Source organism: Ruegeria sp. YTSC106 (assembly GCF_059609765.1).
Map to the genome: position 1 here is coordinate 223,175 of NZ_JBXWMI010000003.1, position 111,821 is coordinate 334,995.

112 protein-coding genes, 1 tRNA gene and 1 pseudogene (2 of these 114 running past the window's edge) are annotated in these 111,821 nt (G+C 58.5%); 60 read left to right on the top strand and 54 right to left on the bottom strand.

The features are described 5' to 3' along the window. From AC2FEB_RS05515 to AC2FEB_RS05530, 4 genes are all read right to left on the bottom strand, one after another. Positions 1 to 58, bottom strand: the 5' portion of a protein-coding gene (locus AC2FEB_RS05515; RefSeq protein WP_117868644.1) for a bactofilin family protein. Its footprint begins 443 nt before the window's first position; the window shows 58 of its 501 coding nt (coding positions 1–58); its start codon is at positions 56 to 58; its stop codon lies off the left edge, out of view. Continuing rightward, positions 48 to 1,379 (bottom strand): M23 family metallopeptidase, encoded by a 1,332-nt coding sequence (locus AC2FEB_RS05520; RefSeq protein ID WP_299893967.1) that lies wholly within the window; start codon positions 1,377 to 1,379, stop codon positions 48 to 50. Before AC2FEB_RS05520 ends, AC2FEB_RS05515 begins: the two co-directional genes overlap by 11 nt. Before the next feature lie 174 nt (positions 1,380 to 1,553). Then, positions 1,554 to 2,396, bottom strand: coding sequence for a ferritin-like domain-containing protein (locus tag AC2FEB_RS05525; protein ID WP_496671300.1), 843 nt, complete (start codon positions 2,394 to 2,396; stop codon positions 1,554 to 1,556). 60 nt (positions 2,397 to 2,456) lie between these two features. Beyond that, entirely contained in the window at positions 2,457 to 2,918 is a 462-nt protein-coding gene (locus AC2FEB_RS05530) for a peroxiredoxin (RefSeq protein WP_117868647.1), read from the bottom strand. Positions 2,919 to 2,998: 80 nt separating this feature from the next. Here AC2FEB_RS05530 and AC2FEB_RS05535 point away from each other — a divergent pair, with 80 nt between their 5' ends. The 4 genes from AC2FEB_RS05535 to AC2FEB_RS05550 all read left to right on the top strand — a co-directional run bounded on the left by AC2FEB_RS05535 (position 2,999) and on the right by AC2FEB_RS05550 (position 9,530). Then, a complete protein-coding gene (locus AC2FEB_RS05535; RefSeq protein WP_496671297.1) occupies positions 2,999 to 6,373 on the top strand; it encodes a YhdP family protein in 3,375 nt (1,124 codons plus the stop codon). A 42-nt stretch (positions 6,374 to 6,415) separates the two neighbouring features. Further along, positions 6,416 to 7,462 (top strand): tRNA preQ1(34) S-adenosylmethionine ribosyltransferase-isomerase QueA, encoded by a 1,047-nt coding sequence (queA, locus tag AC2FEB_RS05540; protein WP_496883903.1) that lies wholly within the window; start codon positions 6,416 to 6,418, stop codon positions 7,460 to 7,462. 111 nt (positions 7,463 to 7,573) lie between these two features. Continuing rightward, the gene (locus tag AC2FEB_RS05545; protein ID WP_117868650.1) at positions 7,574 to 8,845 is read left to right on the top strand and encodes an MFS transporter; all 1,272 of its coding nucleotides are present in this window, start codon (positions 7,574 to 7,576) and stop codon (positions 8,843 to 8,845) included. Positions 8,846 to 8,954: 109 nt separating this feature from the next. Then, entirely contained in the window at positions 8,955 to 9,530 is a 576-nt protein-coding gene (locus AC2FEB_RS05550) for a DUF924 family protein (RefSeq protein ID WP_117868651.1), read from the top strand. Between the two features lie 52 nt (positions 9,531 to 9,582). Here the strand turns inward: AC2FEB_RS05550 and AC2FEB_RS05555 are convergent, their stop codons facing one another. Further along, positions 9,583 to 10,017: a hypothetical protein gene (locus AC2FEB_RS05555; RefSeq protein WP_299893956.1), complete on the bottom strand. Its 435-nt coding sequence runs from the start codon at positions 10,015 to 10,017 to the stop codon at positions 9,583 to 9,585. 213 nt (positions 10,018 to 10,230) lie between these two features. Between AC2FEB_RS05555 and lpdA the strand changes: the two genes are divergently transcribed. Continuing rightward, on the top strand, positions 10,231 to 11,625 hold the full coding sequence (gene lpdA, locus AC2FEB_RS05560; RefSeq protein WP_299893954.1) for a dihydrolipoyl dehydrogenase: 1,395 nt from the start codon (positions 10,231 to 10,233) through the stop codon (positions 11,623 to 11,625). A 153-nt stretch (positions 11,626 to 11,778) separates the two neighbouring features. On the opposite strand, the gene AC2FEB_RS05565 is transcribed toward lpdA, so the two are convergent. Continuing rightward, positions 11,779 to 13,164, bottom strand: coding sequence for a dipeptidase (locus AC2FEB_RS05565; protein ID WP_496671288.1), 1,386 nt, complete (start codon positions 13,162 to 13,164; stop codon positions 11,779 to 11,781). 323 nt (positions 13,165 to 13,487) lie between these two features. On the opposite strand from AC2FEB_RS05565, the gene hemA reads away from it, so the two are divergent. The 3 genes from hemA to ispG all read left to right on the top strand — a co-directional run bounded on the left by hemA (position 13,488) and on the right by ispG (position 17,239). Further along, positions 13,488 to 14,711 carry a 5-aminolevulinate synthase gene (gene hemA, locus AC2FEB_RS05570; protein ID WP_496671285.1) on the top strand — a complete coding sequence of 408 codons (1,224 nt, stop codon included), beginning with the start codon at positions 13,488 to 13,490 and terminating at the stop codon, positions 14,709 to 14,711. Between the two features lie 129 nt (positions 14,712 to 14,840). Continuing rightward, the gene (locus AC2FEB_RS05575; protein WP_496671282.1) at positions 14,841 to 16,046 is read left to right on the top strand and encodes a helix-turn-helix domain-containing protein; all 1,206 of its coding nucleotides are present in this window, start codon (positions 14,841 to 14,843) and stop codon (positions 16,044 to 16,046) included. A gap of 71 nt (positions 16,047 to 16,117) precedes the next feature. Then, complete coding sequence (gene ispG, locus AC2FEB_RS05580; protein ID WP_171723081.1) at positions 16,118 to 17,239, top strand: flavodoxin-dependent (E)-4-hydroxy-3-methylbut-2-enyl-diphosphate synthase; 1,122 nt, start codon at positions 16,118 to 16,120, stop codon at positions 17,237 to 17,239. An 18-nt stretch (positions 17,240 to 17,257) separates the two neighbouring features. On the opposite strand, the gene AC2FEB_RS05585 is transcribed toward ispG, so the two are convergent. From AC2FEB_RS05585 to AC2FEB_RS05595, 3 genes are read right to left on the bottom strand one after another with little or no spacing between them, the layout of a single operon-like run. Further along, a complete protein-coding gene (locus tag AC2FEB_RS05585; RefSeq protein WP_496671278.1) occupies positions 17,258 to 18,328 on the bottom strand; it encodes an agmatine deiminase family protein in 1,071 nt (356 codons plus the stop codon). 24 nt (positions 18,329 to 18,352) lie between these two features. Next, positions 18,353 to 19,111 (bottom strand): DsbA family protein, encoded by a 759-nt coding sequence (locus AC2FEB_RS05590; RefSeq protein WP_299636973.1) that lies wholly within the window; start codon positions 19,109 to 19,111, stop codon positions 18,353 to 18,355. Continuing rightward, positions 19,108 to 20,490, bottom strand: a complete 1,383-nt coding sequence (locus tag AC2FEB_RS05595; protein ID WP_496671274.1) for a M48 family metalloprotease — start codon at positions 20,488 to 20,490, stop codon at positions 19,108 to 19,110. The genes AC2FEB_RS05590 and AC2FEB_RS05595 overlap by 4 nt, the downstream gene beginning before the upstream one ends. On the opposite strand from AC2FEB_RS05595, the gene AC2FEB_RS05600 reads away from it, so the two are divergent. From AC2FEB_RS05600 to AC2FEB_RS05635, 8 genes are all read left to right on the top strand, one after another. Beyond that, positions 20,489 to 21,652, top strand: coding sequence for a pyridoxal phosphate-dependent aminotransferase (locus AC2FEB_RS05600; RefSeq protein ID WP_496671271.1), 1,164 nt, complete (start codon positions 20,489 to 20,491; stop codon positions 21,650 to 21,652). The genes AC2FEB_RS05595 and AC2FEB_RS05600 overlap by 2 nt on opposite strands. Positions 21,653 to 21,718: 66 nt before the next feature. Further along, positions 21,719 to 22,939 carry an N-acetylmuramoyl-L-alanine amidase gene (locus tag AC2FEB_RS05605; protein ID WP_496671268.1) on the top strand — a complete coding sequence of 407 codons (1,221 nt, stop codon included), beginning with the start codon at positions 21,719 to 21,721 and terminating at the stop codon, positions 22,937 to 22,939. Positions 22,940 to 23,033: 94 nt separating this feature from the next. Next, positions 23,034 to 25,523 (top strand): penicillin-binding protein 1A, encoded by a 2,490-nt coding sequence (locus tag AC2FEB_RS05610; protein ID WP_496671265.1) that lies wholly within the window; start codon positions 23,034 to 23,036, stop codon positions 25,521 to 25,523. A gap of 15 nt (positions 25,524 to 25,538) precedes the next feature. Next, on the top strand, positions 25,539 to 25,931 hold the full coding sequence (locus AC2FEB_RS05615) for a RidA family protein (RefSeq protein ID WP_496883904.1): 393 nt from the start codon (positions 25,539 to 25,541) through the stop codon (positions 25,929 to 25,931). Positions 25,932 to 26,025: 94 nt separating this feature from the next. Further along, the gene (prfB, locus tag AC2FEB_RS05620) at positions 26,026 to 27,153 is read left to right on the top strand and encodes a peptide chain release factor 2 (protein ID WP_117868663.1); all 1,128 of its coding nucleotides are present in this window, start codon (positions 26,026 to 26,028) and stop codon (positions 27,151 to 27,153) included. A 1-nt stretch (position 27,154) separates the two neighbouring features. After that, positions 27,155 to 27,859 (top strand): M50 family metallopeptidase, encoded by a 705-nt coding sequence (locus AC2FEB_RS05625; RefSeq protein ID WP_496671259.1) that lies wholly within the window; start codon positions 27,155 to 27,157, stop codon positions 27,857 to 27,859. A 103-nt stretch (positions 27,860 to 27,962) separates the two neighbouring features. After that, positions 27,963 to 29,363 (top strand): amidase, encoded by a 1,401-nt coding sequence (locus AC2FEB_RS05630; RefSeq protein WP_496671257.1) that lies wholly within the window; start codon positions 27,963 to 27,965, stop codon positions 29,361 to 29,363. A gap of 26 nt (positions 29,364 to 29,389) precedes the next feature. Beyond that, positions 29,390 to 30,175: a DUF2189 domain-containing protein gene (locus AC2FEB_RS05635; RefSeq protein ID WP_117868665.1), complete on the top strand. Its 786-nt coding sequence runs from the start codon at positions 29,390 to 29,392 to the stop codon at positions 30,173 to 30,175. Between the two features lie 8 nt (positions 30,176 to 30,183). Here AC2FEB_RS05635 and AC2FEB_RS05640 read toward each other — a convergent pair whose 3' ends face one another. From AC2FEB_RS05640 to AC2FEB_RS05650, 3 genes are all read right to left on the bottom strand, one after another. After that, positions 30,184 to 30,903, bottom strand: coding sequence for a helix-turn-helix domain-containing protein (locus tag AC2FEB_RS05640; RefSeq protein ID WP_496671254.1), 720 nt, complete (start codon positions 30,901 to 30,903; stop codon positions 30,184 to 30,186). A 313-nt stretch (positions 30,904 to 31,216) separates the two neighbouring features. After that, positions 31,217 to 31,777, bottom strand: coding sequence for an acetolactate synthase small subunit (ilvN, locus tag AC2FEB_RS05645; protein WP_117868667.1), 561 nt, complete (start codon positions 31,775 to 31,777; stop codon positions 31,217 to 31,219). Between the two features lie 69 nt (positions 31,778 to 31,846). Next, positions 31,847 to 33,598 (bottom strand): acetolactate synthase 3 large subunit, encoded by a 1,752-nt coding sequence (locus tag AC2FEB_RS05650; RefSeq protein ID WP_496671248.1) that lies wholly within the window; start codon positions 33,596 to 33,598, stop codon positions 31,847 to 31,849. A gap of 422 nt (positions 33,599 to 34,020) precedes the next feature. Between AC2FEB_RS05650 and AC2FEB_RS05655 the strand changes: the two genes are divergently transcribed. Continuing rightward, positions 34,021 to 34,866 (top strand): HalD/BesD family halogenase, encoded by an 846-nt coding sequence (locus AC2FEB_RS05655; protein ID WP_496671245.1) that lies wholly within the window; start codon positions 34,021 to 34,023, stop codon positions 34,864 to 34,866. A gap of 47 nt (positions 34,867 to 34,913) precedes the next feature. Beyond that, on the top strand, positions 34,914 to 35,285 hold the full coding sequence (locus AC2FEB_RS05660; RefSeq protein WP_496671242.1) for a bleomycin resistance protein: 372 nt from the start codon (positions 34,914 to 34,916) through the stop codon (positions 35,283 to 35,285). Between the two features lie 95 nt (positions 35,286 to 35,380). Here AC2FEB_RS05660 and AC2FEB_RS05665 read toward each other — a convergent pair whose 3' ends face one another. Beyond that, positions 35,381 to 36,028: a response regulator transcription factor gene (locus AC2FEB_RS05665; protein ID WP_117868672.1), complete on the bottom strand. Its 648-nt coding sequence runs from the start codon at positions 36,026 to 36,028 to the stop codon at positions 35,381 to 35,383. Then, positions 36,025 to 37,458, bottom strand: coding sequence for a cache domain-containing protein (locus AC2FEB_RS05670; protein ID WP_496671238.1), 1,434 nt, complete (start codon positions 37,456 to 37,458; stop codon positions 36,025 to 36,027). The genes AC2FEB_RS05665 and AC2FEB_RS05670 overlap by 4 nt, the downstream gene beginning before the upstream one ends. Positions 37,459 to 37,703: 245 nt before the next feature. On the opposite strand from AC2FEB_RS05670, the gene AC2FEB_RS05675 reads away from it, so the two are divergent. The 3 genes from AC2FEB_RS05675 (at position 37,704) to AC2FEB_RS05685 (ending at position 42,205) form a co-directional block, all read left to right on the top strand. Next, positions 37,704 to 38,786, top strand: a complete 1,083-nt coding sequence (locus tag AC2FEB_RS05675; RefSeq protein ID WP_117868673.1) for a TRAP transporter substrate-binding protein — start codon at positions 37,704 to 37,706, stop codon at positions 38,784 to 38,786. 120 nt (positions 38,787 to 38,906) lie between these two features. Next, positions 38,907 to 39,833, top strand: coding sequence for a TRAP transporter small permease subunit (locus tag AC2FEB_RS05680; RefSeq protein ID WP_299893919.1), 927 nt, complete (start codon positions 38,907 to 38,909; stop codon positions 39,831 to 39,833). Between the two features lie 17 nt (positions 39,834 to 39,850). Further along, the gene (locus AC2FEB_RS05685) at positions 39,851 to 42,205 is read left to right on the top strand and encodes a TRAP transporter large permease (protein WP_496671234.1); all 2,355 of its coding nucleotides are present in this window, start codon (positions 39,851 to 39,853) and stop codon (positions 42,203 to 42,205) included. A 130-nt stretch (positions 42,206 to 42,335) separates the two neighbouring features. Here the strand turns inward: AC2FEB_RS05685 and AC2FEB_RS05690 are convergent, their stop codons facing one another. From AC2FEB_RS05690 to AC2FEB_RS05705, 4 genes are all read right to left on the bottom strand, one after another. Continuing rightward, positions 42,336 to 42,725: a VOC family protein gene (locus tag AC2FEB_RS05690; RefSeq protein WP_117868676.1), complete on the bottom strand. Its 390-nt coding sequence runs from the start codon at positions 42,723 to 42,725 to the stop codon at positions 42,336 to 42,338. Between the two features lie 7 nt (positions 42,726 to 42,732). Further along, positions 42,733 to 43,557, bottom strand: a complete 825-nt coding sequence (locus AC2FEB_RS05695) for an arginyltransferase (protein ID WP_117868677.1) — start codon at positions 43,555 to 43,557, stop codon at positions 42,733 to 42,735. Between the two features lie 75 nt (positions 43,558 to 43,632). Then, a complete protein-coding gene (locus AC2FEB_RS05700; protein WP_117868678.1) occupies positions 43,633 to 44,064 on the bottom strand; it encodes an RDD family protein in 432 nt (143 codons plus the stop codon). A 65-nt stretch (positions 44,065 to 44,129) separates the two neighbouring features. Beyond that, complete coding sequence (locus tag AC2FEB_RS05705) at positions 44,130 to 44,552, bottom strand: DUF2852 domain-containing protein (protein ID WP_496671229.1); 423 nt, start codon at positions 44,550 to 44,552, stop codon at positions 44,130 to 44,132. 142 nt (positions 44,553 to 44,694) lie between these two features. Between AC2FEB_RS05705 and AC2FEB_RS05710 the strand changes: the two genes are divergently transcribed. From AC2FEB_RS05710 to AC2FEB_RS05730, 5 genes are read left to right on the top strand one after another with little or no spacing between them, the layout of a single operon-like run. Next, positions 44,695 to 45,084 (top strand): nuclear transport factor 2 family protein, encoded by a 390-nt coding sequence (locus AC2FEB_RS05710; RefSeq protein WP_117868680.1) that lies wholly within the window; start codon positions 44,695 to 44,697, stop codon positions 45,082 to 45,084. 49 nt (positions 45,085 to 45,133) lie between these two features. Beyond that, on the top strand, positions 45,134 to 47,929 hold the full coding sequence (locus AC2FEB_RS05715; protein ID WP_496671223.1) for a [protein-PII] uridylyltransferase family protein: 2,796 nt from the start codon (positions 45,134 to 45,136) through the stop codon (positions 47,927 to 47,929). Further along, the gene (locus AC2FEB_RS05720; protein WP_496671220.1) at positions 47,913 to 48,185 is read left to right on the top strand and encodes a hypothetical protein; all 273 of its coding nucleotides are present in this window, start codon (positions 47,913 to 47,915) and stop codon (positions 48,183 to 48,185) included. Before AC2FEB_RS05715 ends, AC2FEB_RS05720 begins: the two co-directional genes overlap by 17 nt. Before the next feature lie 38 nt (positions 48,186 to 48,223). Further along, positions 48,224 to 49,426, top strand: coding sequence for an RSP_2647 family RNA methyltransferase (locus tag AC2FEB_RS05725; protein ID WP_496671217.1), 1,203 nt, complete (start codon positions 48,224 to 48,226; stop codon positions 49,424 to 49,426). Beyond that, positions 49,423 to 49,965: an RSP_2648 family PIN domain-containing protein gene (locus AC2FEB_RS05730; protein ID WP_496671214.1), complete on the top strand. Its 543-nt coding sequence runs from the start codon at positions 49,423 to 49,425 to the stop codon at positions 49,963 to 49,965. Before AC2FEB_RS05725 ends, AC2FEB_RS05730 begins: the two co-directional genes overlap by 4 nt. Before the next feature lie 70 nt (positions 49,966 to 50,035). Here AC2FEB_RS05730 and AC2FEB_RS05735 read toward each other — a convergent pair whose 3' ends face one another. Then, complete coding sequence (locus AC2FEB_RS05735; RefSeq protein ID WP_496671212.1) at positions 50,036 to 50,722, bottom strand: M48 family metallopeptidase; 687 nt, start codon at positions 50,720 to 50,722, stop codon at positions 50,036 to 50,038. A gap of 181 nt (positions 50,723 to 50,903) precedes the next feature. On the opposite strand from AC2FEB_RS05735, the gene AC2FEB_RS05740 reads away from it, so the two are divergent. Next, a complete protein-coding gene (locus AC2FEB_RS05740; RefSeq protein ID WP_496671209.1) occupies positions 50,904 to 52,388 on the top strand; it encodes an inorganic phosphate transporter in 1,485 nt (494 codons plus the stop codon). Between the two features lie 44 nt (positions 52,389 to 52,432). On the opposite strand, the pseudogene AC2FEB_RS05745 reads toward AC2FEB_RS05740, so the two are convergent. Continuing rightward, positions 52,433 to 52,570: pseudogene (locus tag AC2FEB_RS05745) on the bottom strand (VWA domain-containing protein); the annotation flags it as partial. A gap of 44 nt (positions 52,571 to 52,614) precedes the next feature. Beyond that, positions 52,615 to 53,808 (bottom strand): hypothetical protein, encoded by a 1,194-nt coding sequence (locus AC2FEB_RS05750; RefSeq protein ID WP_496883905.1) that lies wholly within the window; start codon positions 53,806 to 53,808, stop codon positions 52,615 to 52,617. 52 nt (positions 53,809 to 53,860) lie between these two features. Here AC2FEB_RS05750 and AC2FEB_RS05755 point away from each other — a divergent pair, with 52 nt between their 5' ends. After that, on the top strand, positions 53,861 to 54,400 hold the full coding sequence (locus tag AC2FEB_RS05755) for a hypothetical protein (protein WP_496671204.1): 540 nt from the start codon (positions 53,861 to 53,863) through the stop codon (positions 54,398 to 54,400). A gap of 99 nt (positions 54,401 to 54,499) precedes the next feature. Here the strand turns inward: AC2FEB_RS05755 and AC2FEB_RS05760 are convergent, their stop codons facing one another. From AC2FEB_RS05760 to AC2FEB_RS05780, 5 genes are all read right to left on the bottom strand, one after another. Next, entirely contained in the window at positions 54,500 to 55,684 is a 1,185-nt protein-coding gene (locus AC2FEB_RS05760) for a vWA domain-containing protein (protein ID WP_299893900.1), read from the bottom strand. Between the two features lie 4 nt (positions 55,685 to 55,688). Then, entirely contained in the window at positions 55,689 to 55,859 is a 171-nt protein-coding gene (locus AC2FEB_RS05765) for a hypothetical protein (protein WP_496671201.1), read from the bottom strand. 7 nt (positions 55,860 to 55,866) lie between these two features. Then, positions 55,867 to 57,234 carry a DUF2927 domain-containing protein gene (locus tag AC2FEB_RS05770; protein WP_496671198.1) on the bottom strand — a complete coding sequence of 456 codons (1,368 nt, stop codon included), beginning with the start codon at positions 57,232 to 57,234 and terminating at the stop codon, positions 55,867 to 55,869. After that, complete coding sequence (locus AC2FEB_RS05775) at positions 57,231 to 57,620, bottom strand: GNAT family N-acetyltransferase (protein ID WP_371415303.1); 390 nt, start codon at positions 57,618 to 57,620, stop codon at positions 57,231 to 57,233. The genes AC2FEB_RS05770 and AC2FEB_RS05775 overlap by 4 nt, the downstream gene beginning before the upstream one ends. A 169-nt stretch (positions 57,621 to 57,789) precedes the next feature. Beyond that, positions 57,790 to 58,635: an AAA family ATPase gene (locus AC2FEB_RS05780; protein WP_117868689.1), complete on the bottom strand. Its 846-nt coding sequence runs from the start codon at positions 58,633 to 58,635 to the stop codon at positions 57,790 to 57,792. A 382-nt stretch (positions 58,636 to 59,017) separates the two neighbouring features. Here AC2FEB_RS05780 and dksA point away from each other — a divergent pair, with 382 nt between their 5' ends. Both dksA and AC2FEB_RS05790 read left to right on the top strand, forming a co-directional pair. Then, the gene (gene dksA, locus AC2FEB_RS05785; protein ID WP_117872703.1) at positions 59,018 to 59,440 is read left to right on the top strand and encodes an RNA polymerase-binding protein DksA; all 423 of its coding nucleotides are present in this window, start codon (positions 59,018 to 59,020) and stop codon (positions 59,438 to 59,440) included. Positions 59,441 to 59,513: 73 nt separating this feature from the next. Then, positions 59,514 to 60,659, top strand: a complete 1,146-nt coding sequence (locus tag AC2FEB_RS05790) for an FAD-dependent monooxygenase (protein ID WP_496671194.1) — start codon at positions 59,514 to 59,516, stop codon at positions 60,657 to 60,659. Between the two features lie 4 nt (positions 60,660 to 60,663). Here AC2FEB_RS05790 and xth read toward each other — a convergent pair whose 3' ends face one another. Together xth and AC2FEB_RS05800 are read right to left on the bottom strand one after the other, a co-directional pair. Beyond that, on the bottom strand, positions 60,664 to 61,443 hold the full coding sequence (gene xth, locus AC2FEB_RS05795; RefSeq protein ID WP_496671191.1) for an exodeoxyribonuclease III: 780 nt from the start codon (positions 61,441 to 61,443) through the stop codon (positions 60,664 to 60,666). Positions 61,444 to 61,721: 278 nt separating this feature from the next. Continuing rightward, the gene (locus tag AC2FEB_RS05800; RefSeq protein WP_496671189.1) at positions 61,722 to 62,045 is read right to left on the bottom strand and encodes a HesB/IscA family protein; all 324 of its coding nucleotides are present in this window, start codon (positions 62,043 to 62,045) and stop codon (positions 61,722 to 61,724) included. 76 nt (positions 62,046 to 62,121) lie between these two features. On the opposite strand from AC2FEB_RS05800, the gene AC2FEB_RS05805 reads away from it, so the two are divergent. Next, positions 62,122 to 63,261 (top strand): deoxyguanosinetriphosphate triphosphohydrolase, encoded by a 1,140-nt coding sequence (locus AC2FEB_RS05805; RefSeq protein ID WP_496671186.1) that lies wholly within the window; start codon positions 62,122 to 62,124, stop codon positions 63,259 to 63,261. On the opposite strand, the gene AC2FEB_RS05810 is transcribed toward AC2FEB_RS05805, so the two are convergent. Further along, on the bottom strand, positions 63,262 to 63,813 hold the full coding sequence (locus tag AC2FEB_RS05810) for a putative pterin-binding protein (RefSeq protein WP_496671183.1): 552 nt from the start codon (positions 63,811 to 63,813) through the stop codon (positions 63,262 to 63,264). A 133-nt stretch (positions 63,814 to 63,946) separates the two neighbouring features. On the opposite strand from AC2FEB_RS05810, the gene argS reads away from it, so the two are divergent. The 6 genes from argS (at position 63,947) to AC2FEB_RS05840 (ending at position 69,556) form a co-directional block, all read left to right on the top strand. Then, positions 63,947 to 65,692 carry an arginine--tRNA ligase gene (gene argS / locus AC2FEB_RS05815; protein WP_496671180.1) on the top strand — a complete coding sequence of 582 codons (1,746 nt, stop codon included), beginning with the start codon at positions 63,947 to 63,949 and terminating at the stop codon, positions 65,690 to 65,692. A 39-nt stretch (positions 65,693 to 65,731) separates the two neighbouring features. Continuing rightward, complete coding sequence (locus AC2FEB_RS05820; RefSeq protein WP_496671177.1) at positions 65,732 to 66,844, top strand: SPOR domain-containing protein; 1,113 nt, start codon at positions 65,732 to 65,734, stop codon at positions 66,842 to 66,844. Further along, positions 66,841 to 67,848: a beta-N-acetylhexosaminidase gene (gene nagZ, locus AC2FEB_RS05825; RefSeq protein ID WP_117872708.1), complete on the top strand. Its 1,008-nt coding sequence runs from the start codon at positions 66,841 to 66,843 to the stop codon at positions 67,846 to 67,848. Before AC2FEB_RS05820 ends, nagZ begins: the two co-directional genes overlap by 4 nt. Beyond that, on the top strand, positions 67,838 to 68,632 hold the full coding sequence (locus AC2FEB_RS05830) for a segregation and condensation protein A (protein WP_299893879.1): 795 nt from the start codon (positions 67,838 to 67,840) through the stop codon (positions 68,630 to 68,632). Before nagZ ends, AC2FEB_RS05830 begins: the two co-directional genes overlap by 11 nt. After that, positions 68,625 to 69,275 carry an SMC-Scp complex subunit ScpB gene (gene scpB, locus AC2FEB_RS05835; protein ID WP_117868697.1) on the top strand — a complete coding sequence of 217 codons (651 nt, stop codon included), beginning with the start codon at positions 68,625 to 68,627 and terminating at the stop codon, positions 69,273 to 69,275. The genes AC2FEB_RS05830 and scpB overlap by 8 nt, the downstream gene beginning before the upstream one ends. A gap of 65 nt (positions 69,276 to 69,340) precedes the next feature. After that, positions 69,341 to 69,556, top strand: a complete 216-nt coding sequence (locus AC2FEB_RS05840; RefSeq protein ID WP_496671173.1) for a hypothetical protein — start codon at positions 69,341 to 69,343, stop codon at positions 69,554 to 69,556. 3 nt (positions 69,557 to 69,559) lie between these two features. Here the strand turns inward: AC2FEB_RS05840 and AC2FEB_RS05845 are convergent, their stop codons facing one another. From AC2FEB_RS05845 to AC2FEB_RS05880, 8 genes are all read right to left on the bottom strand, one after another. Beyond that, on the bottom strand, positions 69,560 to 70,639 hold the full coding sequence (locus AC2FEB_RS05845) for a 2'-deoxycytidine 5'-triphosphate deaminase (protein ID WP_496671171.1): 1,080 nt from the start codon (positions 70,637 to 70,639) through the stop codon (positions 69,560 to 69,562). A 61-nt stretch (positions 70,640 to 70,700) separates the two neighbouring features. After that, positions 70,701 to 70,777, bottom strand: a tRNA-Pro gene (locus AC2FEB_RS05850). 61 nt (positions 70,778 to 70,838) lie between these two features. Then, positions 70,839 to 71,444 carry a MerR family transcriptional regulator gene (locus AC2FEB_RS05855; RefSeq protein ID WP_496671168.1) on the bottom strand — a complete coding sequence of 202 codons (606 nt, stop codon included), beginning with the start codon at positions 71,442 to 71,444 and terminating at the stop codon, positions 70,839 to 70,841. Positions 71,445 to 71,462: 18 nt separating this feature from the next. Continuing rightward, positions 71,463 to 71,765: an integration host factor subunit alpha gene (gene ihfA, locus AC2FEB_RS05860; RefSeq protein WP_117868701.1), complete on the bottom strand. Its 303-nt coding sequence runs from the start codon at positions 71,763 to 71,765 to the stop codon at positions 71,463 to 71,465. A gap of 96 nt (positions 71,766 to 71,861) precedes the next feature. After that, complete coding sequence (locus AC2FEB_RS05865) at positions 71,862 to 72,833, bottom strand: beta-ketoacyl-ACP synthase III (RefSeq protein WP_117868702.1); 972 nt, start codon at positions 72,831 to 72,833, stop codon at positions 71,862 to 71,864. Between the two features lie 21 nt (positions 72,834 to 72,854). After that, positions 72,855 to 73,943 carry a phosphate acyltransferase PlsX gene (gene plsX / locus AC2FEB_RS05870; protein ID WP_299893868.1) on the bottom strand — a complete coding sequence of 363 codons (1,089 nt, stop codon included), beginning with the start codon at positions 73,941 to 73,943 and terminating at the stop codon, positions 72,855 to 72,857. Positions 73,944 to 73,967: 24 nt separating this feature from the next. After that, positions 73,968 to 74,174, bottom strand: coding sequence for a 50S ribosomal protein L32 (gene rpmF / locus AC2FEB_RS05875; RefSeq protein ID WP_008756996.1), 207 nt, complete (start codon positions 74,172 to 74,174; stop codon positions 73,968 to 73,970). Between the two features lie 205 nt (positions 74,175 to 74,379). Further along, entirely contained in the window at positions 74,380 to 74,916 is a 537-nt protein-coding gene (locus tag AC2FEB_RS05880) for a YceD family protein (RefSeq protein ID WP_496671162.1), read from the bottom strand. Between the two features lie 85 nt (positions 74,917 to 75,001). Here AC2FEB_RS05880 and AC2FEB_RS05885 point away from each other — a divergent pair, with 85 nt between their 5' ends. From AC2FEB_RS05885 to AC2FEB_RS05895, 3 genes are all read left to right on the top strand, one after another. Next, positions 75,002 to 75,475 (top strand): outer membrane protein assembly factor BamE, encoded by a 474-nt coding sequence (locus tag AC2FEB_RS05885; RefSeq protein ID WP_117868705.1) that lies wholly within the window; start codon positions 75,002 to 75,004, stop codon positions 75,473 to 75,475. A 100-nt stretch (positions 75,476 to 75,575) separates the two neighbouring features. Continuing rightward, complete coding sequence (locus tag AC2FEB_RS05890) at positions 75,576 to 76,316, top strand: GNAT family N-acetyltransferase (protein ID WP_496671159.1); 741 nt, start codon at positions 75,576 to 75,578, stop codon at positions 76,314 to 76,316. 68 nt (positions 76,317 to 76,384) lie between these two features. Continuing rightward, positions 76,385 to 78,193 carry an ABC-F family ATP-binding cassette domain-containing protein gene (locus AC2FEB_RS05895; RefSeq protein WP_496671156.1) on the top strand — a complete coding sequence of 603 codons (1,809 nt, stop codon included), beginning with the start codon at positions 76,385 to 76,387 and terminating at the stop codon, positions 78,191 to 78,193. 189 nt (positions 78,194 to 78,382) lie between these two features. Here AC2FEB_RS05895 and AC2FEB_RS05900 read toward each other — a convergent pair whose 3' ends face one another. The 3 genes from AC2FEB_RS05900 to AC2FEB_RS05910 all read right to left on the bottom strand — a co-directional run bounded on the left by AC2FEB_RS05900 (position 78,383) and on the right by AC2FEB_RS05910 (position 79,964). After that, positions 78,383 to 78,505, bottom strand: coding sequence for a putative quinol monooxygenase (locus AC2FEB_RS05900; protein ID WP_496719329.1), 123 nt, complete (start codon positions 78,503 to 78,505; stop codon positions 78,383 to 78,385). A 138-nt stretch (positions 78,506 to 78,643) separates the two neighbouring features. Next, positions 78,644 to 79,198, bottom strand: a complete 555-nt coding sequence (locus AC2FEB_RS05905) for a sugar O-acetyltransferase (RefSeq protein ID WP_496671153.1) — start codon at positions 79,196 to 79,198, stop codon at positions 78,644 to 78,646. A 10-nt stretch (positions 79,199 to 79,208) separates the two neighbouring features. After that, positions 79,209 to 79,964: a 3-hydroxyacyl-CoA dehydrogenase gene (locus tag AC2FEB_RS05910; RefSeq protein ID WP_496671151.1), complete on the bottom strand. Its 756-nt coding sequence runs from the start codon at positions 79,962 to 79,964 to the stop codon at positions 79,209 to 79,211. Between the two features lie 222 nt (positions 79,965 to 80,186). Here AC2FEB_RS05910 and AC2FEB_RS05915 point away from each other — a divergent pair, with 222 nt between their 5' ends. After that, entirely contained in the window at positions 80,187 to 81,035 is an 849-nt protein-coding gene (locus AC2FEB_RS05915; protein WP_496671148.1) for a hypothetical protein, read from the top strand. 75 nt (positions 81,036 to 81,110) lie between these two features. On the opposite strand, the gene tyrS is transcribed toward AC2FEB_RS05915, so the two are convergent. Beyond that, complete coding sequence (tyrS, locus tag AC2FEB_RS05920; protein ID WP_496671145.1) at positions 81,111 to 82,358, bottom strand: tyrosine--tRNA ligase; 1,248 nt, start codon at positions 82,356 to 82,358, stop codon at positions 81,111 to 81,113. A gap of 305 nt (positions 82,359 to 82,663) precedes the next feature. Here tyrS and AC2FEB_RS05925 point away from each other — a divergent pair, with 305 nt between their 5' ends. The 3 genes from AC2FEB_RS05925 (at position 82,664) to AC2FEB_RS05935 (ending at position 84,579) form a co-directional block, all read left to right on the top strand. Continuing rightward, entirely contained in the window at positions 82,664 to 83,737 is a 1,074-nt protein-coding gene (locus AC2FEB_RS05925; protein WP_496671635.1) for an anhydro-N-acetylmuramic acid kinase, read from the top strand. A 79-nt stretch (positions 83,738 to 83,816) separates the two neighbouring features. After that, positions 83,817 to 84,107: a hypothetical protein gene (locus tag AC2FEB_RS05930; RefSeq protein WP_117868712.1), complete on the top strand. Its 291-nt coding sequence runs from the start codon at positions 83,817 to 83,819 to the stop codon at positions 84,105 to 84,107. 10 nt (positions 84,108 to 84,117) lie between these two features. Next, the gene (locus AC2FEB_RS05935; RefSeq protein ID WP_496671142.1) at positions 84,118 to 84,579 is read left to right on the top strand and encodes a hypothetical protein; all 462 of its coding nucleotides are present in this window, start codon (positions 84,118 to 84,120) and stop codon (positions 84,577 to 84,579) included. A gap of 161 nt (positions 84,580 to 84,740) precedes the next feature. Here AC2FEB_RS05935 and AC2FEB_RS05940 read toward each other — a convergent pair whose 3' ends face one another. After that, on the bottom strand, positions 84,741 to 85,508 hold the full coding sequence (locus AC2FEB_RS05940) for an extensin-like domain-containing protein (RefSeq protein ID WP_496671139.1): 768 nt from the start codon (positions 85,506 to 85,508) through the stop codon (positions 84,741 to 84,743). A gap of 97 nt (positions 85,509 to 85,605) precedes the next feature. Continuing rightward, complete coding sequence (locus AC2FEB_RS05945) at positions 85,606 to 86,025, bottom strand: cupin domain-containing protein (protein ID WP_496883906.1); 420 nt, start codon at positions 86,023 to 86,025, stop codon at positions 85,606 to 85,608. An 85-nt stretch (positions 86,026 to 86,110) separates the two neighbouring features. On the opposite strand from AC2FEB_RS05945, the gene AC2FEB_RS05950 reads away from it, so the two are divergent. Further along, entirely contained in the window at positions 86,111 to 87,529 is a 1,419-nt protein-coding gene (locus AC2FEB_RS05950) for a protein adenylyltransferase SelO (RefSeq protein WP_496671632.1), read from the top strand. A gap of 14 nt (positions 87,530 to 87,543) precedes the next feature. Here the strand turns inward: AC2FEB_RS05950 and AC2FEB_RS05955 are convergent, their stop codons facing one another. Next, entirely contained in the window at positions 87,544 to 88,497 is a 954-nt protein-coding gene (locus tag AC2FEB_RS05955; protein WP_496671136.1) for a DMT family transporter, read from the bottom strand. 166 nt (positions 88,498 to 88,663) lie between these two features. On the opposite strand from AC2FEB_RS05955, the gene AC2FEB_RS05960 reads away from it, so the two are divergent. The 5 genes from AC2FEB_RS05960 to AC2FEB_RS05980 all read left to right on the top strand — a co-directional run bounded on the left by AC2FEB_RS05960 (position 88,664) and on the right by AC2FEB_RS05980 (position 92,953). Beyond that, positions 88,664 to 89,386: an endonuclease/exonuclease/phosphatase family protein gene (locus AC2FEB_RS05960; RefSeq protein ID WP_496671133.1), complete on the top strand. Its 723-nt coding sequence runs from the start codon at positions 88,664 to 88,666 to the stop codon at positions 89,384 to 89,386. 65 nt (positions 89,387 to 89,451) lie between these two features. Continuing rightward, positions 89,452 to 89,865 carry a Fur family transcriptional regulator gene (locus AC2FEB_RS05965; RefSeq protein ID WP_117868718.1) on the top strand — a complete coding sequence of 138 codons (414 nt, stop codon included), beginning with the start codon at positions 89,452 to 89,454 and terminating at the stop codon, positions 89,863 to 89,865. A gap of 133 nt (positions 89,866 to 89,998) precedes the next feature. Then, positions 89,999 to 90,877, top strand: coding sequence for a DMT family transporter (locus AC2FEB_RS05970; RefSeq protein ID WP_117872711.1), 879 nt, complete (start codon positions 89,999 to 90,001; stop codon positions 90,875 to 90,877). A gap of 136 nt (positions 90,878 to 91,013) precedes the next feature. Continuing rightward, positions 91,014 to 92,288, top strand: a complete 1,275-nt coding sequence (gene eno, locus AC2FEB_RS05975) for a phosphopyruvate hydratase (RefSeq protein ID WP_117868719.1) — start codon at positions 91,014 to 91,016, stop codon at positions 92,286 to 92,288. 500 nt (positions 92,289 to 92,788) lie between these two features. Further along, positions 92,789 to 92,953, top strand: a complete 165-nt coding sequence (locus AC2FEB_RS05980; RefSeq protein WP_162896760.1) for a hypothetical protein — start codon at positions 92,789 to 92,791, stop codon at positions 92,951 to 92,953. Here the strand turns inward: AC2FEB_RS05980 and AC2FEB_RS05985 are convergent. The 3 genes from AC2FEB_RS05985 to mazG are packed head-to-tail and all read right to left on the bottom strand — an operon-like array spanning position 92,950 to position 95,257. Continuing rightward, positions 92,950 to 93,399: a GNAT family N-acetyltransferase gene (locus AC2FEB_RS05985; RefSeq protein WP_496671128.1), complete on the bottom strand. Its 450-nt coding sequence runs from the start codon at positions 93,397 to 93,399 to the stop codon at positions 92,950 to 92,952. The genes AC2FEB_RS05980 and AC2FEB_RS05985 overlap by 4 nt on opposite strands. Further along, positions 93,396 to 94,337 (bottom strand): nucleoside hydrolase, encoded by a 942-nt coding sequence (locus AC2FEB_RS05990; protein WP_496883907.1) that lies wholly within the window; start codon positions 94,335 to 94,337, stop codon positions 93,396 to 93,398. Before AC2FEB_RS05990 ends, AC2FEB_RS05985 begins: the two co-directional genes overlap by 4 nt. 53 nt (positions 94,338 to 94,390) lie before the next feature. Further along, positions 94,391 to 95,257 (bottom strand): nucleoside triphosphate pyrophosphohydrolase, encoded by an 867-nt coding sequence (gene mazG, locus AC2FEB_RS05995; protein ID WP_496883918.1) that lies wholly within the window; start codon positions 95,255 to 95,257, stop codon positions 94,391 to 94,393. Positions 95,258 to 95,323: 66 nt separating this feature from the next. Between mazG and AC2FEB_RS06000 the strand changes: the two genes are divergently transcribed. From AC2FEB_RS06000 to AC2FEB_RS06015, 4 genes are all read left to right on the top strand, one after another. Next, entirely contained in the window at positions 95,324 to 96,487 is a 1,164-nt protein-coding gene (locus tag AC2FEB_RS06000) for a M20 aminoacylase family protein (protein ID WP_496883908.1), read from the top strand. 12 nt (positions 96,488 to 96,499) lie between these two features. Continuing rightward, complete coding sequence (speB, locus tag AC2FEB_RS06005) at positions 96,500 to 97,495, top strand: agmatinase (protein WP_496671119.1); 996 nt, start codon at positions 96,500 to 96,502, stop codon at positions 97,493 to 97,495. Between the two features lie 65 nt (positions 97,496 to 97,560). Further along, positions 97,561 to 98,508 (top strand): agmatinase, encoded by a 948-nt coding sequence (gene speB / locus AC2FEB_RS06010; protein ID WP_117868725.1) that lies wholly within the window; start codon positions 97,561 to 97,563, stop codon positions 98,506 to 98,508. A gap of 66 nt (positions 98,509 to 98,574) precedes the next feature. Then, positions 98,575 to 98,976: a DUF1499 domain-containing protein gene (locus AC2FEB_RS06015; RefSeq protein WP_496671116.1), complete on the top strand. Its 402-nt coding sequence runs from the start codon at positions 98,575 to 98,577 to the stop codon at positions 98,974 to 98,976. 15 nt (positions 98,977 to 98,991) lie between these two features. Here the strand turns inward: AC2FEB_RS06015 and AC2FEB_RS06020 are convergent, their stop codons facing one another. Continuing rightward, on the bottom strand, positions 98,992 to 99,273 hold the full coding sequence (locus AC2FEB_RS06020; RefSeq protein WP_496671114.1) for a hypothetical protein: 282 nt from the start codon (positions 99,271 to 99,273) through the stop codon (positions 98,992 to 98,994). 62 nt (positions 99,274 to 99,335) lie between these two features. On the opposite strand from AC2FEB_RS06020, the gene prfA reads away from it, so the two are divergent. The 3 genes from prfA to AC2FEB_RS06035 all read left to right on the top strand — a co-directional run bounded on the left by prfA (position 99,336) and on the right by AC2FEB_RS06035 (position 102,053). After that, on the top strand, positions 99,336 to 100,391 hold the full coding sequence (gene prfA / locus AC2FEB_RS06025; RefSeq protein WP_496671627.1) for a peptide chain release factor 1: 1,056 nt from the start codon (positions 99,336 to 99,338) through the stop codon (positions 100,389 to 100,391). Beyond that, complete coding sequence (gene prmC, locus AC2FEB_RS06030; RefSeq protein WP_496671111.1) at positions 100,388 to 101,233, top strand: peptide chain release factor N(5)-glutamine methyltransferase; 846 nt, start codon at positions 100,388 to 100,390, stop codon at positions 101,231 to 101,233. The genes prfA and prmC overlap by 4 nt, the downstream gene beginning before the upstream one ends. A gap of 241 nt (positions 101,234 to 101,474) precedes the next feature. Then, positions 101,475 to 102,053 carry a DUF4167 domain-containing protein gene (locus tag AC2FEB_RS06035; RefSeq protein WP_117868728.1) on the top strand — a complete coding sequence of 193 codons (579 nt, stop codon included), beginning with the start codon at positions 101,475 to 101,477 and terminating at the stop codon, positions 102,051 to 102,053. Positions 102,054 to 102,109: 56 nt separating this feature from the next. On the opposite strand, the gene rsmA is transcribed toward AC2FEB_RS06035, so the two are convergent. From rsmA to lptG, 5 genes are all read right to left on the bottom strand, one after another. Beyond that, a complete protein-coding gene (gene rsmA / locus AC2FEB_RS06040; protein WP_496671108.1) occupies positions 102,110 to 102,952 on the bottom strand; it encodes a 16S rRNA (adenine(1518)-N(6)/adenine(1519)-N(6))-dimethyltransferase RsmA in 843 nt (280 codons plus the stop codon). An 84-nt stretch (positions 102,953 to 103,036) separates the two neighbouring features. Further along, on the bottom strand, positions 103,037 to 104,002 hold the full coding sequence (pdxA, locus tag AC2FEB_RS06045; RefSeq protein ID WP_496671105.1) for a 4-hydroxythreonine-4-phosphate dehydrogenase PdxA: 966 nt from the start codon (positions 104,000 to 104,002) through the stop codon (positions 103,037 to 103,039). Next, positions 103,999 to 105,252: a peptidylprolyl isomerase gene (locus AC2FEB_RS06050; RefSeq protein WP_496671102.1), complete on the bottom strand. Its 1,254-nt coding sequence runs from the start codon at positions 105,250 to 105,252 to the stop codon at positions 103,999 to 104,001. Before AC2FEB_RS06050 ends, pdxA begins: the two co-directional genes overlap by 4 nt. Further along, positions 105,243 to 107,405 carry an LPS-assembly protein LptD gene (locus AC2FEB_RS06055; protein WP_496883909.1) on the bottom strand — a complete coding sequence of 721 codons (2,163 nt, stop codon included), beginning with the start codon at positions 107,403 to 107,405 and terminating at the stop codon, positions 105,243 to 105,245. Before AC2FEB_RS06055 ends, AC2FEB_RS06050 begins: the two co-directional genes overlap by 10 nt. Continuing rightward, on the bottom strand, positions 107,405 to 108,505 hold the full coding sequence (gene lptG / locus AC2FEB_RS06060) for an LPS export ABC transporter permease LptG (RefSeq protein WP_117872719.1): 1,101 nt from the start codon (positions 108,503 to 108,505) through the stop codon (positions 107,405 to 107,407). The genes AC2FEB_RS06055 and lptG overlap by 1 nt, the downstream gene beginning before the upstream one ends. Before the next feature lie 229 nt (positions 108,506 to 108,734). Between lptG and AC2FEB_RS06065 the strand changes: the two genes are divergently transcribed. Genes AC2FEB_RS06065 through AC2FEB_RS06075 form a run of 3 tightly spaced genes read left to right on the top strand, consistent with a single transcriptional unit; the run spans position 108,735 to position 111,742 of the window. Next, positions 108,735 to 110,201: a leucyl aminopeptidase gene (locus AC2FEB_RS06065; protein ID WP_496671099.1), complete on the top strand. Its 1,467-nt coding sequence runs from the start codon at positions 108,735 to 108,737 to the stop codon at positions 110,199 to 110,201. Positions 110,202 to 110,205: 4 nt separating this feature from the next. After that, positions 110,206 to 110,664: a DNA polymerase III subunit chi gene (locus tag AC2FEB_RS06070; protein ID WP_496671097.1), complete on the top strand. Its 459-nt coding sequence runs from the start codon at positions 110,206 to 110,208 to the stop codon at positions 110,662 to 110,664. Positions 110,665 to 110,695: 31 nt separating this feature from the next. Then, positions 110,696 to 111,742, top strand: coding sequence for an aldo/keto reductase (locus AC2FEB_RS06075; protein WP_496671094.1), 1,047 nt, complete (start codon positions 110,696 to 110,698; stop codon positions 111,740 to 111,742). A gap of 76 nt (positions 111,743 to 111,818) precedes the next feature. Here AC2FEB_RS06075 and AC2FEB_RS06080 read toward each other — a convergent pair whose 3' ends face one another. Next, positions 111,819 to 111,821: the 3' portion of a GlxA family transcriptional regulator gene (locus tag AC2FEB_RS06080; RefSeq protein WP_496671091.1), read on the bottom strand. The gene runs 984 nt beyond the window's last position; only the last 3 of its 987 coding nucleotides appear in the window; its start codon lies off the right edge, out of view; its stop codon occupies positions 111,819 to 111,821.

Consider the following 111,821-nt stretch of genomic DNA (forward strand, 5'->3'; position numbering starts at 1 on the left):
GTTTGGCCGCCTCAGGTGCCTTGGATGCGGGTTCGTTGATTTTGCTTTTAGAAAACATTTCTCGCAGCCTTGATGTAAGTCATTGGGTTTACAGGTTTTCCGTTCACTCGCACTTCATAGTGCAGATGCGTGCCGGTCGACCGTCCGGTGCTACCCATATCAGCAATATGATCCCCGCGCGAGACCCTTTGACCAACCTTCACATTGATCTTGGTGTTATGAGCGTAAAGTGTCTCAATTCCGAATGCGTGCTTGATTTTCACAAGCCGCCCGAAACCGGATTGCCAGCCTGCGTGGGTAACGACGCCGTCCGCGGTCGCAAAGATATCCGTGCCTTGCGGCCCTGCGAAATCGACACCGTTATGCATCCGGCGACCACCGGATTTGGGATCGCGCCGGTTGCCGTAGCCACTGGTGAAACGCACGGCCGAATGTACAGGATTGGCAAAGGGGGCTTTTTCCGCCGCAAGACGATACAGGTTCAGCTGATCCATCTGTTTCAGCAATGTGTTCGCGCGGGCTTCCTCGGCGGACAATTCGTCCACCTCACCACGCGTGCTAAGGGATAAAGGGGTCAGCGGACCGCCCATACCGCTATATCCGCGCCGGACCTCTTCGATGATGCGGTCTGTTGGCATTCCCGCTTGACGGAACATCTTGTCCAGCGGCTCGACCGATATCACCATGGCTTCTTCCAGCTGGCGGAAAATCTCGTCGCTGCGTTCCTGCATAAGGCGGATTTCCAGCTCCAGATCGTCCCGCTGACCCAGTGCGTCACGGGCGTCTGCAGCGATCTTGTCGCGTTCCTCGGCCGTGCGTGCCAGAGCGTCCGTCATGAACGCCATCTGCACCGGGGCGCTGGAGGCTGCAACGTACATGTCAGCGTTGCTGGTTTCCTGCTTCAATGCAGCCAGTTCTGCCCGTGCATCTTCCCGCTGTTTCATGGTCGTGCGCAGCGTGGTCTGGATGACTTCGATCCCCGTCTCAAGTTCGCGACGTCGGTTTTCCGATGCCAGCAGTTCGGACTGCATGGCGGAAATCTGCTCCAGCGCGGCGTTGAAACGATCCTGGGCGGCAAGGGCTTCCTGCGCACGCGCGTCGCGTTCAGCGGACAGGATATTCAAACGTTCCTGATAGGTGGCTTGGTCGCGTTTCGCCTGTTCCCGGAAGTTACCCGATCCGATGCTGTCCATCAGCAGAATGGCAGTTGCCATCGCGGTCCAGCCGACCATGACGGCAACACCGGCCACCGCGACCACCTGCGTTTCCGAACTGAGACGGATAAAGCGTGTATCTTTGTCAGATTTCAGAAAGACCCGGCGTTCCGGGAAGTACCGTTCAAGTACCGAGTGTATTTTTATTGCCAGACGTGTTCGCACGCGTCCTACCTCTCATCCCCAAGATCGGGACCGGTCGTGAGTGCCTGCCGCCCCTTGGGCCGATTGCATAAAGGGCAGGCAGCGTTCGGGCAAGTTTGTTGACCCGCCAGTGGCCAACAGCGCAGAAATCCCCCCAAAGATCGGCGGGAAATTGCCGATATCAGTGTCCAAGCGTCAGTTTGTGATTTCGCCGGGCGCGGGCAGGTCTTCGGTCAGCGGCCAGTAAAAGTCGGGTGGCAGTCCGGCCTCTGCACGCTTTTCCTCGTTGAAGGGCGGTTTCAGGACGCCGTGGAAATACCGGCGAACCAGAGTGTGAAACACATCCTTCGGGTCGGAATTTTCCCGGCCGCACAGGAAATGGAACCACTTGGACCCATAGGCGACATGGCCGACTTCTTCGGCATAGATCACTTCAAGCGCTGCAATGGCCTGCTCGGCCCTGGCTTTGCGAAATATCTCGATCATGCCGGGGGTGACGTCCAGACCGCGCGCTTCGAGCACCATGGGGACAACCGCCAGCCGCCCCATCAGGTCGTCTGCGGTGTCCTCGGCCGCTCGCCACATTCCTGCATGGGCAGGCAGGGCGCCGTAGTAGCTTCCCATCTGTTCAAGGCAATCACAGACCATCTCGAAATGGCGCGATTCTTCCTCGGCGCATTTTACCCAATCATCATAAAACCCGATCGGCATCGACACATGGCCAAAGCGGGCGATTATGTCCCAATGCAGATCGACGGCGTTCAGTTCGATATGCGCCACGGCATGCAACAAGGCGATGCGTCCCGCTTCAGTGCCCGGCTTTCGCTTTGGTACTTCGCGCGGAGACAGGAGTTCGGGCTGGTCCGGGCGCGCGGGTTGCAGCGGCGGTGACGCGGTACCGATCTCGATCGGGCGGGCGTCGCCTTTGCGCGACGCAAACCACGCGGCGGCGTGCTGTTTGGACAGGGTGGTCTTTTCCCGACCATCGGCCGTTTCAAGAACCTCGGTCGCCATCTGAGTCAGCGATTTGGACACCATGTTTCTCCGCCTGGTTATTTCTGTGGCTCTTAAACCGGATGGCGACCGCGGTCGAGAGCGTTACAGCGCGCGCACCGCTTCCAGCACCTCATCCACGTGGCCGGGAACTTTGACCTTGCGCCAAACGCGGGCAATCTTGCCTTCGGGGTCGATGATAAACGTCGAACGTTCAATCCCCATCGACTTGCGCCCGTACATGTTCTTTTCGACCCACACCCCGTAGTCTTCACAGACGGTCGAGTTCTCATCCGACAACAGCGGTGTTGTCAGCCCATGCTTGGCGACGAATTTGTCATGTTTGGCGACGCTGTCACGGGAGATGCCGAAAACTTGAGCGCCCGCATCCGCAAAGGCCTGAAGTTGTTCCGAGAAACCGATGGATTCCTTGGTGCAGCCCGGCGTATCATCGCGGGGGTAGAAGAACAGAACCACGGTGCCACCGCGCAACGCCGAAAGCGTCACCTCGCCGCCGCCGTCGCGCGGCAAAGTGAAGTCAGGGGCGATGTCTGAAACGTCGGGCATTGGAAACTCCGTTAAAGGTTTTAAAAGGCTGCCTGATATCATAGGGCAACACGTGCGGGTTGGAAGGCGTGGATAGCAATTTGAAGCAGCACGAAGACGACGATGGAGCAAAGCCGGAAAAGCCCGCGCGCCGTCGGTCTCGCCGCCGGGCCGCCGGACTATGGGCCATGCGCGGCACTTTCATGCTGGTGCTGTTGGCGTTGTTCACTGGTTTCATGCTTGTCGGACAAAGAATGCACGCACCTGTCTGGCTGCGGGACAGGGTCGAGGCGCGGCTTGAACAGGCCTTGGGCGGGCTGCAAATCCGGTTTGGTGACGTCAGTTTCATCATTCACGAGGGTTGGCGACCGCGTCTGCGTCTGACCGATGTGTTCATTAGCGATGCGGCTGGTCAGCAAATTGCGCAGGTGTCCGACATGCGCGCCAGTCTGGCCATGCGCCCCTTGTTGCGGGGGCACGTCCGTCCGAAAAGAATAATTCTGAGCGGTGCGCAGATCGCCGTGACCCGGAACAAGGACGGGGCGCTGAGTCTTACGGTCGGATCCGGCAGCGCACCCGTGCAGGAAGCCCCGAACCTGGCACAGCTTATCGAAGCATCGGATCAGGTCTTCCTGTCTCCGGCCCTGTCTGCACTGACGTCTGTCGAGCTTGATGCGATCACACTGGATTATCGAGATCTGCGGCAAGGACGGTCCTGGATTCTGGACGGTGGACATATTCAGGCCAACCGGAGCGGCAGCGAGGTGCGTTTGGCGACGGGGTTCTCGGTTTTGGCAGGGCGTGACTATGTCAGTGCAATCGAGGCCAATTATACAAGCGTCCTGGGGACGCCTGCGGCACAATTCGGGATATCGGTCACTGACTTGCCGGCCGAGGACATCGCGGGCCAAACACCCGCCCTTGCCTGGTTGCAGGTTCTGCGGGCCCCGATTTCGGGTGCCTTGCGGGGTGGAGTCGATGAAAAAGGAGCTATCGGTACCGTATACGCAACTCTGAATCTGGGGGCGGGGGCCGTTCAGCCAAACCCCGAAACACGCCCGGTCCCCTTCGAATCTGCCCGCACGTATTTCACTTATGACCCCAAAGGGCAGATGCTGGACTTCAACGAAGTTTCAGTTGTCTCGGCCTGGGGCGAGGTGCAGGCTGACGGGAAGGCGATTTTGGAAGGTGCGGAAGATGGCGTGCTGGACAGCCTGTCTGCGCAGTTGCAGTTGTCCGGTATCAATGTGAACCCTGCAAACCTGTTCCCACAGCCTATTCAGCTTTCGCGGGCCAGCCTGGATTTCAAGATGGCGATCAACCCGTTCCAATTGCGGCTCGGTCAGATGACCATCGAAGATCCGGGCCATACGGTGCGTGCCTTTGGTGTCCTGAACGGGCGACCGGATGGCTGGGCGGTCGAGCTGGACGCACATCTGGACCAAATGACGTCGGACAAGGTTCTCGGATATTGGCCCGAGCGTCTGGCACCGAAACCGCGAGAATGGGTGACCAAAAACCTGTACGAAGGGGTTCTGTCGGATATGGATTTTGCCCTGCGCCTTTTGCCCGGTTCGAAACCGGATCTCTATCTGGACTTCGGATTTGAAGAGGCGAAGATCCGGTTTGTCAAAACGCTGCCTCCGATCGAACAGGCGCAGGGCCAGGCCAGCCTGATCAACCGCAGGTTCACGGTCACTGCGCAGCAGGGTGTAGTGACTGCGGATGACGGCGGTGCGGTGGATGCATCGGGAACGTCCTTCATCATTCCCGACACGGATATCAAGAAATCTGCGCCCGCGATTGCGCGCATCCGGGCCAGTAGCAGTGTGACGGCCGCGTTATCCTTGCTGGACCGGCCTCCGCTCGAATTGCTTAGCAAGGCGGGGTTGCCCGTTGATGTGGCGAAGGGAACGGTGTCGTTGGCAGGAACTCTGTCCTTGCCCTTGAAAAAAGATCTCAAGTTCGAGGACACCGAGTTCCATTTCGATGGCAGGCTGGCCAATCTGTTCAGTGACAGGTTGGTGCCTGGCTTTACCGTCAGCGCTGATCTGCTGGATCTTTCGGGTGATCAGTCCGGCGTTCAGATTCAGGGGCTGGGGCAGTTTGGGGACGTACCGCTGACGGCGCTCTGGCGGCAGCCGATAGATGGCAAGTCCGCACAGCGAAGTACCCTGACGGGTCAGATCGAGCTGTCGCCGCGATTGATGGATGAGATCGGTGCGGGGTTGCCTCCGGGCATGCTGACCGGAAAAGGGATTGCGGACATCACATTGGGGCTTGGTGCCGGCCCTCCTCCGAAACTGTCCGTTTCATCTGATTTGCAAGGCGTGGGGCTGGCCATACCCGAGCTTGGTTGGCGAAAGGGAACTAATTCGGCAGGATCTTTGACAGCCGAAGCGACTTTGGGATCGCAACTGAAAGTGGACAGCCTGCGCATAGATGCGGCGGGTTTGCGTACCTCTGCCTCGATTACGTTTCGTGAGAATGGCGAATATGACCGGGTTCGCTTCAGCTCTTTTGACCTGGGCGACTGGCTGGCGGTCCCGGCAGAGCTGATCGGGCGCGGGGGCGCCATGCCGGATGTCCGTGTTCTTGGCGGCGTACTTGATATGGGGCGCGCGAATTTCGGCGAAAGTGGCGGATCTGGCGGCGGGGGCGGCGCCGGGCCGAAACTGGACGTGTCGCTGGATCGCCTTCAGGTGACGGACACCGTCGCACTGACCGGGTTCCAAGGCGCATTTCAGACGACCGGCGGAATACAAGGGAGCTTCAACGCGCGGGTCAATGGCGGCGCGCCGGTCAGAGGGCAGGTCAGCCCCAGAGGGAAACGAAGTGCTGTTGACCTGACGTCGCAAGATGCGGGTGCCGTGCTACGATCGGCCGGGGTTCTGACACAGGCGCGGGGCGGAGAAATGGACCTCAAGCTTGAGCCTGTGGCCGCACCCGGCAGCTATGACGTGATATTGAAAATCACCAATACGCGGATCACCGACGCTCCGGCCATGGCAGCCTTGCTGAATGCCATCAGCCTTGTGGGGCTATTGGACGAAATGGCCGGGCAGGGCATCTTTTTTGCAGCAATCGACAGCAGGATGCGGATCACGCCGACGGATATCAAGGTGCTCAGCGGCAGTGCCGTCGGGCCATCCATGGGCCTGTCTTTTGACGGTACCATCGATACGGTGAACGGAATGCTGAACCTGCGCGGTGCAATTTCGCCAATATACCTCCTCAACGCAGTTGGCAGCGTGTTCACGCGCAAGGGCGAGGGCGTCTTTGGCTTCAACTACACCCTGACCGGTCCGCTTGCTTCGCCCAAAGTGTCGGTAAATCCTTTGTCCGGTCTTGCTCCTCTGTTCCTACGCGACCTGTTGCGTGCCCCGGCACCGCAAGTTCAGGATGGCCCGAACGCAGTGCCCCAGAAACCTGATGAACCAAAACCCACGTTTGGATCATCCCCAAGTGACCGCTGACAGGATATGGCCGAATCTGATGCAGGGTTGTAAGGCGCGGGCATGAAACTCAGCGATTTTGATTTCCACCTGCCCGAAGACCTGATCGCCACGCGGCCTGCCAGCCCGCGGTCCTCTGCGCGCCTGTTGGTAGCACAAGGGAACGCGACGACCGACAGCCATGTGATCGATTTGCCTGAGTATCTGCAGCCGGGCGACCGGCTGGTGTTGAATGACACCCGTGTCATCCCGGCGCGGCTAAACGGTCGGCGCCATCGCGACAGCGCGCAAGGGCCGGTTTCCGCCGGGGTCGAGGCAACCTTGCTGGACCCGCAGGCCGACGGCACGTGGTCTGCGTTGATCAAGCCGCTCAAAAAGGTGAAGCTTGGGGAAGAGATTGTCTTCTCAGATGATCTCAGCGCCACACTGGACAGGGTTGCTGACGGCCAGGCGTATCTGCGCTTCAATCTCAGCGGCGAGGATTTCGACGCGGCGCTGGATCAGGCCGGAGCAATGCCTCTGCCGCCCTACATCGCAGCCAAACGCCCGGCCGATGAACGGGACAAAACGGACTATCAGACTATCTGGGCAAACCGTTCCGGCGCCGTGGCCGCCCCGACCGCATCGTTGCATTTCGATGATGCGCTGATGAAGGCGTTGGCCGAGCGAGGTGTAAGCTTCACGCATGTGACGCTTCATGTGGGGGCAGGAACTTTTCTTCCGGTTAAGGTTGAGGATGTCACAACCCATAAGATGCATGCTGAATGGGGGCAGGTAAGCCCGGAGGCCGCGGCACAGATACGGGCAACCAAGGCGGCTGGCGGGCGTGTGATCCCGGTGGGGACAACAGCTTTGCGCCTGATCGAAAGTGCGGCAAGGTCAGGAAAGATTGAACCCTGGGAAGGCGACACGGATATCTTCATTTATCCCGGTTTCGAATTCCATGTCACAGACGCATTGATGACCAATTTTCATTTGCCGAAGTCCACTTTACTTATGCTGGTTTCGGCATTGATGGGGCAGGACCGGATGCGCGATGTCTACACGCATGCCATAGCCCGGAAATATCGGTTCTTTTCTTATGGCGACGCGTCGCTTTTGATCCCCTGAAGGGCGCGTATACAGCATCACGGATCGGGAATGTCGTAGACAAGCGCGACGTAGGCGGTCTTTGATCGCAGAACGACACTAAAATCAGGTTGGCATTAGTCGGAGGCCCCAATGATTCAGGTCCTTTCCAGCGCATGGGCGTTGTTGCTCGGCATGGGGTTGCTGATGGTCGGAAACGGCCTGCAGGGCACTATCCTGGGCGTTCGGGGTGAGATCGAAGGCTTTTCAACCCTTGAGATGTCATTTGTCATGTCGGCCTATTTTCTGGGTTTTCTGGGCGGTTCACGCCTCGCACCCGAGATGATCCGGCGCGTCGGCCATGTACGGGTCTTTGCGGCCCTTGCGTCGTTCATTTCGGCCGTGATGATCATGTATCCGATGCTGACAGACCCGATCGCGTGGGCCCTTGGCCGGGTGGTGATCGGGTTCTGTTTTTCGGGCGTCTACGTCACCGCGGAAAGCTGGCTCAATAACGCGGCAAGCAATGAGAACCGCGGGCAGGCGCTGTCGCTCTATATGATTGTCCAGATGACGGGTATCATCAGTGCGCAGGCGCTTGTTCTGGTCGGCGACCCCGCTGGATACGAAACCTTTGTAATCGCCTCGATTCTGGTTTCGGTGTCTTTCGCACCTATTTTGTTGTCAATCTCGCCAACACCAGCCTTTGATACCACAAAACCGATGACCCTGAAGAAACTGCTGGAAACCTCGCCTCTGGGCTGTGTGGGCATGTTTCTGCTGGGGGGCGTGTTTTCGGCGCAGTTCGGTATGGCGGCGGTTTTCGGCGCTCGGGCCGGGCTGTCGCTTGTAGAAATTTCGACCTTCGTTGCGGCGTTTTATATCGGAGCAGTTGTTCTGCAATATCCGTTGGGCTGGTTCTCTGATCGCATGGATCGACGCTTTCTGATCCTTCTTGTGGCGCTCGCCGGTGCCGGCGGCGCAACTATCGCAATGATGATGGGTGGATCGTTTCCAATTCTGCTTGCCTCGGCTTTCCTGATCGGCGGCACCTCCAACCCGCTCTACTCACTGCTGATCGCGCATGCGAATGACTTTCTTGAATACGAGGATATGGCGGCAGCATCTGGCGGACTGGTGTTTATCAACGGTCTGGGAGCGATTGCCGGGCCGCTGATAACCGGTTGGTTGATGGGTGATGCCATTTTCGGGCCGTCGGGCTTTTTTCTCTTTATTGCGGCACTGTTACTCGCAATGGCACTCTACGCACTTTATCGAACGACACAGCGTGCTTCGATCCCTGTGGACGAAACCGGCACAATGTCGACGCTGTATCCAACATCCTCGCCAGTTGCGCTTGAAGTGGCACAGGAGGTTGCGATCGAGGCCGCCGAGGCCGAGCAGGCTGAGCAGGAAGATGCCTAGGACACAGGATTATGTCGCAAGTGTTGCAATATGTTACTGTAACAGTTCTGTAAAACGGCCTTAAATGACGTTACGTCCCAAATGCGGGCACAAGACGGAGTTTAAGGCAATGGTAACGCCTGAAGAAGTATTGAGTTTTTGGTTAGATGAGGTGGGTCCAAAGGGCTGGTATATTGAGGATGAAGCGTTGGATTCAAATATCCGGGCACGTTTTCAATCAACATGGGAGGCTGCGGCCGAGGGCAAGTTTTCGCTCTGGCTGACCTATCCCAGCGGGTCACTGGCTTACATTATTCTGACGGACCAGTTTTCACGCAACATGTTCCGGGGGCAGGCGCGTGCTTTCGCGACGGACCGAGCGGCTTTGGCCGCCGCAAAATGCGCGGTCGACAGGGGCTGGGACAAGAAAATCGACGAACCGGCCCGGCAGTTCTTTTACTTGCCAATGATGCATTCGGAAAATCTGTGCGATCAGGAACGCTGCGTGCGTCTGATCTGCGAAAACATGAGCGGCGATACAAGCAATCTGCTTCATGCCCGAGCGCATCGTGAAGTGATCCGCAAGTTCGGTCGTTTTCCTTATCGGAACGAAGCACTGTCGCGCAATTCGACCCCTCACGAAGAGGCTTATGTCGACATGGGTGGCTACGGTTCTACTGTACGTGAGCTGCAAGCGACAGCCTGAGATCGCCGAGACAGATTATGGAACCGCGCGACAACCGATAGAGCAGGGGCCCTTAGGACTCCGGCTTACACCCCTTGAGCGCCAAGACGCGCTCGGATGCGATGTCTGCTCCGGTCTGTATGGTCTGAGCGATCAGAACCTCTGGCGTGTCTGCAAGTTCAGTGAACCGCTCCTGCGTAGATTGCAGCTTTTGTTCAACAGCGTTTAGGCGGCGCAATGTTGCCTGGATGTTTTGCGCGGTTTGACTGTCCGTAACCTGGTGTTCCCTCATCAGCGTCGTCAAATCACCGCGCAACGCGGAAAGTTCGCCCCGAATGCCCTTCGCCTCATCCCGAATAGGGGCAAGAACTTGTACGGTCTCTGAGAACTCTGCCGAGACGCTTTCGACTTTCGATGCCAGCTTCCAGCCCAAAAACAGGCACAGCGCCACAAGTATCAAAGTTGCGTTTAGCAGAGCAAGCGCCAGATCTTTTAGTGTTTTGGCCATGGTAAACTCCTTGATTTCAATGTGTTCACAAATGTCCGAACGGCGTCGGCGTTTCTGTTCTAGCCATAGCTTTGGCCGGGGTATAGGCTGAAATCCGCATATTCAGGTATGGTTTACCCTGCGTCGCATTTGTCGCGGGAACGCTTGTTGATGCGTTTCTGAAAATAGTTTAATGGTAAACTAAATTTTCATCACCTGCGCCGAGAGGAACACATGGCTGCACAATCCTATGATCTGATCGTAATCGGGGCTGGCCCCGGTGGCTATGTCGCCGCCATCCGTGCGGCCCAGCTTGGTCTGAAAACCGTCGTGGTCGAGCGCGAGCACCTTGGTGGCATCTGTCTGAACTGGGGGTGCATTCCCACCAAGGCATTGCTGCGGTCCTCCGAAGTGTTCCATCTGATGGAACGCGCCAAGGATTTCGGATTGAAAGCCGACAAGATCGGTTACGATCTGGACGCGGTCGTCAAAAGATCCCGTGGCGTTGCCGGGCAGCTTTCGGGCGGCATCGGCCATCTGCTGAAGAAGAACAAGGTCGCCGTGGTGATGGGTGAGGCGACGATCCCCGCAAAAGGCAGGGTCAGTGTCAAGACCGACAAGGGCACCGAAGAACTGACGGCCAAGAACATCGTTCTCGCAACCGGCGCACGGGCCCGCGAACTGCCCGGTCTCGAGGCTGACGGCGATCTGGTGTGGACCTACAAGCACGCGCTGCAACCGCCCCGGATGCCCAAGAAATTGCTGGTCATCGGCTCGGGCGCGATCGGCATCGAGTTTGCGAGCTTCTACAACACGTTGGGGGCTGACACGACTGTGGTCGAAGTAATGGACCGCGTGTTGCCTGTGGAAGATGCGGAAATAAGTGCATTGGCCAAGAAAGCCTTCACCAAACAGGGCATGACCATCATGGAAAAAGCCATGGTCAAGCAGCTGGATCGTGGCAAAGGCAAGGTGACCGCTCATATCGAGGTCAAGGGCAAGGTTGAGAAGCACGAGTTCGACACGGTGATCTCGGCTGTCGGTATCGTCGGCAACGTCGAGAACCTTGGCCTGGAAGCTCTGGGCGTAAAGATCGACCGCACGCATGTGGTGACGGATGAGTATTGCCGCACCGGTGTCGATGGTCTTTATGCGATCGGCGACATCGCTGGCGCGCCCTGGCTTGCACATAAAGCCAGTCACGAAGGCGTCATGGTCGCCGATCTGATCGCGGGCCAGCATGCACACCCGGTCAAACCCGAAAGCATCGCGGGATGTACCTATTGCCAGCCTCAGGTGGCCTCGGTCGGATATACCGAAGCAAAAGCCAAAGAGCTGGGATATGACATCAAAGTTGGTCGTTTCCCCTTCATCGGCAATGGCAAGGCCATTGCTCTGGGCGAACCGGAAGGCCTGATCAAAACCGTGTTCGATGCCAAAACAGGTGAACTTCTGGGGGCGCATATGATCGGTGCCGAGGTTACCGAACTGATTCAGGGGTATGTGGTTGGGCGGCAGTTGGAAACGACCGAAGAAGACCTGATGAACACGGTCTTCCCGCACCCGACCCTGTCAGAAATGATGCACGAAAGCGTGCTGGATGCGTATGGCCGCGTGATCCATATGTAAGGTCGTGCGCACGTTCCGGTCAGGCAAGGGGCTCTGCCCCCGCCTTGCTGCGCGCGGCTCCCCCGGGATATTTTGGGCCAGATGAAGCAGAGGTCTTTTATTCATCTGGCTGCAAGTATCCCGGAGCGCGAGGCAGAGCCTCGCTGAAAGCCGTTACCTGTTCAAAGCATCCAGAATTCGGGCCCAGGAACGGATGCCCTTGTGGAAGCTTTTGACGTCGTATTTCTCATTCGGTGAATGGATTGCGTCGTCCTCGTTGGCATAGCCGACCAGCATCGAATCGAGCCCCAGAACAGTGTTGAAGTACCCGACGACTGGGATCGAGCCACCCATGCCGGTAAACACCGCTTCGCGGTCCCATTCGTCCGACAGCGCTTTGCGGGCGGCTTCGAATTCCGGGCGATCGGTATTCATAACCGAAGCGGGTGAGCCTTCCAGATCGTTGTCCCAGACAACTTTTGCATCAGGGGACATGCGGTCCTCGACATGTTTGCGGATATTGGTGCGCAATGCGTCCGGGTCCATGTCGCCGACCAGACGGCACGTGATTTTACAATGTGCTTCCGAAGGGATTACGGTTTTTGAACCAGCGCCATTGTACCCGCCCCACAGCCCGTTCACTTCAAGTGTCGGGCGCGCCCATTGTTGCTCTAGCGTTGAATAGGCTTTTTCGCCGTGCGGTTGGGTGTATCCGACCGAGTTCAGGTAATCCGCTTCGTCGAAGCCGCAGTTTTGCCACTGACGCAGCTGGTCCTGAGGCACTTCATGAACGCCTTCATAGAAACCATCGACCGCGACACGCCCGGTTTCGTCATCATAGAATGAGGCAACGATTTTCGACAGTTCGCGCAGCGGGTTCAGGCCCGGGCCACCGTAATGGCCGGAGTGCAGATCGATGCGGGGTCCGATGATGGTGAACTCGTCCTTCAGCATGCCGCGCAGTTGTGAGGCAATCGACGGAACACCTCGCGATACCATGGATGTATCGCAGACCAGCGCCAGATCCGCTTTGAGTTCGGCCGCGTTGTCTTCGAGGAAGGGGACCAGCGAGGGTGAGCCGGATTCTTCTTCGCCCTCAAAGAAAAAGGTGATGCGGCAGGGCAGGGATCCGTGCACCGCTTTCCATGCGCGGCAGGCTTCGACGAATGTCATCAACTGACCTTTGTCGTCCGACGCCCCGCGCCCGCGGATGACAGGGCCATGCTCGGTGTCTTCGATGGCGGGATCAAACGGATCGCGTGTCCAAAGGTTCAGCGGATCGACGGGTTGCACGTCATAATGGCCGTAAAACAGGATGTGAGGTGCATCCGGGTCCTCTCCCACATGGCCTACGACCATCGGGTGCCCAGGGGTTTCCCGTTTTTCTGCTGCGATTCCGATACTGTTCAGGTCTTCAACCAGCCAGTCGGCTGCACGGCTGACGTCGGCCTTGTAAGCGGGATCGGTCGAGATCGAGGGGATGCGCAGCAGCTCCATCAGGCGGTCGATCGATGTTTGCAGATCTTCGTCAATCCGGTTCAGCACGGTGTCTAGCGACATGGGGATCTCCTGCTTGTCTGTGTTCGGGCGAACCCTAGCAGCGTTGACAGCGCCGTCCAGAGCGGTTGATCTGAATTCTGCATGCAAGACAGAACCGCGAATAACGCGGCGCGGCTGCGTCGTTTCCACGCGTCCGATGGCCGGAACTATACTTGCCGTGAGGATTGCAAGCTTATATTTGATGCAAATCAAAGTTGGGTTCACCTGTTCGGCTGTAACCAGCTGAATAAAGGAACACAAAGCTGCGGAAACAGGTTAAGCTGTAAGATGTGGCAGACTAATTGCCCAAGGGAAACCGGAAACGGGCATTCAAGGAGGGTCCGTTGGACTATACTGCTCAGCTCGATTCAGCAATTGCCAGGCTGCATGAAGAAGGACGTTACAGGACCTTTATCGATATCGAACGTCGCAACGGACATTTCCCCCACGCGGTGCGCACACGCTCGGACGGGTCGCAGCAGAACATCACCGTGTGGTGCGGCAATGACTATCTGGGCATGGGCCAGCACCCCTTTGTACTGAATGCCATGCACGAGGCGGTCGATGCGGCTGGTGCGGGCTCGGGCGGCACGCGAAATATCTCGGGCACCACGGTTTATCACAAAAAGCTCGAGGCTGAACTGGCCGATCTGCATGGCAAGGAAGCCGCGCTGTTGTTTACCAGCGCGTATATTGCCAATGACGCCACCCTCAGCACGCTGCCCAAGCTGTTCCCGGGGCTGATCATCTATTCTGACGCGCTGAACCATGCTTCAATGATTGAAGGGGTGCGCCGAAACGGGGGCGCCAAGCGCATCTTCCGTCATAACGACGTGGCGCATCTGCGCGAATTGCTTGAGGCGGACGATCCTGCCGCGCCCAAGCTGATCGCCTTCGAGTCGGTCTATTCCATGGATGGCGATTTTGGGCCGATCGAAGAAATTTGCGATTTGGCCGATGAATTCGGCGCGCTGACCTATATCGACGAAGTGCACGCCGTGGGCATGTATGGCCCGCGCGGTGGCGGCGTGACCGAGCGGGATCGCCTGGCGCATAGGATCGACATCATCAATGGCACTCTGGCCAAGGCCTATGGCGTCATGGGGGGCTATATCGCGGCCAGTGCCAAGATGTGCGATGCCGTGCGGTCTTATGCACCGGGCTTTATCTTTACGACATCGTTGCCGCCTGCTGTTGCCGCGGGGGCTGCTGCATCCGTTGCTTACCTGAAAACCGCGTCTGAGTTGCGCGAGCAACACCAGACCCAGGCGAAGATCCTCAAGCTGCGGCTGAAGGGGATGGGCCTGCCGCTGATCGATCACGGCAGCCACATCGTGCCCGTGATCGTCGGCAACCCTGTGCACACCAAAAAGCTCAGCGACATGCTGCTGGACGATTATGGCATCTACGTGCAACCGATCAATTTCCCGACCGTCCCGCGCGGAACCGAGCGCCTGCGTTTTACCCCGTCTCCGGTGCATGGACCTGACGAAATGAACCGTCTGGTGCAGGCGATGGACGAACTTTGGTCACATTGTGCGCTAAATCGCGCCGAACTTGCCGGATAACCTAACGCCAAAGTGTGCAACGAGTTTGCCGCGTGTTAAGCTTACGTTAACAAAACGAGTAGACGAATCATTGTGGGGATGATTCGCCACTTACGCGAAATACGCGACAGGCAGAATGGGGCAGCAGGGATGATTGGGCGCAGATCTCAGCGCGATTCCGAAGAGGACGTAGATGTCAGACCAAAAGGGTTTGATGACTATGAGATTCGCCTAGGCGACAAGATGCGCGGTGAACGCGCTACGATGGGCAAATCCCTTCTGGATGTTCAGCGCGAGTTGCGGATCAAAGCCAACTATATCGCTGCAATTGAAAACGCCGACCCCGATGCGTTTGATACACCCGGCTTTATCGCCGGGTATGTGCGTTCCTACGCACGCTATCTGGGCATGAACCCCGATGAGACCTTTGCGTCTTTCTGCCAGGAAAGCGGATTCGAGGTCGCGCATGGCATGTCCGCCGAAGCCTCGGTGGTGCGGAAGCCTTCAGGTGCTCTGCCCGCACGCGGCCCAATGGGGCGTGACCCGTTCATCTCTCCCAACACGCCTTTTATTCCGGGCAAGGAGCCTCTGGTCAGCCAGATCGAACCCCGTGCCATTGGTTCGTCACTGGTATTGCTGGCGGTGATTGGTGGCATCGGCTATGGCGGCTGGGCTGTTCTGAACAGAATTCAGCAAGTACAGGTCAGCCCGGTTGAACAAGCTCCGGTGGTTTTGTCTGATCTGGATCCGCTGGATGCGGCGCGCAGCAACGCGTCAGATGATGCTGCACAGGTGGCAAGTGCCGAAGCATTGGACCGTCTCTATCGTCCGCAGGCACTGGATGTTCCGGTGCTGGTTGCGCGGGATGCTCCGATCTCTACGCTTGATCCGCGCGAGGTTGGAACTTTCCGCCCGCCCGAATTGCCGCAGTTCGAATTGGCCGAACTGCACACAGTTGAAAAACCTGCCCTGCCGCAAGTGGTCGAACAGATCGACACCACGCTCAAGATCGTGGCTGTTGATCCGGCATGGATGCGCGTGACAGCTGCGGATGGCAGCGTCATTTTCGAAGGCACACTGGGTACCGTTGAGCAGGGCAGTGTGTTCGAAGTGCCCCTGACCGAAGAACCGCCGTCATTGCGTGCCGGCGCATCCGGATCAGTTTATTTTTCGATGAACGGTAAGCACTACGGCCCGGCGGGTGCTCCGGGCACTGTCGCCAAGGGTGTCGTTCTGTCGAAAGACGCCGTGTCCGAGGCCTATGCCGTCGCCGATCTTGAGGCGGAACAGAACAGCGCGCTCAAGCAACTGGTGGCGGAACTGCAAACCGAGGCGACAGAAACGCCCGCCGAGTGATCTAGCCATTGCGGTAACTCGGTTGCCGAACTATCTACAGTCGCAACTCAGGCAGACGCGGATCCGTCCTTATGTCCCTCAATCACGTACGCCCCTGGCGCGACATCTACCGTCGTAAATCCCGTCAAATAATGGTCGGTAACGTCCCCGTTGGTGGCGATGCGCCTATTGCCGTTCAGACCATGACCAACACGCTGACGACCGATGTGGCGGCGACCGTGGCGCAGGTGCAGGCGGCGGCTGAGGCCGGTGCAGATATCGTGCGTGTCTCGGTTCCTGATGAGGCGTCGTCCAAAGCGCTGAAAGAGATTGTCCGGGAAAGCCCCGTGCCCATCGTGGCAGACATTCATTTCCACTATCGGCGCGGCATCGAAGCCGCCGAAGCGGGCGCTGCCTGTCTGCGCATCAATCCCGGCAACATCGGTGACGAAACCCGCGTGAAAGAAGTCATCCAGGCTGCGCGCGACCACAACTGTTCAATCCGGATCGGCGTGAATGCAGGAAGTCTGGAAAAGCACCTGCTTGAGAAATATGGCGAGCCGTGCCCCGAGGCGATGGTCGAGAGCGGGCTGGAACATATCCGCATCCTTCAGGACAATGATTTTCACGAGTTCAAGATCAGCGTAAAAGCCAGCGACGTGTTTCTGTCCGCCGCGGCCTATCAAGGTATTGCCGAGGCGACGGATGCCCCCATCCACCTGGGCATTACCGAAGCGGGGGGGCTGGTCAGCGGTACGATCAAATCGGCCATCGGCCTTGGCAACCTGCTGTGGATGGGGATCGGCGACACGATCCGCGTTAGCCTGTCTGCTGATCCGGTGGAAGAGGTGAAGGTCGGGTTTGAAATCCTCAAATCTCTTGGCCTGCGCCATCGGGGCGTCAATATCATCTCATGCCCGTCCTGCGCGCGACAGGGTTTTGATGTCATCAAAACCGTCGAGGCGCTGGAACATCGCCTTGAACACATCAAGACGCCGATGTCCCTTTCGATCATCGGCTGCGTGGTCAATGGCCCGGGCGAAGCGCTGATGACCGATGTTGGTTTCACCGGCGGCGGGGCAGGGTCCGGCATGGTCTATCTGGCCGGTAAGGCCAGCCACAAGATGTCCAACGATCAGATGATCGATCACATCGTTGAAGAAGTCGAGAAAAAGGCGGCTGAACTGGACGCGGCGGCTGAAGCGGCTGAATAGTCGGGTTCTTCGCTACATCTAAAAAACCGGCATCTGTTGCGTGGCGCAATGGATGCCGCCGCCAAGTTCTCCCAGCACATCAACGTTAAGTGTTACGACGTCACGTCCGGGATAGTGTCTTGCAAGCGTTTCTAACGCGATCTGGTCTGTTTCCGCGTCTCCGAACCGGGCCGCAATCACGCCGCCGTTGCAGGCGTAGTAATTGGCGTAAGAGGCGACGAAGTCCGGGTTCTTGACGCGGCGGTAATGTGGTTCGGGTATCACGTCCATGTCCATGCCCGCTGCAACCAGACGGTCATGGGTGTCCAACGCGGCCATGTGGAAAGGATCATGATTGTCCGGTCTATCCGGCAAGTTGATGATGCCGCGACCGGGGCCGGTAAAGCGGGCGAGACTGTCTATATGATAATCGGTGATATCTTCGCCCCAGACACCTTCGGACCAGATCATGCGCTTGGCCCCATAGGCCGCCAACAACCGTGCTTCGATCTCGTCGCGAGTGAGGCCGGGATTGCGGTTGTCATTCACCCACGAGCTTTCATGCGCCATAAGTGCCCCATGCCCATCCTGTTCGACACCACCTGCTTCGCCGATCAGTCCGGTCGGCTGCACTGGCAGTCCCAGCCTTTCGGCCACTCTGTCGGCAATTCTCGCATCATTTGCGTGAACCTGCTTTCGCCCCCAACCATTGAACTGGATCTGTTTGACCGCAAGCTCGCCACGGTTGTTGATCGCGAACACCGGGCCTGCGTCCCGGCACCACAGATCTTCGGTCGGGACATCCCAAATCTCGATCGCCGCAGAAAGCTGTTTGCTGATATCTGCGTGGTATTCTGATCCGGCAAGCATTATGACGGGCTCAAAAGCAGAGATCGTGTTTGCGATTTCGGCTATGGTCCTCTGCACCATCTTCAGAAAAACGGGGTCGGGATGGACAGTGCGGCTGACCGGCCATTGCATGAAAGTACGATCATGCCGGGCTTCTTCGGCCGGCACGTAGAAGCCTGTCGCGGGCTGCGCAATAGACTGGCCAGAGAAACATGTGATGCCCAACGCTCCTCCGGCCATAAGAAATCCTCGCCGCTTCATGGCAGGCCGCCGACCAACCCTGCTTTAGCCGCGTTCGGCACGTATACCGTCAACGATCTGCTGCATCTGATCGGATGGCAAGAAGCCACGCAACATTTCGGTGCCCAGAACAAACGAAGGCGTGCCCGAGATCTGCATCCTCTGGGCCAGAGCGCGGGTGCGGGTGATCTCATCCGTGACGCGATCGCTGTCCATCGCCGCTATGATCTCGTCGCTGTTCAGCCCCAACCCGTCGGAGATGCGGCGCAGGGAAACTTCGCTTGGCTCACCGGTGAATTCCAACAGGGCATCATGAACCTGCTTGTACGCATCATCGCCCGCCACGTGTTTGGTGGCCACAGCAAAGCGTGAGGATAGCACGGACGCATCACCCAGAATTGGGAATTCCTTGATCACAAGGCGAATATTGCCGTCTTCGGCCAGCAGACTGGCCACTTCGGGAACGGCACGGCGGCAATAGCCACACCGGTAGTCCATGAACTCGACCAGAGTGATGTCGCCATCCGGGTTGCCGCCAACCCAGCTAAAGCCGTCATTGAACAGCTCATCCGCATTGGCGGCGACCAGCTCTTTATCCGCTGCGGCTTCGGCGACGGCATTGCGTTGTTCCAGAATGTTGATCGCTTCTACGATCACTTCGGGATTTTCCAGCAGGTATTCACGCACCTGAGCGCCAAATTCTGTTTTCTCAGCATCGCTCATCGCGTTCAGGTCCAGCGCCTGCGCCGAGGTTGCCGCCATGGAAAGCCCCAGAAGGGCGGGTGCAGCATGTCTGAGGATCATTTCCGTTTCCTTTTGTCTTTGTTGAGTCGTTCCGACGCAATCAACACGTCTTGCGCCCTTTGCCAACCCGGTGAGCCTTCGGGCAGTCGCGCCACGGCGCGTTTCGCGTGGATTCCGGCATCTTCCAGCCGCCCTTGCAGCGCATACCGTTCCGCCGTCACGGTCGACGCCATACCATCATTACCAACCTGAGCATAGGCAACACCAAGATCCTGCAACAGCCTGGCGTTCCGGTAATCCCGGGCGCGGGCTTTTTCCAGCACGCTCAGGGCCTGTTTGGTTTGGCCCTGCGCCAGCAACGCCCGCCCGTATCCAGCCAGGATCAGCGCATCGTTCGGAGCCATTTCAACAGCGTTTCCGTACGCTTCAATAGCCGCGCCTATTCGCCTGTTTTCCAAAAGAATTTGCCCCTTCAGGTCATAGTAGTACGGGTCGTTTGGGCGCAGCACCAGGGCCTCGTCGATCGCATTGCGCGCGCGACCCAAATCACGGTTCTGATGATGGGCCGAAGCCTCGCGCATCAGGCGGATGTCCTGGGCGGTTTCTTCTTTGGCGCGCCGTAACGTCCAACTGGGTGAGCGCAAAAAGGCCGACAGCTTGCCTTTGACGCGGGCAAACCAGTAATCGGCATTGGCATTCTGAATTGCCTTGTCGCCAAACTCGTCCAGAAAGGCTTCGGCGGCGCGCAAACGTTCACGGCTGGTAGGGTGCGACCGCATATACGGGTCCTGGTTGGCGACGCTCAGCAATTCCTGACCTGCGAATTTCCTGTGCAGCTCCACCATGCCGCTGGGAGAAATTTGAGCCCATCGCAGATAGCTTGCGGCGCTTCGGTCAGCCGAAGCTTCTTCGGCGCGGGTATGACCCAGAAAGCTGCGGATTGCAGCGCCCTGGGTGCCAGCGGCAATACCAATGGCGGCTTCACCCCCGCCTGCCGCGGCCGCAAGCAGCGCCAAAGCTGTGCCAAGGCCAGCATTGCGCCGCGCGGCCTTCAGGTTTTCGGCGCGGCGGGCCAGATGGCCATTCGCGATATGCGCAGCCTCATGCGCGATCACCGCTTGCAGCATTTCGGGGCTTTCAACCGTTAGAATCAGCCCGTAATTCACATAGATCGCGTTGTAGTCGATGACGAATGCGTTGAACGTGTTGTCATTGACCACCAGGATTTGAACCCGGTTGGTGTTCAGACCTGCGGCACGCAGCACTGGAAACGCCAACTCGCGCAGCCCATGCTCGATATCGGGGTCGCGGATCAGGCTTTGCCCATGAGATTGCGTTGCCGCCGTCAGCCAGACGACAACCGACAGTATCAGAGTCGGGATTGACGTCAGCCGGGATACGCGTTCAAAAGCCATGGCTGCAACATGGGAGATGGGCATGAGAAACTCAACCCGGTCCGAGGTCGATCCCTTCATCGTGATGGACGTGATGGAGGCCGCGCGCCGTGCGGAAGAAGCGGGCCGCCATGTGATTCACATGGAAGTTGGACAGCCCGGAACCGGCGCACCCAAGGGCGCGACCGAAGCGCTGGCGAAGGCGATGGACCAAAGCCCGTTGGGTTATACGGTGTCCCTGGGGTTGCCTGCGCTGCGAAAGCGTATCGCGCGGCTTTATGGCGATTGGTACGATGTGGACCTGAACCCCGAGCGCGTGATCATCACGCCTGGATCGTCCGGCGGGTTTCTGCTGGCCTTCACTGCTTTGTTCGACAGCGGGGATCGGGTTGGAATCGGTGCGCCGGGATATCCGTCGTATCGCCAGATTCTCAGTGCACTTGGATTGGTACCGGTCGATTTGCCGACCGCGCCCGAGAACCGTCTGCAACCCGTTGTAGCGGATATTCAGGGAATGGGCCTGAAGGGTCTGATGGTGGCGTCTCCGGCGAATCCTACCGGCACGATGCTTGATCACGCCGCCATGGGGTCGCTGATCGAAGCCGCACATGGGCAGGGGGCGTCTTTCATCAGCGACGAAATCTATCACGGTCTGGAATATGAAGCCAAGGCCGTGACGGCGCTGGAACTGACGGATGAGTGCTATGTGATCAACTCGTTCTCCAAGTACTTCTCGATGACCGGTTGGCGCGTGGGGTGGATGGTCGTGCCCGAGGATCAGGTGCGCGTGGTCGAGCGGATATCTCAGAACATGTTCATCTGTGCGCCGCATGCCAGTCAGGTCGCGGCACTGGCCGCAATGGACTGCGAGGATGAGCTGCAGGCCAATCTGGACGTGTACCGCCGAAACCGCGCCCTGATGCTGGAAGGACTGCCCAAGGCCGGCTTCACGAAAATCGCGCCGCCGGACGGGGCGTTTTACGTCTATGCCGACGTGTCTGATCTGACCGATGACAGCCGCGCATTTGCGGCCGAGATTCTGGACAAGGCCGGTGTCGCGGTCACGCCGGGTCTGGATTTCGATCCGCAACGCGGTCATACGACGCTGCGGTTTTCCTATGCGCGTTCAACGGTCGACATTCAGGACGGGCTGGAACGGTTGCGCGTGTTCATGACCGAGCGGAAGGTGATCGGGGAACCTGCCTGAGCCGTTCACAAATCACCCCTTGTGGTATAGGCTGCCGGACAAACGATCTCGGGAAAACTTGAGGCCATGAGCAGGATCATCTTTTGCATCGCCCTGATCTGGGCGCTGTGCGGCAGTGCCGTCGCGCAGGATTTCAGTGCGCTGGCACGCATTCATCCGGACAAAAGCCGTATCACGGATGTAGGGCGAACCGGCGTCAGGGTGGATATCGGCCTCAGTCAGGGGGTGCCGTACCGGATATTCACCCTTCAGGATCCGTATCGGATGGTTCTGGACTTCAACGAAGTGGACTGGACCGGGCTGAACCGACCGGATTTCCTGCAATCCGAACGTGTCAGTGGCGTGCAATTCGGGGCCTATGTTCCGGGTTGGTCGCGGCTGGTATTGGAACTGGGCGCGCCAATGGCCGTGGACACTGCCGAGCTGTCGGTTGCCGAGGATTCGGGGGCTGCGCTGCTGTCCCTCAACCTCAAGGGCACGGATTTTGACACGTTCAACGCAACCGCGGGTGCGCCGCGCAATCCGGGTTGGGACTTGCCGGAACCGGCAGACCTGCCGCAGGTACCTTCGCGCTCTGCGGACCGACCACTGCGCGTGATGCTCGATCCCGGGCACGGTGGTATCGATCCGGGCGCCGAGATAGACGGGGTTGATGAGAAAACTCTGATGCTGACTTTTGCGCGTGAATTGCGCGAAGTTCTATTGCGATCAGGTGGTTATGAAGTGGTCCTGACCCGCGTTGACGACCAGTTCGTCTCGTTGGAGCGGCGGATCACCTTGGCGCACCGGGCCGGCGCGGATCTGTTCATTTCGCTGCACGCGGATTCCCTGTCCGAAGGCCAGGCGCATGGCGCGGCGGTGTACACCCTGTCTGCGGATGCATCAGACGTGGCCAGTTCAAAACTCGCCGAACGACATGATCGTGGGGATTTGATTTCAGGTATCGATCTAAATGGCGCCGACGATCAGGTGGCCGATGTTCTGCTGGATCTTGCACGCCAGGAAACGGTGCCGCGGACAAAGCTGTTGGCCGGCGCGATCGCCAACGGAATGGCCCAGCAGGGCGGGCCGATGAATCGCAAACCGTTGCGGACCGCGTCGTTCTCTGTGCTCAAGGCGGCAGATATCCCGTCTGTTTTGATCGAGCTTGGGTTCCTTTCCAGCCCCAGAGACCGGGAAAACCTAAGAGATTCGGAATGGCGGGCCAAAATGGCGCTGGGGATTTTTCAGGGGCTCGAAGACTGGCGTCAGCAGGATGTGATCCGCAAATCCCTGATTGGCCAGTGACCTTACGACGCAAAACGGCTAGAATACGCTTGGTGTTTTGACCCTTGGGCGGTGCAACACTATATAGGCACCACCGCGAGAAAAAGGCAGTAACGTGATCCGGTTCATTCTTTCGATTTTCGGGGCGATCTTCAGCATCGTCACCTTGGGTATTTTCATGGTCGCACTGGTAATTGGTGCGGTGTTCTGGATGTATGGCCGTGACCTTCCCAGCCACGAATCTCTTGCCCAGTACAAGCCCCCGACTATCAGCCGTATCTATTCGGGCGAAGGGCAACTGATCGACGAATTCGCGCAGGAACGCCGCCTGTTCACTCCGTCCGAGGATATCCCTGATCTGGTGAAACAGGCGTTTATTTCGGCGGAAGACAAGAATTTCTACACTCATCAGGGGTATGATCCGCGCGGCATTATTGCAGCAGGCGTTGAAGCAGTCCGCACCAAAGGTGGCACCGTGCGGGGGGCGTCAACCATTACCCAGCAGGTGATGAAGAACTTCCTTTTGTCGGGCGACCGTCGGGCAGAACGAAAGATCAAGGAAATCATCCTCGCCACCCGGCTTGAGGATACCCTGGACAAAGAGCAGATCCTTGAGCTTTACATGAACGAGATATTTCTGGGTCAGAACTCGTACGGCGTGACGGCCGCAGCGCAGACCTATTTCAACAAGACCTTGCAGGAACTGGCCCCGCATGAGGCGGCGATGCTGGCTGCGATGCCCAAGGCACCGTCGGATTATCACCCGGTTCGGCAAAAGGAACGCCTGCTGGCCCGCCGAAACTATGTGCTGCGGGAGATGTACCAGAACGGTTACATTGATCAGGCGACCTATGAGTCAGAGGTCGACATGCCGTTGCGCTCGGTCCAGAACGGTGATTTCGAAAGCTTCCGCACCGCTTTGCCGCCGCGCGATTACTTCACCGATGAAATCCGTCGACAACTGAGCGAAGACTTTGGTGAAGGTGAATTCTTTACCGGGGGGTTCACGGTTCGTGCGTCGGTGGACGAGCAAATGCAGGTCGAGGCCGCAAAGGCCCTGCGCACGGCGTTGCAGAAATATGACCGGTCTCGCGGGAAATGGCGCGGCACCGGCGAAGTGATTCCGGAAGAGAAACTGGCAGATGAGGCGCAGTGGCGCGAGGCGCTGTCGATCCTGGAAATCCCGCGCGATGTGGTGCTGCCGACCCGCTGGTATCCTGCCGTGGTTCAGAATGTTTCGGATCAACAGCTTACCGTCGGGATCGAAAACGGACCTGCAGATGGCATCATTCCGCGGTCCGATATCAAATGGATGCAGGGTGATTTTGCTGCGAACTTCAAGCGCGGGGATGTGATCCTTGTTGTCGAGGGCGAAGAGGGGCAGTGGTCTGCCCGTCAAGTGCCCGAAGTTCAGGGCGGCTTTGTGGCGATGGATGTGAACTCGGGCCGCGTTCTGGCGATGCAGGGCGGGTTCTCGTATCAGGACACCGTGTTCAACCGCGCCACGCAGGCGCAGCGCCAGCCGGGGTCCAGCTTCAAGCCCTTTGTCTATGCTGCCGCGCTGGACAGCGGATACAGCCCCGCAACCATCGTTGTGGACGCGCCGATCGAGGTAAACACGCCGCAGGGCTTGTGGCGGCCCAAGAACTCGTCGAACAAGTTCTACGGGCCGACGCCCTTGCGTACCGGGATCGAGCAGTCGCGGAACCTGATGACCATCCGTCTGGCACAAGAAGTCACCATGCCGGTGGTTGCAGGTTACGCCGAACGCTTTGGCGTCTATGACCGGATGGGGGCGTTTCTTGCGAACTCGCTGGGGTCCGAAGAGACGACGCTGTACAAAATGGTCGCGGCTTATGCGATGTTCGCGAACGGCGGTGAGCGGGTTGAACCCACTCTGGTAGACCGTATTCAGGACCGGTTCGGCAAGACCATCTATCGTCACGATGACCGTCAGTGTCTGAATTGTAACTCGACCTGGCTGGAGCCCGACGAGGCCCCGACTCTTGTTACAGATCGCGCGCAGGTCATGGATGCCATCACCGCCTATCAGCTGACGTCGATGATGAAAGGCGTAGTTGATCGCGGGACGGCATCGCGCGTTGTGAACCTGCCGGTGCCGACAGCGGGCAAGACCGGAACCACCAACGAATCCAAGGATGCGTGGTTTATCGGGTTTACCTCGAACATCGTTGCGGGCTGTTACATCGGCTATGACCGTCCGCGCCCGATGGGTCGGGGGGCCTATGGCGGTACACTGTGTGGCCCGGTGTTCCAGAGCTTCATGGAAAAAGCTGTTGAGAAATACGGCGGCGGTCCGTTTAAGGTTCCGGAAGGTGGTCATTTCATAAAGATCGACCGTTTCAGCGGTGCCCGTCTGCCGGACGACGCCAGCGGCGACTATGTCGTGGCCGAATTCTTCCGCGACGGCGTCGATGGGTTTATCGACCGTGTCTATGACGGTGGTTTTGCAATTGGTTCCGACCTGCCTTTGTTCGAGGAAGTGCAGCGCGCAGGCGTTCAGGTTCAGACGTCAACGGGTGAAACCATCACGGTCGGGCCCAAGGCAACGCAAGGGGATCTGAGTACCGGTGGTCTTTACTGACAGGGACTGATCAAGTTGGGTAAGACACCCCTGATTCCGCAAACTTTGCTGGGTACGCCCGGGCAGCTAAGCATCTCCCCGGGTGTCATCTCGGGCGGGCACGTGTTTCTCACCGGTATGACCGGGAGCGCCGCAGACGGTTCAATGCCGTATGATCCGGAACTACAGTTCCGGAACGCCTTTTCCAAGATTGCCGAGGTGTTAAAGGAAGCGAACCAAGGTTTGGAGTCTGTGGTCGAGATGACGACCTACCATGTTGAAATGGGAAAACATTTCGATCTGTTTGACCGTGTGCGCCTTGAGGTTCTGCCTGCGCCTTACCCGGCTTGGACCGCAGTTGAAGTTGCGGGACTTCGACGGGAGGGTGCCTTGGTTGAAATTCGGGCGATCGCACATCTTTCCGAGTGAGTCACGAGAGTCGCTCCATCCTTCCAGCCTGTCTTGTGGTGTCTCGCACCTCTTGCTATCACGCAGGCCTGATTGAGCAAGTTGGGACAAGACCATGCGCGCCGAAACCCAGAACATCATAGCGGAAATCGAAAAGTCGCTGGAGCTGCTGGCGCAGCGCATGGACTATGAGACCGCGCCGCATCGCCTTGAGGAATTCAATGCGCGTGTCGAAGATCCCAACCTGTGGGACGATCCCGAAAAGGCGCAGAAACTGATGCGCGAGCGGCAGATGCTGGTCGACGCGATCGAGACCTATGAGTCCATCAAAACCGATCTCAGCGACAATATCGAACTGATTGAGCTGGGCGAAATGGAAGAGGACGAAGAGGTCGTCCAGGACGCCGAGGCCGCGATCAAGGCGCTGCGTGGCAAAGCCGCAAAGAAAGAGCTTGAGGCACTGTTGGACGGCGAGGCCGACAGCAACGACACCTTCCTCGAGATCAACTCGGGCGCGGGCGGAACTGAAAGCTGCGACTGGGCCTCGATGCTGGCGCGGATGTATGTGCGCTGGGCCGAAAAAAAAGGGTATACGGTCGAGCTTCAGTCCGAAACCCCGGGCGAAGAGGCAGGGATCAAATCTGCTGCGTACAAGATTTCCGGCCACAACGCTTATGGCTGGCTGAAATCCGAAAGCGGCGTACACCGGCTGGTGCGGATTTCACCTTTTGACTCCGCGGCCAAGCGGCACACCTCCTTCTGTTCGGTCTGGGTTTATCCAGTGGTGGACGACAATATCGAGATCGAGGTGAACCCTGCGGATATCCGCATCGACACCTACCGGTCATCGGGGGCGGGCGGTCAGCACGTGAACACCACGGACTCGGCTGTTCGGATCACGCACATTCCGACCGGGATTGTTGTGACCTCATCCGAGAAGTCGCAGCACCAGAACCGCGATATCGCTATGAAGGCTCTGAAATCGCGTTTGTATCAACTGGAACTTGACCGCCGGAACGCCGACATCAACGCAGCACACGAAGCCAAGGGCGATGCGGGCTGGGGCAACCAGATCCGGTCATACGTCTTGCAGCCGTACCAGATGGTCAAAGACCTGCGGACAAATTATGAGACCTCGGACACCAAAGGTGTGTTGGACGGCGATCTGGACGGGTTCATGGCGGCCACACTGGCCCTGAACGTTGCAGGCAAGAGCCGCTCCGAGGCGCAGGGCGACAGCTAGGGTGAAGCGTAGCAGCCCTTTCCTGAACCTTGTGAAAGGGCATTGGCAGCTTATCCTGATCACAACTTTGGTCTTTTTGCTTTGGAACACACCGGTCGTGGTTCCGCTGAAGATACTGGTCGTCTTTTTGCATGAGTTGTCCCATGCCGTGACGATCCTGTTGACCGGCGGCTCTGTCGAAAGTTTTTCGATCTCATCGCATCAGGGCGGAGTGGTCGTCGGCCGGGGCGGCAACCGGTTTCTCAGCCTGTCTGCCGGATATCTTGGCTCACTGTTGCTCGGCATGGCCCTTTTGATCCTTGCCTTGCGAACAAAGGCCGACCGCGCAGTTCTGGCGGGTTTTGGCGGCGTCATGTGTCTTGTAGCAGTTCTGTATATCCGCGATCCGTTCGCCCTGGCTTTCAGCATCGGAACCGGGGCTGCGATGATCGCTACGGCGTGGTATCTGCGCCCGGATGTGAGCGATCTGGTGCTGCGCGTGATCGGATTGACCAGCATGATCTATGTCCCTTTCGACATCTTCGATGACACGATCCGACGGTCTGGTGCGCGTTCGGATGCATTCATGCTGGCCGAGGAGTTCGGCGGCTCCACCATGTTGTGGGGCGGGATCTGGCTGGTGCTCAGCTGCATGGCGATTGCTCTTTGCCTGCGTCACTGGCTTGGGGTCGACAGCAACCTGCATTTTCGCAGAGCAGCCCGCTGACATTGCCGCCTGGGACGTTATTGAAAAGATACATCCAAACAGTGGGTTTAAATGATCTGAACTGCCCGCTAGGCTGCTGGAAACAACAGCAGAATGGCGTGCCATGGACCTGACCCGGATATCGGCTACAAACCTTTTGAAACAGTTGGCCAGCCGGCAGGTTTCAGCCTCGGACGTGATGCAGGCCACACTTGATCGTATCGCCAAGGTCAACAGAGAAGTGAACGCCATCGTCGCACGGCGGGATGAAGGTGATTTGATGGCCGAGGCGCAGGCCTGCGACAATAGCCCTGTCACCGGTCCACTGCACGGTCTGCCGATTGCGGTTAAGGATCTTGTAAATGTAGCTGGTGTCGTCTCGTCTCAGGGTTCACCGATGTTCAAGGGCTTCGTGCCGGATACTGACGATCTGATTGCCACCCGGATGCGTGCCGCGGGTGCTATCCTGATCGGCAAGACCAATACGCCGGAATTTGGGCTGGGCTCACACACCTTCAACCCGGTCTATGGCGCAACGCGCAATCCGTATGACGCCGATTTCACCTGCGGCGGTTCGTCCGGCGGGGCGGCGGTTGCTTTGGCGACCGGCATGGTCGCATTGGCCGATGGCTCGGACATGATGGGCAGCTTGCGCAACCCGGCGGGCTGGAACAATGTTTACGGCTTTCGTCCAAGCTGGGGCAGGGTGCCTTCCGATCCCGTGGGCGACAGTTTTTTGCATCAGTTGTCGACACTGGGCCCCATGGCGCGCTGCCCCGAAGATCTGGGTGTTCTGCTCGACGTTATCTCGAGTCCGGACCCGCGCTTGCCGTTGGCCGCTAAAAGTGCCCCGGTATCCCCGGTGACCGCCGCAGACTTGCAAGGGCTGCGGATCGGGTGGCTTGGCGACTGGGGAGGCGCTTTTCCGACCGAGCCCGGTATTCTCGACATCTGCAAAGACGCGATGGACGTTTTCGAATCTCTTGGAGCCCGGGTCGAGGACATCGCCCCGCCTTTCGATGCTGAAAAACTATGGACCAGCTGGATCACCTTGCGGTCGTTCAGCGTGGCCGCAGGGCTCGAACCTTTGGCTTCGCAAAAAGAGCATTTGAAAGACACGGCACAATGGGAGCTGGATCGGGGTTTGGCGATGAGTGCGATGGACGTGCACCACGCCAGTGTCCTCCGCTCGGAATGGTTTCGTTGCGCGGTGAAACTGTTCGAACAGTTTGACGCATTGGTTCTGCCTTCTGCTCAGGTCTGGCCGTTTTCGGTTGATTTGCCTTACCCGACAGAGATCGCTGGCCGGGCCATGGATACCTATCACCGGTGGATGCATGTTACGGTACCGGTCAGCCTGATCGGCCTGCCTTGTCTGGCTGCGCCTGCGGGATTTGGTGCACAGGGGCTTCCCATGGGGTTTCAACTGTTCGGACCCAGAGGCTCGGACCAGAAACTACTGTCGGTCGGAGCGTCATATCACGCCGAAACCAACTGGCCAAACAAGAGGCCGGCGATGCCGTAACGTCGGTCGGGGAGGAGGAAGATAACATGGACAAACCCTTTGGTGTTCCGGATATGCGACCGGTCGACACCGCCATGCTGCGCACTGCTTTGAAGCGTGCCTGGGCCGACTTTCGCCGCGCACCGCTAATCGGCCTGATCTTTGCCGGAGTTTACGTGCTGGCTGGCTGGGCGATGGCATGGGTAACCGTCCAGACCGGAACAACCTTCTGGCTGGTGCTGGCGGCCATCGGGTTTCCGCTGATCGGCCCGTTTGCCGCTGTTGGTCTGTACGAGGTATCGCACAGGTTGGAACAAGGCGAGCCACTCGATTTTGGCGCGATCTTCGGGGTCGTGCTGCAGCAAAGCCGCAGACAGTTGCCCTCGATCTGCGCGATCATAGTCGTCGTATTTCTGTTCTGGTTTTTTCTGGGGCATATGATCTTTGCCCTGTTCATGGGTTTGGCGACGATGACCAATGTGTCGACGTCGCTCGAAGTGTTTCTGACGCTGAATGGCCTGACAATGCTGGCAGTGGGCACGGCGGTCGGGGCGGTTTTTGCAACCGTTCTGTATATGATCACGGTTCTGTCGATTCCGTTGCTGCTGGATCGTGAACTGGACTTTGTAACGGCAATGATTACCAGCTTCTCCTACGTGTCAGAGAACTTCCCTGTGATGCTGGCCTGGGGCGCGTTCATTGCGGTGCTGACATTTCTGGCGATGGTGCCCTGGTTTCTTGGGTTGCTGGTGGTCCTACCGCTGCTGGGGCATGCCAGCTGGCATCTGTACCGGCAGATCACGCAGAACGATGAAGGGGAAACACCAACCTGAGACGTTGGTTACGGATGCTGAGCCACATTGTTAGTCGACAATCGCGCAGCAGCAAAAATGGCAGTCGAGTCATGCCCAAGATATTTCAGCACAACGGGTTCCGGTATTGTTGCGTTTGTTGGACTGATGACCGACCCACGCCACTGAACTGCCGTTCCCGTAGGGTCGGGAGAAATCAGATAGACCCGGCTATTCTGACCTTCCCGCTGGGAAGTCAGCATATAGACAGTGTCACCGCTTGAGGCCGCTATCCCTTGGATTTCCCGTGCTTTTGGTGTTGCGTCGGGCATCGCGGCGCGAGACACGTACCCACGGATCAACGTGCATTGGGCCAGCGGGCGGGCGTGCAACAGGGTCATCCGGCGTTCAGCCGAGAGGCTTTCGATAACCGCGTAGAACCCGGGTAAAAACGGGGACTTCTCGATTGCATCCGCACCAGAACCCAGAAACTCGGTCAGGGCCGGAGTTGCGGGGTGTTCCTCGATCTTTTCGATCTCATCCAACGGTTTCAGAAGAATGCGGGCGTCCACGTCGAAGAACCGGCATATGCGGTCCAGCACATCCGGTCTGGGTACGCTTTCACCCGAAAGGTATCTGTTGAATTGGGTGCGGTTCACGCCAAGTTTGCGGCACAGTGCCGAAACAGATCGGTATCGCCGTGCCAATTGCCGAAGATTCGCACCGAACGTTGCGCGAAGCTCAGCAGGACTGCGAATGTCGTCGGTCATGGGTGCCCACGTCTTGCTTAGTTTCCGGAAGAAACCATCATCGCACAGAAGCCAAAGCCCGGTGCGCATCGAAAAATCGTACAGAATGACCCCAAGCAACGTATCCCCACGTCGCGTTGCGGCCACAAAGCTAACGGCCCTATGCGTAAAGGCAATAGGCTTTATCTGGAAATGCCTGATCTTTATCTGGAAAAGCTGGCCTTATGGCAATTTTGGCGCATAGAGTGCGTTTGGGTTGAGTCCCCAGAGCTGCTTCAGCCTAAAAAGTGTTCCCGCCTTGGATGCCACAATGACCCCAAGGCGGGATGGGTCTTTAGTCGCCACGCAACAGGGCAGCAACGCCGGTGCGAGCGATTTCCATCAACCCCAGCGGGCGCATCAGATCGGCAAATGCGTCGATCTTGTCCGGCGCGCCGGTGATCTCGAAAATGAAAGAATTCAGAGTACTGTCGACTACATTGGCGCGGAAGATATCGGCCAGTCGCAGTGCTTCGACCCGCTTGTCACCTTCGCCGACGACCTTGATGATCGCCAATTCACGTTCGACTGATGCGCCCTCGACGGTCAGATCATGCACGTCACGCACCGAAACAATCCTGCCAAGCTGCGCCTTGATCTGTTCGATGACCTGCGGGGTGCCGGTGGTGACGATGGTGATGCGACTCAGGTGGCCGGTGTGATCAACCTCGGCCACCGTCAGGCTTTCAATGTTGTAGCCACGTCCCGAGAACAGGCCGATGACACGGGCCAGCACACCCGGTTCGTTTTCTACCAGAACCGCGATGGTATGGCGTTCCTGAACGTCCGAGAAGGTGGGCCGTAGGTTATAGGCAGAATGGCGGGTAGAGCCTTTTTTGATATGTAGGGCAGACATTTATGTCCCTTTCATCATCCATGAGATGTCGGGCGCAACGCGGCGCCCAACCAAATCCGTCGAATTTTGTTAAACCAGCACCGAACCTTTGGAGTCGATCACGCCCTGCGTCTCGGCCTCGCCCAGCAGCATCTCGTTGTGCGCCTTGCCCGACGGGATCATGGGGAAGCAGTTCTCGTGCTTTTCGACCAGACAATCAAAGATCACCGGACCGTCGTAATTGATCATCTCCATGATCGCATCGTCCAGGTCGGCGGGATCCTTGCAGATGATCCCCTTGGCCCCGAAGGCCTCGGCCAGTTTCACGAAATCGGGCAGGGCCTCGGACCATGAATGTGAATACCGCTCGCCATGCAGTAACTCCTGCCACTGACGGACCATGCCGAGGCGTTCGTTGTTCAGGATGAACTGTTTCACCGGCAGGCGGTACTGAACGGCGGTGCCCATTTCCTGCATGTTCATCAACCATGATGCTTCACCGGCGACGTTGATCACCAGCGCGTCCGGGTGTGCCATCTGAACGCCGATCGAGGCGGGGAAGCCGTAGCCCATGGTGCCCAGACCACCGGATGTCATCCAGCGGTTGGGGTCTTCGAACCCGAGATACTGTGCCGCCCACATCTGATGCTGACCCACCTCGGTGGTGATGTAGCGATCATGCTTTTTCGTCAGTTCTTCAAGACGTTCCAGTGCGTATTGCGGCTTGATCGACTTCTCGCTGTTGGTGAACGCCAGGCAGTTGATCTTGCGCCATTCCGCAATCTGGTTTTGCCACTGCTTGACATTCGCGGCGTCCGTCTTGCGCCCGCGCGACTTCCAGATCTTCAGAATATCCTCGAGCACATGCCCCACATCGCCGACGATCGGGATGTCCACGCGAATGACCTTGTTGATCGAGGACGGATCAATGTCGATATGTGCTTTCTTCGAGTTCGGCGAGAACGCATCGATACGCCCGGTGATCCGGTCATCGAACCGCGCACCGATGTTGATCATCAGATCGCAATCATGCATCGCCATATTGGCCTCGTAGAGACCATGCATCCCCAGCATCCCCAGCCAGTTTTCGCCTGAGGCAGGGTAGGCGCCAAGGCCCATCAGGGTTGACGTGATCGGAAAGCCTGTTGCGTCCACCAGTTCACGCAGCAACTGGCTGGCCGCGGGACCGGAATTGATAACGCCGCCACCGGTATAGAAAACAGGTTTCTTGGCGGTTTCTATTGCCGCAACCAGTTCTGTGATCTCTTCCAGATCACCTTTCATCGTCGGTTGGTAATGCGAGGTTGAAGGTTTCGGGCTGGCATACTCGCCAGAAGCGAACTGCACGTCTTTCGGGATATCGATCAGCACCGGACCAGGACGTCCCGAGGTGGCCACGTGGAAAGCTTCGTGCAGGGTTTCAGCAAGAGAGTCCGTATCCTTCACCAGCCAGTTATGCTTGGTGCAGGGGCGGGTGATGCCAACGGTGTCGGCCTCCTGAAACGCATCCGATCCGATCATGAAGGTCGGGACCTGTCCGGTCAGAACCACAATCGGGATCGAGTCCAGCAACGCATCGGTCAGGCCGGTGACTGCATTGGTGGCACCGGGGCCGGACGTTACAAGCGCGACGCCCGGTTTTCCGGTCGATCGGGCATAGCCTTCGGCGGCGTGGATCGCACCTTGTTCGTGACGCACCAGTATGTGGCGAATGTCGTTTTGCAGAAAGATCTCATCATAAATGGGTAGCACGGCGCCACCGGGGTATCCGAATACCGTGTCCACGCCCTGATCCTTGAGGGCCTGAACCACCATCTTTGCGCCGGTCATCTCACGTGTCATCTGCTTTGCTCCGTTCGCGACATGTGTCTTGCGTTCGACAAAAAAAAGCCCCCGAGATTTTCGGAGGCGCATGGGTTCGATTATGGTTTACCGTTACCGGCCCATGCGCGTGGTTCCTACGATTACGACTAGCGTTCTCATCGCCAGAGGCTCCTTTTTGCTTGGAGGGGACATTATGTTCGGGGGGAAGGGGCGTCAACAGGCAATTGCACCAATTTTCTATCTCAGAGGCGGTATTTTGCGACATTTTATTGCGCAGATTGCCGCATGTCGGGAATTTCCGGGAATTGAGCCTGCGGTTTCACGGTTTCAAGCGCGGATGTGACGGTCTGAAAGCGTCAGGCCGATGTCCGAAACTGGCATGATCGACGCGTTTTTCTGCGCCACGCTGACCGTGCAGGGGTAGAAATCGGAGGCGAAAAATGTTGCAGAACCTGGTTGATCTCGGACGCTATCCGATCGATCGTCCGGATTCTCCGGCTTATGATCGACTGATCGAAGATCTGAGACGCGAATTGGAACAGGATGGATGTGCTGTTCTGCCGGGTTTCGTGCACGAGACAGGGGTCGAGCTTCTGGTGCAAGAAGCCGATGAGGTCGCGCCCAAGGCGCACCGGTCTTTCAATAGAACAAACGCCTATTTCACGAAGGACGATCCTAGGCTTGGCATCGCTCACCCGATCCGCCGGTTCTATGATCGTTCGAACGCCTTTGTTCCGGCGGACAATCTTTCAAAATCCGGACCGCTGCGTCGTATTTACGAGTTCGACGGTTTTCTTCCCTTTGTCCGGGATGCCCTGAATGAACCCGAGGACCGCTTCTTTCGCTATGATGATCCGTTGGCGGACGTGATCATCAATGTCGTGGAAGAAGGGCAGGGCTTTCCCTGGCATTTTGATACCAACAACTACACTGTGACGCTGGCCATCCAGAACGGAGAGGTGGGCGGTGCGTTTGAATACGCGCCCAACCTGCGCTCGGCAGAGGATGAAAACTTTGAACTCGTGGCCTCGGTTCTTGATGGGAACATGGCACGTGTTCGTCGGCTGGAGTTACAGCCGGGGGATTTGCAGATTTTCAAGGGAAGGTATTCGCTGCACCGGGTCGCTCCTGTCAGAGGCAAGCGCCGCCGTTATGTCGGCATCTTTTCCTTTGTCGAGGCTGAAGGCATGTGCGGTGGTGTCGAACGGACGCAGCAGTTGTATGGCCGCGTATTGCCGTATCATTACAAGCGTGCGGGGCTGCGAAAAGATCAATTGCTGGATTGAAAGTTCAGCCTTGGTAGAATGCATCTGTATCTTACCCGGAGATTCAGATGCCTCAGATTTTGCAACTAACACCATTTGTGCTGTGCTCGTCCCTGCAGGACCAGATCGACTTTTATTGCGAACGCCTTGGGTTCACATGTGGGTTTACGCAAGACAATTATGCCTTTTTGAAACGTGGTCCTGTTGCGATCCGCCTTTTGGAGTGCCCACCCCGGGATGACGGCAAGCCACTGGGCGATGATCAGTCATTCTACATTGATGTTCAAGACATCGACGGGTTGTATGACAGCATGCGTGAAGGGTTGGCTGACTTACACGACGGTCGTGTACGGCCACCCTTCAACCAGCCGTACAAGCAGCGTGAATTCCACGTTCTGGACGAAGACGGGACACTGGTTTTTTTTGGTGAGGGTATCTAACCCGGCGCGTAGCGCTCCCGCCCATCGTCAACACGCCTGCGGCGCGTATCCTCTGGTTGGGCCGGGCAGCGCTGCACGCTGCGGCCCCGCGAAATTCAGAAACCGACGCCAGTACCTTGCAGTACGCCGTGTTCCAACGCGTAGCGTGTAAGCCCGGCGGTTGAGGAGATGCCGAGTTTTCGCTTGATATTCTTGCGGTGCGTTTCGACCGTTCGCACGGAAATATCCAGCGTTTGTGCAACTTCCTTGTTGGATTTGCCCTGCGCCAGTTCCAGCAGAATGGTCTGTTCACGTCCGGTCAGCGCTTCGCGAACGTTGTCGCCCTTGGGCTTCAGTGATCCGCTGGCGCCTGTGCACAGATACTGTTCACCCCGCATCACCGCATCAATGGCCTGCTTGATCTCTTCAGTGGGCACATCCTTCAGCACGTAACCTTTGGCACCGTGGCTGAGCGCGGTCGAGATATATTCCGGGCTGTCATGCATCGAAAGGATCAGGACACGCGTTGCCGGCAGCCGTTCCAGAATGATTTCCGTGGCGCTGAGACCGCCGAGGCCGGGCATGTTCAAATCCATCAGGATCACATCCGGGGCAAGATCAACAGCCTGATCCACTGCCGCCTGTCCGCTGCCGAGCGTACCGACCACTTCGATCTCGTCATAGCTTTCGAGGATGGACTGTATGCCCTCGGCCACCATGGGATGGTCGTCGACGATAAGAACTCGGATGCTTTCGGCGCTCATGTGCCGGCCTTTCGGTTCGAAGTTGCGTCTTCCTGCGGTGGCAGAAGGTGGCTCAGCGGCAGGCTGACTTCGATGACAGTCCCTCCACGCGGTCCGCGTGATGACAGAATGCGCAGGGACCCGTCAAGCTGTTCGATGCGCTCTTGCATGTTGCGCAACCCGATCCCGGTGCTGGGGGTGCCCGGATCGGTCCGCAACCCCCGGCCATTGTCGGTGATCCGCATGGTCGCACCTTTCTTGTGCCCGCGCAGGTCTATCGTAACATGTGTGGCGCCCGAGTGGCGCTCGATATTGGTCAGCGCTTCCTGGGCAATACGATACAGTGCAATCTTGCTGTCCTGATCCAGCCGGTTGCGGAATACCACGGTCGAGAATTCGGTTTCGATCCCGGTGCGGTCCCGGAAATCGTCGGTCAGGGCTTTCAGCGCAGGCCCGAGGCCCAGATCGTCCAGCACGCCGGGGCGCAGGTCGCGACTGATGCGGCGAACCTCGGTGATGGCGGTGCCAAGATGGTCAATCCCTTTGTCCAGTGGATCGCGTGCGCCCGCGTCATCGCCACGGGACAGGCGCCGCCGCGCGTTGTCCAGCGCGTAACGAACACCGACCAGAATCTGGCTGATGCCGTCATGCAATTCACGGGCAACCCGGCCTCGTTCTTCTTCCTGGGCATCAAAGACTCGCTGGGTCAGTTCCTTCAACTTGGCGTCCGCAAGTCTCCGTTCGCGGATGTTCAGCAACATGCCAGATGCAAAGACGATGAGCACTGCCGCCACGACGATCGCGCCGATATACATGAAGGTGCGTTGAACGCGGGCCTCGACCTCGGCCCTTGCATTGGCCACCGTTGCAACGATGTCGTCGATAAAAACCCCGGTGCCCACAACCCAGCGCCAGTCCTGAAGCCCGACGACATACGCGATCATCTGTGCCTCTTCCCCGGTCGAAGGCTTCTGCCACATGAAGCTGTGCCAACCAGCCCCCTGGCGGGCGAGACGGATGAACTCATCGACGATGGGGGTACCATCGCTGTCAGTCAGCCCTTCCCAGTTTCGGTTGATGAATTGCGTCTGGCGCGGGCTGACCAGATTGTTGCCGTTATAGTCGTAGACAAAGAAGAACCCATCCTGACCGTAGATCATTGCCGAAAGGATTTGGGACACGAGATTTTTTGCGACCTCGTCATCTGGCTCGGCCCGGCCATAGATGTACGCGAACCCGTTGCGTGCCTGTGTCACGTAGTTGCGCAACTCTTCCTTCTTGGCTTCGATGAGACTGCGTTCCAGCGCCTTGATCTCACGCTCGGCGGTCGCGCGCGCCTCGTATGCCACAAGCACAGCGATTGCCGCCACGGCCACCACCAGCGGGATTGCCGCCACCAGTGACAATTTCTGCGCATAGGTCAGCGAGACCAGATGTCGGAGTCTTTGCATGGACGAATCGATACGCAAGCAGCGGTGAAAATGCAAAAAGATTGGGCTTTGCCTGGCAAATACAACGATAATCATTGTAATTGCCGGGCTTCACCGCCCGATTTCTGGTCGAAAAAAGCAAAGAAATCGATTCTCTACGCAGTAGTAGGTATTCCCTTTCACTTCGGTCACATTAGGCTGACGCGCACTGAATGCGACAGGTCCGGTTTTGCCGGACCGTGACTATGAAGGGGAGGAACACTCATATGGATCGTCGTTCATTTCTGAAAAAATCCGCGCTGGGCGGCTCGGCGGCTGCAGCGACCGCACTGGCGGCACCGGCTTATGCGCAGGGTCAGCGCACTCTGACCATGGTGACCTCATGGGGTCGTGGTCTGGCGGGTGTGTTTGACAGTGCGCAGCGTTGTGCCGACAGCATCAATGCCATGTCGGATGGCAGCCTGAATGTTGAAATCAAGGCAGCAGGCGAACTGGTTGGTGCGTTCGAAGTATTCGACGCGGTGTCGTCAGGTCAGGCCGACATGTATCACGCGGCCGACTATTACTTTGTGGGTCAGCACCCGGGCTATGCGTTCTTCACGGCCGTGCCTTTCGGTATGACGGCACAGGAACTGGTGAACTGGTACTATCATGACGGCGGTATGGAGCTGCATGACGAACTTGGCGAAATCTTTGGACTGAAGTCCTTCCTGGCCGGTAACACCGGTGCGCAGGCGGGTGGCTGGTACTCGAAAGAGATCAACAGCCCCGAAGACTTCAACGGTCTGAAGTTCCGCATGCCGGGCCTAGGTGGCAAAGCACTGGGTAAACTGGGCGCATCCGTACAGAACATTCCGGGGTCGGAAGTGTATCAGGCGCTGTCGTCCGGCGCGATCGACGGTACCGAGTGGATCGGTCCATGGGCGGACGAAAAGGCCGGTTTCCAGGAAATCACCAAGACCTACTACACTGCGGGCTTCCACGAGCCGGGCGCAGGTCTGTCGCTGGCAACCAACCGCGACGTGTTCAATGAGCTGACCCCGGCGCAGCAGAAGATCATCGAGATCGCTGCCGCCGAAGCGCACCAGTGGAACCTGGCGCAGTTCCTCGCCAACAATGGCGCAGCACTGCAGCGTCTGCAGGCCGGTGGCGTCAAGGTTCTGGAATTCCCGGACAGTGTCTGGGACGCGTTTGGTCAGGCAAGCCAGGAAGTTCTGGACGAGAACATGGGCGATGAGCTGTTCAAGAAGATCCATGACAGCGCCATGACGTCCATGGCTGCTTCGTCTGCCTGGAACAACCTGTCGTCGGGTGTCTACACAGCTCAGCGTGACCGTGTTCGCGGCTAAGCCTTTCTGATCCAAGGACAACCGGTTCCCCCGCGCGGCGGGGGAACCTTTCCCGTTGCGCTTGAAGACTTGGGCAAGCAACAATAATCCATGCGCAACTGAAGACGACCTGGGGACAACATGCAGGACGAAAACGGTATCTCGTTCTTCGGCGCCCTGTGGAATGGACTGGTCTGGTTCATTCAGAACATTGCCGAAGCTTTCTATAATTTCGGATACGCCATCACGCATCCGCAGCTCTGGCTGGACTGGTCCGACAAGGCGTCGATCATGCGCTTTGTCTATTACGGCGGTTCTGTCGAGTTCTTCTTTGTGGTGTTGACGTTCTTTCTGGTCCTGACGGCCATCGGGCTGTACTACCGGAATTTCATGTGGGCCATCGTGCGAGGCCTTGAGGGATTTGCCAACACCACCGGGCGGTTCTTTGCCTGGGCGGGCCTTTTGATGGTGGTCCAGCAGATCGTGATCGTTTTCATGCAGCGAGTGTTTACGCGCCCTGACATGTCCTTCGGTCTGGGTATTCCGTTCCAGATGGATATCAGCTGGTTTGCGGAAGAACTGAAGCTTTACAACGCCATGGTCGTCTGTCTGTGCTGTACCTACACGTTTGTGCAGGGCGGCCATGTGCGCGTTGACCTCATCTACGCCGGCATCAGCCACCGCGCCAAACGCGTGGTGGATATGTGCGGCGCGGTGCTGTTCATGATGCCAATGGCCGTGCTGACCTGGATGTACGGCTGGTATTTCATGTGGCGGCACCTGATCGTGCCGAAGCCGTCGGCCAGCGACACATTGGATCGTCTGGTGGCCAAGTCCCGCGCGCTGCGCTGGAACGTGGAAACCATCGGGTTCAGCCCCAATGGCTTTAACGCTTACTTCCTGTTCAAGATCCTTCTGGTGGCCTTTGCGGCCATGGTGTTCCTGCACGCCATTGCCTTCCTGTACCGGTCGTATCTGGAATATGTGGAAGGGCCGGAAAGCACTGGAAAATACCTCGACAAGGACAGCCTTGGTGAGGGTGAAGAAGCCTATGAAGGCGCGCATTAGGGACGGAGACCCAGACTATGTTATTCGGACTTGATGGCGTCGAGATAGGCCTCATTATCGTATTCTTCTGCCTCTTCGGGGGCATTCTTTCCGGGTTCCCGGTGGCCTTTGCCATCGGTGGGGCCGGGGTCATTTCCTTCGGGATCATTGCAGCGCTCGACAGTGCCGGGCTGTTGATCCACCAGGCAATCGACACCGGGTCGCAAGCCTATCGGGATCTGGTGAATTCCGGGGTCAAAGCGGATGCCGTATCCGTGTTCCGATACCCGGATTTACCAAGGATTGCCGAGCCGGTGTTTGTCTCGGGCTGGGAAACGGCACTGGATCGCAACGTTTCGTTCATCGTGAACCGCATGAACGAGCGCGTACTGGCAGGGCAGTCTATCGAGACCCTGTTGGCCGTGTTGATGTTCGTTCTGATGGGTATCACGTTGGAACGCTCGAAGATTGCCAACGATCTGCTGACGACGATGGCGCGCGTCTTTGGACCGCTTCCGGGTGGTCTGGCCGTGTCCATCGTGGTTGTGGGCGCGTTCTTGGCTGCTTCAACCGGCATCGTTGGCGCAACGGTTGTGACCATGGGCCTGCTGGCTCTGCCAACCATGCTGCGAAACAACTACTCACCTGAGCTTGCCACGGGTGTGATTGCGGCGTCGGGTACGTTGGGGCAGATCATTCCGCCGTCTATCGTGATCGTTCTGCTTGGCACATTGGCGGGTGATCTGTATTCGACGGCGCAAGAGACACGGGCTGTTGAGGCAGGGTGTACCGACGCGCTGACCTATCTGGGGGAGCCTGCGGTTGTGTCGGTCGGGACGTTGTTCCAGGCGGCGCTTTTGCCGGGGATCCTATTGGCGCTGCTCTATGCTCTTTATGCGTTTGGATATGCGCTGCTGAATCCGGACAAGGCGCCTGCCGTTGCAATGTCGGGTGGGTCTGGAGAGCCAATCACCCGGTCTGAGGGTCTGACCTGGCTGCTGGGCGCACCGGTTGCGTTGATTGTCGGAGCCGTTCTGCTGGGAAATGTCGGTGTTATCGGCAGCCAGAACATCTCGGTCTCGGCCTTCTCGGATATCGGGCAGGGGGCGTCCTTGCGCACCAACGTGTCGGAAGAATGCAAGGTAGCAATGATCGATCTGCACGGTCAGTCCGCATGGGATCAGGCCGTGGCCGAGCAGGAAGCCATTGACGCGGCAGGTGGTGCAGCGGAATCGCAGCGCTTGACCGAGGAAGAACTGGCAGCAGCCCAGCAGGAAAGGATCGCAGAAGCAGCACCGATTGGAACAGGTGTGGCCGTTGTCGTCCTACTGTTGGGTCTGACCCTGGTTCTGGGCCGTGGGATCGCACCGTCGCGTGCGCCGCAGCCGTTGATCCTGGGTGCGATCGGGCTGCTTCTGATGGTGCTGGTCGATATACTGCTGATCTCGCCCATTACATCTTCGGGTGCGACGTTCCTGCTGCTCGCCTTGCCATTTGCGCTGACCATGTATGGCTGCAAGGAAGCTGCGGCGCGCTGTGCCACAAATGATCTGATCCGCGTGGTCTTCCCGCCGCTGGTTCTGATCATTGCCGTGCTGGGTTCGATCCTGGGTGGCGTGACCAACCCGACACCGGCGGCTGCGCTGGGTGCGGGTGGCGCGATTATGCTGGCGGCTTATCGCAAGCTGCAGGATCAGGGCCGGTCAGGCAAAGTGATCATCTGGTCGACTTTTGCCGTGATGATCGCGTTGCTGATGGGGGTCAACTTCGATCTGCGCATCAATCAGGGTAATGTGACGGTTGAAACCTGGATCGCGTTCATCATTGCCTATGCGTCATACCTGTATGCCCTGTTCGGGCTGCTGTTCGGGTGCTGGGTGCTGTATTCCAGTGGCGTTTTGACACCGGTGGTACGCGAGACGGCCAAAGTGACCTCGATGGTGTTTACCATCCTGATCGGATCGCAATTGCTGAACCTCGTGGTGATTTCATTCGGAGGGGAACACTATATCCAGCAATTCCTGAAGAGTTTTGACAATGAGTTCACGGTCTTCCTGATCGTGATGCTGGTGCTGTTCATTTTGGGCTTCGTGCTGGACTTCCTCGAGATCATCTACATCGTGATCCCAATCGTGGGCCCGGTGATCTATGGCGGGTCATTCGATCCGAAATGGGTGACGATCATGGTGGCGGTGAACCTGCAAACGTCATTCCTGACGCCACCGTTCGGGTTCGCTTTGTTCTACTTGCGAGGCGTGGCGCCAAAAGAGGTGACGACGGGACATATCTATCGCGGCATCATACCGTTTGTCCTGATCCAGGTCGTCGGAATCGCGATTCTGTGGTTCTTCCCGACAATTGTCACAATCGTGCCTGATCTGATCCCGAACTGATCAGACTAAATCAAATGCAAAGGGGGCTTGAGAGCCCCCTTTTCTTTTTTGGCATCAGGGAAGGGGCCAGCCCCTTCTGGCCTGCGGCCAATTCATTCCCGATGTATGTGTTGCCAGATGAAGAGGCGGATCAGGCGAATTGGATCAGGTCCCAACGGTTGCCAAAGGGATCGCGCCAGACGACGACACTGCCGTAGGGCTCAATGCGGGGGGCTTCTTCGAATTGGACCCCGTTGGCACGCATTTGTGTGTAGTCGCGTTGGAAATCTTCGGTTTGCAGGAAGAAACCCACGCGGCCTCCTGTCTGGTTGCCGATGGCGGCGCGCTGTTCGGGTCCGTCGGCTTTGGCCAGAAGAAGGGCACTGCCGTCTGAGCCCGGTGGCGTGATCAAGACCCAGCGTTTTCCGTCTCCCAGATCGATGTCTTTCAAAAGCTGGAAACCAAGTCGCTCCGTATAAAACGCGATTGCGTCATCGTAATCCGGCACCACGAGTGTGACGGCATGCAGGTTCTGTTTCATGGGATGGTCAACCCTTGGTCGGGTGGCGGTCCGGAAGCTGAATATTGGCCACTTGCTCGGCAATCGGAGCGGTGGAAAGGGGATGCCGGGATGAACCGCAGAAGGCGTTCGGATCTTTGATCTTTTGCCATTCGCCCTGAATATAAGCCTCCAGCCCAGAGAATTTTGCCTTGTAGCCCATCTTGGGGCTGCCGGGGACCCAGTAGCCCAGGTAGATATAGGGCAGGCCAGCTTCGCACGCGATGTCAATGTGATCCAAGATCATATAGGTACCCAGAGAATTCTGAGGCTGGTTCGGATCGTAGAAGGAATAAACCATGCTCAGCCCATCATCGAGCACATCGGTCAGGCTGACAGCGATCAGGTCTCCGGTCTCCGGATCTGCATATTCCACCACGCGGCTTCGGATCGGAGTTTCTTCGATCATCGCCGCAAATTCGAACACGTCCATATCAGCCATGCCGCCATCGGCGTGCCGGGTGTCAAGATAGCGGCGGAACAGTTCGTATTGCTCGTCCGTTGCCCAGGGCGACGTCGCGCGACGTTCTAGGTATCCGTTGCGTTTTATCGCGCGTTTCTGGCTCTTTGTTGCGCGGAACGCCGAAACGTCGATCCGGGCTGACAGACAGGCCGCGCAATCGGTGCAAGAGGGGCGATAGAGTACATTCTGTGACCGGCGAAATCCCTGCTGCGACAGGGAATTGTTCAACTGTTCCGCGCCTTCGCCCTGTAGTGCGGTGAACAGCTTACGCTCCATCCTGCCGTCGAGATAAGGGCAGGGTTGCGGGGCCGTGACATAGAATTGTGGCGCAATTGGCAGCGTGTGTCGCATGAAGTTCCCAGGTAGCCTCGGGTGGGATGATAGCAACCGTTCCCGAGGCCGCCAAGTGTTTCACGCAACCGGGTCTCAGGCCCGTCGATTGATCATGACCGTGCCCAGAAAACTGTCGGTCAGTCCCTGGCCGCGGGCGCTGGTCAGCATCATGATCACCGAGATGATCTGAATCACTGCTACCGCCATGCTGACGAAATAACCGGCAGTGTGGGCGATGGCCTTGCCCATATCCATCCGCTCTCCAAATGCGTCGCGCAATTCGATTCCCATGAACCGCATGCCCAGTGTGGCCGAGCCGTTGGTTATGGTTACAACGCGATAGACAAAGCTGATCACGGCATAGATCGCCGCCAGAAAAAACAGACCGAGGCCTGCGCTCAATAGAATCGCCACCGTGCAGAGAAGCGAGATGAAGGCGACATCAAACAACCACGCGACAAAGCGTTTGCTCGTCACCGAGCGGTAGAAATCGGGTTGGGTATCCGGGTCAGGCAGGTGGTTCATTCGTCAGGTCCGAAAAAGTGGGTCAGGGTACCCTGTCCCGGAATGCCGGGACAGGGCAAGGTCAATCAGGCAGGCGTGGCTTTACCCTCGTCTTCATGGTTCTCGCGGGCGCGTTCGTCCATGAACTCGTCGAATTCGGCCTTGTCCTTGGCATCGCGCAGGCGGCGCAGGAACGCCTCGAAGTCCTGTTGTTCGCGTTCAAGGCGAGCCAGAGTATCTGACTTGTAGGCGTCAAATGCGCTGTTGCCGGACGGCTTCATCGCGCTCATGTGGCTGTGCCAGGATTTGCGGCGGCTGCAGGATTTGCTGAACATGCGTTTGCTCCAGATCATGTAAGCCAGAAGGGCCAGGCCAACTGGCCAGAAGAAGATGAAACCAAGGACCATGGCGGCGATCCACGCCCCCTTGCCTTTGTCATCCAGCCAGGCCTCAATTCGATAAAGCCATCCCGGATTCGCGGGGACGGCGGGGTCGGACAGTGCGGTCATTTGAGCTCTCCAGGGTTGATGTAAATTCTTTTCACATTGTCTAGATGGGGTCGTTGATGGGGGTTGCAAGGGGGCAATGTGAAAAAGATTTACATTCTTCAATTCGGTTGACGATGGACATCTTCAGTCGCAGGTTGCGGGAATGGAAATGACAGAACACAGGACGGCACCTGCGCTTAATGAAATACTCGACCTGGAAAAGCAGGTCTGGATGGCGCTGGTGGACGGCAATGCAAGCGCGGATCGGGCTTTGCTGAGCGCAGATTTTCTTGGTGTGTATCCCACGGGATTTGCCAATCGTGACGACCACGTTGGGCAATTCGCGGATGCGCCGACAATGGCCGCGTTTGATCTGAGCGACGCGAGATTGCGCGTTCTGACACGGGATATCGTATTGCTGTCGTATCGTGCCGATTATCTGCGCCCGGGTGCGACGACGCGCGAAGCGATGCTGATTTCGTCGTTGTGGGAACGCAGAAACGACGTTTGGGTCAACAGTTTCAGTCAGGACACGCCGGTTCAGAAAACCTGATCAGAATGCCCCATTGACGATTACGCGCTGCGATGCGCAGTTTGCGCGTATGACTGACGCTCTTGACATTTTACGACTTCCGCGTGCTTTCGATCCATCCCTCGGGGATGAAGCGCGGGCCTTGATGCCAGATTTGCCGGCTGAGATGGGGAAATTGGTGGCGGGCACCGCCGGTTCGAGCCCCTATCTGAAAAGCTTGATCGAACAAGAGAAGGGCTGGCTGCCCGAGGCTCTGATGCACCCGGATCAGGCGCTGGATAACGTGATGACCGCCGCGCGCGATCTGCTGCCGGATCAGTTGAAGCCCGGATTGCGGCAGGCCAAGCGGCGTATGGCCCTGCTTACGGCGTTGGCCGATATTGCAGGTGCGTGGCCACTAGAGAAGGTTACTGCGGCCCTGACCGATTTCGGCGCTCTGGCCGCCGATGTTGCCGCCAAGGCCGAGATCGCAACGCTGATCCGGCGCAAGAAGCTGCCGGGTATGACCGAGGATGATGTCGAAACCGCAGCCGGGTTGGTCATCCTGGCGATGGGAAAGATGGGCGCGCATGAGCTGAACTACAGCTCGGACATTGATCTGATCGTTTTGTTTGACGAGACGCGCTTTGATCCTGATGACTTTTACGAGGCCCGGCAGGGCATGGTTCGGGCCACGCGCAACTTCTGTGCGACGTTGAGTGATAAGACGGCGGACGGCTATGTTTTCCGCACGGATCTGAGGCTGCGCCCCGATCCCGCCGTGACACCGGTTTGCATGGCGATGGAGGCCGCCGAACGGTATTATGAAAGCCTGGGCCGAACCTGGGAGCGCGCCGCTTATATCAAGGCACGGCCCTGTGCCGGTGATCTGTCCGCAGGGCAGCGTTTCCTTGACGGCCTGCGACCCTTTGTCTGGCGCCGCCATCTGGATTTTGCCGCCATTCAGGACGCCCATGACATGCGTCTGCGCATCCGCGAAAACAAAGGCACCGGAGGGTCCTTGTCGATCCCCGGACACGACATGAAACTGGGACAGGGTGGTATCCGCGAGATTGAGTTCTTTACACAAACCCGTCAGTTGATTGCGGGCGGCCGGGATGCTGACCTGCGGGTGCGTGGTACCGTTCCCGGTCTGGCGGCACTGGCCTCCAAAGGGTGGGTGCCGCAGGATGTTGCCAATAAGCTGACCGATCATTACCGCGCGCACCGCGAAGTCGAACACCGCATCCAGATGATTCATGACGCGCAGACCCACAAGGTGCCGAGTTCGTCTGATGGGATCGAGCGGGTTGCCTGTCTGATGGGGATCAGCAGTGCCGAGTTGACGCAAGACCTGACAAATCGCCTGACCGAAGTGCATGAGTTGACCGAAGGATTCTTTGCCCCGGGGCCGGGTGCGGCACCGGTCCAAGTGCAGGATGTGGAATTCGACAAAAGCGTTTTGGCCCGCTGGACGACATACCCGGCCCTGAGGTCCCAGCGCGGCGCGCGGATTTTTGAACGTCTGCGGCCCGAGCTGCTGTCGCGTCTTGCTAAAACCGCAAAGCCCGATGAAGCATTGATGGCTTTGGACGGGTTTCTGGCAGGCCTGCCAGCCGGGGTGCAGCTGTTTTCGCTGTTTGAGGCGAATCCGCAACTGATCGAGCTGTTAACCGATATCGTTGGCACGTCGCATGCTCTGGCCTCGCATCTGTCGCGCAACGCGTCTGTTTTTGACGCGGTGATCGGGGGCAGTTTCTTTGCGGATTGGCCGGGACAAGAGGCGTTGCAAGCGGAATTGACGCAGGCTCTGTCGGAAGAAACAGACTATGAAACCCAGCTTGATCTTGCACGGCGCTGGTGCAAGGAATGGCATTTCCGGGTTGGTGTGCATCACCTGCGCGGCCTGATCGACGGGGCGCAGGCGGGTCAGCAATATGCCGAGCTGGCACAATCGGTCATCGCGGCCATCCTGCCGCATGTCACCGAGAATTTCGCCCGCAAACACGGCCCTGCACCGGGGCGCGGCGCTGCCGTGCTTGGGATGGGATCGCTGGGGGCGGGCCGGATCAACTCGCAATCCGATCTGGACATGATCGTGATCTACGATCCCTTGGATCAGGACATGTCTGAGGGTCCGCGCCCTCTGGCCACGCGCACCTACTACGCGCGGTTCACGCAGGCCCTGATCACAGCGCTGTCCGCGCCGATGTCGCAAGGACGCTTATATGAGGTCGATATGCGGCTGCGCCCTTCGGGCAATCAGGGGCCGGTTGCGACCAGTTGGGCCAGCTTTGTCAATTATCAGCAGAGCGAAGCCTGGGTGTGGGAGCATCTGGCCCTGACCCGCGCGCATGTTGTTGCCGGGGATGCCGGGCTGGCCGAGGAAATCGAAGCCTTCCGCACCGAGTTTCTGTCGCACCCGCGAGAGCGGGGAAAAGTGCTGCGCGACGTGGCCGAAATGCGGTCGCGCCTGGCCGCGGCCAAGGCGCCCACCGGCATATGGGACGCCAAGAACGGCCCCGGCCGATTGATGGATATCGAGTTGATGGCCGAAACCGGCGCCTTGCTGGCTGGGTCCGCACAGCGTGATGTGTCCTCTGGTCTGGACGGCGCCGTCGCAGCCGGGTTGCTGGATGTCGCACAGGCGCAATCTCTGAAAGCTTGCTATGACTTATGCTGGTCCGTGCAATGCGCGGCGCGGCTGCTTTCGGGCAAGGCTATCGAAGCCGACAAGATCGGCGAAGGCGGAACTGCTTTTTTGTGCCGTGCCACCGGGTTCGAACAGGTCGAGGCGCTACAGGCGGCTTTGCTGGAGAGTTATACGACCGCAGCCGATCTGATCGGGGGTGTGATCAAGGGAGACGAAGATGGCGCGCAGCACTGATCCCAACGACCATAAGGGTCTGATCCGCGAAGCCTATCGAATCGAAGGCATAACCTTGCCGGAATGCCGCAGCATCTTTCTGGATTGGGCACTCAGTGTTCCTGCGGATTGCGACCAGAACACAGCGCTGGCAGAACTGCACGCGGGCTATGCCGAGCAGAACCCCGATCACCCGATGACGCAGGTTCTGACCGAAGGCCTTCAGACGGCTCAGGCACCGAAACGCCGCGGCGGGTGGCGATCCCGTAACCGCTAGGGCTTTCCCACCGGCGCGTTCAGGACTATGAGGGCGCCATGACCCAATCTGCCGACCGCCCCCGTATCCGCCTGAAACCCAAAGCCAATGCGCGCGGTCTGCGCCATGGCTTCCCGTGGGTCTACGCCAATGACATTGTCACCGACCGCCGCACCCGCAAGATTCCAGCGGGCGCCTTGGCCGTACTCGAAGACGACAAACGCGCGCCCATCGCGCTGGTGGCAGTCAACCCCGAGTCTAAGATCATGTGCCGGGTGCTGGATCGTGACATTGAAGCGCAGCTTGACGCGGCGTGGTTCGAGAGCCGTTTGCGGCATGCCGTTGATCTGCGCGAGCGCCTGTTTGCTGCCCCATATTACCGCTTGATCCATGCAGAAGCGGATGGCTTGCCCGGCGTTATCATCGACCGCTTTGGCGAGGCCTGTGTCATTCAGCCGAACGCGGCCTGGGCCGAGGCGCACCTGGACCTGCTGACAGAAGCTCTGGTCAAAGTCACAGGCGTGACTACGGTGCTGAAGAACGCCTCTGGCCGCACGCGCGGGCTGGAAGGGCTGGACGACGTCAATCAAACTTTGCGCGGAACCGCGCCTGATGCGCCCCTGCCGGTGCCGATGAATGGCGCCACCTACATGGCGGATCTGACAGGCGGTCAGAAAACCGGGCTGTTTTATGACCAGCGCCCCAACCACGCCTTTGCCGCGCGCCTGGTTCATCCCGATGCGCAGGTATTGGACGTGTTCAGCCATGTGGGCGGCTTCGGTCTGGCGATGCTTGCAGGCGGTGCGGGGCAGGCATTGTCAGTTGATGGCTCAGCCGCCGCGCTCGACCTGGCGAAAAAAGGGGCCAAAGCGTCGAACCTTGCTGATAAGTTACAGACCCGACAAGGCGACGCGTTCGACGTGCTGGTCCAGTTGGGCGAAGAAGGTGCGCAATTTGACTTGGTGGTCTGCGATCCACCCGCCTTTGCGCCTTCCAAGCAGGCGCTGGATGCGGGTCTGCGCGCGTATGAACGTATCGCAAGACTGGCGACACCTCTGGTCAAACCCGGTGGTTATCTGGGGTTGTGTTCGTGTTCGCACGCCGCTGATCTAGGCCGTTTTCGTGATGCGTCCTCCCGTGGGATTGGCCGCGCCGGGCGCCAAGCCCAACTGATCCACACCGGATTTGCAGGCCCCGATCACCCGCAATTGCCGCAACTGGCGGAAAGCGGCTATCTCAAAGCGGTGTTCTATCGCCTATGAAAGCCGTGCTCGACACCTGCGTCATCTATCCCACCGTGATGCGCGAGATGCTCTTGGGCGCTGCCCGCCTGGGCCATTTCACTCCGATCTGGTCCGCGCGCATCCTCGAAGAATGGGCCCGCGCCGCGCGCAAGCTTGGCCCAACGGGCGAGGTGCAAGCCCGGGCCGAAATCGCGCTGACACAAGCCGGCTGGCCCAAGGCCGAGCGGACTGGGAATGAAGGCCTGCACGACCGTCTTTGGCTGCCGGATGCCGCCGATATCCACGTGCTGGCGACGGCGATTGCCGCGTCCGCCGATATGATCGTCACGGTGAACGCCAAGGATTTTCCCAAAGACATATTGGCGGAAGAAGGCCTGGTCCGCAGAGATCCCGACAGCCTGCTGCATGGTTTCTGGCAAGCTGATCCAAAGGGTATGAACACGCTCGCGGCTCAGGTCCTTGCCGAGGCCAGCCGCCTCTCAGGTGATCAATGGACCCTGCGGGCACTGATGAAAAAAGCCCGGCTGCCACGTCTGGGCAAAGCCCTGAGCGCCTGAGCGGGACACAGCTTCATCTGGCTGAAAATATCCCGGAGAGCGCGAGAGGCTGGCCTCTCGCTGCGCGGCCTCAGCCACGCGCCCAACGCTGCTCAAGTTTCTCAAGCGCTGCAATTCGTTCGTCTGTTTTCGGATGGCTCATCAACCAGGCAGGCACAACGCCCGCCCGTTGCTGCGTCAGGTCTTCCAGCTTGTGAAAAAGTGACTTCTGAGGTCCGATCCCGATGCCGGCCTTGGTCAGCAAAGCCGCGGCATATTCATCCGCCTCATACTCATCCGCTCGCGACAGGCGCGAGGCCAAAAGGGCAGTCAGCGCATTGGCGATCATCGCACCGATGAAAGGGATGAAACGGTTCAACACCAGTATCAAAGCCGTTCGCATTGCGTTCTGGCCCGAGAAATCAATCATTCGCCGCCGCGCATGACCCAGGGCGACGTGACCCAGCTCATGTGCGATCACGCTGGCCATTTCCTCGGCAGAAACTTCTCCGTTGCGGAATTTTCGGTAAAACCCGCGCGTGATGAAAATTCGACCATCCGGAGCAGCCAGCCCATTCACCGGATCGATCTCATAGATGTAAACCGGCACCCGATCGATGCCCAAAGCTGCCGCCAGCCGGTCCGTCATCCGTTTAAGCGCCGGATCGGCCAGTTCGGTCGACTTTGCGTCCAACTCACGATGCGTGCGCCAGACGGAAATCCGGTACATCACGATGGCGTAGCCAATTGCCAAAAGGATCGGGGTCAATCGGAGCATGTTAAAGATATGGTCCGAACATTGGCATTGCGCAAGTCACACCTGCGGGATGTTTGTCGCGACCCGCATGTTCGGGCGACGAAACCGGCGCAACTTTCGATAAGTTGTGATTTCCTGATATGAACTATTGATTAATGCATCGATCCCACTTAACCCACGGGGCGCTATCGATGGGGGACCCATGACCGACAAGAACCATGAAGCGCGTCACTTGGAAACGCTCGACCGGGACCTGCGTCGCTTTTCACGCCTAGAATTGGCGACCGCTCAGGCTGGGCGACCTTTTGTGGGATCAGGTATCGCCATTGCATTCATTGTCATCGCGGGTCTCGTGGCTGCTTTCCTGTTCGGTCAGGGCAGCAACACGCTTGTCGTCGTGATCGCGGCGATGTTCGGGGCCTATATGGCGCTGAATATCGGCGCCAACGACGTCGCCAACAATATGGGACCTGCCGTGGGGGCGAATGCGCTTACCATGGGCGGAGCCATCGTGATTGCCGTTATTTTTGAAAGTGCCGGAGCGCTCATCGCCGGGGGCGATGTCGTATCGACCATTGCCAAAGGGATCATCGCGCCGGAAAGCATGGGAACGGCGGATGTATTCATATGGGCGATGATGGCGGCGCTGCTTTCCTCTGCGCTTTGGGTCAATCTGGCGACATGGATCGGCGCGCCGGTTTCCACCACGCATTCGGTTGTGGGCGGTGTCATGGGGGCAGGGATCGCCGCTGCCGGGTTCGGGGCCGTAAGCTGGGGCACCATGAGCAAAATCGCAGCCAGTTGGGTAATCTCGCCAGTTCTGGGGGGCCTGGTCGCAGCTGGCTTCTTGTGGTTCATCAAGGCCAGGATCATCTATCAGGAAGACAAGATCGCCGCGGCCCGCAAGTGGGTGCCGATGCTGGTTGGGATCATGGCGGGCGCGTTTGCATCTTACCTGGCACTCAAGGGCCTCAAGAAAATCATCAAAATTGATCTCGCGTCAGCGTTGCTGATCGGTGCGGTCTGTGGCGGGTTGATCTGGGCCGTGATGATCCCGATTATCCGCCGCCAGTCTGAGGGACTTGAGAACCGCAACAAATCGCTGAAAATTCTGTTTGGAATTCCACTGATCGTTTCAGCCGCGTTGCTGAGCTTTGCGCATGGCGCAAATGATGTTGCCAACGCGGTGGGGCCGTTGGCCGCGATTGTGCAGGCTTCAGCCTCTGGCGATTTTACTCAGGCGGTCAGCATCCCGTTTTGGGTTATGATCATTGGTGCATTCGGCATTTCGTTCGGCCTGTTCCTGTTCGGCCCGAAACTGATCCGGATGGTTGGCAGCCAGATCACCAAGCTCAACCCGATGCGGGCCTATTGCGTCGCGCTTTCGGCTGCAATCACGGTGATCGTCGCAAGCTGGCTGGGTCTGCCTGTCAGCTCGACACATATCGCGGTTGGTGCAGTGTTCGGGGTCGGGTTCTTTCGTGAATGGGATGCAGAGCGAAGGCTGAAACGGGCCAGCCTGACTGTTCCCGAGCGCCCCCGTCTCGCACCGGAGGAGCGCCGTCGCCGTAAACTGGTTCGCCGGTCCCATTTCCTGACCATCATTGCTGCGTGGGTTATCACGGTTCCCGCCGCAGCGATGCTGGCGGCGGTACTGTTTCTTGGGATTCAGGCAGTTTCCGGATAAATTCAGGGGCAGACCTCAACAGGTCAGCTCCTTCATACCCTGTTCCAGACCAGCCCGGCCTCTGCATTCCAATGCTCATTTGCGCCGCCGGGGTAGGCGGTCTCATAGCAGCTTATCGAGACGTCGCCGACGAAGATGCACATGTAGTCCGGGCCGCAGGTTCGCAAGGCTTCATGTGTCGGGTTGTGTTGGCCACTTTAAAAAGCACCAGAAACCGCTGATGCTGCTATTGTTTTCCGGGCGCAGGAAGCTCCAGATTTTCATGTAGGTCAGCCAAAGTTTCAACCGTAAGTGTGGACCCTTTGGACGCATCAAAAAACGCGTGCTCAGCTTCTTTTTGCGCCACCAGGCTGTCCGTTCTCAAATCTCTGACATCGGCACGGAGTTCGCCTTGTGCCTCCTCAAAGGTCTGTGCGTCTTGCAGTTCGCTTTCCAATGCATCGAGTTTGTCATTGTAGCCTGGGTCTCCGGGATCAAGCGCAGCAATATCATCAGCGATCTGGTCACTGCTCCGGCCGTCATAGCTTTCGTTCAGATCCCTTAAGCCCCTCCGTGCATCGTGTAACTGATCACGCAGGTCGTAATACTCCGCTGCGGCAGCCTGATAAGCGGCGATCTTTCCGACATTGCTATTTGCGGCAGCGTTCAGGAAGGCCGGGGTGGCCGCTTTCGACGCGTTCAGATTGCGCAGCTTGCTCGAACCATTGGGATCGGTGATTGCGGCTGCCAGCGGGTCCTTGTATCGGTGCTTCTTGCCGTCATGGTGCAACGCGTCGTAGCGAAGGCGGAAATTGGTATCCTTGGAGCGGTATTGAAGAGTCTCTGAATACCGGTGATAGGTCGGATCGTAAGGCACTGGTTGTACAGTCACTTCGTCTTTCGGGTGGCTCTTTGGTTGCGGAAGCCCAAGATTGTCATGATAATCGCCCAACGCGTCCTTTGTCAGAGAGCGCCCCTTAGAGGCGTCAAAGAAAGCGTCTTCTGCTTCTTCAAGGGCATCCTGTGTCTGGTGCCCAAGATCTTTCAGATCGGCGCGCAAACCGTCGCGGGTTTCTTCATATGTTTCAGCGTCCCGTAGTTCGGATTCCAATGCTTCACGTTTGCTGTGGTATTCCGGATCCGACGGATCAAGCGCTGCAATGTCATCGGCAATCTGTTCACTGCTTCGCCCGTCGTACCTTTCGTTCAGATCCCGCAAGTCGCGTCGTGTATCATAGAGCTGACCGCGCAGGTCGTAATACTCCGCTGCAGCGGCCTGATAAGTGGCGATCTTTCCAACATTGCTGTTGGCCGCAGCGTTCCGAAATGCCGGGGAGGCCGCTTTCGACGCGTTCAGATTGCGCAGTTTATCCGAGCCGTTAGGATCGGTGATCGTTGCTGCCAGCGGGTCACGGTAGCGGTGTTTCTTGCGGCCAGCCAAACCAGGAGTGCCGTCATGCCGGGCTACCGGGCGTAACGAGCGTTCGATCGGTTTGACCGAAACAGTCTTGTATGTACGAGTTTTCTTTGCAGGTTTATTGCCGGACTTCTTCGCTGGCTGTTTCCCGAAAAGCTGTTGGACATCCTTCTTGAACTCTCGTCCAAATTCACCAACCGAGACACGCCGGACTTTTTGGTTTCCGCCGGTGCCTGTATTAGACTTTTTTGCTTTTGCAGCGTGTTGCTTTTTGGATCCGGCGCTTTTCTGCGAAGCTGACGCTTTGCCCTTGGAGTTGTTTTTTCCACCACCGTTGGCCTGGGAGCCCTTTGAGGAATTCCCTTTTCCATTGGATCCATTGCTCTTGCCATTGTCGGCTTTTCCGGAATTCCCTTTGCCATTTCCATTGTCGTTCTTTGCGAAAGCTGCATCCGGCGCGAGCGCAAAAGTCGCTGCTGCTGCGACAGCAACACTCAGTGATGTGGCGGTTGCCACAGACGCAAGAAGATTTCGCAAATTGTGGCTGGCCATCTCTCCCCCCAGCTTTAACGCGCTTGCACCTTATCACGAGATGGGAATTCGACGAGTCTTATGAAGCCTTTTGTGTGCTATTTGTAAACATTGTGTGGGGGGTATTTGAGGTGTTTGTTTTTGTTTTGGACACAACCGGTCGAAGCTTGAAGCCTTAACTTGGCTACCGAGTCAGTTCCCTCATGCCCTGTTCCAGACCGGCCAGAGTCATTGGCACCATGCGATCTTCAAAGATTTCACGGATCATGCCGATGGAATGGGTGTATTCCCAGTACTTCTCGGGCACAGGGTTGATCCACAGGTTCGATGCCCATTGATCCCGCGCGCGTTGCAGCCAGACCTGACCGGCTTCTGCGTTCCAATGCTCGTTTGCGCCGCCGGGATAGGCGATCTCATAGGGGCTCATCGAGGCGTCGCCGACGAAGATGCACTTATAGTCACTGCCATAGGTGCGAAGAACCTCGTGGGTCGGGGTCTGCTGATCCCACCGGCGGCGGTTGTCGCGCCAGACACCTTCATAGAGGCAATTGTGGAAGTAGTAGTATTCGAGATGCTTGAACTCGGTTCGCGCGGCTGAGAACAATTCCTCGACCACCTTGATATGCGGGTCCATTGATCCGCCGACATCCAGAAACAGCAGTACCTTGACTGCGTTGTGGCGTTCGGGGCGGGTTTTGACATCCAGATAGCCATGTTCGGCGGTGGCGCGTATGGTGCCATCCAGATCCAGTTCCTCGGCAGCGCCTTCGCGCGCCCAGCGGCGCAGGCGTTTCAAAGCAACTTTGATGTTGCGCGTGCCCAGTTCAACCGTGTCGTCCAGATTCCTGAATTCCCGTTTGTCCCAGACTTTGACCGCGCGCTGGTGGCGGCTTTCCTTCTGACCGATGCGGACCCCTTCGGGGTTGTATCCATAGGCCCCGAATGGAGAAGTTCCGGCTGTGCCGATCCACTTGTTTCCGCCCTGATGACGGCCTTGTTGTTCCTTGAGGCGTTCGCGCAGTGTTTCCATCAGCTTGTCGAACCCGCCAAGCGCTTCGATCTCGGCTTTTTCTTCATCCGACAGGTGTTTTTCGGCCAGTTTGGCCAACCAATCACCGGGGATATCGACGGCCTCCAGAACCTGATCGAAACTGATTTCGTTCAGCCCTTCGAAACTGGCGGCAAAAGCGCGGTCGAACTTGTCGATGTTGCGTTCGTCCTTCACCATCGAAACGCGGGCGAGATAGTAGAACGCCTCGACATCATAGGTGGCGAGACCCTTTTTCATACCTTCCAGAAAAGTCAGATACTCCCGAAGCGATACCGGGATGCCAGCTTTGCGAAGGTTTTCGAAGAAGGGCAGGAACATCGCGTCAGGCCACCAAACGCACCAGAACCAACGAGATCGCCAGACCCACCAGCGCAAAGGCAATGCCGTACCCGGCTGCATATTGCGCCATATCGGCCCGATTGCCGCTGCGCTTTTTCGCGGTCAGGGCGCCCAAGGTTGCACCCAGTGCCGCCATTCCCAGAACTACCAACATATGTGTGTCATCCGTCTTTCGTGCTATCGGCGTTTCTTCGGCCACCATCCTGCGACAACGACTGGGCCACCAGATCCGAACCAAACCCGTACCGCGCCCATCCCAGGCTGTCCAGCCTGACGACCCGTGCCTTCTGGATCTGTCCCGCCTGTCTCAGTGCCTCTGATTTCAGCAATAACAATGTGGCCAGCAAAGAGGCATTTTCAGCTCGGGTCATGACATCGATGGCCCTGTCCAGTTCAGGCAGAACACTGGGCCCCTTATCCTGTGCCAGCGCAAACGCTGCGGTTTGAGTCGTTACATAGGCCTGATGCACGTCTGTTCCGGGCGTGGCCTTCAGGAACTGTTGCGCAATCTGAAACTGGCGCTGGGCTTCGTTGGGGTCTCGGAATTGTTCCATCCTGCCCATCAGGTAATGGGGATAGGCGCGGCGGTGATCTGTCCAACCCTGTTGCTGACCGATCCGTGCCGCTTTTCGCGCCGCGCGCATCTGTCTGGGCGAACCCGACCCGGGCCCCAGTGATTTCTGAATCGCGTCAATCCACTCGCGCGGCGTATCCGTGAAGGGTTGAACGGCCACTCTGTCCCCTCGCGGGTTCAGCTTGCCAAGAACTCCTGGAATGACAGCGGCGACCTGATCTCGGGTCATGCCGGTGCGCAGTTCCGGTGCATAAGCAGCCCGCAGGATCAGCATATCGAATCCGGTCAGAACAGTATGAATGTTGTCGTCGTTGAACACCGAATCCGGCAGATGGTAGAGGTCGTTCAGCGGACCAAGGGCCTGTGCCAGTTCTTCATGCAGACAATCACGTATTTCCTGCGGACTAACGTCGTATGGGATGAAAATCCCAAGCCGTTCGCGTTTTCGAAGCTCGGTCCAACTGCTTTTGATCTTTCGACGGTCACGTCGATACTCTTCAAGGCTGGACGAGTTGGGGACCACAAAACACGCCGCGTTGGGCAGAATGCGCAGAATGTCTTTCTGACTGACGGCTTCGATGGTGATATTGGCCTGACCCTCGTTGACCTGCCGGATATTGATCCCGGCCTCGCGCCGTAGGCGATTGAGCAACCGGGTCAGGTCCTGCTGCATGCTTGCGGTCGGTGATCCGGTCAGACGGACTGTGACCGGGGTCTCAAATCGCGTGAAAACGGGCAGGGCGGCCCCGCTTTCCAGCTCGAAATGCAAGGACAAGAAGTCAGAGGCGATGTTTTTGTTGGACCGAGCGGGCCGCGAGGGATGCGCAGTCGAAAAAGATTTGGCAGGCGGCAAAGTCGCTTCGATGGACTGGACCTGACCGGGAAGCTCGATTGTTTCAACCGTCGCGCAGCCAGAAACAACCAGTGCCAGAAAAAGGGCACTCAATCGCTTCATGAGCGGGCGTACTTGATGAACGGTGTCAGTGTTCCGATGCGATCATACAATTGCCGCGCAGTATGGTTGAACTCCTGGGTCAGCCAATAAACCGATGGCGCGCCCTGACGATCGGCCTCATCATAGACTGCTTGGATCAAGGCCCGCCCAACGCCGGAACCCCTTGCCTCGGGTCGTGCGAACAGGTCCTGCAAGTAGCAGACTTTTTCCACCTTCCAGGCATGACGATGAAACAGGTAATGTGTCAGTCCGACCAGAGCGCCATTCTGCTCGGCAACGAAACAGGAAAAATCCTGCGGGTCGTCGCCCAGCAGTCTGCAAAAGGTTGTTTCGTATATGTCATCGGGCAGGGCCGTTTCGTAAAATGCCAGATAATCCCGCCACATGTCGGCCCATTGGCTTTTGTCCTCGGCACGCAGGGTGCGGATTGTCAGTGCATTAGCCAAGCGATACATCCAGTTCTGTGGGGGCGAAGCTCTGTCTCGCCAGATAGGCCGATGCTGACATTCGGGTCGTCCCAAGGCAAGCCATGATCACCGTCCCTTTACCTGCCGGCTATCGCTTGCCGCGTGCCAAGAAGGCCAGACGTTCGAACAAATGCACATCCTGTTCATTCTTCAGCAACGCACCGTGCAGTTTCGGCAGCGCGTCGGTACCGCCACGCTTGAGGTCTTCGGCACTCAGGTCTTCGGCCAGCAGCAGTTTCAGCCAGTCCAGCACCTCGGATGTCGATGGCTTTTTCTTCAGCCCCTGCGTGTCGCGGATTTCATAGAACTGGGTCAGGGCTGTGGTCAGCAGCGCCTCCTTGATGCCAGGATGATGTACTTCGACGATTCGACGCATCGTAGCCTCATCCGGAAAGCGGATGTAGTGAAAGAAACAGCGGCGCAGGAACGCGTCCGGCAATTCTTTTTCATTGTTCGAAGTGATGATAACGATAGGGCGGTTCTTGGCCCGGATCGTTGCCCCTGTCTCGTAAACATGGAACTCCATCTTGTCGAGTTCCTGCAGAAGGTCGTTGGGAAACTCGATATCCGCCTTGTCGATCTCATCGATCAGCAGAACAACCTTTTCGTCGGCCTCGAAGGCCTGCCACAACTTGCCTTTGCGGATGTAGTTCGACACGTCATGAACACGTTCCTCACCCAGCTGGCTGTCCCGCAAACGGCTGACCGCATCATATTCATACAGGCCCTGCTGCGCGCGGGTGGTGGATTTCACGTTCCACTCAATCATCCTCAGCCCCAGCGCGCCGGCCACCTGTTTGGCAAGCTCTGTCTTGCCAGTGCCGGGTTCGCCCTTGACCAGCAATGGACGCTCGAGTGTGACAGCGGCGTTCACGGCAATTGTCAGATCGTCAGTGGCGACATATTCGGCTGTACCTTGAAAGCGTGCTGTCATGGGCCTCTCGTATGGTTTTGCGTGATCCGTGGGCTGGTTGTGTTTTCCGGGTTACAGACGGCCAACGATTTTGACAACCCGCGTCCATGCGTCGGTTGAGGCGATTTTAGTAAGAACTCCAAGCCCTTTTGGTTGATTCGCGTGCGGGAATGTGTCCTGCTGATTAACGCCTGCCTCAAAAAGGCCCGCTAATTTTCATAGAAAAATAGGGTTTTGTTGTTGTTTGTCTCATATTTAGACAAAACAGCGCTTGGGCGTGCTGAAGCAACGTTTGTGTAGTGACAATCCCACGCTCGTCGGCTAAATGCTGCGCAGAAGGGGGTGCCAAATGTCAGGTGAAACAACCGCGACCGACGTTTCTGGCCATACCGAGGGAGCAAATATGAAACAGGAAGTTTTTCTGCCGGAAGATTACCGCCCGGCCGAAGATGAACCTTTCATGAATGACCGTCAGCTTGAGTATTTCCGCCGCAAGCTGTTGGATTGGAAGAATGAACTTTTGGCGGGCAGCCGCGACACGATCGAAGGGCTGCAGGACAACACCCGAAACATACCGGATGTCGCAGACCGAGCGAGCGAGGAAACAGATCGCGCTTTGGAACTGCGGACACGCGATCGTCAACGCAAGCTGGTCGCCAAAATCGACGCAGCCCTGCGTCGGATCGAAGAAAGTGAATACGGGTATTGCGAAAAGACCGGCGATCCGATTTCGCTGAAACGTCTTGATGCACGTCCGATTGCAACCATGACGCTTGAGGCGCAAGAGCGCCACGAGCGCCGCGAAAAAGTCCACCGCGACGATTGATCGCCGGGTGCAACTTGAGAATTTCGAACGCCGGGGCCTGTGGCTCTGGCGTTTTTGCGTTAAGCGGTAGGGCATGAAGATCAATCGGTTGAATTTCTGCGTTATTGGCGGTGGCATCGGTGGCTTGGCGTCTGCGTTGGCGCTGCGGCAACACGGGGCGCACGTCACCCTGCTGGAGCAAGCCCCGGCACTGACTGAGGTCGGCGCAGGTCTGCAGATCAGTGAAAACGGGATGTGTGTGTTGCGCGCGCTTGGGGTGGCGGATCTGTCTGTCGGTCAGAAATCCCATGGTACGATCGTCCGTGATTACCGCAAAGGGCGCGTTGTCAGCCGACTGCCTGGGCCGTCGGCTGGTCCGACCATTTATTTTCACCGTGCCGACTTGTTGAATCTGCTGCATACTGCGGCCCGCAACGCCGGTGTGGATGTCCGCCTGGGGGCCAAAGTTTCCAACGTGCAAAAACACTCCAACGAAGCTGAAATCCTGTTGGCGAGCGGCGAGCGGCTGCGCGCCGAATGTGTCATTGCCGCCGACGGTGGTCGAAGCGCGATTCGCCCGGTCCTGAACGGGCCCGAAACTCCCGCGTTTACGCACCAGGTCGCCTGGCGCGCAACCATTCCCTGGCGACCAGATTCAGACGTGGTGGCGGCATCCCTGACCATGGGGCCGGGTCGGCATGTCGTGACCTATCCTTTGCGCGATCAAAGCATGATGAACATCGTTGCGGTCGAGGAGCGCTCGGATTGGCGCGAAGAGGGATGGAAGCTGAGGGGTGATCCGGACGAATTGCGCGCACGTTTTTCAGGATTCGGCGATCCGGTACGTGAGATTCTGTCAAAGGTCTCCGATGTGAATCTGTGGGCTTTGTTCCTGCGCCCGGTCGCAGAAAAATGGCAGAACGGTCGTCTGGCATTGCTGGGGGACGCGGCGCATCCGACCTTGCCGTTCATGGCGCAAGGCGCTTGTCTGGCGCTGGAAGATGCCTGGACGCTTGCGCGATCATTCGACGAGCACCCGGGTGTCACCAGCGCGCTTGCAGCCTACGAGAAAACGCGCCGACCAAGGGCAGAAAGCGTGGTTGCCGCTGCCGGGTCGAACGCACGCAATTTCCACCTTTCAGGCCCCGCCCGTTTGGCGGCCCAATGTGCGCTTATGGCAATCGGGGGGAAATTGTCGTGCCGTTACGAATGGATATACAGCTACGACGTCACGGCCTGAAACACTATATGTCCAGATCGACCCAGACAGGCACATGATCCGAGGGTTTTTCATGTCCGCGCACGGCTGCATCAATCTGGCAATCCCGCATAAGATCCGCCGCTTGTGGGGTCAGCAGAAAGTGATCGATCCGAATTCCGTCGTTTCGGTTCCAGGCCCCGGCCTGATAATCCCAAAATGAATAGTGTCCCGCGCTTTGGGTGGTGGCCCGGAACGCTTCGGTGAAGCCCAGATTCAGGATTTTGCGAAATGCGGCGCGGCTTTCAGGGCGAAACAATGCGTCTTCGCGCCATGCTTCGGGGCGTTTGGCGTCCTCCGCCTGCGGGATGATGTTGTAATCCCCCGCCATCAACGTAGGCTCTTCTGTTGCCAACAAAGTGCGGGCACGGTCGTATAGCCGTTCCATCCAAGCCAGTTTGTAGTCGTATTTCGGGCCAAGTGCCGGATTGCCATTGGGCAGATACAATCCACAGAGCCGAAGAACCTTTTTGCCAACGACAGTGGCTTCGATCCAGCGGGCCTGTTCATCCGCGTCATCGCCTGGAAGGCCGCGCGACACGTCCTCGAGTGGAAGTTTCGACAATATTGCTACGCCGTTGAAGCTTTTTTGCCCGTGAGTTTCCACATTGAATCCACGCTCTTCGAATATCTCGCGCGGGAAGTTTTCGTCGACCGACTTGATCTCTTGCAACAGCACAACGTCCGGCTGCGCTTCATCCAGCCAACGGGGCAGGGCCTCGACCCGCGCCTTGATGCCATTGATGTTGAACGTGGCGATTTTCATGCGCGATCCTCCGAAGACTTGGTGCAACCTATCGCTCAGAACGGGTCCAACGGCAAGCCAGAGATCGGATTTGCGAGGCTCTGCCTCGCGCTCCGGGATATTTTTGGCCAGATGAAGAAACGGATTTTTAACTGAATATCTTCAAATTGAAGTGGCGGTACAGGCGGGGACGCCGATGACCGCGCCAGGTGAAGCCCTCTGGTCTTTCGGTCAGAGGGCGGACCGCTGCTTCATCTGGCTGAAAATATCCTGGGGGTGTGGGGGCAAAGCCCCCACGGTTACATCGAAAAAGATGTGCCGCAACCGCAGGAAGAGGTGGCGTTGGGGTTGTCGATCACAAATCGCGCGCCGATCAGTTCTTGGGTGAAGTCGATGACGGCGTTTTCCAGGAAGGGCAGCGAAATGGCGTCAACAATGACTTTTTGCCCTTTACCTTCAAGGACCAGATCATCTTCTTTTGGCGTATCCAAAGCGATTTCGTATTGAAAACCCGAGCAACCGCCGCCTTCCACTGCGACGCGCAATGCCTGACCCTGATCCGCCGCGCCGATTTCGGCGAGGCGTTCGAAGGCGCGTTCCGTGACTGATGGGGGCAGATTCATGCCGGTCTCCAATGGTTTCCTTCCATTACGCCATACAATATAGAAAGCGCAAGGACAGGCGACAAGGACAGGCCATTTGGACAGAGCTAGTTTTGCCTCGGATCCGGACCGCACCAGGGGGCGGTTTGTGCCCGAGGAGGAAAGCAGTTTCCGATCATGCTTTCAGCGCGACCGGGACCGGATCATTCATGCCAGTGCCTTTCGGCGCCTCAAGCACAAGACGCAGGTGTTTGTTGAACACGAAGGTGACAGCTACCGCACCCGCCTGACCCACTCCATTGAGGTGGCGCAGGTGGCGCGGACCATTGCCGGTGCTCTGGGGTTGAACCCAGAGCTGACCGAAGCCGTGGCCTTGGCGCATGATCTGGGACATACGCCTTTTGGACATACCGGCGAGGACGCGTTGCACGCGTTGATGAAACCCTACGGAGGTTTTGATCACAACGCTCAGGCCATTCGGATCGTCACAAAGCTGGAGCGCCACTATGCAGAATTCGACGGGTGCAACCTGACTTGGGAATGCCTGGAAGGTATAGCCAAGCACAATGGGCCGGTTACGGGCGATCTGCCATGGGCGTTGGCCGAATGCAATCAGGGTTTCGATCTTGAACTGCACACCCATGCCAGCGCGGAAGCCCAGGTTGCGGCCCTTTCCGATGACATTGCCTACAACAACCACGATCTACTGGACGGGTTGCGCGCGGGGTTGTTCTCGGACGACGATCTGCAAGACCTTCCGATCGTCGGTGTCTGTTACGCCGAGGTGGATGCCAGATACCCCGGGCTGGATTCCTATCGCCGGCGTCACGAAGCGCTAAGGCGGGTTTTCGGGGTCATGGTGGGCGATGTCATCAACACCTCTCACGATCTCATTGCCGTGTCTGGCGCGCAGTCCGTCGAAGAAGTTCGTCATCTTGGGTATCCTGTCATCCAGTTCTCGGATGAGGTTCGGGCGCAACTGCGCGAAATCCGGGCGTTTCTGTTCACCCGGATGTATCGCGCTCCCAGTGTGATGTCAGTGCGGGAGGACGTGGCAAAGATCGTGGAAGATCTGTTTCCGATTTATTTGAATGATCCCAAGCAGATGCCTGCGCGCTGGCATGATGACATTGAAGCTGCCGGGGACGAGACAGGTTTGGCCCGTATCGTTTCCGATTACATTGCGGGCATGACCGACCGATTTGCCTTGCAGGACCATGCCCGGCTGACCGGCTGATCACTCCACAGCGATATAGGCGATGGCCCAGACTTGCTGAGCTGCTTGTTTGGCGGACTGATCGACGTTCTCTGTCGGAGGGAAGACGATCATCGTCGGGCCATAACCACCGATCCCCATCGGTGCGCCATCAGAATGCGTTGCTATGATCGGTTTATGCGTGGTGATGCTGTTCCAGTCGATTGCAGCCTGATACCCATCCAGCGCCATGGGAAGAGCGGTTTTCCCCTCGGCCCCTGCCATCGTCATGACGTCTGACAAAAGCGGGCCTGAGAACCTGTAATCACGCTCATTGCCCGGAGGACCATACGGGATTGTGATCTCGAGCTGCTCCAGCCCGTCCAGCATGGCAGCATCAAACCCTGCCGCGCCGTCATGCGTGACCTCCAGATAGCCCAGCAGACCGCCGTCATTCTCCCCCCGCGCGGGCAGGTTTGTTTCGCTGACCGCGCCGCCCAGCGTCAGCAGCACATGGCCTTGCGGTTGGGGTAGGTCGGCCAGTGCAGGCAGGGCGGCGGACAAAAGCAAGGCAATAGACAAGGGGCGGTGCATCAACGGTCTCCGGTATCTTCGAACATGCCCGAGATTAGCGAGTTGTTCCGCCAAACCAAGCTGAAACATTAGGCTTCCATTGACCTTGCCGCGTTGCGTGGTAAACCCCGCGACAAGCAAAAGGACATCCGAAATGAACCTGTTTTCCGAGATCCGCGGCCTTGTACTTGACGCTCTGGCGCAGATGCAGTCCGAAGGCGCACTGCCCGAAGGGCTGAGCTTTGACAACGTGGCGGTCGAACCTCCGCGTGATGCCGCGCATGGGGACATGGCGACCAACGCCGCGATGGTGCTGGCGAAACCAGCCAAGATGAAGCCGCGCGACATTGCGGATGTGCTGGCAGGGAAACTGGCGGCGGATGATCGGATCACAAGCGCTGAAGTGGCGGGCCCCGGTTTCCTGAACCTGCGTCTTGCGCCGTCCGTCTGGCAAGGCGTGTTGGCGGCGGTGCTTGAAAAAGGCACCGATTACGGGCGTTCGACCATGGGGCAGGGGCAGAAGGTGAATGTCGAATATGTCTCGGCCAACCCGACCGGCCCGCTGCATGTCGGACACACTCGCGGGGCGGTGTTCGGGGATGCGTTGGCGAGCCTGCTAGCCTATTCGGGCCATGACGTGACCCGCGAATACTACATCAACGATGGCGGCGCGCAGGTGGACGTGCTGGCGCGGTCGGCCTATGAGCGCTATCGCGAGGCCAACGGCCTCAGCCCCGAGATTGCCGAAGGGCTGTATCCCGGCGATTATCTGATCCCGATCGGAGAGGCGCTGAAAGAGAAGTACGGCGACAGCTTGATCGACAAGCCGGAAAGCGACTGGCTGGAAGACCTGCGCGAGTTTTCGACCGACGCTATGATGGATCTGATCCGCGCCGACCTGAAGGCGCTGGGTGTCGAGATGGACGTGTTCTATTCCGAAAAATCGCTTTATGGTACCGGAAAGATCGAGGCTGCGCTTATGTCCCTGACCGATAAGGGCTTGATCTACGAAGGCGTGCTGGAACCACCCAAAGGCAAAAAGCCCGAGGATTGGGAGCCGCGCGAGCAGACCTTGTTCAAATCCACCGAGCACGGCGATGACGTCGACCGCCCGGTCAAGAAATCGGATGGCAGCTGGACGTATTTCGCCCCGGATATCGCCTATCACTATGACAAGGTGACACGTGGTTTTGACGCGCTGATCGACGTGTTCGGCGCGGACCACGGCGGCTACGTCAAACGGATGAAGGCTGCCGTTTCGGCTCTGTCCGATGGCAAGGTGCCGCTGGATATCAAGCTGACGCAGCTGGTGAAGCTGTGGAAAAACGGCGAGCCGTTCAAGATGTCCAAACGGGCAGGGAACTTTGTCACCCTGCGCGATGTGGTCGATCAGGTTGGTCCGGATGTGACCCGTTTCGTGATGCTGACCCGCAAGAACGACGCACCGCTGGATTTCGATTTTGACAAGGTGCTGGAGCAGAGCCGCGAGAACCCGGTGTTCTACGTGCAATACGCCCATGCCCGGGTGATGAGCGTGCTGCGCCGTGCCGCCGAGGCAGGGATCCCAACAGATGATGTGACGCTTGCCGGCGCGGATCTGAGCAAGAACGATCACGTCTCGGAACTGACTGTCGCCAAGAAGCTGGCCGAATGGCCACGCCTGGTCGAAATCGCTGCGCGGACCAACGAACCGCACCGCGTCGCCTTCTATCTGTATGAACTTGCAGGGGATTTTCACGCGCTCTGGAATAAGGGCAATGACGAAACCCAATTGCGTTTCATTCAGGATGGCGATGTTGCCACAAGCCAGTCGAAAATTGCATTGGCCCGTGCCGTTTCTGTTGTGATTTCAGCGGGCTTGGGTATTCTTGGCGTTACCCCGGCGCAGGAGATGCGGTAACCAATACCGCCCGAACCGCCGGTACGAGGTAGGCAAGAAATGACCCGCGCGCCTTTTTTCTGGCGCGAAACGGGCAGTGAGGCGGACATGGCGAGTTACGATTACTTGGGGCACCAAAGCCCCGAGCAGATTCATTACCCGAATCAAACGCATTCCGAGGATGCGTATGACTATCCCGAAGACATGCAGGATTATGATGCGCCACTTGGCGCGTTCGGACTGGGGCGGGCCGTCAATTTCTTGGGTGCCGTCGCATCGCTGGCACTGGTCGCCGGTGTCGGTATCTGGGGATACCAGCTTGTCATGCGGGATGTCAGCGGCGTGCCGGTCGTGCGCGCGGCCGAAGGGCCGATGCGTGTGCAGCCCGAAAACCCGGGCGGAACACCCGCCGATCATCAGGGCTTGGCCGTCAATGCGGTGGCCGCCAAAGGCAGCGCTGCCGCTCCGGCGGATCGCCTGATCCTTGCGCCGCGGCCGGTCTCGTTGACGGATGAAGATGTACCCGCAGCTGATCTGAAGCCGACGCCAGCGCTGCATGTGGTGGAAAAGCCGATCTCGACCCAGGAAGCCGCTCGATTGCGCCAGAACGCAGTGGATGCGCTGGTTGCGGAACTGGCGGGTGAGGCGGCCAAAACGCAGCAAGAATTTGAAGATGGCGTGCAGGTGGCATCGTTGACCACCCCCGAGGAAGAACCCGCAATTGATCCGGCCGATTTCGCAGCGGCCTTGCCGGATCCGGCCATTGCCGAATTGCCGGGCGTGCGCCGATCCGTGCGCCCGTTGACCCGTCCGGCGCGTGCCTCTCGCAGCCAGGTGTCGCCGAGCGAGAATTCTGAAGAGGCGATCAATGCGGCGGTAAAAGCTGCGGTTGGGTTGGATGTCGATCCTGATACGCTGGAGAAGGGCACGCGTCTGGCACAGCTTGGGGCCTATGACAGCACCCAGGTGGCGCAATCGGAATGGGATCGCCTGAATGGAAAGTTCGGCGAATATATGGCGGGAAAACAGCGCGTTATTCAAAAAACTTCAAGCGGCGGACGCACCTTTTACCGTCTGCGCGTGCTGGGCTTTGAAGACCTGAGCGACTCGCGTCAGTTCTGTGCTGCGCTTGTCGCGCAGGGGGCTGATTGTATCCCGGTGGCCGTTCGGTGAAATTCGGTGCCACGATCACCGATGCTCAGGGCTTGCGCCTGACGCAAAAGGAAAGAGATCTGTTTCGCCAGATGAACCCGTTCGGGTTCATTCTGTTTGCCCGCAACATCGAAAACGCCAAACAAGTACGCGCCTTGTGTGATGATTTCCGCGAGGCGGTCGGGCGCAATTGCCCGATCACCATCGATCAGGAAGGTGGGCGCGTGCAGCGCCTGCGGGCGCCGTTGGCCCGCGAATGGCTGCCTCCGCTGGACCATGTGACCAATGCCGGAGAACAGGCCGAGCGCGCCATGTATCTGAGGTACCGCCTGACTGCTGATGAACTGTTTGGCCTGGGAATTGACAGCAACTGTGCGCCCATGGTGGACGTCGCGCGACAGGAGACGCATAAGTTCCTGAAAAACAGATGCTATGACACTGATCCTGAACGAGTTTCCAGAATCGCGAAAGCCGTGGCGCAGGCCCATTTGGACGGCGGTGTGCTGCCGGTGCTCAAGCACATCCCGGGCCATGGACGTGCCACGTTGGACAGCCATCATGACTTGCCGCATGTGGATCTGCCCTTGGAGGAGCTTGAGCGCAGCGATTTTGTGCCGTTCCTGGCCTTGAACGACCTGCCGATGGGGATGACCGCGCATTTGGTCTATGATCGGATTGACCCGCAGCCTGCCACCATCTCGGTAACCATGGTGGATGTGATCCGCAACAGGATTGGCTTTGAGGGGCTGATCATGACCGATGACATCGGGATGAAAGCGCTTAGCGGAACGCCCGCTGACGTGTCGCGGCAAGCCATAAGCGCGGGCTGTGACGTCGTTCTGCACTGCAACGGAAGCTTTGCCGAGCGCGCCCAGGTGATGGAAGCTGCCGGAGAAATGTCTGATGTGGCACAGGCCCGCGCAGAACGGGCGCTGGCGATGCGCAAACGCCCGCTGGAACTTGACATCCCTGCCGTCGAAGCGGAACTATCTGCCCTAATGGGCGGGCAGGTATATGAACGATAACCTTTTTAGCGAAGACCCTGTCTCGGTCGCGGATCGTCTTGCGGCCGAAGCGTTGATCGTTGACGTCGATGGGTTCGAAGGCCCGCTGGATGTTCTGCTGACCCTGTCGCGCACGCAAAAAGTTGACCTGAGGAAAATCTCTGTCCTTGCGCTGGCGCAGCAATACCTGGCCTTTGTCGAAAAGGCGCGGGCGCTGCGTATTGAACTGGCCGCCGATTATCTGGTGATGGCGGCCTGGCTGGCGTTTCTCAAGTCCCGCTTGCTGCTGCCGCCAGACCCGGATGACGAGGGACCCTCGGGCGAGGAACTGGCCGCACATCTTGCGTTTCAGTTGGAACGCTTGCAGGCGATGCGCGATGCTGCCGCACGGCTAATGGCGCGTGATCAGCTGGGGCGCGATTTCTTCAAACGCGGGCAGGGCGAAGATATCACCCGCATCCGAACCGTGACCTATTCCGCCACGCTGCTGGATCTGATGCAGGGCTATGCCCGGATCCGCACGCGTGATGAATTCCGCCCGTTTGTGATGGATCGCGATTCGGTATTCACCATGGAACAGGCGCTGGAAAGAATGCGCCCGCTGATCGGGTTTGCCGGGACATGGACCGATATGGAAGCTTACCTGCCCGATGGCTGGGATTCCGACCCGGTACGGCGCAGGTCGGCAACGGCGGCGACCTTTGCGGCCTCGCTGGAGTTGGTGAAAGAAGGACATATGGAAATCAAGCAGAGCGAGACATTCGCTCCGATCCATTTGCGCAAGAGGACCGAGACACGTGACTGATGCCCCCGAAGAGACCGGTACGCTGTTCGAGGCCCCTCCACTGGCTGAACAGGAACGCATGGTCGAAGCCGTTCTTTTCGCCAGCGCCGATCCGGTGACAATTGCGGATCTTGAAGCGCGGATGCCCCATGGCAGCGACGCGGCACAAGCAGTTGAATCGCTTCAGAAGCGGTATGAGGGCCGTGGTGTACGCGTGGTGCGCGTAGGAGACGCCTGGGCCATCCGCACGGCCCCTGACCTGGGCTTTCTGATGCAGAAGGAAACGGTCGAGACCCGCAAGCTCAGCCGCGCTGCGATCGAAACTCTGGCCATCGTGGCTTATCATCAGCCCTGCACGCGGGCCGAGATCGAGGAAATCCGGGGTGTCTCGGTTTCGCGCGGAACAATCGATCAGTTGCTGGAGATGGAGTGGATCAAACTGGGCCGCCGCCGCATGACTCCCGGTCGTCCGGTGACGTTTGTGGTAACACCTGAGTTTCTGGATCATTTTGGGCTTGAGAACGCCCGTGACTTGCCCGGGCTAAAAGAGTTGCGGGCAGCGGGATTGCTGGAGAATCGTCCTCCTCCGGGGGCCATCCCACTGGGCGAGGGCCGCGAGGACGAGAGCGACGAAGACCAGACCGAACTGTTCGAGGAAGAGTGATCGCGCAGCCCTTTTGTTGCCGCATAAAGCGCGTATCTATATGCGTAAGGACACGGAGTTGAGCCATGAATGCAAACCGGATCATTGACATGATTGTGCGTCAGGTCATGCGCCGTCTTGTCAACAAGGGTGTGAACAAAGGCATCGATTTGGCCAGCCGCAAGGGCAACGGATCGGGCGCATCGAATGAGACCAGTAAAGCCAGCGCACCACGCCATGCACAGAGCCTGCGGCAGGCACAGCGCGTGACCCGGCAAATGCGCCGGTTCATGAAATTCTAGGGATTAGCCAACAGCTTTGAAGTGCTTCGACAGTTTCAGGCCCTGACCCTGATAGTTCGAGGCAATGCCCGCACCATATAGTTGCGTCGGCATCTCCGCCATTTTCTCATAGACCAGACGTCCGACGACCTGCCCGTGCTCCAGCACGAATGGCGCTTCGTGGCAGCGCACCTCAAGCACGCCACGGGAACCGGCACCCCCGGCAGCGGCATGGCCAAAACCAGGATCAAAGAAGCCTGCATAGTGCACTCTGAACTCACCAACCATCGCCAGATAGGGCGCCATTTCAGCCGCGTACATTGGTGGAATATGCACCGCCTCGCGACTGACAAGGATATAAAACGCGCCGGGGTCCAGGATAATGCAACCATCCTTGGTCCGGACCTCTTCCCAATAGTCCTGCGGGTCGTATTCACCGATTCGATCCAGATCGATCACCCCGGTGTGTGGTTTGGCGCGATAGCCGACGAGATCGGTATCAGGCAGTTGCAGGTCGACCGAAAAGCCCAGACCGTCCTGAATGACCGCAGGTCCGTCCACCAGCGGAGATTCGGCATGTAAGGATCTCAGTTCGGCATCTGACAACACGGCCTGGCCTTGTCGGAAACGAATTTGGTTCAGGCGCATCCCGGGACGAACCAGAACCGAGAAGGAGCGCGGGCAGATTTCGGCATAAAGCGGGCCTGTGTACCCTGCGGGCACCCGGTCAAACTCGGTGCCGCCATCGGTGATGGTCCGTGTCAAAAGATCGAGTCGCCCGGTCGAGCTTTTGGCGTTGGCCACAGCGCTCATGTTGTCGGGCAGGGCAAGCGATTCCATCAGGGGCACCAGATAGACGCAGCCTTTTTCCAGAACCGCACCGGCCGAGATGTCGATGCGGTGCATCTCAAACTCTGCCAACCGGTCCGTGACAGTCCGGCCTTCGCCCGCAAGGAATGAGGCGCGTACTCGGTAAGCCACTGTTCCCAGACGCAAATCAAGGCTGGCGGGTTGAATCTGCGCAGACAGAACCTCTGGGTCGGCTGTGATCTCACCGCGCGAGATCATCGCCTCTAGCTGTTGGTTCGGGCAAACACCTGTCATCTCGATCCCCCCTGGTGCCAGAGCGGGATCTGGCCTGTATGCCATAAACGTCGGTGTAATTTGGTCGGGCTAGCAGGACTCGAACCTGCGACCTTCCGTCCCCCAGACGGACGCGCTACCAGGCTGCGCCATAGCCCGACGTTGGGGTGTTCATAAAGATTTTCCCGGCAGGGGCAAGAGGAAAACAATGCCTTTTGTCCTAACCCGTCGCCTGTGTTTCGACACGGTCCAGCCAGCGGCGCAGGTCTTTCGCAATCGGAGCAATGCGCCGCAACAGGTCATCATCAAAATCTGTCTGTTTCCACGCAAGCGACGCGATTCCACCCATCAAAGGCGCGGCATCCAGTTCGGGCTCTGGTTCCGGCTGTGCCGCAGAAGATTTACGCGCGTTGGCCTGCGGGCCTTCTTTCTCCGAATGCTCGGACGGTTCGCCCAGATCCATACGAATCTGCTTCTTGGCGGTTGCAGGCTTAGGTTCAAACGGTACCACGGTGTCCTGGACGGGCTCAATCGGGGCGGGGACGGGGTCGTCCAGAGACGGGGACAGCGCCGCGACATGTGCGACGCCCTGTTCGCGCAGGATACGCTGGACGCCTTTTATCGTAATACCGTCTTCGTGGAGCAGTTTCTTGATTCCTCCCAACAGACGCATGTCGTTGGGGCGATAATACCTGCGTCCGCCTGCGCGTTTGACTGGTTTTACCTGAGTGAATCGGCTTTCCCAGAATCGCAGAACATGAGCCTGAACACCGAGCCAGTCCGCAACTTCACTTATGGTGCGAAAGGCATCGGGGGACTTACTCATAACCTGGACGTCCTGAACTTACTTACGGTTCCCGGCGGCGACGCGATCTTTCATCAGATGCGACGGACGGAAGGTCAGTACACGGCGCGGCTGAATTGGCACTTCCTCGCCGGTTTTAGGATTGCGACCGACACGTGCCGTCTTGTCCCGAACACTGAAGGTGCCGAAAGACGAAATCTTCACCTGCTCGCCGCTTACCAATGCATCGGACATATGGTTCAGAACGCTTTCAACCAGCTGCGCACTTTCGTTTCGTGACAGACCTACCTCACGAAAGACAGCTTCGCTCAGATCCATTCGAGTCAGTGTTTTGTCGCCCATGCCATTTCCCCTGTTGCTGTAGAAGCATATGGGTATGGCAAATTCGCTGTCAATATCAATGAATTGCGGGCGGCTGTGTAAGCTGGTTTGCGCCGGTTACCAGCGCAGAACTACCGCGCCCCAGGCCAGACCGCCGCCAATGGCTTCGGTCACGATCAGATCGCCGGTTTTGATCTGTCCGCGTTGCTTGCCCACGGACAGGGCCAATGGGATGGATGCGGCCGACGTGTTTCCGTGATCCTGAACGGTCACAACCACGTTTTCCATCGGCAGGTTCATTTTCTTGGCCGTGCCCTGAATGATGCGGATGTTGGCCTGATGCGGCACGATCCAATCCACGTCCGAGCTGCTCAGCCCCGCTCGTTCCAACGCTGTTTCCGCTGTTTTCGTAAGCTTTTCAACGGCATGACGGAAAACCTGATTGCCCTGCATGCGCAGGTGCCCGGTGGATTGGGTCGAAACGCCCCCGTCGACATAAAGGAGGTCTTTGAAACGCCCGTCTGAATTCAGGTCGGTTGCCAGAATACCGCGATCATCCGCAGTGCCTGTGCCGTCCTGCGCTTCCAGCACCAGAGCGCCGGCGCCATCACCGAACAGCACACAGGTGGACCGGTCGGTCCAGTCCATGATCCGCGAGAATGTTTCCGCTCCGATTACCAGCACGCGATTGGCTTGACCGGAAACAATCAGCGCATTTGCGTTGGAAAGGGCAAAAACGAATCCTGCACAAACAGCCTGAACATCAAAAGCAAAGCCCTTGGTCATGCCCAACCGTGCCTGAACCATGGTGGCAGCCGAAGGAAAGGTCAGATCCGCCGTTGAAGTCGCCAGAACGATTGCATCAATATCATCCGCCGTCAGACCTGCGTCAGCCAGCGCGGCTTCGGCGGCCTTGGTGGCCAGATCGGATGTCGTCTCGTCTTCGGCAGCAAAGTGGCGGCGTTCGATCCCCGAGCGGGTCTTGATCCATTCGTCGGTCGTGTCCAGGGTTTTCTCAAACTCGGAATTGGGAACAACGCGTTCGGGTAAATAATGCCCGACACCTGCTACAACTGAACGGCCTGCCATTTTAGGGTACTGCCTTTTTTGTTATTTATCTGTTTGCGGCGCTGATTGCGCGGCATCTTGTGCAAGCTGGGCAGTGGATGCAACCCGCGCAGCCAATTTTTCGGAAAAGCCGGACTGCGCCAGAGTGAAGGCCAGTTTGATTGCAGCTGACACGCCTGTCGCGTCAGCGCCGCCGTGGGATTTCACCACGGTGCCGTTCAGCCCCAGAAACACGCCACCATTCACGCGCCGCGGGTCGATCCGTTTCTTCAAACGGTTCAGCGAGGTGATAGCCAGAATCGAGGCCAATCGGGATAGGGGAGAGTACTTGAAGGCCTGACGCAACAGGTCCCCGATCAGGCTTGCCGTTCCTTCGCCGGTTTTGATCGCAACGTTGCCGGTAAACCCATCGGTTACAATGACATCTGCTTTGTCACCAGGGATGTCGCTACCTTCGACGAACCCTACAAAGTCGAAATTCGCTTGCTCCGCGAATTCCGCAATCATCGAATGCGCTTCTTTCAGTTCGGCACGCCCTTTGTGCTCTTCGGTGCCGACATTCAGCAGTCCGATCCGGGGGCGGCCCAAGGCCATACCGTTACGTGCATAGGACGCGCCCATCAGCGCGAATTGCAGCAAATCCTTGGCGTCGGCGCGCACATCAGCGCCGACGTCCAGCATCACGTTGAACCCTTGAGGGTTGCGCGAGGGCCACAGTATCGCGATGGCCGGTCGATTCACGCCCGGCAGTTTGCGCAGGCGCATCATCGACAGGGCCATCAACGCACCGGTATTGCCGCAGGAAACCGCGCCATGGGCTTCGCCCTGGCGTACCGCTTCCAGCGTGGACCACATCGAGGTCTCTTTGCCGTTGCGCACAACCTGACTGGGTTTGTCTTCCATCGTGACCACGCCGGGGCAATCACGAAAAACGACGCGCCCCTCAAGGACACGCCGTTTGGCGACAAGCTTGCGCAATACCTGTTCGGGCCCGTGTAACAAGAACCTGATATCCGGGTTCTTGTCGGCCGATTTAGCAAGACCGGCAACAACGACCGAGGGACCCGCGTCACCACCCATAGCGTCGACCGAGATGGTGATCCGTCCGGCGTGCGTGGGCTGTTCAGTCATGCCTTGGTCTGCACTCGATCAGGCTTAGGCTGCGTCTTCGTCCAGATCGATTTCGTCGGCCTGTGCGACGACTTCGCGATCATCATAGTGGCCGCAGGATGCGCAAACGTGGTGCGGGCGCTTCAGCTCGCCGCAGTTCGGGCATTCGTTCGGGTTTGCAGCAACCAGAGCGTCGTGTGCGCGGCGGTTGTTGCGACGCGACTTGGAAACTTTGTTCTGTTGGACGGCCATGGTCTCAACCTTTGTCTGACTAGGGGTCGCAGAATCGCTGCCGACCCGGGTTTCGTAGTTCGTTTATCGTGGTTTGACGCGCGTTTAGGCGACGAGCCCCGCAATGTCCAACCCAAAATCCGATGAGCGCGCGAAAATACTGCGATTCTCGGTATGTTCAAGCGATTTTTCTGACCGCCTGCTATGACAGGAAATCCGTCATCTGTCACTCGTCTTTTTTGAGTGCGTCGCGCAATTCCGCCAATCCGGCAAAGGGTTTGACGTCTTCGTCGGTCATCGCCTGTTTTCCGGGTTCGGTAAAGTCTGCCTGTCCCAGTTCAGCCCCGTCCTTGCGCGGGTATTGTGGCAGGGCCAGTGACAGCGCCTCGACCATTACCCGGGCCGGGTCGATCTCGGCACCCAAAGGCTCGGATTCGTCATCTTCGGGAATTTCGAACTCCGGTTCGTCCGGATCGTTCCAATCGGCCAGAAATGTGCGATGCACAGGAATGTCGATCCGGGTTGTTACCGGATCGAGGGTCACGATACAGGGTTGGATCACGGTTGCACCGAGTTTGCCGTTCAGAACCCAGTCGCGCTTGCCCCGGGCCTGCACGTCGCCAGAGAAACTGAGTTTGCGCAGTCCCAGCAGTCCCAGGTCCTGTCTGATCTCATCCAAAGCAGCGGCCGCAGGGCGCAGATCAAAGGATGTCGGGGCGTTCTGGGGCAGGTCAGCCACCCGAAGTGATGTAACGTTGCTCATTCGAGAGCCTTTCTATGTGTTGAACCGTGGCAGCGGTTTCTGTAATCGGATAGAAGCCGCAAGAGGCCAAGGCAAGAGGGTGCGCATGTTGAAGGTAGTGAACCGGTTGAAACCAGCGACGAAATCGCTTGTGTTTGTTGCCTGTCTGGCTGCGGCCGGGGCTTGTACGCCCATCTTCAAGAATCACGGATACGTGCCGCCAGCCGAAGAGTTGGCCGAAATAAAAGTGGGCGTGGATACGCGTGACAGTGTGGAAGAAGCCATCGGGGCTCCGGGTGCGTCAGGTGTGGTGCGGGATTCGGGTTATTACTATGTCCGCTCGCGGGTGCGTCATTACGGCCCGAAACGGCCCGAAGTGGTGGCACGCGAACTGGTCGCCATCAGCTTTGATCAGCGCGGTGTCGTCAGCAATATCGAACGCTTTGGTCTGGAAGACGGCATCGTGATTCCGCTGGAACGCCGTGTGACCGATTCCAACGTTCAGGACAAAGGCTTCCTGCGTCAGCTGTTGGGCAATATCGGCAACTTCAACCCGGCCAATATTCCCGGCGCCAACTAATCTGCGCCAGAGCCTTGCGATGGTCACAAGGCAGTCACATGTCTTGTGCTAACGGTGTCGTGCTGGCACCTGTGGGTCGGCACCCGTGGAGGACGCGACCGTGGCGACGGCAGTTTTGTTGAGCAAAGGGCGCTATCGCGCCCGTCTGGCGCAATCATCTGAGGATATCAGGGCCGCACAAAACCTGCGAACACTGGCGTTCGACACCCGGCAACTGGACAGTGACGCATTCGACACACGATGCAGTCATATCCTGGTTGAGGATATGCGGTCTGCCGGGCGGTTGGTCTGTTGCTTTCGGATGCTGACAATGGATCATGGCCGCGAAATCGGACGCAGCTATTCAGCACAGTTTTACGACCTGAGTTCGCTGGAAGGGTTCAGTGGCCGTATGGTCGAGATGGGCAGGTTCTGCGTTCACCCGAACCAAATCGATCCCGACATTCTGCGTGTCGCGTGGGGGGCAATGACATCCTACGTCGACCACAACAACGTCGAGATGCTGTTTGGATGTTCCTCATTTGCCGGAACCGAGACAGAACATTATCTGGATGCCTTTGCGATGCTCAAACACCGCCATCTTGCCCCGAAACGGTGGCTGCCGCGGGTAAAGGCTCCGGATGTGTTTCGCTTTGCTACGCGTCTGCGGCGCAGGCCGGATACGAAAAAGGCCATGCTGCGGATGCCACCGCTGTTGCGGACCTATCTGATGATGGGCGGCTGGGTCAGCGACCATGCAGTGGTGGACCGCCAAATGAACACGCTGCACGTTTTCACAGGGGTGGAAATCGGGGCAATTCCGCCGGCGCGTAAACGCCTGTTGCGAACGGTGGCCGACTAGCCCGAGTATTTCTGAAAAGGTGAAGACGGGGCGTTGACGCAGTGCGACTGCCGGTTTAGCTGGCAGGCATGGCGAGAATTCCTTTGTTGCAGATGTCCGGCATTTCCCTGACCTTCGGGGGCGATCCGGTGTTCTCCGAGCTTGATCTGGTGGTTCAGCCAGGTGACCGCGTGGCGCTGGTTGGGCGCAACGGGTCGGGCAAGTCTACGTTGATGAAAGTGATGGCCGGTCTGGTCGAGGCTGATCGCGGCGAAATCGTTGTGCCGCCCGGAAAATCCGTGGGTTACATGGAACAAGACCCGACGATGGAGGGCTTTGCCACATTGGGCGATTATGCGTCCAGCGGGTTGGAGCCAGGCGAACTCTACAAGGTTGAACGGGCAGGCGAGGGGTTGAAATTCGACCCTTCACGCGCAATTGAGACGGCCTCGGGTGGAGAGCGGCGGCGCGCGGCATTGGCCAAACTGATGGCCGAGGCGCCGGACCTGATGCTGCTGGACGAACCCACCAACCATCTGGATATCGAAGCCATCGCGTGGCTGGAGCGCGAGCTTGGGTCAACACGTGCGGCTTTTGTGCTGATCTCGCACGATCGGGCCTTTTTGCGCGCACTGACACGGGCGACTCTCTGGATTGATCGGGGCGCTGTCCGACGGCAAGAGCAAGGTTTTGATGCGTTTGAAACCTGGCGGGACAAGATCTGGGAAGAAGAAGACCAGCAGCGTCACAAGCTGAACCGTCTTATCAAGTCCGAGGCCAAATGGGCGGTTGAGGGTATCAGCGCACGGCGCAAACGCAATCAGGGCAGGGTGCGGGCCCTTCAGGCGCTGCGTGCCGAAAAGGCGGCACAGATCAAGCGTCAGGGTTCCGCTGCGATGGCGCTGGAGGCCGGTCCAAAATCGGGCCGCAAGGTGATCGAGGCCAAAGGATTGGCCAAAGGGTTCGGTGACCAGCAGATCGTTCGGAATTTTGATCTGCTGGTGCAGCGCGGTGATCGTGTGGCTTTTGTCGGACCGAACGGGGTTGGCAAGACGACGCTGCTGAAGATGCTTCTTGGGCAGGTGCAGCCGGACGAAGGCTCGGTGTCGCTGGGCACCAATCTTGAGATCGCGGTGTTCGATCAGACCCGTGCGCAACTGGACCCCGAGATGAGCTTGTGGGACAGCCTGACCGGCGACCCCGATATGCGGGTCTCAGGCAAGGCCGATCAGGTGATGGTTGGCGGGCAGCCCAAACATGTCGTGGGATATCTCAAGGAATTCCTGTTTGATGAGCAGCAGGCAAGAGCGGCTGTCAAGTCCTTGTCAGGTGGAGAAAAGGCGCGTTTGCTGCTGGCCAAGTTGATGGCGAAGTCGTCCAACCTTCTGGTGCTGGACGAACCGACCAACGATTTGGATGTCGAAACGCTGGACCTGTTGCAGGAGCTGCTGGACGACTACGACGGCACGGTTCTGCTGGTCAGCCACGACCGCGATTTCCTCGACCGGGTGGCCACAACGACAATTGCGATGGAGGGGAATGGTCGCGCCACGGTCTATGCCGGAGGGTGGTCGGATTATATCGCGCAACGTGGTGATGTGGCAGAGAAAAAGGAAGAAAAAGCAAAAGCTTCGAAGCCAAAAATCAAGCAGGAAACGAAGCAGAAGCCCGGCCTGTCGTTCTCGGAAAAGCACCGGCTGGAAAAGTTGCCTGCCGAGATTGAACGGCTGGAGGCCGAGATTGCAAAGCTCGACGAACTGATGTCCGACCCCGAATTGTTCACCCGCGAACCGGTCAAGTTCCAGAAAGCGATCGAGGCGCTGGTTGAGCGGCAGGAAAAGCTTTCGGCGTCTGAAGAGGAATGGCTGACGCTGGAAGAGAAAGCTGAGGCGAAGTGAACGCAATCTGTGTTTGCTTTAAGGGGCAACGTTTAAAAAGTTGTACAAAACTTGAACCACGAAAATGCTCCGGTTTTGCAGCGGAATCGATTAACCTATCCGCGTCATCTCGTTCAGCGTAAAACCGGCTACGGCCCCTTCTATTGCTTCCATGCAAGAGGCGAAATGAAGCGTGGTCATATGCGTCTGTTAAGGTTCGCGAATCTGCCAGTTTTCATAGAGCATAAAAACACCTGGATTGGTTGTATCCACATGCAGGTCGTGTTGGATGCATCCTTCTTCTGGACAGGCGATGGGGCTGACTCTTTCGATTTCAGCGCGGTCAAGAACTGCCTTGTCCGGTTGGGCGACTCCCCGTGGGGGCGCAGTGACCCGGCGCTGCCTGACCGAAAAAGTGGCACGCGCCGCGCCCCGGGATCAAGGCCCCGGCGGATAGGGGAAAGAACAGGGTTATCGGAGGGGCCGTATAGGCCGGGCAGGGTTTCCGACGACGGTCTCGCCGACCGGAACGTCTTTTGTCACCACACTACCGGCTCCGATGATGGCGTTGTCGCCGATCGTAACGCCCGGCATGATGATCGCACCGCCACCAATCCAGACGTTTTCGCCGATCATGACAGGGTGGGCGACTTCAAGGCCCCGAGCGCGTGAGGCAGGGTCTTTCGCGTGTTCGGCGCAATAGATCTGCACTGCGGGCCCAAGCATCGTGTCGTTCCCAATCGTCACCGGCGCGGTATCGAGCACGACACAGCCTGCGTTGAAAAACACTCGATCCCCCAAAGACAGGTTTATTCCGTAGGCACAGTGAAATGGGGCCTCAAGAAAGCAATCCTCACCAACACCAGCAAAAAGTGCTGCCAGTTCCAGCGCGATGGCCCCACGGTCATCCGGCGGACACGTGTTATGGGCATGAACGGCACGACGCGCTTCGGCACGAAGCGCATCCAGTTCCGGGTCAAGGCAGCAATACCACTCGCCCGCTTCCATTTTTTGTCGCTCGGTCATGAGCCCCGGTTTAGCGCATACGCAGGGCGCCGTCGATGCGGATGACCTCACCATTCAGATACCCCATCTCAACGATGAACCCGGCCAGTCGTCCGTATTCATGCGGGTCGCCCAGGCGGGCAGGGTTCGGGACGTCAGCGGCAAGCTGTTGTTGCACCTCTTCGGGCAGACCCGCCAGCATCGGGGTCATGAAAATGCCCGGCGCGATGGTCATGACCCGAATGCCGGTCGAGGCCAGATCGCGGGCCATCGGCAGCGTCATGCCCACGACGCCTCCTTTGGAGGCCGCATAGGCCGCCTGACCCTTTTGCCCGTCAAACGCGGCGATCGAGGCGGTGTTGATGATCACCCCGCGTGCTCCATCTGGTTCGGGGTCATTCTTTGCCATCTCGGCAGCGCCCAGCCGGGATACGTTGAATGTGCCAACCAGATTGATGTCGATCGTACGCTGGAACGCATCCAACGGGTGGGGGCCATCCTTGCCAACAGTCTTGATGCCATAGGCGATACCTGCACAATTCACCGTCGCAGTGATCTTGCCCATCTTTTCCGTGCCATGGCGTATGGCGGCGGCCACCGACTGCTCGTCAGTCACATCCGTCTGCACGAAATGCCCGCCGATCTCGGTGGCAACCTTTTCGCCGCGGTCCGCATCACGATCCAAAATGGTGACCTGCGCGCCTTTCGAGGTGAAGTGGCGGGCCGTGGCTTCGCCCAGACCGGACGCGCCGCCGGTGATGAGGGCGGCAGTGGTGGACAGGTGCATGGTGAACTCCTCCCATGGATATGAACACTTGTTCAATAACTGCAATTTGGGACCAGTGTCCACATATTTGAGAAAGAGGGATCTTGGTTGGCGGGCCAGATCATTCGCCCCGATGCCCTGGCGGATCCTCAAGACAACTTAATCCCAACTTCACGAAAACGCGCCTGTTCGTGAACGAAGAACTCAGCGCCGTTGTGTGTTTTTTCACCAGGAGGATCTATTATGGTAAAGAGTACGAAGCAAATATTGGGTGCAGCTATCGCTGTTCCTGTTTTTGGAATGGTGATGATAGGCAGTGCTGTTGCCGCATCGGAAACTTGCAACTGGAAAACGGCCCGAAATCTCGCCAACGCCGGCGACTATGCCAGTTTGTGCGATTGTGTGCAGGTGACCCCGAGTTTTCTGGACAGGCTTCAAAAGCGGTCCGACTTTGAGACAACTTTGAGTGTAACCGGGGCGCAATGTCCGGGGTTGGCCGCGTTGCTGACGGATTTGCCGACGGCAAGCTTGTATGGTTCGGCGGAAAACCGGGGTGAAAACCGCAGCTCTGAACTAGGTGGGTCTGAATTTGCCGACGCTGGTAGTGCACCCGGCGGTGAATCCGGTGGTGGCGGAGGTGAGTTTGGAGGTGGCGCTGACACTGGTGGCGGTGGAGGTAACTCCGGCGGTGGCGGTGGCGGTGGTCAGTCCGGCGGCGGCGGAGGTGAATCCGGCGGTGGCGGAGGTGAATCCGGCGGTGGCGGAGGTGAATCCGGCGGCGGCGGAGGTGAATCCGGCGGTGGCGGTGGTGAGTCCGGTGGCGGCGGAGGTGAATCTGGCGGTGGCGGTGGCGAGTCCGGTGGCGGCGGAGGTGAATCCGGCGGTGGCGGTGGCGAGTCCGGTGGCGGCGGAGGTGAATCCGGCGGCGGTGAAGGCAAAGGTGGGAAAGGCAACGGCGGCAAAGGCGGTGGCAATGGCAATAACGGCCACGGCAATGGCGGCGAGGGCAGCAGCCCGGGTCGCGGCAATAACGCCAACGATGATGAAGGCGGCGACCGGCCCGGTCGCGGCGGAGGAAAAGACCGCAGATAAGCACAGATTACCGAATGAAAAACGGCCACCCGTTTGGGTGGCCGTTTTAATTTTGTGCTTTTCAGACTTGCCGAGTTAGCCCAGTTGAGCCAGCGCGTGGCGCTTTTTCCCCGCGCTCAGCTTGATGGGCGAGGACAATGCACCTGCGTCGATCATCAGCCCGGCATCGGTCAGCGGCGCGTCATCCAGCTTGGCGCCGTTCTCGGCTATCAGGCGCTTGGCCTCCTTGCCGGACTTGGCCAGACCCGTTTTCACGATCAACTGGACGATAGAGATCGGTAAGTCTGCTTCCGATAGCGTCAGGGTCGGCAGATCATCTCCGACTCCGCCTTTTTCGAACACTTCGCGGGCAGTGGCTTCGGCGTTCGCCGCAGCCTGCGCACCGTGGGCCAGAGTCGTCACCTCGTTGGCAAGACGGATCTTGGCCTCGTTGATCTCGGACCCTTTCAGCGCGCCCAGGCGATCACACTCGTCCACCGGCATTTCGGTGTAGAGCTTCAGGAACCGCCCGACATCAGCGTCGGTGGTATTGCGCCAGAATTGCCAGAACTCATAAGGCGAACGCATGTCTGCGTTCAGCCAAACCGCGCCGTCCTGAGATTTACCCATTTTCTTGCCGTCGCTGGTGGTCAGCAGGGGCGAGGTCAGTCCGTAGATCTCGTGATCCAGCACGCGACGGGTCAGGTCGATACCGTTGACGATGTTACCCCACTGGTCGCTGCCGCCCATCTGCAGAACGCAGCCATAGCGGCGGTTCAGCTCAAGGAAGTCATAGGCCTGCAGGATCATGTAGTTGAATTCAAGAAAGCTGAGCGATTGCTCGCGATCCAACCTAGATTTCACCGATTCAAAGCTTAGCATCCGGTTGACCGAAAAATGCCGCCCGATGTCTCGCAGGAAATCGAGGTAATTCAGGTTGTCCAGCCATTCCTCATTGTTCAGCATCAGAGCCTTATTCTCGGCCTCAGGGTCATAGTCGATATAGGCCGAGAACACCTTTTTGATGCCCGCGATATTCTCATTGATCTGTTCGGGGCCCAGCAGCGGGCGTTCATCCGCGCGGAACGAAGGGTCGCCCACCTTGGTGGTGCCGCCGCCCATCAAAGTGATCGGCTGGTGGCCGGTTTTCTGGAACCAGCGCAGCATCATGATCTGGATCAGGCTGCCCACATGCAACGATTTGGCCGTTGCATCAAAGCCGATATAGGCCGGTTTGCACCCACTGATCAGCGCGTCGTCAAGGCCCTGATAATCGGTGCAGTCGGCGAGAAAGCCGCGCTCGATCATCGTGGCGATGAAATCCGATTTGGGGTGGTAGGTCATATCGTGCCCTTTGGGTTAATGTTGCGGGGCACTGTATAGGCGGCAGCGCAGGAGAGGAAAAGCCACCTTTTCACCTCAGGTGCGGGGTGTGGTCGAGGGTGTCGATCCAGACACGCGCCCTGAGAAAAAAATTGCCGGGCCGGTGCAGAAAGCTTGCCTTTGTGACCCAACAGAAGGCACGTTGGCCGGGCTGCAACCCAAAGGTGAAATTCCGGACCTGGACGCGGCGAATGATACAGCCAATTCAGGAGGCAGGCTTGGACCAGACCATCAGGAAACACGGAAAGGTCCGAGCTTTGGGCGCGATGTCCGGCACGTCGATGGACGGGGTTGACGCGGCGGTGGTGGAAACCGATGGACATTCGATTTACGGGTTTGGGGAAAGCGGATATCGCGCATATTCGGATGCGGAACGCGATGTGTTGCGGGCGGCCCTGGGGCAGTGGCACGGACCTCAGGTCGATGCGGCGGCCGAGATGGTGACAATCTCCCATGCCGAAGCACTGTCCGAGTTCGAGGACGTGGATCTGATCGGCTTTCACGGACAGACGCTGGCGCATGAGCCGCGCGGGCGCGGAACGTTTCAGGTCGGTGACGGGCTGGGGTTGGCGCAGGCGCTTGGGCGTCCGGTGGTTTGGGATTTCCGCAGCGATGATGTGGCGATGGGGGGCGAGGGGGCTCCGCTTGCGCCTTTCTTTCACTTTGCCTGTGCCAAATGGTTCGGCGCGGACCGGCCGTTGTGCTTCCTGAACCTGGGCGGGGTCGGCAACCTGACCTATGTGGACCCGACGTTCGAAGGCCCCGAAGCCCCCGGTGCGCTGCTGGCATTTGATACAGGACCGGCCAATGCACCTGTCGATGATCTGATGCAGGCCCGTCTGGGGCTTCCCATGGACCGGGACGGGGCATTAGCCCGCGATGGCACAGTCGAGATGGGCGCGCTTGAGCTGTTTCTGGCCGAGCCGTATTTTTCCCGTATGCCGCCGAAATCCTTGGATCGGAACGATTTTTCGGAAATGATCGGTTTGGTCAAGGAACTCAATGACGCCGACGCGGTGGCCACTCTGACCGGTATGTGCGCCGCAGCTGTGGTGCAGGGGATGGAGCACTGTCCGAAACCCCCGTCCTGTGTGTTGGTCACCGGGGGTGGCAGGCGCAACCCGGTGTTGATGGAGATGTTGCGCGTGTCGCTGGATTGCCCGGTCGAAACGGTTGAGGCGGTGGGGCTGGACGGCGACATGCTTGAGGCGCAGGCGTTTGCCTATCTGGCGGTGCGCGTTGCTCGGAGGTTGCCGACCTCTTGCCCCGGAACCACTGGCGTTAAGGCGCTTGTTGGTGGCGGGGTCGTAAGTTCGGTGTCTATGGACCCGGTTGGATAACGTGATCCGGAAAACAGTTCAAAAAAACAAATCTTTGTGCAACCGTTACCTCGAACCCATGCAGTGAGGGTAAGGCACTATGGCGACCAAAGCAGAGCTTGAATCCGAGTTGGAGAAGCTACGGGAACGAAACGCGTCGTTGGAGGCGCAGGTCGAAAAGGATCCGGAACCCAAAGAGCCGCCAGAGCGGGTCAAATCATCGGATGAAATCCGGAAACTTCTGGAAGACCACGGAATCGATCTGAGCCAGGTTCAATCCTTGGGCAATGACGTTGTCGAGGAGTTTGGTCGGTTGCAGAAAGACTATCCGATCACGGCGTTGCTGATTGCATTTTCACTGGGTTACGTCGTCGGGCGTGCGCAGGGTTAGGAGACCGGTTATGAGCAGACTGAGCAAAAATCTGGTTACGATCTATCGGACCGAACGTTTGATTGCACGCCGCCGCCTTGGAGTGGTTCAGCAACAGACGATATTGATGGGCATTGCGGGCATCGCGGCATTGTCGGCGGTGGTGCTTTTGAATGTTTCCTTGTTCTTGGCGCTCCAGAGTTCGATGCCACCAGCCTCGGCGGCGGCGTTGTTGGCCTTTGGAAACCTTATTTTCGCTGGGCTTCTGGTGCTGGTTGCAAAACGCAGCAATGTCGAGGACGAAGTCGCCCCGGCCGTCGAGGTGCGCGATATAGCCATAGCGGACATTGAAGACGAATTGGAAGAGATGACCGCAGAGGCACGAGAGGTTGTTCAGGCGGTCAAAAGCATTGGATCAAATCCTTTGGGGTCCGCAGCGACGCTGTTGGTGCCTCTGATCAATGTGTTGATCAAAAGCCGAAGCGACAAATAGGGGCGCCCGTCCTGACGCGCTGATGCTGATCCCAGAGGTATGGTCAGATGAAACGAGGAGTTTGTGGACTTGGCGGGTTAGTACTGAATGATGCCGGCCTTGGTGAGCGCGCCAAGGGTCGGGGTATCCGCGATGCGGAAAAACTCAACCAAGTCAAAGGTTCATCGGCAAACCGGGCCGCTGCTGCGGCGCGCGGTGTCCAGATGGAAATGCCCTTTATGATAGCGATCGGCATCCGGGCCGAGCACGGTTCCGAACACACCGCAGGCGCCACTGTGCAACTCTCGCAAAACAGCGCCCTGGTCGTTGTTCCATCCGTCCCGAACCGTGATCTGGGTTCCGTCCCGTAGAACGAAGGTCGATATGTCGATCGCCTTTCCCCGCGCATGTTCCGAGATGCGTGCACGCGGCTGGTTGTTCTGGGTCTTGCAGGCATAATGGCCGACGATCCGCATCCCCTTCAGCCCGCCGCCCAAATTGGCAAAGGCTGGCTTGGCCGTGTTTTCGATCCATGTTTTCAGCGTGACCGCCGTCTGGCAATCCATCAAAGAGAATTGGCTGAGTGCGATGTCAGAGATCCTGTAAACCCGAACCGGGTTCGTGATCCCGCATCCGCGGGCCTTTCCGGCGACGGGCTTGCGTGTTTCGCCCAGAATGGTCCAGTCACCACACACGGCGCCCCGTTCCAACATTCGTTCACGACCCATTTCGAATTGCCGGAACTTGCAGGGCCGCAGGGCAGGACGCTTTGAAACCAGCACCGCAGGTTCCACTGTCACGGCCGGGCCAGCATCCTCAGCCGTTTCTTCCCAGGTCGGCTCTGGCACAGTCAGATCGGATGAAAGACGGGCCTTGGCGCAAGCGGGCTCTGCGCCTGCGAAGGCTGCGCTTTGACAAAAGAACAAGACAGACAGCAGGACCTGCTTCATTCTCACTCGTTACTCCGTCGCTTGTGGCTACGTGTACAGAATGATCAATGGGCAACTGTCTGTAAACTCACCTTTTCAGAGATCCTATTGTGAACAGTTACGCCTTGGGGATATCGAAGCCCGGCGCGGCCAGTTCGAACCCCTCGAACTGGAAACCGGGCAAGACCGTGCAACTGACCAGCGTGTAATCACCCGTGCTGCGGGCGGCTTGCCAATGACCTTCCGGGACGATCAGTTGTGGCGCGCCAGCGGAAAGATCTGGTGTCAGCACATGTTCGGTGGTGGGGCCTTGGTCGGTTGCGCTGAGCGACAGGACAAGCGGCGCGCCGGCATGGTACAGCCAGATCTCGGTCGCATCGACACGGTGCCAGTGGCTGCTTTCGCCAGCCTGCAACAGGAAGTAGATGCAGGTGCCGGTGGGGCGGCCTTCGTTTTCAGCGCGCCATGTCTCGGCGTACCAGCCACCTTCAGGATGGCGTTGCAGGTTCAGGCGGTCGATAACCTCTTGTGCAGTCATGTGGTCCCTCGTGTTTGGGTGCGATTATGCACGGGCAGGCGTGATCCGCTATGGTATTCATGCGCTCGAGGGATATGTTTGCGACATGACCCTGAAAATCCCCTTCGATAACTCCTATGCCCGACTGCCGGATGCGTTCTTTGCGCGGCAGTCGCCGATTCCCGTGCGCGCGCCAAGGATGATTGCGTTCAACGATGATCTGGCCAAGTTGCTGCGGATTTCGCCCGGAGACGTTGAGGACATGACCGAATCCTTTGCGGGAAACAGTATTCCCGAAGGTGCCGAGCCCATCGCTCAGCTTTATTCCGGGCATCAGTTCGGGCAGTACAACCCGCAACTGGGCGACGGGCGTGCAGTGCTGCTGGGCGAGACTGTCGGAACGGACGGGGTGCGCCGGGATATTCAACTGAAAGGTTCGGGTCCTACACCGTTTTCCCGCCGGGGCGATGGCCGGGCCTGGCTGGGGCCTGTTCTGCGGGAATATGTGGTATCCGAGGCAATGCATGCGCTGGGCGTTTCGACCACACGCGCTCTGGCAGCTGTGGAAACCGGTGAGACCGTCTTTCGCGAAGGTCCGATGCCCGGAGCGGTCCTGACCCGGGTTGCATCCAGCCATCTGCGGGTGGGGACCTTCCAGGTTTTTGCAGCGCGTGGGCAAATGGACAGCCTGAAGCGCCTGACGGACTACGCCATTGCCCGGCATTATCCCAAGGCAGAAGGTCCCATGGGCCTGTTGCGTTCGGTGCGGGATGCTCAGGCCAGTTTGATTCCGAAATGGATGAGCGTGGGGTTCATCCATGGGGTGATGAATACCGACAACTGCTCGATCGCGGGCGAGACAATTGATTATGGCCCATGTGCGTTCATGGATACGTATCACCCCAACACCGTCTACAGCTCGATTGACCGGATGGGGCGTTATGCCTATTCGAACCAGCCCGATATCGCGATGTGGAACCTCGCGCAGCTGGCAACGTCATTGATCCAGCAGATGGACGATAAAGAGGCCGCCGTGGAAGAGGCGACCGAGATCGTCCACGCGATGCCGGATCTTCTGCAACAGAATTGGTTGTCCCGGTTCCGGGCGAAGATCGGACTGGCATCCGCGGACGAGGGCGATCAGGAACTGATCACCGACCTTCTGAAGCTTATGGCCGAGGGGCAGGCGGATTTCACCAATACCTTCCGGGCGCTGGGCGGTGGCAAGGCGCGGGATCAGTTCCTTGCCCCGGAAGCGTTTGACAATTGGGAAGCGGGTTGGCGCATGCGGTTAGAGCGCGAAGCAGCGCCGCTGGATGTGATGACCGCTGCAAACCCTGCATTCATTCCGCGCAATCACCGGGTCGAACAGATGATCCAGGCAGCCGTACAGGGAGATTACGCGCCGTTTGACCGGTTGAACGCCGTCCTGGCGCGGCCTTACGAGGATCAGGGTGATGCGGAAGACCTGAGGCGTCCTCCGGCCGAAAATGAGGTGGTCCATGCGACGTTTTGCGGGACGTGACGCGCAGACCGCGTCTATTTCCGCAGGATTTCCAACACCGCGGCGCTGACGATCAGGGTGGCGCCCAGAAACTCCCGCAGGCCGAATGGTTCGCCGGACAGGGCCGCGGCAGACGCGATACCGACGACGACCTCGCTCATCAGCAGCAGGCCGACCTTTGCGGGAGACAGTTTTGTAGCTGGCCAGATGGTCATGTAGATCATGGGCAGAATGTAGACAGCCGACAGCATCGCATATCCCGCTATGCGGACCGCTCCTTCCTGTGTGACGTTTGGCAGCGCCTGGCCCCGAAGCGCCAACAGGCTGACAAGCGACAGCAACAGCGCGCCAAGTACAAAGGCAAAAACCTGACCCGTAATGGTAATGCTTCCGGTTTTGTACAAACCCAGAGTGCCCAATGCCCAGCATATGCCCGACGCCAGCGCCAGCCAGTCGCCCAGGTTTTGCGGCCATGGCACGAACCCGGCACCCCCAAGCACGACAAACAGCCCGCCAAGCCCGCAGATCAGGCCCGCAAGGCGCATCAGGCTCAGGCGTTCTTTCAGAAATACAACGCCCAGAAGCGTGCCCCATATCGGAGTGAGATAGAACAGCAGGATCGAGCGGACGACGTCGGTGTAGACAAGGCTGATCGAATACAGGCTGAATGCAGCCCCTGTGAACATACCGCTGAGCATCAGATCACGCCATTGCCGGGTCAGCATGTGCCTGTCGGCCCAGATAAAGGGGAACAAAGCAATCAGGGCCGCGCAGTACATGACGATCCCGGACCAGGGGCCTGTCAGACCGTAATCATAGAAAAACCGCACCGGAATCCAGTAAAGGCCCCACAGCGCGCCACCCATCACCAGTATGATACTGGGCCGGGTGCTGTTGTCGGGTTGGCTCAGGCTCATCTTGGCCTTGCTTTCGCTGCGCTTCGATGTCGTCACCGGATCGGGATAGAGGGCTGCGGGGCCGGGGATCAAGCGGAACCTTTGCTTTGATATGAAGCAGGGTTCATTCGACGAAATAACGGGCAGATTATCGGAGTCTGGTGGCGTCTCTGATTTGCCGCAGCAGGAAACTGAGCTGAGGGGTTGCGCCCCACGTCAGGCATGGCACTTTAGGGGCATTCCACTTGGTCATGGCCTCATGCAAACTTCGTCCACGCTGCGTATCGCAAGCTACAACATTCAGAAATGCGTCGGGCTGGATTTCCGGCGTCAGCCGCAACGCGTTTTGCAAGTCATCGAAAACACGAAAGCGGATATCGTGGTGTTGCAGGAGGCCGACAAACGCCTGCCGCCCCGCCCGGCGGCACTGCCGCATTTCATGTTGGACGAGGCAGGGTGGAAGATCGTCGATCTGGGCGGTGCAGGCAGTCTGGGCTGGCATGGCAACGCGGTGATCTGGCGCGGAGAGAGTATTTCGGTACGCCGCAAAGGGCATCACGAGCTGCCGGGGCTGGAACCGCGCGGGGCGGTTCGGGTCGAGTTCGACACGCATATCGGGCCACTGCGCGTGATGGGGATGCATCTGGGGCTTTTGCCAGCGTCACGGCGGCAGCAGATATTGCATATTCGGCGGAATGATTGGGATATGGACCAGATGCCGACAGTTTGGGCCGGTGACTTCAACGAATGGTCACGCCAGCCTGTTCTGGATCATCTGGCCCCAGAAATGCGGTTCCTGCCCCCCAGGCCCAGTTTTCCTGCCGCACAGCCTTTGGGTGCGCTGGATCGGATCGCGCTGGGCATCGGAGTCCAGGCTGTGGCGCACGGTGTTCACGACACGCGTCCCGCGCATATCGCATCCGATCACCTGCCGGTCTGGGCCGATCTGGCGCGCGCTACATCAGAAGGTCGCAAAAGGTGAAATCCCTGTAGCGAAACGCGCGTAGACATATTAAGACAGACACCCGAGCAAGTCTGAGGGGCATCATGTCGGAAACGATTATTGGGCGTTGTGAAGCCAAGGGGCTGCGCATGACCGGTCAAAGAAGGATCATCGCGCAGGTATTGGAACAGAGCGACGACCATCCGGATGTCGAGGAACTCTATGCACGGGCGTCTGCTGTGGACAAAGGCATTTCCATTGCAACGGTCTATCGCACGGTCAAACTGTTCGAAGAGGCTGGTATTCTGGAACGCCTCGAGTTCGGCGACGGACGGGCCCGGTACGAGGATGCCGAGCGCGATCATCATGACCACCTGATAGACATGCAGTCAGGAGAGGTTATCGAATTCGTCGACCCCGAGATCGAAGCCCTACAGGAAAGAATCGCGGCAAAGCTTGGGTACAAGCTGAAAGGGCACCGGTTGGAGCTGTACGGCGTCCCGCTGGAAAAGGACTGACCCATCACAAAACGCGATTGATCCCCTCACGTTAATTCATCAGGCGTGACGGGAATTGTCTTGCCAGATGCTGTTGGTTGAGGTTGTTGTGCGTGTATCGGCACCCGACATGCACTTTCCAACGGACGCGCAAATGAACAACGTAAACGGCATCCTGCTGCTCATCGGGTCGATGGCGGCCTTTGCTCTTGAGGACATGTTCATCAAGCTCCTGTCCGGCTCTGTGCCGACAGGGCAGATCATGGTGTTTCTGGGTGTGTTCTGCGGGCTCGTGTTTGCCACGATGTCAGTGGTCACGCGCAAACGGATCTTTGATCCCGTGGCCTGGAAAACCCTGCCGTTGGTTCGGGCCGCGACAGAAGGTTTTGGCGCCGTTGCTTTTGTGACAGCACTGTCGCTGATTGACCTGTCCACCGTTGCAGCTGTGTTTCAGGCCATGCCGTTGGTCGTCACCATGGGCGCGGCCCTGTTTCTTGGCGAACAGGTCGGGTGGCGCCGCTGGAGCGCCATTGGTGTCGGCTTTGTCGGTGTCCTGATGATCATCCGCCCCGGGATGGAGGGCTTTCGGCCGGAATCCCTGTTTGTAGTTTTGTCCGTTGTCGCAATTGCCGCGCGTGATCTGATCACCCGCAAGCTGGACCCGCGAGTGGCTTCGTCCGTTGTTGCGATGCAGGCTTACATTGCGGTTGCCGTCGCCGGCCTGGTTCTGATGGTCATGTCCGGGGCATCCTTCGTGCCTGTTCAAGCTGGTCAAACGGGTCCCTATGCGGGGGCGATCGGATTTGGCGTGCTGGGGTACTACGGCATTGTCACTGCGATGAGGGTGGGCGAAGCCTCGGCCCTGATGCCATTCCGGTACACGCGTCTGGTGTTTTCGATCCTCGCGGGAATGCTTATGTTCGGTGAACGCCCTGATGCGCTGACAATGGCAGGGGCAACCCTGATCATTGGCTCGGGTCTTTATACCTTTATCCGCGAACGGCGTCTGGCGCGCGAACTGGTGCCTGCCTGAGCCTGTTGGCGCAAACAGAGGGCTGTTAGCCCTAAATGTCCGGGAATATGTGTGTTAGCGGTAACGGAACCGGTTTACTTTTGGCCGGTTGCTGCTATGACGCGTGCAACCGACTGCAGTCATAGGGACAGGCCTCATGAGCACCATCATCGACATCCACGCACGCGAAATTCTGGACAGCCGGGGCAACCCGACAGTCGAAGTTGACGTGATTCTGGAAGACGGCACCATGGGCCGCGCTGCCGTGCCCTCGGGTGCGTCCACCGGCGCCTATGAGGCGGTAGAAAAACGTGATGGCGACAAGGCGCGCTATATGGGTAAGGGCGTTCTGGAAGCCGTTGCCGCCGTGAACGGTGAGATCGCGGAAGAACTGGTAGGTTTTGACGCGACTGAACAGGTGGCCATTGACCAGGCAATGATCGAGTTGGACGGAACCGAAAACAAGGGCCGTCTGGGCGCAAACGCGATCCTGGGTGTTTCGCTGGCCACGGCGAAGGCAGCGGCGGATTTCACCACGCAGCCTCTCTATCGGTATGTGGGCGGTACTTCGGCCCGGGTTCTGCCGGTTCCGATGATGAACATCATCAACGGTGGCGAACATGCCGATAACCCGATCGACATTCAGGAATTCATGATCATGCCGACCGCCGCCGCGAACATTCGCGAAGCGGTGCGCATGGGGTCCGAGGTGTTCCACACTCTGAAAAAGGAACTGTCAGGCGCGGGTCTGGCGACCGGTGTGGGCGACGAGGGCGGTTTTGCCCCCAACATCGCCTCGACCCGTGAAGCATTGGATTTCATCCTGAAGTCCATCGAAAAAGCAGGTTACAAGCCGGGTGAGGAAATTCACCTGGCGCTGGATTGCGCCGCGACCGAGTATTTCAAAGACGGCAAATACGTTCTGGCTGGCGAAGGCACGACCCTGACCTCGGAAGAGAATGCGGCCTATCTGGCAGCTCTGGTCAATGACTACCCGATCATCTCGATCGAAGACGGTATGTCCGAAGATGACTGGGATGGCTGGAAGGCCCTGACCGATGCCATCGGTGACAAGGTGCAGTTGGTGGGTGACGACCTGTTCGTGACCAATCCGGTGCGTCTGGCCGAAGGGATTGAGCGCGGCTGTGCGAACTCGATGCTGGTCAAGGTGAACCAGATCGGCTCGCTGACTGAAACCCTGCGCGCCGTCGATATGGCCCACCGCGCGCGCTATACCAACGTGATGTCGCACCGTTCGGGTGAGACCGAGGACGCCACCATTGCCGATCTGGCCGTGGCGACCAATTGTGGTCAGATCAAAACCGGCTCGTTGGCGCGATCTGACAGGTTGGCCAAGTACAACCAACTGATCCGCATCGAAGAGTCGTTGGGAGAAGTGGCCGAATACGCCGGCGCGTCGATCCTGAAATAAGCGAAGAATGGGGGCCAACAGCCCCCATTTTCAAGGTGCCGGCCTCTGATCCATCAAGCGTTCGTTCCTCTGCCCGTGTCGCAATCCACGTGATCGATCACTTGGTCTTTTTGAACCTTGGGAACTCTTGGATCCAAGCGTTTCATGGGCCCTGAACCGGGGTCTTCCGGACGATCACGGTGAATGGTGCGGCAGGAAACACTGCTTCAGGTGATATCCACCTTTGGTTGAACCTTTCTGGTTCGGTCTTTCTCTGGGTTTACGATTGCGGTGCTTGCTCGCATTTGAAGTTGAAAACTTTTGAAAAATCTTCGCACTTTTCGCAAGAGAGGCGAGATCCGGATTACGCAATCATTTCAGTGGTCTCTGTTTCGCAGGCGTATTGGATTAGTCTTTTTGCTTCTGAAAAGAATGCAAAAATCACATTATGTGTGAACTTGTTACTAAGTAAATCACAGCCACGTGATCTAACCTGACTGCATCACAGCAAGGAGACTACGATGTCTGTATCCAAATTCCTTCTGGTAACCGCAGCAGCGTCCATCACAGTTCTTTCCGCCTGCGCGGGTCCGGGAACCTACCCAATAACCGGAGACCCGGTCTCGGCGAGTGACCCGGTACAAGACATGAACCCGGCCAATATCTTCCGTGGCGAGTCTCGTTAAAGCAACTTGCTCATCAGCATATATCTGTCGCGTGGTTTGAACCCGGTACGCAAATAGATATTCTGAGCGGCTTCGTTGTTTCGATCGACTTCCAGGTGAAGGGCTGTCAGCCCCGCTTCGGATAATGCTTTTGGCAAGGCCAACAAAACTTCGGTCGCAATACCGCGACCGCGAACAGCGGGTCGGATATAGATTTCGTCGACGAAACCGTCCATGCCGCCGAATTCGACGGACCAGCCGAATGTCAGGATGATGTAGCCCAACGGCGCGCGTCCTGGGCCGATCAGATAGACACAACCATGGGGAATACCCTCGAGCAGGGGTGCAAGAGCGTTTCGGATCTGGTCCGGGTCTTGCGCCAGACCGGCCTCGGTATGAAAGGCGGTGACCAGCGCCATCAGGCGGTCCAGGTCTTCGGGGCGCGCAAGGCGCAGGGCGGCGCTCATAATCTGGCCAGCCTTTCCGTCAGCAGGTCAAAGAAGCCGTCAGCGTCGATCTCCCCCATGAACAGTGCAGTAGGGGCGCGGTCGGTCACGCCCCACCAATCTGCGACGGTCATGCCCATGGTCAGTTCGGACTGGGTTTCAATCTCGACATTCACATGACGGCCCGAAAACAGCTCGGGTCGGATCAGATAGGCGGTCACGCAGGGGTCATGCAGGGGTGCGCCCTGACTGCCGTATTTTTCCTTGTCGAACCTCTCAAAGAAATCAGTCATCTCTGCCACGGCGAGTCCGACTTTGTTTCCCAGAGTGCGGAATGCATCGTTGCGGGGTCTGGTGACCAGCGCCTTATGCGTGACATCCAGTGACATAACTACAATCGGCCTTCCGGATTTAAAAACGATATCAGCTGCTTCCGGGTCGACATGGATGTTGAACTCCGCTGTTGGAGTGATGTTCCCAACCTCGAAATACGCCCCGCCCATCAGAACGATTTCCTGCACCCGATCAACAATATCAGGGGCTTTGCTGAATGCGGTCGCGATATTCGTCAGTGGCCCCAGCGGGCAAAGGGTCACGGTGCCCGGCTCATGCGCGCGCAGAGTGTCGATGATGAAGTCCACCGCGTGACCCTCGGCCAAAGGCATCTGCGGATCAGGCAGGTCCGGGCCATCCAGTCCTGTCTTGCCATGCACATGCTCGGCCGTGACCAGGGGGCGGTTCAACGGTCTGTCGCAGCCTGCATAGACCGGCACATCGGTCCGGCCCGCCAGTTCGCACACGATTCGAGCGTTCTTGGCTGTCAGTTCCAAGAGCACGTTGCCCGCAACTGCTGTAATGCCCAGAATCTCGATCTCTTCCGGGCTGGCCAGCGCCAGCAGGATGGCGACGGCATCATCCTGTCCGGGATCGGTGTCGATGATGATCTTGCGAGGGGGCATGGCGTCTCCGGGGGTCGTGAAGGTGGGACACTCGCAAGTGTCGGTTGGCTTGTCTACCCGTTTCTGGGGGCTGCCATGGCGTCCACCGGCGGGAGTTTGCCGTTGGCACGATGCTCTTCGATTTTGACCTCGTCCCAGAGCGCGTCCATCTCGGCCAGATCGCTTTGCGATGGGGTCTTGCCCCGTTTGGCCAGCCGTGCCTCGACTTTTTCAAAGCGACGAGTGAACTTGGCATTGGTGCGACGCAGGGCGGCTTCGGGTTCGATGCCCAGATGGCGACCCAGATTGACCATGACAAAGAGCAGATCACCGAATTCATCCTCAAGCGCGTCGGCATCCATCTTGTCACGCGCTTCTTCCAGTTCGGCGGCTTCTTCGGTGATCTTGGCCAGCACATGGCTTGCATCGGGCCAGTCGAACCCCACGCGCGCGGCACGTTTTTGCAGCTTATGGGCACGCAACAGGGCAGGCAGGTTGGCGGCTACACCGTCCAGCGCGCCTTTCTGTTCTTTGCCAGAACGTTCAGCCGCCTTGATCGTTTCCCAATCCAAGGTTTGCTGATCGGCGGTCTTGTCGCGGGATTCGTCGCCAAAGACATGCGGGTGGCGGTTGACCATCTTGTCCGACATGGTGCGCACCACGTCCTGAAAGGTGAAATGCCCAGCCTCTTCAGCCATTTGTGCGTGAAAGACCGACTGGAACAGCAGGTCGCCCAGCTCTCCCTTCAACTCGTCCCAAGCCTCGCGCTCGATAGCGTCGGCGACCTCATAGGCCTCTTCGATCGTATAGGGCGCGATGGTGGCGAAATCCTGTTCGATATCCCAAGGGCAGCCGGTTTGGGGATCACGCAATCGGCGCATGATTTCCAGCAGACGCTCGATACCGGCGTCACTGTCATGGATCAGAGGATTTTCGGCCATTGCGAACCCTTTCATTCCGGTGTCAGATGCATCCATCCCGCAGTCCCGATCAGGAGTCCACCCCAGATGCCCGTCGTCAACCGAATTGCCGATTTCACTGCCGATATGACCAGATGGCGCCAATATCTGCATACGATACCCGAATTGGAATTCGAGTGCTTTGAGACTGCCGCGTTTGTGGCCGAGCGTCTACGTGAGTTCGGGGTCGATGAATTGCATGAAGGGATCGCAAAGACCGGGATGGTCGCGATCATCAACGGGCAGGGTGATGGGCCGACGATCGGTCTGCGCGCCGACATGGATGCGTTGCCGATTACCGAGGAAACAGGCGTCGAATATGCATCAAAGAACCCCGGCAAGATGCACGCCTGCGGGCATGACGGGCATACCACAATGCTATTGGGCGCGGCGCGGTATCTGGCCGAGACACGCAATTTCAGTGGCCGTGTCGCGTTGATCTTTCAGCCTGCCGAGGAAGAAGGCGGTGGCGCTGGCGTGATGGTCGAAGAAGGCATCATGGAACGGTTTGACATTTCTCAGGTCTATGGAATCCACAATGACCCGGGGAACCCGGAAGGTGCCTTCTATACCACGCCGGGGCCGATCATGGCGGCGGTGGATACGTTCGAGATTCATATCCAAGGCGTCGGCGGCCATGGCGCCATGCCGCATCAGACCCGCGACCCGGTCATGGCGGCCTGCGGCATTGCACAAGCGATCCAGACCATTGTCAGCCGCAATCACCATGCGGTGGAAGATCTGGTTGTTTCGGTCACTCAGATCCATGCAGGAACGGTTAACAACGTGATCCCTGATACTGCCTATTTGAACGGAACCGTGCGGACCTTTGATCCATCTGTACAGAAGATGGTGATGGAGCGGATGAAACAGATCGTGCAGGGGCAGGCGGCTTCATACGGTGTCGAGGCACGGCTGGAGTATCAGGAGGGATACCCGGCCACGATCAACGATGCTGAAAAGGCAGCCTTTGCCGCAGACGTCGCGCGCGAAGTGTCGGGGCCTGAGCGGGTGGTCGACACAATGGGGCGCGAAATGGGGGCCGAGGATTTTTCGTACATGCTGCAGTCGCGACCAGGGGCCTATCTGTTCCTGGGTCAGGGTGATGGTGCCGGGCTGCATCACCCGAAATACAACTTTAACGATGATATCGCGCCGGTAGGTGCTTCGTTCTTCGCGCGGATCGCGGAAAAAGCACAGCCCTTGGGCTGATGAGGTAATGAAATGGCACTGGAAGACGCAAAAAATCAGGTGGATGAGGCATTCACCAACCCGGACCTCAAAGGGCTGTCTTACGAAAATACCTTTGGCGGGGCGACCTCGTTTCTGCGGCGGCTGTATACCAAGGATCTGACCGGCGCGGACATCGCCGTGACCGGCGTGCCATTCGATCAGGCGGTGACCAACCGCCCGGGCACCCGCCTTGGCCCACGCGCGATCCGCGAGGCCAGCGCGCTGCAGTCGCCCGATGCGCCCTATGGCTGGCCGTTCGATGCGCTCAGCGAGCTGGCGATCATCGATTACGGCGACATGGCCTATGACTATGCCAACATCCCCGCCTTTCCCGACACGCTGACCGACCATATCCGCACCATTCTGGCGGCGGATGTGGCCTCGGTTACGTTGGGAGGCGATCACTATATCAGCTTTCCGATCCTCAAGGCCTATGCCGAGAAATACGGGCCGATGTCGCTGTTGCAGTTCGATGCGCATACCGATACCTGGGCCGATGACGACATGAGCCGGGTGGACCATGGCACCATGTTCTACAAGGCGGTGAAGTCGGGGATCGTGGACCCGAAACGCTCAGTCCAGGTGGGCATCCGCACCACAAACGAGGACACGCTGGGCGTCAACATTATCGATGCGCGCGAGGTTTATGAATCCGGCCCTGCCGCCGTAGCGCAGAAGATCAAGGGTATTCTTGGCGACAGCCCCGTTTACCTCAGCTTTGATATCGACGGGCTGGACCCGGCCTTTGCACCGGGTACGGGGACGCCGGTCTGGGGTGGGCTCAGCTCGATTCAAGCACAGATCATCCTGCGCGACATCGCCGGGATCAACATCAAGGGTGGCGATGTGGTCGAGGTTTCTCCGCCCTATGACACCTCGGGCGCGACCGCGATTGCGGGTGCTCATGTGGCAACGCAGATAGTCTGCCTGTTGGGGTGGAACAAGCTGGTAAAGACCAAGGAACAAACCCTTTTGGACAGGTGTTAACCATTGGTTAGCCATACTTCCGGTATGTGCTGGGTAACGTGAGTTGAAGGGATGGGAAAACGCGCATGACTGAATTCAATCAACCGGTCAGCGGCAATGATCTGGCGCGATTTTCGGGGCCGAATACGTTTATGCGCCTGCCCCAGGCAGCCTCGCTGGCGGGGCTGGATGTGGCGGTTCTGGGAATTCCGATGGATATCGGCACCTCGTGGCGATCGGGCACCCGGTTCGGACCCAAACAGATCCGCAGCGAAAGCGCGATGATAAGGCCCTACAACATGGCTACCTCGGCGGCTCCGTTCGACAGCTTGCAAATCGCTGACATCGGGGATCTGGCGATCAACACCTTCTCGCTGGCAGACAGCCTGAGGATCATCAGGGAAAGCTATGATGCAATTCTGGCTAAGAATGTGATCCCCGTGGCGATGGGGGGCGATCATTCGATCACCCTCCCGATCCTGCGGGCCATTGCGGCAAAGCATGGGCCCGTGGCCTTGGTGCATGTGGATGCCCATGCGGATGTGAATGACGAGATGTTCGGCGAGAAAGAGACCCACGGAACCGTCTTCCGCCGCGCCTTTGAAGAGGGGCTGATTGTCCCCGACAAGACCTTTCAGATCGGCATTCGCGGATCGGGCTACGCGGCTTCGGATTTCACCGAGGCCAGGGATTGGGGCTTCCGCCAGTTCCCGGCCTGGGAGTTGTGGCAGCAGAACCTGACTCAGATCGGCTCTCAGATCCGCAAGATCATCGGGGATCATCCGGTTTATGTCACCTATGACATCGACAGCCTGGATCCGGCTTTTGCACCGGGCACAGGTACGCCAGAGATTGCAGGGCTGACCACGCCGCAGGCGTTGCAACTGATCCACGCTTTGCAGGGCGTTAATGTGGTGGGTTGTGACCTGGTCGAGGTCTCACCTCCGTATGACCCTTCCGGCAATACGGCCCTGACGGCAGCTAACCTGATCTATGAGATGCTGTGCATCCTGCCGGGTGTGACGTCACGGTAAACCGGCCCGGAACGGCTTGCCCCGGCGCTTGATCCGCATAGGTTTTCTGCAAGAGGGTAAAGCGGGATGAAAAGAATGGTTCTGTGGGCGGTGATCGCGCTGGTGCTTGGGCTGGGGGCTTACATTCGGCTGGCCCCGTCAAATCCCGCCCGATGGCATGTGGCACCTGTTGCAGAGGTTGATCAGGATTTGCCAAGTGGCGTTCTGCGCGTTGTTGAAACCGGACCGGACGGGTTGCATCGCCTTGACCTGATCGCCCGCGCCACGCCGCGAACCTCGGTATTGGCAGGTTCGGTCGATGAGGGGATGATCACCTATGTCACCCGCACGAAATGGATCGGTTTTCCCGACTATACCACTGTTCAGCAGGACGGCGACACGCAGCGCATCCATGGCCGTTTGCGGTTCGGTCGCAGGGATTTCGGGGTGAACAAGGCACGGGTTGATGGGTGGTTGGGGAAGATGTAACCGTTTTACCGGTGTTCAGGACGCCTCATCCGGTTCTGTGTGATCACTCGGTGCGCTCTGCAACCCGGACGACAAACATCCCTCCTGCACCTCGCGCCACATCGGTACATTCAAAGACATCTGACATTGCGCGGTGAACATACGGCCGTCGACTTGCAGGCAGATCATCTCACCCAGTTCGATGCGGGACCCGGACGTATCGGTGCAATAGCAATCGCGGGTCTTGCCGTCGGGGCCTACGTAATCGGCGAAAACCGGCGTGGACGTCAGCAAAAGGGCAAGCAAAATCCGTTTCATGACAGCAAGCTTAGCATGACGTGGCCCTTGACCAAAGCCCCCGGATGATAGACACCGCCGGGATGATCCCCGAAGAACGACTTGAACAGATCACCCAGCGTTTCCAATACCTCGAAGCAGCCATGGCGGATGGCGCATCGGGCGGCGATATTGCGGCGTTGGCCAAGGAATATTCCGACCTCAAACCCGTGGTCGATCAGATCATGGCCTGGCGCCAGCTGGTGGCAGATCTGGCTGAGGCCAAGGCGATGCTGGCCGACCCCGACATGAAGGAACTGGCCGAAGAGGAAATACCGGACCTTCAATCGCGCATCCCCGAGGCGGAACACGCGCTGCAACTGGCGCTGCTGCCGAAGGATGCGGCGGATGCGCGGCCGGCGATGCTGGAAATTCGCCCCGGTACCGGCGGGGACGAGGCCGCTTTGTTCGCGGGCGATCTATTGCGTATGTATCAACGCTATGCCGAGGCCCACGGGTGGCAGTTCGAGATCATCGAAGAACAGGCTTCTGATCTGGGCGGGATCAAAGAGGTGGTGGCTCATATCAAGGGCGACAACGTCTTTGCCCGGCTGAAATACGAATCCGGCGTGCACCGCGTGCAGCGCGTGCCCGAAACCGAAAGCGGCGGGCGGATTCATACCTCTGCGGCGACCGTGGCGGTTTTGCCCGAGGCCGAGGATGTTGACATCCAGATAGACGCCAATGACATCCGTATCGACACGATGCGCAGTTCCGGCGCAGGCGGGCAGCACGTGAACACCACCGACTCGGCGGTGCGGATCACGCATATTCCGACGGGCTTGGTGGTAACAAGTTCCGAGAAGTCCCAGCATCGCAACCGCGAGATCGCCATGCAGGTGCTGAAGACGCGGCTTTATGACCTCGAACGTCAGCGGATCGACAGCGAACGCTCAGCGGATCGCGCCAGCCAGGTGGGATCGGGGGATCGTTCGGAACGCATTCGCACCTATAACTTTCCGCAGGGTCGGATGACGGATCACCGGATCAACCTGACGCTCTACAAACTGGATCAGGTGATGCAGGGTGACCTGGACGAAGTGATTGACGCCCTGACGGCGGACGATCAGGCCCGGTTGCTGGCCGAGATGGCGCAATGACGGGGTTGCAGACAGCTGCGCAGGCCATGGTGGCCGCCACTGCGCGCTTAAGGGCCGCTGGCGTGGATGACCCGGCGCGGGATGCGCGCCTGTTGTTGGCCCATGCCGCACGGATTGAAGCCAGCCGGGTAACGCTGATCGCCCCGGAAGAATTGCAGCCCGAAATCGCGGAACGCTATGACCAGTTGGTTTCCCTGCGCGCCGTTCGGGTGCCGGTGTCTCATCTGCTGGGCGAGCGTGAGTTCTATGGGCGCTGGTTTCGCGTCAGTTCGGATGTTCTGGATCCGCGCCCCGAGACTGAAACCCTGATCGAGGCCGCACTGAGTGAACCCTTTGACCATGTTTTGGACCTGGGGGTCGGGTCGGGCTGTATTCTGGTTACACTGCTTGCGGAACGCACCAGCGCTTCGGGCCTTGGGACCGACCTGAGCGAAGCCGCCTGCCTTCAGGCCAGCGCCAATGCAGTACACCACAAGGTACAGGGGCGGATCGAGATCGTGCAGTCAGATTGGTTTGAAAACATTGAGGGCAAGTTTGACCTGATTGTCTCCAACCCGCCGTATATTTCCATGTCGGAGATGGAGGAGCTGTCGCCCGAAGTACGGGAACATGAGCCGCGCATGGCGCTGACCGATGAAGGAGACGGGCTGGGCGCGTATCGACACATAGCAGCTTCGGCCCCGGATTTTCTGTTGCCAGGCGGGCGAATACTTGTGGAAATTGGCCCGACACAGGCAAATCTGGTGTCTGCTTTGTTTGATGCGGCGGGTTTGGCGGATATCCGCGTGATCCCCGATCTGGACGGGCGTGATCGGGTTGTCGGCGCAAAGATGCCGGGTTGAAACGGCTATTTGAGGCCAAAAAAATGCTACCCTGAATAAAAAAGCTTGAGAAAATTCGAAATTCCTCTTGTCTGGACGGTCAGGACATGTTTACTCAGGAATAGTCGGCGAGGTTGACGCTGTTGCAGCGCACCCCTGACGCCAAGCCCAAAAAGTCGACGTCCCGTCACAGCAAACGCCTTAGAGCAGTGCAAAAAGCGGGTTGAGCGACAGCGCATTGATAAGGCTGACGTAAAGTAAGATGAGATCTTCCAAATCCCGCTCGCGGGCCAAGAATAACCGCAATCGTCCTTCCGGCGGTAACGTCGTAAACCGGGTTTTTGACAGCTCGGGTCCTGAAGGCAAAGTGCGTGGCACGCCACAGCAGATCATTGATAAATATAATCAGCTGGCGCGTGACGCTCAGTTGTCAAACGACCGCGTCGCTGCGGAAAACTTCCAGCAGCATGCGGAACACTATCTGCGCATGCTGAGTGAGGCGCAGCGCGAGATTGACGCGCGCCGCGAAGAGCAGGAGCGCCAGAATCGCGAACGCCAGGCCGAGCGTGATCGTGAGCGCGCCGAACGACAGGAACGCGAAGCGGCCCGTCAGGCCGATCCTGCCGAGGCTCCGCAGCCCGACGTGATGGATTTCGCCGCGCCTGAGACTGCTCCGGAAAGCGGTTTGGTCGAGACACCGGAAAGCAAAGGGGCCGAAGCGCCGGCACCGGAGAAGAAGGAAAAGCCTGCTCGCAAACCGCGGGCGCGCAAGCCCAAGCCGGCGCCAGCGACCGAAGATGCGCCCAAAACGGATGGCGACGCACCGGAAGCGGCTGAATAAAACCGGCATCAGAAATTGAAAAGCCCCGAGGTCAAGCCTCGGGGCTTTTCTTGTGGTCAGGGTTTCTTGATTTCGCGCGCCAGGGCACAGAATGCTTCAAGCGGAACCTGCTCGGCGCGTTCAGTGGGTTGGATACCTGCCGCCAGCAGGCGGTCTTCGATATCAGGGGCGACGCCTTTCAGGGACGCACGCAGCATCTTGCGGCGTTGGTTGAAGGCAGAAGCCACTACACGCGACAAGGTCGCAGCATCGGCGGGATAGCGGGGCTCGGGCAGGGCGGTCAGATGAACCACCGCGCTTGAGACCTTGGGCGGCGGGGTGAAGGCTCCGGGGGGCAGGGACATGGCGATGCGCGCCTCGGCCCGCCATTGGGCAAGGATGGCGAGGCGGCCATACGCCTTGCTGCCGGGTTGCGCCACGATGCGTTCGGCCACTTCGCGTTGGAACATCAGCGTCAGGCTCTGCCAGAACGGCGGCCATTCCGGGGGCGTCAGCCAGCGCACCAGCAGTTCGGTACCGACGTTGTATGGAAGGTTGGCCGCGATGCGGATTGGCGGGTTCAGGTGTTCGAGCGGGTTGATCTGGAGCGCGTCGCCGTTGATGACATCCAGTCTTCCGGGATAGGCGGCGGCGATATCGTTCAGGGCGGCGATGCAGCGGGTATCTTTTTCAACCGCGACGACCTTGCGCGCGCCTTCCGACAGAAGCCCTCGGGTGAGGCCACCAGGACCGGGGCCGATTTCCAGTACATCGCAGTCCGCAAGATCGCCAGCCTGACGGGCGATTTTGGCGGTCAGGTTGAGGTCCAGCAGGAAGTTCTGACCCAACGATTTGCGCGCCGAGAGTTGATGTGTGGCGATGACCTCGCGCAGAGGGGGGAGATTGTCGATTGCACTCATGATCCGATTACCGTGACGCAGGCCGCAGGGGCAGCGCCAGAAATTTATTGCCTCCGGCGGGGATATTTTCAGCCAGGTGAAGGATCAAGAGCCTTGTGCCATGCGTTGGGCGAGTTTCAGGGCTTCGATCATGCTGGTCGGGGTGGCGATGCCTTTCCCGGCGATATCCAATGCGGTGCCGTGATCCGGCGACGTGCGGATGAATGGCAGCCCCAAGGTGACGTTCACGCCCCGGTCGAAATCCAGCGTCTTGATCGGGATCAGGGCCTGATCATGATACATTGCGATTGCCGCGTCATAGCGGGCACGTGCAGCAGCATGGAACAACGTATCCGCAGGGTGCGGGCCAGTCAGGGTTGCACCTTTCGGATTCAGATCCGCCAACATTGGAGCGATCCAGTCAAGCTCCTCGCTGCCCATTTTACCGCCTTCGCCGGCATGGGGGTTCAGCCCTGCTATGGCGATGCGGGGGTGCGGTATACCAAACTGGTCGCGCAGGCCGCGCGCGGTGATTTCGATCGTCTCGCGCAGCAGGTCCGGCGTCAGCGCAGCAGGAACCTGTGACAGGGGAATGTGGATTGTTGTCGGGACAACCCGCAACTGGTCGCTGGCCAGCATCATGACAACCCGGCGGGTGCCCGTCAGCGCAGCCAGAAACTCGGTGTGGCCGGGATAGGTAAACCCGGCGCCGTCGATCAGTGCCTTTTTGTGAATAGGTGCGGTGCACAGTGCCGCTGCTGCTCCGGCTTTTACCAGGTCGACGCCGGTTTCGATGGCATCGATCACCGATGGTGCATTGGCGGGGTCCGGCTGACCAGGCACGTTTGCGGCAGGAAAGTTCAGGTGCAGGACTGGTAAGGCCTGATCGCAGACTTCAAGAGCTTCTGAAGGGGTTTCGATTTTCGCAACCGGTGTGCCAGCGGGCAGGTGGCTGGCGTCGCCAATAAAGAAAAGCGGGCAGGTTTGGCGTAGCTCGGCCCACGCCTTGGCTGCGATTTCAGGGCCGATCCCGGCCGGTTCACCGCAGCTGAGCGCAATCGGGCGAGTCATTCCTGAACAATGGTGGCGTCAGCCCGCAGCTGCTCTACCAGGCTGGCCGCAAAGGCCTGTAGCCGCTGTTGTGCCAGTGCATTCGCTACATCTGCCCGCGAGGTGTTTTCGCCCAGATCGCGGGTGCGGTTGCACAGCATCAAGAACACCAGCGTCTGTCCGTTGTTGCGGGTCAGGTTTGTTGACACCTCGTTGCGATCCAGCTTTGCCAGCTCCACGGCGATGTCGCGCGGTACTTCAGACGGGCTGGCTTCGATACGGTCCAGAACTTCGACGGGTTGATCCTTGGCGATCCCATACAAGTCATCGCAGGTGTCGATCTCTTCCCGCAGGGCGGCAGCCCGCGACAGGGTCTCGGAACCGCGACCGCCTGGCAGGTAATAGGCCGCATAATCAAGTTTGGAGATAGCGGGGGCAGCCGTCGCAACCTCTCGCAATCCCCGCAACTGAAACAAGGCAACGGCGTTTGGCAAACTGATGGGATCGGTGATCTCACCGTTCTGGAGCCCAAGAATAACCGGCTGCAGAGCAGGAGGCAGGTTGGAGATATTCAGCCAGTCCAGACGTCCCCCGTCGTTGCGGGTTGCCGCTCCGGAATATTGCGCCGCAGCGGCTGAAAACGCTTCGATACTCTCAAGTCGCGAGATTTCTTCCGCCAGCAATTCGGTCTGTGCCACAGTTTGCGGGTTCACCGGGATGATGATCTCGGACAGCAAGACCTGAAGGCCGCCGCCACCGGTCTGTCCCAGCGCGCGATCAATCTCGTCTTCGGTCGGGCGGGCCTGTGACAGGTAGCGCGAACTGATATAGTCGCGCCAGGCCAGCTGATCCGCAACATAATCACGGACAGTTTCCGGGTCGACGCCCGCCTCACCCAAAAGTTGCAGGAACTGTTCGGTGGACAATTGCCCGCGCGAGGCGAACTCGTCGATACCCAGTTGAACAGCTTCCGGTGCTGCTTCGACGCCTGCTTCGCGCATGGCCTGTTTGCGCAGTTTTTCTTCGATCAGGGCTTCCCTGACGTCAGCTTCACTGCCGCCGGGCAGACCCAGAACATTCAGGAATTGCAGGCGTTGTTCCAGCTCGTACCAGGTGACGATGTCCTGATTCACGCGGATCGCTGGCGAGAACAAACTCTGGGCGCTGACCTGCGGCGCTGAAAAAGCGAGGAAAACGGCGGCCAGCGCCGGCGCGACCGGTTTGTGCCAACCGGAACGAAGAAACCTGGAGAAACCTGATATCAACTGCATTTTCTCTTGTATGTGTTACCACCGCCTTCAAGGGCGTATCCTGTCAGCGATAGGGTAAAGCCGAATTCTGTCGAAGGCTCAATAGTGGATGTTGAAGTAAAGCGTCTGCTTACGGACATGTTAACCTGAACACATTCATTCTGGTAGGTTACGCCAAGACCCAGCCGGATTGGTTCTGATTGGTTCAGATCATAACGTGCCTCGGCATTAGTAAGCCAGTTCTGGTCGACCTGGTAGCGGCCCAGAAGCCAGATTTCCGAGATTTCATCCGCTATGTTTTCCGCCGGATCCGGTTCTTGCCAGATATAGCTTCCGGACAGGCCGGCAAATTCGGAGGCCCAGGCACCTCGTAATTCAGCTTTGACGAAACTGAAATCGTTGTCGATCAGACCGCGCCCACCAAGCGACCAGCCATTGGCCGTGGTGATTTGTCCCGCCACCAGCAGGTCGGAAGTGGTGCCCTGCAACCCGGATGTCAGGGTGAAATTCGGGTCGGCATCCGCCCGAAACACCTGACCCACTGTTGCCAGGGCTTGCTGTCCGCCCGCACCATAGCGTGCCCAGTTCAGGCCGATGACCCCGGTGGCACCGTCTTCGCGCTGATCTTCGGCAGGGAAGCGAGACAGGGCCAGCAGGTTACCCTGATCGAATTCCTGAAACGTGCTTTCGTCATCTGGCACATCGGTGTCCGAGACATGGGTCCATCCGATCTGCGCGATCGGTTCCAGAAGCTGAACAGCGCCGGTCTTTTCGCGGCGGGTCATCGGATAGCGAAGCGTCAACGCCGCGCGCGGGGTCGAGCGGGTCACATTGCTGGGAAAGTTGCTGTCATGACGGATGTTGAACGTATCCACCGATGCGCCCAGCGTCGCGTCGGCACGCAGGCCCGATGCAAACGTCCAGCTTCGAAGCCATTCGGCGTCAAAAGTTGCCCGTGCTATGTCGCGGCCGACGATATCCGCGTCGCTGGTGCGCTCATGGGCGTGGCCGATAAAGGCCAGCCGCACCTCGCCGCCAAGTGCGCCGGGGAAGAATCGCTTTTCATAGTTCAGGTCGAAGACGCGTGATGGGATTTCGTCCTGATTTTCGCTGTCGCGCAGTGTTTTGTAATGAATAAGGCTTGTTTTGAACGCGGTATCGCGTTTGATCCGTTCCAGCACGACTTCACTGCGCAAGCGGTCCAGGTCCGGCAGTCCATAGTCAGCCAGATAGGCGTCGTCCGAGGTGGTTTGCAAATCGAAGGTCAGCCGGAAATCGTTCTTCAGGTTGAACCAACCTCCGGCGAACAGATAGCCGCGATCCTGGTCGGGCTGGATGTCATCACGGGTATAGGCACCTTCAATCTGAATGCGCCCATTCACGAACGCCTGACGATACCGATATCCCAGCGTCGTGGTCTTGGCCGACAAGTACGGCGTCAAGGTCAGATCCTTGTGGTCCCCCAGCTTGAAGAAATAGGGAACCTGGACCCCCGTTCCCAGTTGCGAGGTGCTGCGGATCGACGGCACCAGAAAGCCGGTCGCGCGATCCAAAGTCGGGTCCGGCAAGCGCAGATAGGGGAAATAGAATACCGGATAATCAAGTACCCGAAGCTGCGCGCCTTCGAAGTACAATTGCCGTTCCAACTGGTCATGGGTGACCTTGCGGGCCCGGATCTGCCAAAGCGGAGGTTTACCGTTGGTGCACACATGGCAGGAGGTGGCCGTGACCTTGCTGAACTGGGTATAGCGGCCCGCGGCTCGTTTCGCCTGTACCGAGGCGATCTGGGTTTGTTGATCGAAAACCATCCGAGCACCGATCAGCAGGCCGTTCTGGATACCGCTGTCCAGCTGGCCGGAATCGGCCAGAAGGGTCGATTGGCCACCCTGATCAATACGAATGGGGCCTTCCAGTGTCAGCTCGCCCGTTTCCCGGTCATAGGTGATGCGTTGGGCCGACAGTTTGGTATCGCCCTGAAAGGCTTCGACATTGCCTTCGGCCACCAGTTTCCGCTCAGGTGTTATGAAAACCTTGTCGGCAACCAGAAGGGCGGGCTCGGCCTGTGATTGTGCAGCTTGCGGGTCAGGCTCAGTCGGGTTGGTTTGTGCCGCCAGTCCGGCAGGAACCGTTAACGCGATTGCGCTGGTCAGCAGCAGGGAAATCATACTCCGCATCAGCCGTCCTCCGCGTGAAGAAGCAGGCCAAGAGACAACAAGATGGCTGCAAAGGGCGGCGCCCAGGCAGCGATATAGGTGGGCAATTGTCCGTTTTCCCCAAGGATTTGTGCAAAGTTGCGGACGAAGTAGATGGCAAAGCCAAGCAGAACGGCAGTCAGCACGGCAATTCCGGTGCCGCCAAACCGAACGTGGCGCATGGTGAAAGCGGCCCCGATCAGGACCATCGAGACCAGAAAAAAGGGCCGGGCCAGTTGCACCTGCAACCAGACTTCATACTGCTTGGTCGAAAACCCGGCTTCGCGCAGGTCCTTGATCAATTGCGGCAAGTCATAAACAGATACCGAATCCTGTTGCCCCAGCGTGTCCAGAATTCGCTGTCGGGTCAGTGAGGTTGGCAACTCCAGCCGTTCATGCTCCACCGAATTGGTTTCGGGGTTCTGCCCATCCCGCAAATTCCAGATTTTGGCCTGGGACAGGACCCAGTTTCCGTCTTCCAGCACGGCCCTGTCGGCGACGATCTGCTGGGTGGGTTTGCCGTCTCGCGCGAAGGTGATGATGGTCACGTCGTCGAGACCAAGTGTTTCCCCATTCGAGGTACCCCGGGCGTGGATAACGGCCTGACCGTTTTCCGCCGATTGACGCAGCCAAAGGCCTTCGCTGCTGATCGAAAGGGCTGAACTGCCGTTGTTGCGATAAGAATCAGACAGGCGTTGGAATTTTTCGGATGTGGCCGCAGCGATGGGGTTCAACAATGCGACCGCCAGCGCGCCAATGATCAGCGCCAGCGTCGCTGGCGCAACCAACGCGCGGATACCCGAGCGACCAGTGGCGCGGGTCACAACAAGCTCAGACGTACGTGCCAGCCCGACGAACAAGGCAATGGTGGACAGAATGACCAGCAGAGGCAGCATTTCACTGATGGCAGCAGGAGTGTTCAGCAGCGTCAGGTGCAGCAATTGGCCGAACGACAGGTCGACTTCGTCAAATCGGCGGATCTGTTCGATCAGATCGATGAGAATCATCAAGGTCAGAAAAATGCCGCCGATGACCAGAAAGCTCTGTAGAAAGCGGCGCGCGAAATAGCGGTCGAGGATCACAAGCGCGCCCCCGCCAGGCCTGTTACGCCGGGATTCGGGCCGAAATCGCGCATGCATGTCCTCCTGCGCGACGGCGTATGCCTGCCCTCTCGTGTCACGTCTTTCTCCCCCGAGCCTGCCGGTTATTTTTTCGGGACCTTACTGCAATTGAAACGCGGGGAAAACTGCTATCTGGTCAAGTCGAGCAGCGCGGGCTAGGTCTTGGGGAACAGAATTTAAGGAGTTTGCAATGAGCAGTCTGATACCGATCCGCTTTCAGGAGTTTGATCTGGATGCGATGGCGGAGGCCGAGGGGCGGGTGGCTATCATCATTCCGTCAGACGGAAAAATGAACCCCGCGGCCCGCCGGGCCAATCGCCTGACGAAAGGCGCCGTGGCGCGACTTGTCGAAAGTGAGAAATTCGGGAAATCCAAGACTGGCGATGTGATCTCGTTGGCCTGGCCCGCAGGGATGGTGGCCGAGGCGCTGGACATTGTTGTATTGCCCCGCCGCCCTGAAGCCGACGAGGCACGCAAGGCCGGAGCGGCTTTGGCCAAGTCCGCGGGTCGCACGGATATGCTGGTGATGGTCGGCAATCAGGCGCAGAGCGAAAACCTGGCCCTTGGCATGGCGCTGCGCAGCTATGATTTTGACGCGCATAAAACCAAAGACAGCGAAGGCAGCGGTTCGATCACGATCAGCCATGCGAAACCCACAGAAGCCGAAGCCGAGTTTGCACCGCTTTATGCGATTGCCGACGGTGTGCGGATGACGCGCGATCTGACCAACGAACCTGCAAACATTCTGACGACCACGGAATTCGCCGATCGTCTTGTCGAGATGCAGGAGCTGGGCCTTGAGGTCGAAGTTCTGGAAGAGGACGAGCTGGCAGAGCTGGGCATGCGTACATTGCTGAGCGTCGGGCAAGGCTCTGTCAGCCCTTCCAAAGTCGTTGTGATGCACTGGAAGGGCGGCGAAAAGGACGATGCGCCCTTGGCACTGGTCGGTAAGGGCGTGGTTTTCGATACAGGTGGCATTTCGCTCAAGCCTTCGGGTGGCATGGAAGAGATGACCATGGATATGGGCGGCGCGGGCGTTGTCGCGGGCACCATGCGCGCGCTGGCCAAGCGTAAAGCCAAAGCCAATGTGGTGGGCCTTGTCGGTCTGGTCGAAAACATGCCTTCGGGCAATGCCACCCGGCCGGGCGATGTGGTCAAGTCGATGAAGGGCGATACGGTCGAGATCATAAACACCGATGCCGAAGGCCGTTTGGTTCTGTGTGACGTGATGTGGTACGCGCAGGAGCGGTTCAAACCTGTGGGTATGATCGATCTGGCAACGCTGACCGGTGCGGTGATCATCGGGCTGGGGCATGAGAATGCTGGTGTGTTCTCGAACAATGACACCTTCTGCGATGCATTTTTGAAATCGGCGAAGGCCGAGGACGAAGGCGCGTGGCGGCTGCCGTTGGGCGATGGCTATGACAAGCTGCTCAAATCGCGCATCGCCGACATGAAGAACATCGGTGGACGTCCGGCGGGCTCGATCACGGCGGCACAGTTTCTGCAACGTTTCGTGAAAGAGGAAACCCCCTGGATTCACTTGGATATTGCTGGTGTGGCCTCGGTGGCGTCCGAGACGACTTATGCACCCAAAGGTGCCACGGGCTGGGGCGTTCGCGCGCTGAGCCGCTTCGTTCAGGACAATTTCGAGTAATCAAATGGGTGCTGTCTATTTCTACCATCTGACCCGCCAGCCGCTGGAGCACACCTTGCCTGTGCTGCTGGACAAGGCGCGGCAGGCCGGGTGGAAGATTGCCGTGCGGGGCACCGATCCCGCGCGGATGGACTGGCTGGATGAAAAGCTTTGGTTGGGCCCCGAGGACGGATTCCTGCCGCATGGTCGCGAAGGTGGCCCACATGACGCCGAGCAGCCGATTCTGCTGACCACCAGCGCCGAGGCCAAAAACGACGCGGATTGCGTTATGGCAGTGGACGGCGCGCCGGTTGAACCCGAAGAGGTGTCGGCTCTGGAGCGGGTCTGCATTCTGTTCGACGGCAATGACGACATGGCTGTGCAGCACGCACGCGGGCAGTGGAAGACGCTGACCGGCGCCGGATGCGCCGCGCAATACTGGTCGGAAGAATCCGGGCGGTGGGAAAAGAAGGCCGAAGCCTGACGGGCTGTGCCATTTATCAGGAGATTTGAGGATGCAGATGAAGCCTTTGGGCCGTACCGGAATTTTCGTGAGCGATCTTTGCCTCGGGACGATGACGTTCGGGTCGCAGACCTCGGAACCGGATGCGCACCGGCAGATGGATATGGCGCTGGACACGGGGATCAACTTTGTGGATGCCGCAGAGATGTATCCGGTGAATCCTGTTGCCAAAGAGACAATTGGTCGTACCGAAGAAATTCTTGGAAACTGGAACGCTGCAAATTCGTCGCGCCGGGCGGATTTCGTACTGGCGACCAAGCATTCGGGTGAGGGGTTGTCATATGTTCGTGACGGTGCGCCGATCACAGCCAAGACCATTCCCGAGGCCATCGAAGGGTCTTTGCGGCGGTTGCAGACGGATTACATCGATCTCTACCAGTTCCACTGGCCCAATCGCGGCAGCTATATGTTCCGCCAAAACTGGGATTATGCGCCTTCGGGACACGATACTGCAGACGTTTTGGACAATATGCAGGACTGTCTGGAGGCATTGCAGGTTCAGGTCGACAAAGGCAATATCCGCGCCTTTGGTCTGTCGAATGAAAGCGCGTGGGGTACGGCGCAGTGGTTGAGATTGGCCGAACAGACGGGCACACCGCGTGTGGCGTCCGTGCAAAACGAATATTCGTTACTGTGCCGCCTGTTCGATACCGACATGGCCGAGCTGAGCGTACATGAGGATGTCGGCCTGATGGCGTTCTCACCCCTGGGTACCGGACTGTTGACCGGAAAATACCAAGGCGGGGCCGTACCGGGCGGTTCGCGTATGTCGCTTTCGCCTGAATTGGGCGGGCGCAAGTCTGACCGGGTGTTTGATGCGGTAGCGGCTTATCTGGATGTGGCCGCGCGACATGGCCTGGATCCAACGCATATGGCGCTGGCCTGGTGCCGCTCGCGGCCGTTCATGATGTCGGCCATCTTTGGCGCAACCACGGTGGAACAGTTGGCGCATGTTCTGGCGGGCGCGGATTTGTCTTTGTCAAACGAGGTTCTGGCCGAACTGGACCAAGTCCATAGGGCGCATCCAATGCCGTACTGAGGTACAGGGGATCTGCCCCCGGCACGCTGCGCGCGCCTGCCCCGGGATATTTCTGGCCAGATGAAGTTGGATCCGGTCA

Coding starts and splice junctions, on each gene's coding strand:
- AC2FEB_RS05525 (WP_496671300.1), bottom strand. CDS start 2,396: ATGGTGTCCAAATCGCTGACTCAGATGGCGACCGAGGTTCTTGAAACG.
- AC2FEB_RS05530 (WP_117868647.1), bottom strand. CDS start 2,918: ATGCCCGACGTTTCAGACATCGCCCCTGACTTCACTTTGCCGCGCGAC.
- queA (WP_496883903.1), top strand. CDS start 6,416: ATGAAACTCAGCGATTTTGATTTCCACCTGCCCGAAGACCTGATCGCC.
- AC2FEB_RS05545 (WP_117868650.1), top strand. CDS start 7,574: ATGATTCAGGTCCTTTCCAGCGCATGGGCGTTGTTGCTCGGCATGGGG.
- AC2FEB_RS05550 (WP_117868651.1), top strand. CDS start 8,955: ATGGTAACGCCTGAAGAAGTATTGAGTTTTTGGTTAGATGAGGTGGGT.
- AC2FEB_RS05555 (WP_299893956.1), bottom strand. CDS start 10,017: ATGGCCAAAACACTAAAAGATCTGGCGCTTGCTCTGCTAAACGCAACT.
- lpdA (WP_299893954.1), top strand. CDS start 10,231: ATGGCTGCACAATCCTATGATCTGATCGTAATCGGGGCTGGCCCCGGT.
- AC2FEB_RS05565 (WP_496671288.1), bottom strand. CDS start 13,164: ATGTCGCTAGACACCGTGCTGAACCGGATTGACGAAGATCTGCAAACA.
- AC2FEB_RS05575 (WP_496671282.1), top strand. CDS start 14,841: ATGATTGGGCGCAGATCTCAGCGCGATTCCGAAGAGGACGTAGATGTC.
- ispG (WP_171723081.1), top strand. CDS start 16,118: ATGTCCCTCAATCACGTACGCCCCTGGCGCGACATCTACCGTCGTAAA.
- AC2FEB_RS05585 (WP_496671278.1), bottom strand. CDS start 18,328: ATGAAGCGGCGAGGATTTCTTATGGCCGGAGGAGCGTTGGGCATCACA.
- AC2FEB_RS05590 (WP_299636973.1), bottom strand. CDS start 19,111: ATGATCCTCAGACATGCTGCACCCGCCCTTCTGGGGCTTTCCATGGCG.
- AC2FEB_RS05600 (WP_496671271.1), top strand. CDS start 20,489: ATGAGAAACTCAACCCGGTCCGAGGTCGATCCCTTCATCGTGATGGAC.
- AC2FEB_RS05595 (WP_496671274.1), bottom strand. CDS start 20,490: ATGCCCATCTCCCATGTTGCAGCCATGGCTTTTGAACGCGTATCCCGG.
- AC2FEB_RS05605 (WP_496671268.1), top strand. CDS start 21,719: ATGAGCAGGATCATCTTTTGCATCGCCCTGATCTGGGCGCTGTGCGGC.
- prfB (WP_117868663.1), top strand. CDS start 26,026: ATGCGCGCCGAAACCCAGAACATCATAGCGGAAATCGAAAAGTCGCTG.
- AC2FEB_RS05630 (WP_496671257.1), top strand. CDS start 27,963: ATGGACCTGACCCGGATATCGGCTACAAACCTTTTGAAACAGTTGGCC.
- AC2FEB_RS05635 (WP_117868665.1), top strand. CDS start 29,390: ATGGACAAACCCTTTGGTGTTCCGGATATGCGACCGGTCGACACCGCC.
- AC2FEB_RS05640 (WP_496671254.1), bottom strand. CDS start 30,903: ATGACCGACGACATTCGCAGTCCTGCTGAGCTTCGCGCAACGTTCGGT.
- ilvN (WP_117868667.1), bottom strand. CDS start 31,777: ATGTCTGCCCTACATATCAAAAAAGGCTCTACCCGCCATTCTGCCTAT.
- AC2FEB_RS05650 (WP_496671248.1), bottom strand. CDS start 33,598: ATGACACGTGAGATGACCGGCGCAAAGATGGTGGTTCAGGCCCTCAAG.
- AC2FEB_RS05655 (WP_496671245.1), top strand. CDS start 34,021: ATGTTGCAGAACCTGGTTGATCTCGGACGCTATCCGATCGATCGTCCG.
- AC2FEB_RS05660 (WP_496671242.1), top strand. CDS start 34,914: ATGCCTCAGATTTTGCAACTAACACCATTTGTGCTGTGCTCGTCCCTG.
- AC2FEB_RS05665 (WP_117868672.1), bottom strand. CDS start 36,028: ATGAGCGCCGAAAGCATCCGAGTTCTTATCGTCGACGACCATCCCATG.
- AC2FEB_RS05670 (WP_496671238.1), bottom strand. CDS start 37,458: ATGCAAAGACTCCGACATCTGGTCTCGCTGACCTATGCGCAGAAATTG.
- AC2FEB_RS05675 (WP_117868673.1), top strand. CDS start 37,704: ATGGATCGTCGTTCATTTCTGAAAAAATCCGCGCTGGGCGGCTCGGCG.
- AC2FEB_RS05680 (WP_299893919.1), top strand. CDS start 38,907: ATGCAGGACGAAAACGGTATCTCGTTCTTCGGCGCCCTGTGGAATGGA.
- AC2FEB_RS05685 (WP_496671234.1), top strand. CDS start 39,851: ATGTTATTCGGACTTGATGGCGTCGAGATAGGCCTCATTATCGTATTC.
- AC2FEB_RS05690 (WP_117868676.1), bottom strand. CDS start 42,725: ATGAAACAGAACCTGCATGCCGTCACACTCGTGGTGCCGGATTACGAT.
- AC2FEB_RS05695 (WP_117868677.1), bottom strand. CDS start 43,557: ATGCGACACACGCTGCCAATTGCGCCACAATTCTATGTCACGGCCCCG.
- AC2FEB_RS05700 (WP_117868678.1), bottom strand. CDS start 44,064: ATGAACCACCTGCCTGACCCGGATACCCAACCCGATTTCTACCGCTCG.
- AC2FEB_RS05705 (WP_496671229.1), bottom strand. CDS start 44,552: ATGACCGCACTGTCCGACCCCGCCGTCCCCGCGAATCCGGGATGGCTT.
- AC2FEB_RS05710 (WP_117868680.1), top strand. CDS start 44,695: ATGGAAATGACAGAACACAGGACGGCACCTGCGCTTAATGAAATACTC.
- AC2FEB_RS05715 (WP_496671223.1), top strand. CDS start 45,134: ATGACTGACGCTCTTGACATTTTACGACTTCCGCGTGCTTTCGATCCA.
- AC2FEB_RS05720 (WP_496671220.1), top strand. CDS start 47,913: ATGGCGCGCAGCACTGATCCCAACGACCATAAGGGTCTGATCCGCGAA.
- AC2FEB_RS05725 (WP_496671217.1), top strand. CDS start 48,224: ATGACCCAATCTGCCGACCGCCCCCGTATCCGCCTGAAACCCAAAGCC.
- AC2FEB_RS05730 (WP_496671214.1), top strand. CDS start 49,423: ATGAAAGCCGTGCTCGACACCTGCGTCATCTATCCCACCGTGATGCGC.
- AC2FEB_RS05735 (WP_496671212.1), bottom strand. CDS start 50,722: ATGCTCCGATTGACCCCGATCCTTTTGGCAATTGGCTACGCCATCGTG.
- AC2FEB_RS05740 (WP_496671209.1), top strand. CDS start 50,904: ATGACCGACAAGAACCATGAAGCGCGTCACTTGGAAACGCTCGACCGG.
- AC2FEB_RS05760 (WP_299893900.1), bottom strand. CDS start 55,684: ATGTTCCTGCCCTTCTTCGAAAACCTTCGCAAAGCTGGCATCCCGGTA.
- AC2FEB_RS05765 (WP_496671201.1), bottom strand. CDS start 55,859: ATGTTGGTAGTTCTGGGAATGGCGGCACTGGGTGCAACCTTGGGCGCC.
- AC2FEB_RS05770 (WP_496671198.1), bottom strand. CDS start 57,234: ATGAAGCGATTGAGTGCCCTTTTTCTGGCACTGGTTGTTTCTGGCTGC.
- AC2FEB_RS05775 (WP_371415303.1), bottom strand. CDS start 57,620: ATGTGGCGGGATTATCTGGCATTTTACGAAACGGCCCTGCCCGATGAC.
- AC2FEB_RS05780 (WP_117868689.1), bottom strand. CDS start 58,635: ATGACAGCACGCTTTCAAGGTACAGCCGAATATGTCGCCACTGACGAT.
- dksA (WP_117872703.1), top strand. CDS start 59,018: ATGAAACAGGAAGTTTTTCTGCCGGAAGATTACCGCCCGGCCGAAGAT.
- AC2FEB_RS05790 (WP_496671194.1), top strand. CDS start 59,514: ATGAAGATCAATCGGTTGAATTTCTGCGTTATTGGCGGTGGCATCGGT.
- xth (WP_496671191.1), bottom strand. CDS start 61,443: ATGAAAATCGCCACGTTCAACATCAATGGCATCAAGGCGCGGGTCGAG.
- AC2FEB_RS05800 (WP_496671189.1), bottom strand. CDS start 62,045: ATGAATCTGCCCCCATCAGTCACGGAACGCGCCTTCGAACGCCTCGCC.
- AC2FEB_RS05810 (WP_496671183.1), bottom strand. CDS start 63,813: ATGCACCGCCCCTTGTCTATTGCCTTGCTTTTGTCCGCCGCCCTGCCT.
- argS (WP_496671180.1), top strand. CDS start 63,947: ATGAACCTGTTTTCCGAGATCCGCGGCCTTGTACTTGACGCTCTGGCG.
- AC2FEB_RS05820 (WP_496671177.1), top strand. CDS start 65,732: ATGACCCGCGCGCCTTTTTTCTGGCGCGAAACGGGCAGTGAGGCGGAC.
- AC2FEB_RS05830 (WP_299893879.1), top strand. CDS start 67,838: ATGAACGATAACCTTTTTAGCGAAGACCCTGTCTCGGTCGCGGATCGT.
- AC2FEB_RS05840 (WP_496671173.1), top strand. CDS start 69,341: ATGAATGCAAACCGGATCATTGACATGATTGTGCGTCAGGTCATGCGC.
- AC2FEB_RS05845 (WP_496671171.1), bottom strand. CDS start 70,639: ATGACAGGTGTTTGCCCGAACCAACAGCTAGAGGCGATGATCTCGCGC.
- AC2FEB_RS05855 (WP_496671168.1), bottom strand. CDS start 71,444: ATGAGTAAGTCCCCCGATGCCTTTCGCACCATAAGTGAAGTTGCGGAC.
- ihfA (WP_117868701.1), bottom strand. CDS start 71,765: ATGGGCGACAAAACACTGACTCGAATGGATCTGAGCGAAGCTGTCTTT.
- AC2FEB_RS05865 (WP_117868702.1), bottom strand. CDS start 72,833: ATGGCAGGCCGTTCAGTTGTAGCAGGTGTCGGGCATTATTTACCCGAA.
- plsX (WP_299893868.1), bottom strand. CDS start 73,943: ATGACTGAACAGCCCACGCACGCCGGACGGATCACCATCTCGGTCGAC.
- rpmF (WP_008756996.1), bottom strand. CDS start 74,174: ATGGCCGTCCAACAGAACAAAGTTTCCAAGTCGCGTCGCAACAACCGC.
- AC2FEB_RS05880 (WP_496671162.1), bottom strand. CDS start 74,916: ATGAGCAACGTTACATCACTTCGGGTGGCTGACCTGCCCCAGAACGCC.
- AC2FEB_RS05885 (WP_117868705.1), top strand. CDS start 75,002: ATGTTGAAGGTAGTGAACCGGTTGAAACCAGCGACGAAATCGCTTGTG.
- AC2FEB_RS05895 (WP_496671156.1), top strand. CDS start 76,385: ATGGCGAGAATTCCTTTGTTGCAGATGTCCGGCATTTCCCTGACCTTC.
- AC2FEB_RS05905 (WP_496671153.1), bottom strand. CDS start 79,198: ATGACCGAGCGACAAAAAATGGAAGCGGGCGAGTGGTATTGCTGCCTT.
- AC2FEB_RS05910 (WP_496671151.1), bottom strand. CDS start 79,964: ATGCACCTGTCCACCACTGCCGCCCTCATCACCGGCGGCGCGTCCGGT.
- AC2FEB_RS05915 (WP_496671148.1), top strand. CDS start 80,187: ATGGTAAAGAGTACGAAGCAAATATTGGGTGCAGCTATCGCTGTTCCT.
- tyrS (WP_496671145.1), bottom strand. CDS start 82,358: ATGACCTACCACCCCAAATCGGATTTCATCGCCACGATGATCGAGCGC.
- AC2FEB_RS05925 (WP_496671635.1), top strand. CDS start 82,664: ATGTCCGGCACGTCGATGGACGGGGTTGACGCGGCGGTGGTGGAAACC.
- AC2FEB_RS05930 (WP_117868712.1), top strand. CDS start 83,817: ATGGCGACCAAAGCAGAGCTTGAATCCGAGTTGGAGAAGCTACGGGAA.
- AC2FEB_RS05935 (WP_496671142.1), top strand. CDS start 84,118: ATGAGCAGACTGAGCAAAAATCTGGTTACGATCTATCGGACCGAACGT.
- AC2FEB_RS05940 (WP_496671139.1), bottom strand. CDS start 85,508: ATGAAGCAGGTCCTGCTGTCTGTCTTGTTCTTTTGTCAAAGCGCAGCC.
- AC2FEB_RS05945 (WP_496883906.1), bottom strand. CDS start 86,025: ATGACTGCACAAGAGGTTATCGACCGCCTGAACCTGCAACGCCATCCT.
- AC2FEB_RS05950 (WP_496671632.1), top strand. CDS start 86,111: ATGACCCTGAAAATCCCCTTCGATAACTCCTATGCCCGACTGCCGGAT.
- AC2FEB_RS05960 (WP_496671133.1), top strand. CDS start 88,664: ATGCAAACTTCGTCCACGCTGCGTATCGCAAGCTACAACATTCAGAAA.
- AC2FEB_RS05965 (WP_117868718.1), top strand. CDS start 89,452: ATGTCGGAAACGATTATTGGGCGTTGTGAAGCCAAGGGGCTGCGCATG.
- AC2FEB_RS05970 (WP_117872711.1), top strand. CDS start 89,999: ATGAACAACGTAAACGGCATCCTGCTGCTCATCGGGTCGATGGCGGCC.
- eno (WP_117868719.1), top strand. CDS start 91,014: ATGAGCACCATCATCGACATCCACGCACGCGAAATTCTGGACAGCCGG.
- AC2FEB_RS05980 (WP_162896760.1), top strand. CDS start 92,789: ATGTCTGTATCCAAATTCCTTCTGGTAACCGCAGCAGCGTCCATCACA.
- AC2FEB_RS05985 (WP_496671128.1), bottom strand. CDS start 93,399: ATGAGCGCCGCCCTGCGCCTTGCGCGCCCCGAAGACCTGGACCGCCTG.
- AC2FEB_RS05990 (WP_496883907.1), bottom strand. CDS start 94,337: ATGCCCCCTCGCAAGATCATCATCGACACCGATCCCGGACAGGATGAT.
- mazG (WP_496883918.1), bottom strand. CDS start 95,257: ATGGCCGAAAATCCTCTGATCCATGACAGTGACGCCGGTATCGAGCGT.
- AC2FEB_RS06000 (WP_496883908.1), top strand. CDS start 95,324: ATGCCCGTCGTCAACCGAATTGCCGATTTCACTGCCGATATGACCAGA.
- speB (WP_496671119.1), top strand. CDS start 96,500: ATGGCACTGGAAGACGCAAAAAATCAGGTGGATGAGGCATTCACCAAC.
- speB (WP_117868725.1), top strand. CDS start 97,561: ATGACTGAATTCAATCAACCGGTCAGCGGCAATGATCTGGCGCGATTT.
- AC2FEB_RS06015 (WP_496671116.1), top strand. CDS start 98,575: ATGAAAAGAATGGTTCTGTGGGCGGTGATCGCGCTGGTGCTTGGGCTG.
- AC2FEB_RS06020 (WP_496671114.1), bottom strand. CDS start 99,273: ATGAAACGGATTTTGCTTGCCCTTTTGCTGACGTCCACGCCGGTTTTC.
- prfA (WP_496671627.1), top strand. CDS start 99,336: ATGATCCCCGAAGAACGACTTGAACAGATCACCCAGCGTTTCCAATAC.
- prmC (WP_496671111.1), top strand. CDS start 100,388: ATGACGGGGTTGCAGACAGCTGCGCAGGCCATGGTGGCCGCCACTGCG.
- AC2FEB_RS06035 (WP_117868728.1), top strand. CDS start 101,475: ATGAGATCTTCCAAATCCCGCTCGCGGGCCAAGAATAACCGCAATCGT.
- rsmA (WP_496671108.1), bottom strand. CDS start 102,952: ATGAGTGCAATCGACAATCTCCCCCCTCTGCGCGAGGTCATCGCCACA.
- pdxA (WP_496671105.1), bottom strand. CDS start 104,002: ATGACTCGCCCGATTGCGCTCAGCTGCGGTGAACCGGCCGGGATCGGC.
- AC2FEB_RS06050 (WP_496671102.1), bottom strand. CDS start 105,252: ATGCAGTTGATATCAGGTTTCTCCAGGTTTCTTCGTTCCGGTTGGCAC.
- AC2FEB_RS06055 (WP_496883909.1), bottom strand. CDS start 107,405: ATGCGGAGTATGATTTCCCTGCTGCTGACCAGCGCAATCGCGTTAACG.
- AC2FEB_RS06065 (WP_496671099.1), top strand. CDS start 108,735: ATGAGCAGTCTGATACCGATCCGCTTTCAGGAGTTTGATCTGGATGCG.
- AC2FEB_RS06070 (WP_496671097.1), top strand. CDS start 110,206: ATGGGTGCTGTCTATTTCTACCATCTGACCCGCCAGCCGCTGGAGCAC.
- AC2FEB_RS06075 (WP_496671094.1), top strand. CDS start 110,696: ATGCAGATGAAGCCTTTGGGCCGTACCGGAATTTTCGTGAGCGATCTT.